Genomic DNA, 115343 nt, shown 5'->3' with positions numbered 1-115343 from the left:
TACTCGCCGTCGCCCCGCCGCAAGGCCACCCTTCTTCATGGATCCGCCCAACGGCCGGAAACCATCGCGTCCGGCCGCATCGGGGGCGAGGTTGCCGCTTTCCTTGATCGGGCACTATTTCGGCAGGCGGGAGCGTTGAGGGGGGTTCCCGGCCGAGGGGATTCGGGGGAGCGCTATGCGCGTCACTGGTGCGTGCGTGGCCTGCGCGCTGCTCGCGTGCGGGGCGGTGGCGTGCGGCGGCGGGCCCGCAGGACAGCGGGGGCCGGCGGAGCTGGCGCGGGCCCGCGCCGCGCTGACCAGGCTCAACGATCCGACGCTCGACTTCGCCGACCATACGGGCGCGCCCTGGCGGCCGCCGTTCCGCCCGGCCGACGCCGAGTGCGGGCGGCTGTTCGACTTCGCCGAGGACGGCACGGGGCCCGGCGCCACGGCCGCCGCCGCCGAGGCCACCTCGTTCCAGGGCGACGAGCTGGGCGAGACGGCGGGCGTCGCGCTCGCCGCCTACGACCCGAGCGGGGCGCGGCGCGCGCTGCGGGACGTCGGCCGGCTGATGCGGCACTGCTCGGTGGCCAGGTTGAGGACGGCGGGCGGCGCCGACCGGCTCGTCGGGTCCGACCTGCCGGTGCGCTCCATCGCCGACGGCGTGGAGGCGCGGCGGTTCAAGGGCAGGGTCGGCGGGTTCCCCTACGAGATGCACCTGGTCGTGGTGCGCTCGGGCGACCTGCTGATCTCTCTGGTGCACACCGGCGTCGCGAAGCTGGACCCCGAGCGCACCCGGAGACTGGCGACGGTCGTCGCCGCCCGCGTCCAGGAGGCGGCCCAGTAGCCTGTCACCCGTGACAGAGACGAGCCTCGAACCCGAGGACAGCAAGATCATCACCTTGGCGCGCGCCGCGCGCGCCCGCAACGGGACGGCCGAGGGCGCCGCCGTCCGCGACGAGACCGGCCGCACCTACACGGCGACCGACGTCGACCTCCCCTCGCTGAAGCTGTCGGCCGTGCAGGTCGCCGTCGCCATGGCGGTCTCCAGCGGAGCCGTCTCTCTGGAGGCCGCGGCCCTGGTCACCGAGGCGGACGAGCCCGACCCCGGCGACCGCGCGGTGATCGACGACCTCGGCAAGGCGGTGCTCTTCCTCGCCGCCCCCGACGGCACGGTCAAGGGCCGCCACCTCTGACCCACGCCAGAAGGCGCCGCCGTTCCCGGCGGTTCCGGGCGGCACGGTGAAGGGGGGACGCCTCTGATCCGCGACAATGGGTGCGTGAGTTCCTCAGCCAGTGAGTTCCGTGCCGGGTTCGCCTGCTTCGTCGGCAGGCCCAACGTGGGCAAGTCGACGCTCATGAACGCGCTGGTCGGCGCCAAGGTGGCGATCACCTCCTCCAAGCCCCAGACGACCCGCCGCGCCATCCGCGGCATCGTCAACAGGCCCGGCGCCCAGCTCGTCGTCGTCGACACCCCGGGCCTGCACCGCCCCCGTACGCTGCTCGGCGAGCGGCTCGACAGCCTGGTGCTGTCCACCCTCACCGAGGTCGACGTCATCGGGTTCTGCGTCCCGGCCGACGAGGCGGTCGGCCGGGGCGACAGGTTCATCGCCGAGAAGCTCGCCGCCGTCAAGAAGACGCCCGTCGTGGCGGTGGTGACGAAGTGCGACCTCGCCTCCCGCGAGCAGATCGCCAACCAGCTCCTGGCCGTGTCGCGCCTCGCCGACTTCGCGGAGATCATCCCGGTCTCCGCGCAGTCGGGGGAGCAGCTCGACATCCTCAGCGAGCAGCTCGTCCGCCGCCTGCCGGAGTCGCAGCCGCTCTACCCCGGCGGAGAGCTCACCGACGAGCCCGAGCAGATGCTGGTCGCCGAGCTGATCCGCGAGGCCGCCCTCGAAGGCGTGCGCGACGAGCTGCCGCACTCCATCGCCGTGGTCGTGGAGGAGATGACCCCCCGCGAGGGCCGCGACGACCTGCTTGACGTCTACGCCCACATGTTCGTCGAGCGCCCCTCCCAGAAGGCCATCGTCATCGGCCCCAAGGGCGCCCGCCTGAAGGACGTCGGCACCCGCGCCCGCACCCAGATCGAAGCCCTCCTGGGCACCCACGTCTACCTCGACCTGCGCATCAAGGTGGCCAAAGACTGGCAGCGCGACCCCAAGCAGCTCCGCCGCCTCGGCTTCTACGACTGACTCACACGTCTCCGGGGCGGAGGTGGCGTTCTCCCCAGGTCAGGCGGTGGCGGAGGGTGGCGGTGTCGGGGGCGACGGCTGAGATCAGGGTGCCGGGGCCGGCCAGGGGGAGCACGGCGCAGCCTTCGGCCGGCGCGGGGGGCGAAGCGGGGGTGTGGCCGGCGACCAGGACGCTGCCGGCGCAGCGGGCGTCGCCGAACACCGCGGGGCTGGCGTCGGAGGCGGGGTCGCCGATCACGTACTCCTGGCGCAGCAGCGGGGCGCCGACGTAGGTGGCGTCGAAGCGCGAGCGGCAGGCGCCGGAACGCTCGCCGTGGCGGCCGAAGACGATCTCCTCGCGCCAGGACACCGAGGCGCCGTCCTCCATCACCAGCCGCACGACCATGCGGTGCGCGCACCCGGCGGCCAGCACGACCGGCTCGGGGGCGTACCTCAGCGTGGCGCCGGCCCCCACCCACGCCTCGACGAGCGTCACCGACTCTCCCTGGCCGGGCAGCACCAGGGTGCTCGCCACCGAGGCGAGCTCCAGCGTGGTCCCCGGGGCGACGTCGACCCGCAGCTCCAGGCGGTCGCCGCCGAGCGGCCCGGCGGCGGTGGACACCAGGTGCACCCGCCCGGGACCGGTCTGGCGCAGGGTCAGCGGCGGGTCCGACCGCAGCGACCGCAGCACCGTGCGGCCGCCCGACAGCTCGGTGGCGATCGCCGCCCGCGCCCGCAGCGACCGCCCGCCTCGTACGCGGCCCGCGGCCCCCGGCTCCGGGGACGCCCCGGGGCCCGGAGGCGCGGTCGCCGCCCGTCGCGCGGGAGCGACGGGATCCGCCTGTGCTGGGTGGGCGATGGTGTCTCCCCGGTGCTCGGCGGACGGGTCAGGCGTTGGTCGTCGGGACGGCGCGGCCGTGCGGGTGCCGCTTGGCGTGGGCCCACGCCTCGACGACGCCGATCACCCACTCGGCGACGGCGTACACCTCCGGAACCTCCCTGATCGAGGTGAACAGGACCGGCTTGCCCTCCCGCACGGCGGCGGCGTCCCTGGACATCACGGTCAGGTCGGCCCCCACGTGCTTGGCGAGGTCGGTCTTGTTGACGACGAGCAGGTCGGCCGTGGTGACGCCCGGCCCGCCCTTGCGCGGCACCTTGTCGCCGCCGGACACGTCCAGCACGAAGATCTGCTGGTCGGCGAGGCCCCTGCTGAAGGTGGCGGTCAGGTTGTCCCCGCCGCTCTCCACGATCACCAGGTCGAGCGGCCCGAACCGTTCCTCCAGGGACTCCACGGCGTCGAGGTTGGCCGCGATGTCGTCGCGGATGGCGGTGTGCGGGCAGCACCCCGTCTGGATCGCGACGATGCGCTCGGGGTCCAGGACCCCGGCCCTGCGCAGGAAGTCGGCGTCCTCGGTGGTGTAGATGTCGTTGGTGACCACGCCTAAGCGCAGCACCGGGCCGAGCGTCCGGCACAGCGCCGCGACGAGTGCGGTCTTGCCGCTCCCGACGGGGCCTCCGATGCCGAGGCGCAGGGCCCGCCCGTGCGGGTCGGGCGAGTCGTGACGGTCGTCGTGGTTAGCTGACAAAGAGCCGTACCTCCGTGCGTAGGTGCTGTTCGGCCAGCAGATCGAGTACGGGAGCGGCATGCGCGGGAAGCTCCTCCCACGCGAGGGGGACGCAGGCGGCATCGGCCACGCCCTCCAGGTCCGGCACGAGGCCGGCGAGCACCCGGTGCACGACGACGGGGTCGAGCCCGAGCAGCCGGACCGCCGCGGTGGCGGGCCCGGTGATCGTGGTGTACGCGGCCGCCAGGGCCGCGTCACGGGAACCGCACCCCGCCGCCTCGGCGACGACGCCGAGAACGACCGGGTGGTGCGCGCCCTCCGGCACGGCGGCGGCCAGCGCGTCCAGCGCGGCGGACGGCCAGATGCGGCGCGCGCTCCTCAGCAGCAGCCTGCCCTGGGTGCGGGCGGCGCCGCGCTGCGCGGGCGAGGCGGTGCGGGCGTCGGCCTCGGCGTCCAGCTCCCGCCACCCGCCCCGGCCGTCGAGGGCGGGTTCCGGAGCGCCCGGGGCGCCGGCGCGGTGCGTGGACGCCAGGTCGCGGGCGGCGGCGGCGAGGGCCGCCGTGACCAGGCCCGTCGTGGCGAGCCGGCCCTGGAGGAACCGCGCCAGATCCTCCGGGCCGGTGATCGCCCCGACCCTCACCGCCTGCTCGGCCCCGCCCGAGTGGCCGTGGCCACCGGCCGGGAGCCGGGAGTCGGCGAGGAGCAGCAGTGCCGCGCTCGTCATCAGAACAGGAAGTAGCGCTGGGCCAGCGGGAGCCGCTCGGCCGGGGCCGGTTCGACCGCCTCGCCGTCCACGCGGACCGCGAACGTGTCGGGGTCGACCTCGATGGACGGCAGCGCGTCGTTGAGCGGCATCGACGCCTTCCCGCGCCGACGCACGTCTGCGACCGGCACCAGGCGCCGCAGCACCCGCAGGCGGCCGGCCAGCCCGTCCTCCAGGGCCAGAGGCGCGACGAAGTGCAGGGACGTGGCGGCGGCGGTCACCGGCGCGGCGCCGAACATGGGACGCGGCATCACGGGCTGCGGCGTGGGGATGGAGGCGTTGGCGTCCCCCATCTGGGCGTACGCGATGACGCCGCCCTTCACCACGAGCTGCGGCTTGACCCCGAAGAACGCCGGCTCCCACAGCACGAGGTCGGCGAGCTTGCCGACCTCCACCGACCCGACGTGCTCGTCGAGCCCGTGCGCGACGGCCGGGCAGATCGTGTACTTCGCGACGTAGCGCCGCGCCCGCATGTTGTCGGCGCGCCCGTCGCCCGGCAGGGCGCCCCGCCGCTTCTTCATCACGTGCGCGGTCTGCCAGGTCCTGATGATCGTCTCGCCGATCCGGCCCATCGCCTGGGAGTCGGAGCCGATCATCGAGATGGCGCCGATGTCGTGCAGCACGTCCTCGGCCGCCATCGTCGTCGGGCGGATCCGCGACTCGGCGAAGGCGAGGTCCTCCGGCACCGAGGGGTTGAGGTGGTGGCAGACCATCAGCATGTCGAGGTGCTCGTCGAGCGTGTTCACCGTGTGCGGGCGCGTCGGGTTGGTCGAGGACGGCAGCACGTTGGCGTACCCGGCGACGCGGATGATGTCGGGCGCGTGCCCACCGCCCGCGCCCTCGGTGTGGTACGCGTGGATCATGCGGTCGCCGATGGCCTGGAGCGTCGACTCCACGAACCCGGCCTCGTTCAGCGTGTCGGTGTGGATGGCCACCTGCACTCCGGTGGCGTCCGCGACGCGCAGGCACGCGTCGATCGCGGCGGGCGTGGTGCCCCAGTCCTCGTGCAGCTTGAACCCTGAGGCGCCCGCGCGCAGCTGCTCCAGCAGCCCCGCCTCGCCGGTGGTGTTGCCCTTGCCGAGCAGGGCGACGTTGACGGGCATGCCGTCCATCGACTCCAGCATCCGCGCCAGGTACCAGGTGCCGGTGACGGTGGTGGCCTTGGTGCCCTCGGCGGGCCCGGTGCCGCCGCCGACCAGCGTGGTCACGCCCGCGCCGAGGGCCTCGCCGACGATCTGCGGGCAGATGAGGTGGACGTGGGAGTCGACCGCCCCGGCCGTCACGATGCGGCCGTTGCCCGCCAGCACCTCGGTGGACGGGCCGATCACCAGGTCGGGGTGGACGCCGTCCATGGTGTCGGGATTGCCGGCCTTGCCGATGGCGGTGATGCGCCCGTCCCTGACCCCGATGTCGGCCTTGACGACCCCCCAGTGGTCGAGGATCACCGCGCCGGTGATGACGAGGTCGGGGGCGCCGTCGGCCCGGGTGGTCCTGGCCTGGCCCATGGACTCGCGGATCACCTTGCCGCCGCCGAAGACGACCTCGTCGCCCGCGCCCTGGGGGCCCATGCTGAGGTCGTCGGTCACCTCGACGAACAGGTCGGTGTCGGCCAGGCGGATGCGGTCGCCGGTGGTGGGGCCGAAGAGCGCGGCGTAGCGAGAGCGCTCGATCGCGGGCTCAGTCATCGACGCCTCCGGCCGGGCCGGTGCCGGGCTCCGGCGCCGGGCTTCCTGGTGGCCCGGCGTCCAGCTCGCCCGCCCACTCCGGCCGCAGGCCGGGCACGACGCGGCGGCCCGCGATGGGCACCAGCGTCACGTCGCGCTCGACGCCGGGCTCGAACCTGACGGCCGTCCCGGCGGGCACGTCAAGCCGCCTGCCCCACGCGGCCGTCCTGTCGAACGCGAGACCCGGGTTGGCGGCGGCGAAGTGGTAGTGCGACCCCACCTGCACCGGCCGGTCGGCGGTGTTGACGACACGGAGGGTCACCCGCTCGCGCCCGGGGTTCAGCGGGATGTCGCCCTCGCCGTGCAGGATCTCCCCCGGGACCATCGCGCCGGACGTCATGCGATCGGCCGGTGGACGGTGACCAGCTTGGTGCCGTCGGGGAACGTCGCCTCGATCTGCACCGATTCCAGCATCTCGGGGATCCCCTCCATGACGTCCTCACGGCGGAGCACCTCGCGGCCCGCCTCCATCAGGTCGGCGACGCTTCGGCCGTCCCTGGCACCCTCCATGAGGAAGGACGCGATGATCGCGGTGGCCTCCGGGTGGTTCAGCCTCAGCCCACGCGCTCGCCGGTCACGGGCGACTCCCGCGGCGACGTGAATGAGCAGGCGTTCCTGTTCGTGTGGGGTGAGCCGCATGGCCGGACCCTAGGCAACCCTCGTTTCCGCGACGTGACGCGGGGATTTCGAGTGTGTGTCTACCGCCCCGGGGTTCTCATATCCCTTCTCCGGTCCCACATCAGCCTATTTCACTCCGCCGCGCGAGCGCCGTTAGGCGTGTCGCCCGAAGAATTCGCGCGGTACGGCGGCCGCGTGGTCAGGGCCCTGGCGTGGGCCGTTCTTGTTGTTCCGGTGATGATCCGGTAAACGGCAATTAACAAACCCGACCTCGACGGGAAACGTGGCTCGCTCACCTTTGCGGCAGACGGATGCGGGGGCCGTATCGGCAAGGAGGACTAATTGCGGAATACAGCTTGGCGCATCGGAGCCGCGGCCGCGGTCCTGGCGATGGGGCTCGCCGCCTGTGGCGGACAGTCCTCGACGAGCACCGGTGGCACCACGGCGGCGGGGGCGGGGGCGGGCGACACGATCAAGGTCGGGATCCTGCACTCCCTCAGCGGCACGATGGCGATCAGTGAGGTCACCGTACGTGACTCCGAGCTGCTCGCCGTGGAGGAGATCAACGCCGCGGGCGGCGTACTGGGCAAGAAGATCGAGCCGGTCGTCGAGGACGGCGCCTCCGACTGGCCGACCTTCGCGGAGAAGGCCACGAAACTGATCGCCCAGGACAAGGTCGCCACGGTGTTCGGCGGCTGGACGTCCGCGAGCCGCAAGGCCATGCTTCCGGTCTTCGAGAAGCGCAAGGCCCTGCTCTGGTATCCGGTGCAGTACGAGGGCCTGGAGAGCTCCCCGTACATCTTCTACACCGGCGCCACCACCAACCAGCAGATCGTGCCCGGCCTCGACTACCTCAAGGAACAGGGTAAGAAGAGGATTTTCCTGGTCGGCAGCGACTACGTGTTCCCGCGCACCGCGAACAAAATCATCAAGGCGTACGCGGCGGCGAACGGAATGGAGATCCTCGGCGAGGAGTACACCCCGCTCGGCCACACCGAATACAGCACGCTCACCAACAAGGTCGTGCAGGCGAAGCCGGACGCCGTGTTCAACACGCTGAACGGCGACAGCAACGTGGCCTTCTTCAAGCAGCTGAAGAGCGCGGGCGTGACGGCCGAGCAGATGCCGGTCATGTCGGTCAGCGTCGCTGAGGAAGAGGTCAAGGGCATCGGCGTGGACAACATCGCCGGCCACCTCGTCGCCTGGAACTACTACCAGACCACCGACAACCCGGCGAACAAGAAGTTCGTCGACGCCTTCAAGGCCAAGTACGGCGCCGACCGGGTGACCTCCGACCCCATGGAGGCCGGCTACAACGCCGTCTACCTCTGGGCCGAGGCGGTCAAGAAGGCGGGCACCACCGAGGTCGAGGCGGTCAAGAAGGCGGCGGGCGGCATCAAGCTCGACCGTCCCGAGGGCGCGGTGACCATCGACGGCGAGAACCAGCACATGTTCAAGACCGCCAGGATCGGCCTGGTCGAACCGGACGGCCAGATCAAGGAGGTCTGGAACTCCGGCGAGCCGATCAAGCCCGACCCCTACCTCAAGTCCTATCCCTGGGCCGGCGGCCTCACCTAGCGCCGGCCGCCACGAGCGTGGCCGGGTAGAGGGGGGTCTCCACCCGGCCACACCAACGAGTTCCGGAACGCGGTGGCGACCTGACCGCGGGCAGCACCGCGGCGCGGAGACGCGGCCCGCCGCGTTCCGGAACCGGCCCCCGGCGGCGTGCCAGCGCCCCCCGGCACGACCCGCGAGGCATCGCGGGACCTGCGTGACCTACAGAAGGGACCAGCGACACATGCGCAACCTGACTGACATGCGCGGCGTGCGCGGCGCGCGGCGCGTGGAGGTCGCGGAGACCGCGAGGGAGGTGCCCGCGTGGAGGCCGTAGTCAACCAACTGCCCATCGGGCTCTCCATCGGCGCGGTCCTGCTGCTCATCGCGCTCGGCCTCACCTTCACGTTCGGCCAGATGGGCGTGATCAACATGGCGCACGGCGAGTTCATCATGGCCGGCGCCTACACCGCCTACCTGCTGCAGGACTGGGCGGGACGCCAGGCCGTGCTCGTCGCGCTGCCCGTGGCGTTCGCCGTGGCCGGCGTGATGGGCCTGATCCTGGAGCGGACGGCCATCCGCCACTTCTACGGACGCCCCCTCGACACGCTGCTGCTCACCTGGGGCGTCAGCCTGGTGCTCCAGCAACTCGCCCGTGACCTGTTCGGCGCGCCCAACGTGCAGGTGCAGGCGCCGGCCTGGCTGCAGGGCGGCATCGGCATCCTGCCGTACAACCGCATGTTCATCCTGGCGCTGGCCATCGGCAGCGTCGTGGCGATCTGGGCGTACATGACCCGCAGCTCCCATGGGAGGCGCATGCAGGCCGTCATGCAGAACCGGCAGCTCGCCGCCGTCAGCGGCATCAACACCGGCCGGGTCGACCAGCGCACGTTCTTCATCGGCTCCGGCCTGGCCGGCATCGCGGGCGTGGCGCTCACGCTGATCGGGCCGGTCGGCCCCGCCCTCGGCACCTACTACATCGTGGACGCGTTCCTCGTCGTGGTCGCCGGCGGCCTCGGGCAGCTGCGCGGCGCGGTGCTCGCCGCGCTCGCGCTCGGCCTGCTCAACTCCTACGCCGAGTTCTGGACCAACGCCAGCCTGGCCAAGGTCATCGTCTTCGTGGCGATCATCGCGTTCCTCCAGGTGCGGCCGCAGGGCCTGTTCGTACTGCGATCGAGGGCGCTGACATGACGGCCACGCTCCCGGACGTGGCGCGCGTCGCGCCCCCGCCCCCGCCGCGGCCCTGGTTCGACCGGCTGCGCGGCCCGGCGGTGTTCACCGCCATCGCGGTGCTCGCCCTGGTGGTGGCGCCGCTGCTGCTGGAGCCCTTCCGCCTCGGGCTGCTGGCCAAGTACCTCTGCTACGCCATCGTCGCGCTCGGCATCGGACTGGCCTGGGGCCAGGGCGGCATGCTGACGCTCGGCCAGGGGGTGTTCTTCGGCCTCGGCGGCTACGCGATGGGCATGTACCTCAAACTGCACGACGCCGCGGGCGACCTGCCCGACTTCATGGTCTGGAGCGGCGTGGAGAGCCTGCCCGCGCTGTGGGTGCCGTTCGCCAACCCGGTGTTCGCGGTCGCGTTCGCCATCGTCGGGCCGGTCGTCCTGGCGGTGCTGCTCGGCGCGCTGGTGTTCCGGCAGCGGGTGCGCGGCGCCTACTTCGCCATCCTGACGCAGGCGCTGGCCGCCGCCGTGGTGATCCTGCTGATCGGCCAGCAGGGCCTCACCGGGGGCACCAACGGCCTGACCAACTTCTTCGAGCTCTTCGGGCAGGACCTGGCGGTCGAGAACACCCAGCGCGGGCTGTACATCGTCGTCGCCCTGGTGCTGGGGCTGCTCTACCTGGTGGCCTGGCAGCTCGTCCGCAGCCGCTTCGGCCGCCTGCTGATCGCGGTGCGCGACGGCGAGGACCGCGTGCGCTTCCTCGGCTACAACCCGGCCACCGTCAAGACCATCACCTTCGCCGTCTCCGCAGGCATGGCGGGGCTGGCAGGCGCGCTGTTCGTCCCGGTCGTGGGCATCATCTCGCCCGCGCTGCTCGGCGTCGTGCCGTCGCTGGAGCTGGTCGTCGCCGTCGCGATCGGCGGCAGGTTCTCCCTGGCCGGGGCCGTCCTCGGGGCGGTCGTCATGGGCTACGCCAAGACCTCCTTCAGCGAGGAGTTCGCCGACGGCTGGCTCTACCTGCAGGGAGCGCTGTTCATCCTGGTCATGACGCTGGCACCCAAGGGGATCTTCGGCATCGCGTCGTCGGTCCGCGGGCTGGTGCGGTCGAGGAGGGTACGGGCGTGACCGAGCCGAACGGGCGGCCGTCCGACGACGGCCAGACGTCGCGGGAGAACGGCGCCGCCGTCGAGCAGACCCGCCCCTCCGTCCCGGAGCCGCCGGGCGGCGACGCGCTGCTGGAGGTGCGCGGCCTGTCGGTGGTCTTCGACGGGTTCCGCGCGATCGACGGCATCGACCTCACGGTGCGGCACGGGGAGCTGCGCTTCCTGATCGGCCCCAACGGCGCAGGCAAGACCACGCTGGTCGACGTGATCACCGGGCTCACCCGCCCCGCCACCGGTTCGGTGCGGTTCGAGGGGCACGACCTGGTCGGGCGCAGGGAGCACGAGATCGTCCGCATGGGCGTGGGCCGCACCTTCCAGACCTCGGTGGTGTTCGAGCAGCTCACGGTCGTGGAGAACCTCGACCTGGCGGCGTCGTTCCGCAGGCCGCTGTGGTCGCTGGCGCGACGTCGGCGCGGGGTCTCCGACGCCGTCGCCGCGGCGATGGAGACCACGGGCCTGGACGCGCTGGCCGAGCGGCCCGCCGGGGTGCTGTCGCACGGCCAGCGGCAGTGGCTGGAGATCGGCATGCTCATCGCCCAGGGGCCCCGCCTGCTGCTGCTGGACGAGCCGGTCGCGGGAATGTCCGCCGACGAGCGCTCGCGCACGGGCGAGCTGCTCACGCTGATCGCCAAGGACCACACGGTGGTGGTCATCGAGCACGACATGGAGTTCCTGCGGCGCTACGCCTCCCAGGTGACGGTCCTGCACGAGGGCAGGATCCTCATGGAGGGCTCGGTCGAGCAGGTCAGGGCCGACCCCCGCGTCCAGGAGGTCTACCTCGGCCGGGCGCGGGACGCCGAGGCGGCCGAGGGTTCGGCCGACGTTGGCCCTCCCGTAACCACCCGGGCGGCCGGGGCGGGCGAGGATGCGGTCGTGGGTTCCGCGGGGGAGGCGAAGTGATGCTGTCGGTACGCGATCTGGAGGCGGGTTACGGCAGGGCGCGCGTGCTGTTCGGCGTGTCCTTCGACGTCGAGCCGGGCAGCCTGGTCTGCGTCATGGGCCGCAACGGCGTGGGCAAGACCACCCTGCTCAACACCGTCATGGGCGTGCTGCCCGCCACGGCGGGCACCGTCACGTTCGACGGCCAGGACGTCACCAAGCTGCGGCCCCACGAGCGCGTGCGGCTCGGCCTGGGCTACGTCCCCCAGGGGCACGAGACGTTCCCGCAGCTCAGCGTGATGGGAAACCTGCTGGTCACGATGGAGGCGTCCCCGCACAAGGACCCCGGGTCCATCGACGCCGCGCTGGAGGTCTTCCCCCGGCTCAAACCCCTGCTGAAGAGGCGGGCAGGCTTCCTGTCGGGCGGCCAGCAGCAGCAGCTCGCCATGGCGCGGGCGCTGGTCACCCGCCCCAAGCTGCTGATCCTGGACGAGCCGACCGAGGGCATCCAGCCGTCCATCATCCTGGAGATCGAGGAGGCCATCGAGCGGCTGCACGGCTCAGGCATCGCCGTGCTGCTCGTGGAGCAGTACCTCGACCTGGCGCTCCGGCTCGCCGACCGCTTCCTGATCCTGGACGCCGGCCACGTCGTGCGCGCCGGCACCGCCGAGGAGCTGCGCGACGAGGAGGTCCACCGCCTGCTCGCCGTCTGACCGCCGCCCGCGGCGGTCAGGGGAGCTGTCTCCTGCCCACCCGTTCGGCGGTGATCGGCAGGTGGGCGTAGTGCAGGTCGAACGCCGGGCGCTCCGACCTGATGACGGGTATGCGGGTGAAGTTGTGCCGCGGCGGCGGGCACGAGGTGGCCCACTCCAGCGAGTTGCCGAAGCCCCACGGGTCGTCGACGGTCACCCTGGGGCCGTGCCGCCAGGTGTGCCAGACGTTGTACAGGAACGGCAGCGTCGAGGCCCCCAGGAGGAAGGCGCCGAGGGAGGACACGATGTTCATGCCGGTGTAGTCGCCGAGGCCGCTGTAGTCGGCGTAGCGGCGCGGCATCCCCTGGGTGCCGAGCAGGTGCTGCACCAGGAAGGTGACGTGGAAGCCCACGAACAGCGTCCAGAAGTGCCACTTGCCCAGCCTGTCGTTGAGCATCCTGCCGGTGAACTTGGGCCACCAGAAGTAGAAGCCGGCGAACATGGCGAAGACCACGGTGCCGAACAGCACGTAGTGGAAGTGGGCGACCACGAAGTAGGAGTCGCTGACGTGGAAGTCCAGCGGCGGGGACGCCAGCAGCACGCCGGTGAGGCCGCCCAGCAGGAACGTCACCAGGAAGCCCACGGCGAAGAGCATCGGCGTGGGGAACGTCAGGTGGCCGCGCCACATCGTGCCCACCCAGTTGAAGAACTTCACCCCGGTCGGCACGGCGATCAGGAACGACATGAACGAGAAGAACGGCAGCAGCACCCGTCCGGTGACGAACATGTGGTGGCCCCAGACGGCGGCCGACAGCCCCGCGATGGCGATCGTGGCCCCCACCAGCCCGATGTAGCCGAACAGCGGCTTGCGGCTGAAGACCGGCAGCACCTCGGTCACGATGCCGAAGAACGGCAGCGCGACGATGTACACCTCCGGGTGCCCGAAGAACCAGAACAGGTGCTGCCACAGGATGACGCCGCCTGTGGCGGCGTCGTAGACGTGCGCGCCCAGCTTCCGGTCGGCCTCCAGCGCGAGCAACGCGGCGGCCAGCACCGGGAAGGCCAGCAGCACCAGGATGCTGGTGAGCAGCGTGTTCCACGTGAAGATCGGCATTCGGAACATCGTCATGCCGGGCGCGCGCATGGCGATGATCGTGGTGATGAAGTTGACCGCCCCCAGGATCGTCCCCAGCCCCGACAGCACCAGGCCCATGATCCACAGGTCCTTGCCGATGCCGGGTGAGTAGGTGCCCGTCGAGAGCGTGGTGTAGGCCGTCCAGCCGAAGTCCCCGGGGCCGTCGGCGGTGACGTACCCCGACAGCACCATGAGGCCGCCGAACAGGAACAGCCAGTAGCTCAGCATGTTCAGGCGCGGGAAGGCCACGTCCGGGGCGCCGATCTGCAGCGGCATGACCGCGTTGGCGAACCCGGCGAACAGGGGGGTGGCGAACAGCAGCAGCATCAGGGTGCCGTGCATGGTGACGAACTCGTTGTACTGCTTGTGGCTGAGGAAGTCCATTCCGGGCCCGACCAGCTCGGCGCGGATGGCCATCGCCATCAGCCCGGCGATCAGGAAGAACCCGAAGGAGGTGATCAGGTAGAGGTTGCCGATCACCTTGTGGTCGGTGGAGGAGGCCACCGTGAGCAGCCAGCCCCGGCGGAGCCGCGGGTCGGCGACCGGCGGCTCCTGGGTGGCGATCACCGTTCCGCCGGGCGCCCGGTCGCCCCCCGCGCGTGCCTGACGGCCCCCGCCGCACGTCTGCCTCGCATGCCCCCACCCCCGTCGCGGTCGATCGCGCTCTTTGTGGTCGCCCTTCGATTACAGACGTTGTCCGGACGTCGAAGGGCGAAATACAGAGCAAAGATCGCAAAAGAGATAGGCAGGAATTATTGGCCGGGTGCGGAGCGCCGACCGGCCGCGCGGGCCTCGGCGGAGGCCCGGCGGCGCCTCACTGCTGGTAGTTCTCCACCTCGTTGACCGGGCGCGGGGCGGCGGAGTCGGGGTCCTCACCGAACTCCCTGCGCGCCTTGCGCTGCCGCAGAAGGTCCCAGCACTGGTCGAGGGCCGCCTCCACCTCCCGGACGCGCTCGTGCTCGTCCTGGCTGGAGACCTCGCCCTTCATGACCCGCTCGCGGAGCGCGTGCTCCTCCGCGACGAGTTCCCTGACCTTCGCGAAGATGTCGCCGTCCTGCATCGCTTCCCCCTCGTGTGTCGCCATAGGGGAGCTTACGGGGTGGCGGCCGGCGGCGACCGGGCCGGGCGCCGTGATCGGCCTCCGGCCTGCCGCTTTCCCGGCCGGCGCGCCGGCGGCGCCGCCCGGGGGGCCGGCGCCCGCCGGGCCGCCTCGCCGCGAAGGTGTTCGCGGCGACTCTCGGGCGTCTGCTACCGTCTGGGTATGCTGCGCGGGCTGCTTCTTAGCCGCCGCGGCGAGGGCCTGTAAGAGGCCGGCTCCCTCGCCGCGGAGCGAGTCATGCGCGTCGGCCGCCCGAGGGTGATCCCCGGTGGCGACCTTTCCCCAGATCGATGAGATCCGTACAGGCATGAGCCCTGTCACGCGCCGCCTCCGGAGTCCCGAACACCGACCTGGAGCAACGAATGTATCCCCAGCAGCAGCCCAGTCCCATGCCGTTCCAGCGCTACGAGGCGTTCGCCCCCGTACGCCTGACCGACCGCACCTGGCCCGACAAGGTCATCGACCGCGCGCCGCAGTGGTGCGCCGTCGACCTGCGCGACGGCAACCAGGCCCTGATCGACCCCATGGACCCCCACCGCAAGCTGCGGATGTTCGAGCTGCTGGTGCGCATGGGCTACAAGGAGATCGAGGTCGGCTTCCCGGCCGCCTCGCAGACCGACTTCGACTTCGTCCGTAAGATCATCGAGGAGGGCCGCGTCCCCGGCGACGTGGTGATCCAGGTTCTGACGCAGGCCCGCCCAGAGCTGATCGAGCGCACCTTCGAGTCCGTGCGCGGTGCCAGGCAGGCCATCGTCCACCTGTACAACTCCACCTCGACCCTGCAGCGGCGCGTGGTGTTCGGGCAGGACAAGGACGGCATCACCGCCATCGCGGTCGAGGGCGCCAAGCTGTGCAAGAAGCTCGCCGACGAGATGACCGGCACCGAGATCTACTTCCAGTACTCGCCCGAGTCGTTCACCGGCACCGAGCTGGAGTACGCCGTCGAGGTGTGCGACGCCGTCAACGACGTCTGGCGGCCCACCCCCGACCGCAAGGTGATCGTCAACCTGCCGGCCACCGTCGAGATGGCCACCCCCAACGTCTACGCCGACCAGATCGAGTGGATGCACCGCAACCTCGCCTACCGCGACTCGATCGTGCTGTCGCTGCACCCGCACAACGACCGCGGCTCGGCCGTCGCCGCCGCCGAGCTGGGCTTCCAGGCCGGGGCCGACCGCATCGAGGGCTGCCTGTTCGGCAACGGCGAGCGCACCGGCAACGTCTGCCTGGTCACCCTGGGGCTCAACCTGTTCTCCCAGGGCGTCGACCCGCGGATCGACTTCGGCGACATCGACGAGATCCGCCGCGTGGTCGAGTACTGCAACCAGCTCCCCGTCCACCCCCGCCACCCGTACGGCGGCGAGCTGGTCTACACCGCCTTCTCCGGCTCCCACCAGGACGCCATCAAGAAGGGCCTGGAGGCCCTGGAGCGCGACGCCGCGGCCGCCGGGACGCCGGTCGACGCGCACAAGTGGGCGGTGCCGTACCTGCCGATCGATCCCAAGGACGTCGGGCGCACCTACGAGGCCGTGATCCGCGTCAACAGCCAGTCCGGCAAGGGCGGCGTGGCCTACATCATGAAGGCCGAGCACGGCTTCGACCTGCCGCGTCGCCTGCAGATCGAGTTCTCCGGCGTCATCCAGGCCCACACCGACGTCGCCGGCGGCGAGGTCACCCCCGCCGAGATGTGGAACGTCTTCAGCGACGAGTTCCTGCCCAGCACCACCAGGTCCTGGGGCCGGCTCGGCCTGCTCGCCCACCGCCACGTCTCCCGGGTCGACGAGAAGGACGTCATCAACGCCGACGTCCGCGTGGACGGCGAGATCCGCGAGGTCGAGGGCGTCGGCAACGGCCCCATCTCGGCGTTCGTCGACGCCCTGCGCAGCGTGGGGGTGGACGTCCGCGTCCTCGACTACACCGAGCACGCCATGAGCGCCGGCAGCGACGCCCGCGCCGCCGCCTACGTCGAATGCCAGATCGGCGACCGCGTCCTGTGGGGCGTGGGCGTGGACGGCAACACCGTCACCGCCTCCCTCCGAGCCATCCTCAGCGCCGTGAACCGCGCCTCCCGCTGACCCGCCCGGCCCTCCGCCCGAGCCCGCGTGTGGCGCGGGCGGGGGCCGTGAACGGCGGATGAGCCGGCCGGGGGACGCTCACGAGAGTGTGGGCGCCCCCGGCCGCATTTCCGGCCCCGGCCCGGCCCCGGCCGTTTCCGGGCGAGCTGGCCCCGCTGGTGAAGGCGCCGGACCGTGCGCGGGGTTCGAGATGCGGCCGGCTGTCGCGGTCATTCGGCGGACCGGCGTGCCCGTCTCACCTCGCGGTCGATGGCCCAGGCGTCCGCCACCGGGCCCATGTGCCCGAGCTTGTCGGGGTTGATCACCGCGCGTATGGTCTGGATCCGCCCGTCGAGCACGTCGAGCGCCAGGGTGTGCAGCACCTTTCCGTCCCGGTCGCGGAAGATCGCGCCCGGCTGGCCGTTGACCTCGTGCCGCTCGGACGTCACGTCGATCCGGGCCATCCGGGGGAAGACGGAGGCGAGCAGCCGGGCCACGGTCTCGGCGCCGATGACGGCCCTGGCCAGCTGCGGGGCCTTGCCGCCGCCGTCGCCGACCAGCGAGACGTCGGCGGCGAGCAGTTCCCGCAGGCCGGCGACGTCGCCTTCGCGGAGGGCCTCGAAGAACCGCGACGCAAGCTCCTCCCGCTCCTCGCGGTCCGCCTCGAAACGTGGCCGGCCCGCGGCCATGTGGCGCCGCGCCCGCACCGCCAGCTGGCGGCACGCCGCCTCCGAGCGCCCCACCGCCGACGCGACCTCGGGAAAGCCGAAGTCGAACACCTCCCGCAGGACGAAGACCGCCCGCTCCAGCGGGCTGAGCCGCTCCAGCAGCAACAGGGCCGCCATCGACACCGAGTCGGCCAGCTCGGCCGACCGAACCGGATCCTCGTAGGGGTCGGTGAGCAGCGGCTCGGGCAACCACGGCCCGACGTACTGCTCCCGCCGGACCCGGGCCGAGCGAAGCACGTCGATGGAGATCCGGGTCACCATGGCCGACAGGAAGGCCTTGGCCGACCTGGGCCGTGTCGGGGAGGCCTCGAACCGCAGCCAGGCCTCCTGGACCGCGTCCTCGGCCTCGCTCACGCCGCCCAGTATCCGGTAGGCGATCGAGAACAGCAGCGGCCGCAACTCCTGGAACTCCTCGGCCCCGCTCATGCGGCCTCCCCTCGAAGCACCGTCAGCCCGTGAAGGACCCGGGGCCGAAGCGGCCCCACGCGATGAACACCGCGAGCACGAGATAGAACACGTTCAGCGCCACGAACATGAACTCGCCCCGGCGACCGTGGGTGATCATCGCGCCCACCATGAGCAGGACCCAGCAGACGGCGGTCACCGGCACGAGAACCGGTGCGACGCCGAGCGCCGCGGGCAGGACCAGTCCCGCCGCGGCCAGCAGCTCCAGCACGCCGAGGGTCTTGACGAAGCCGGCTCCGACGTCCCCGGTCCACCCCCCACCATGGGCGGCGGCCAGCTTCTCCCTGGGCACGAACGTCTTGGTGACGCCGCCGGTCAGGGCCACCGCCGCCAGCAGCCCGGCGGCGATCCACAGCGCGAGGTTCATCGTCTGACTCCTTGATCGAGGATTGCCCGCACCCCGTAGACGAGACAGCACCCCCGCCTGTGACATCCCCGAACCCCCGGCAGCGGGCAGCGAAGATCGTGTCAGCCCCTCAGAGACCCCCGCGGGCGGACCCGCGACCGGCGTGCCGGCCTCGGAGCGACGAGCGCGCCGGTATGGTGGCGACCCGCGTGCCAGCTACCTAGCGACCAACGTGCCAGACACTTGGCGACCAACGTGCCAGCAGCATAGCGACCAGCGTGCCAGCGATCTCGCGGCGAACCCGCCGTTCGACGGTGCGATGTGCCATGCTGAGCTGGTGGTCGGCTCCGGACAGACTCCGTTGGGAGAGGTGCTTCCCCGGCACGCCGGGGAGGCCGTCAGCACGGCACTGAACGACACGCGGGTGGTGCTCGTCAACGGGGCGAGGCAGAGCGGCAAGAGCACCTTGGTCCGGCTCCTCGCCAAAGATCGCGCGGCCGAGTGGCGCAACCTCGACACCGCCGTGGTCCGGCAGGCCGCCCTCGCCGACCCGGCCGGCTTCGTCGCGTTCCCCGGGCTCATGGTCGTCGACGAGATCCAGCGCGTCCCCGATCTGCTGCTCGCCATCAAGGAGCAGGTGGACGCCGACCCGTCGCCGGGCCGCTACCTGCTGACCGGGTCGGCGCGGGTGCTGGGCCTCAGGGCGCTCCCCGACGCGCTGCCGGGCCGCGTGGAGACCGTCGAGCTCTGGCCGTTCTCCCAGGGCGAGATCGACGGCACCCCGGACCGCCTGGTGGACGCGCTCTTCACCGAGGGGGAGAACCTCAGGCACACCTCCTCCGTCACCCGCGCGCAGTACGCCGAACGCGTCGTCCGGGGCGGCTTCCCCGAAGCCGTCGCCCGGTCGAACCCCCGGCGCCGGGAGCGCTTCTTCGACTCGTACGTGGCCGACCTGATCGCGCGCGACGTCAGCCAGCTCTCGGAGATCGAGCGGACCTCCGAGATGCGTGCTCTGCTCCGCATGCTCGCCGCCCGGTCGGGTCAGCTCCTCGTCGCCAACGCGCTGAGCGACGGCGTCGGCCTGTCGGCCCGTACGGTCCACCGCTACCTCGCGCTACTGGAAGAGGTCTTCCTGACCAAGCGCATCCCCGCATGGTCGCGCAACGTCAGCAGCCGCGCGATCAGCACCCCTAAGTTCGCCTTCGTGGACTCCGGAGTGGCAGCCAATCTCCTCGGCGCCGACGCCCGCAGCCTGGTGCGTCCGGACGGCCTGTTCGGCCCGCTGCTGGAGGGGTTCGTGCTCATGGAGCTCGCTCGCCAGCTCACCTGGTCCGAGGAGCGCGCCGAACTGTTCCACTACCGCACCAAGGAGAAGGTCGAGGTGGACGCCGTCCTGGAGAACCGCCGGGGCCGTGTGGTCGGCATCGAGGTCAAGGCGAGCTCGACCGTCCGCCCCGACGACTTCCGCGGCCTCCGCCACCTGGCCGACCGCCTTGGCGACGACTTCCTGGTCGGCGTCGTCCTCTACACCGGAACCCAGACCCTCCCCTTCGGCCCCCGCCTGCGCGCCATGCCGGTGAGCGCCCTGTGGGAGGTGCCCGCAGGGGGTGGGGCTAGTGAGTCGGGGTGAGGCCGAGGAGGGTGGCCAAGGTGAGGGTCATGTGGTCGAAGGTGGCGGGGCGGTCGGATTCGATCATGTTGCGGTACATGCCGAAGAGTTCGAAGCTGACGGCGCCGTAGACGTTCGTCCACGCCGTCAGGCCGAGCATGATGACGTCGTCGGGGAACGGGGCGAAGAGGGGCAGGGCCTCGCGGATGCGGGCGGCGTCGGGGGCGAACGACGCGGGAGCGGGGGGGAGGGCGACGGGCGGGGGGGAGAGGCGGCCCGCCTGGCGGGCGTCGTGGAGGATGCGGGCCATCACCTGGCCGTCGCGGGCGGCGGCCGGCACGGTGGCCTCGGGGGCCACGTAGCCCGGCACGGGGGAGCCGTGGATGAGGGCGTACTCGTGCGGGTTGGCCAGGGCCCAGGCGCGTATGGCGCGGCAGACGGCCATCCAGCGGTCGAGGTGGCGGTCGTTCGGGACGGAGGCGTCGGCCTCCTCGACGGCCGTGCCGACGGCGTCGAAGGCCTCGATGATGAGCGCGGTGAGCAGCTCGTCGCGGCTGGGGAAGTAGCGGTAGATCGCCGAGGACACCATGCCGAGCTCGCGGGCGACCGCGCGCAGGGACAGGCCGGCGGCGCCGTCGACGGCCAGGTGGCGGCGTGCCACGTCCTTGATCTCGCGGATCAGCTCGGCTCGGACACGCTCCCGGGCGGTGCGACCTGCGTTCATCTGCCCGACCATAGCAGAGCACCTCGCCTGTTAGAGAGCACCGCTCTTGCTCCGACCGCCGGGCGGTGGGCGCTCGCTCGTCCTGTGCGGCGCCGACCTGGGGCTCCAGGTTGGCGGGGGGCTGGGATAACATGCGACGCATCGGCGCAGTTGGATCATCGCGGATGCACGGCCGAGCTTGAGCGCAGGCCGCCGATCCGCCGCCGGGTCAGGGTGGGTGGCGCGCCGTCCCCCTGGAGGTCCGATGTCTGTGCCGCGGTGGGCGCGGGTGAGCCCGGTCGGGGTCGCCTACGCCGCCTTCATCCTGATCGGCGTGAGCGCGGGAGTGGGCGGTGTGCTGCTGCCCGCCCAGATCCGAGACTACGGCGTCGACAAGGCCGTGATCGGGACCACCTTCTTCGCCTTCTCCGCGGGGTTCCTGCTGGCGGGGTCCACCTCGGGCGCGCTGATCCACCGCTTCGGGATCAGGACGTCCTTGGCCGTCGGCGGCGGCGTCTTCGTCGTGGCCGGGCTGTACACGGCCGTGCGCCCGCCCTTCCTGGCGTTCGTGGCCGTGCAGGTGGTGGCCGGTTACGGCACCGGCCTCATGGAGTCGGTGCTCAACACCTACCTGGCCGACCTGCCGAGGGCCAGGACGCTGCTCAACCGCCTGCACGCGTTCTTCGGCGTCGGCGCGCTGGCCGGCCCCCTGCTGGCCACGTGGATGCTCCGCCACCTCCCGTGGACCGCGGTGTGGCTGGCCCTCGGCCTGGCCTGCCTGCCGCTGGTCGCCGGCTTCGTGCTCACCCTCCGGGCGCACCCTCCGGCGCCCCGTGAGAGGGCCCCCGCCGACGTCGCCCCCGCCGGCCCCGTCTCCACCTCCACCGGTCCGGCCCTCACCGCTCCGATTCCCGCCGCGCCGGCCGCGACCGGGGGCGGGATGCTGGGCACCGCGTTGCGGGAGCCGGCGGTGCTGCTGGGCGCCGTCTTCCTCGCCGTCTACGTCGGCCTGGAGGTGGGCGTGGGCAACTGGGCCTTCACCTTCCTGGTGGACGAGCACGGGCAGAGCGACCTGGTCGCCGGATACACGGTCTCGGGGTACTGGCTCGGGCTCGCTCTGGGACGGTTCCTCATCAGCCCGGCGGCGACGCGACTCGGCTGGACGGCGACCGGCATGACCTTCGCCTGCCTGGCCGGCGTCACGGCCAGCGCGGCGCTGACCTGGCTCGCGCCCGTGCCGGCGGTGGCCGCCGTGAGCCTCGTCCTGCTCGGCTTCTGGCTCGGGCCCGTCTTCCCCACCACGATGGCCGTCACGCCGAGGATGACCACGGCCCGGCTGGTGCCCACGGCGATCGGGGTGCTGAACGGCGTGTCGGTGATCGGCGGCGCGGTGTTCCCGTGGCTCGCCGGCGTGTTCGCCGAGGGGATGGGCGTGTGGACGCTGCCGCCCTTCACGTTGACGCTGGCCCTGCTGCTCACCGTCGTCTGGGGACTGGTCGTCGCGCGCATGGCCGCGACTCCGCGCTCCTCCGTGTGACACATGGCCGCCCCGCGCACGTCCGGGTGACACACCGGGGCCGCCTGGCTCGGAGCGGGGAAACGATACGAGAGCAGTGCTCTTGACGATGGCCCGGCCGTTGAGAGAGCATTGCTCTTGGGTAAGAGCGGTGTGCACCCGAGAGGGCCGGAGTGGCCGCGACGAGGGGATCGAGCATGGGAAAGCACGTTGTCGTGGGCGCGGGCCAGGTCGGGGGGCGGCTCGCCCGCGTTCTCGCCGGCGAGGGCCATGAGGTCGTCGTCGTCACCCGGTCGGGCAGGGGGCCGGTCGCTCCGCGCATCACCCGGGCGCGGGCGGACCTGGCCGACCGCGGCCGGTTCGGCGCCGTCGCGGCGGGGGCGGACGTCCTGTACAACTGCGTCAACCCTCCCTACCACCGCTGGCCGCGGGACTGGCCGCCGATGGCCGGCGCCCTGCTCGGCGTCGCCGAGGACAACGGGGCCGTGCTCGTGACGACCGGCAACCTCTACGGGTACGGGCCGGTCGACGGCCCGATGACCGAGGACACCCCGCTGGCGTCCACCGGCGTCAAGGGCCGGGTCAGGGCCCGCATGTGGGCCGACGCGCTCGCCGCCCACCAGGCGGGCCGGGTGCGGGTCACCGAGGTGCGCGGCTCCGACTACTTCGGGCCGGGCATGAGCGACCACGCGTTCTTCGGCGACCGGCTGCTCAAGCCGCTGCTCGCCGGAAGGACGATCCGGTTCCCCGCCGACCCCGACCAGCCGCACAGCTTCACCTACCTGCCCGACATGGCGGACGCCCTCGCCGTGGCGGGGACGGACGAGCGGGCCTGGGGCCGCGCCTGGCACGTCGCGTCCAGCCCCGCCCTGACGATCCGGCAGCTGGCCGAACTGGCGGCCACCCTGGCGGGCGCCCCTTCGCCCCGCGTCGCCTCCGTGCCGCACTGGGTGATGCGGGCGGCGGGGGTCGTCTCCCCGCTGATCCGGGAGCTGGAGGAGACGCGCTACCAGTGGACGCGGCCGTTCGTCGCCGACGCCTCGGACTTCGAGAAGACCTTCGGCCTCGCGCCCACCGCGACGGACGACGCGCTGGAGCGGACGATCGCCTGGTGGCGCGCCGGGCAGGCCGCCTGACGGCTACCGGTCGCGAAGCAGGGAGGTGAACAGATCCTCCCACATCGGCGTCACGACCTCGGGGGTGTAGGCCCGCGCCGTCACCGCGGCGGCGGCGCCCATGCGCAGGCGCAGGTCGCGGTCGGCGATGAGCCGGTTGAGGCCTGCGGCCAGCGCGTCGACGTCCCGGGGCGGGACGAGCAGGCCGTCCACCTCCGGGGTCAGCACGTCGGCGGGCCCGGTGGGACAGTCGAACGCGACGACCGGCAGGGAGTGGGTCATCGCCTCGATCATCACCATCGGCAGACCTTCGAAACGAGAGCTCAGCACGTAGACGGAGGCCTCAGCCAGCCTCTCGTCGAGCCGGTCGGTGCGGCCCTTCAGGACGACGTGGCCGTCGAGCCCGTGCTCCTCGATCAGGGCGGTGAGCCGCTCCTTCTTGGGCCCGCTGCCGTAGATGTGCAGCCGCCAGGCGGGGTGACGGTCGGCGACCTGGCGGAAGGCCGGGATGAGGAAGTCGAACCCCTTCTGGGAGACCAGCCGCCCCGCGGCGATCACGATGGGGTTGTGCTGCTCGGAGGGCTTCTGGTCGCCGCCGTGCACGGCGTTGGGCACCCGCACGACCAGCGTGCCGGGCAGGAGGGGCTGGTAGTCGTCGCGGTCGGTGCCGGTCAGCGTGGCGAGCGCGTCGAGCCGGCCGTAGTGGCGGGTGATCTGCTCGCGCACGCTGGCGGGGTAGGTGCCCAGGTTCATGTGCTCCTGGCCGACCCGCACCACGCCGGCCTGCGCCTTGCGGGCGGAGATCAGGTTGAGCGCCGGGCGGGTGGTGACGAGGATGCCGTCCTCGAGCCCGGCGACGTAGTCGATGACGGCCCGCTCCACCCGTTCGGTGAAGTAGCCGGCGGCGTACTCGCCGGCCGGGACGATCTTGCCGCGCAGGCGGCGCCAGGCCTTGCGTCCCAGGGAGTCGGCCGCGATCTCCTGGCGCTGGTCGACCAGGCTGGTGAGGCGCACGCGGGGGTCGATGGTGAACTGGGGCTTCTCGCGCCGCCGGACGACGCTGACCACCTCCACCTCGTGGCCCCGGGCGGTCATCGCGTTCGCCTGGTTGATCACCGTGCGGATCGTGCCGCCGAGCCCGTAGGCGTGCAGGAGCATGTAGCGGATCTTCACCGGGCACGCCCGTTCCGGGCCCGCGTATGTCGCACGTCGGGCGCGCTCATGCCGGCCCGGCCGTTTCCGGCAGGTAGCCCCAGCTCCGGCACATCGGCCGCAGCAGTTCGGGGATCTCCTCCGGGTCGGGCAGGTCGCGGCCGGGCTGGACGGTGCCGGACTGGATCTTGTCCTTCCAGTCGCCCAGGCCCTTCTTGATCACGGCTTGCGGGCCGTAGTCGAGCATCCCCGGCTCCCAGGGAAGGCCGAGGAACTCGCACACCCGCCGGGTCTCCCGCTCGGGGTCGGCGGTCAGCTCCTCGTAGTGGACGGTGAGGCCGGTCAGCGCGCGACGGGCCTTCTCCACCGCCTTCATGTAGCGCAGGGCGTCCGCCGCCGCCTCCTCCGGCGTCCGCTTGTCGGGGCTGGCCTCGTGCCACGAGCGGGCGATCGAGGCCGGGTGGCGCAGCAGGAAGACGTACCGCGCGTCCGGCCAGCAGGCGCGAATGCGTTCAAAGGCGAACGCATTCGCGGGCGTCTTGTCGACGATGAATTGTTTCCCGCTTTTCACCAGTTCGCGGTGGAGCACCCGGTCCCATAGCAGGTGTTCCAGATCGGCGCGATTGTGGCCGAGCGCCTCCATCGCGTTCTCGGCGAGCGAGGTGCCGAAGCCGACGGTCAACCGCCGTACGTGGAGCTCGTGCGGGGCGTGCAACGCCGAGTGGGCGTTCAGGAGGGCTCTGAACAGGGTGGATCCGGACCTCACAGGGGAGAGGACGAAGACCGGGCCGACCAGCAGCCGATCGGTCTTCGGGTCGGCCGGAGGCCGGACCAGATCGTCCGCGGCCTTGGCAGGTCTATTCGTCGTGGCGCTCGCCGCCGAACCGACTTTTCCTACTCGTTCAATCTGGAAACCGGTGGCCCCCGTCAGCGCGTCATTGATCTTGCGCTTCCAGTTCATGGTTGGTGAACATACTGGTTGAACAGGACTTCACCAAGTTTTCCCATCGAATTCACAGGATACGGCGAGCCTGCTGGACACGTCCCGGCGCCGCCGAGCGGCGCCGGGGACGGCGTCAGCGGGAGGACAGGTACTCGGCGCCGAGGGCGCGCAGGCGGGCGTGCGCGGAGCCGTAGACCTCGGGGGCGCCGAGGTAGGCCTTGGGCATCTTGGCGAGCATCGTGTAGTTGGTGTCGCACACGTTGCCCACCGGCGCCTCGCCGCCCTGGCTGACGAGCTGGTAGGCGTCGAGCTGGTCGAGCCCGGTGAGCGACGCGGCCCAGGTGACCATGTCGTGCTGGCTGATCCGGTAGGCGTCCTCCAGGGGCCGCGCCGAGCCGGTGGACATCAGGTGCTCGTCGTCCTCCAGGCGGGGCCACGGCGTGAGGGCGCCCTTGACCAGCTCGACGGCCACGACGGTGTTCATCGCGGCCTCCACCGCGGTGCCGCAGACCTCGCCGTGCCCCTGGCGGCAGTGCCCGTCGCCGATGGCGAACAGGCCGCCCTCGACGTTGACCCCGAGGTACACCGTCACCCCGGCCCGCAGCTCCGGGGTGTCCATGTTCCCGCCGTGCGCGTCGGGCGTGATCGTCATGCGCGCCTCGGAGGCGCCCGGGGCCACGCCGACGGTGCCGTGCATCGGGTCCAGCGGCATCTCCACGGTGAAGTCGCCGCGCCGCGCCCGGTAGCGGACCAGCCGCCGGTCCGCGTCGACCTCGTACATCCACACGACCTCCTCCAGCGCCGGCTGGAGCATCGCCGTGGTGTGGGTGCCGGTGAGCGCGCCGAAGTGCGGGAACGTGGTGGACACCGCCCAGTCGCGCGCGGGCTCGATCGAGACGAAGTGCAGGGCGATCGTGTCGCCCGGCTCCGCGCCCTCCACGTGGAAGGGCCCGGTGACCGGGTTGAGGTAGGGGAACTCGCAGACCTCGGACGGCAGGTCGCCGGTGCCGCGCACCCGGCCGCCGAAGCAGTCCTCGGTGTACAGCTCCAGCACCGTGCCCGGCGTGACGGCGCCGACGGCGGGCCGCCCGCCGAAGGTGTAGGACAGCTCCTCGGGCGAGGGCCGGTAGGACTGGACGTTCACTCGTCGACCTCCGTGTTGATGCCGGAAAGGGTGGGACGACGGCCGAGCGCGAAGGTGCCGATGAGTACGACGACCCCGACGCCCAGCCAGGCGAAGCCCAGCACCTGGGCGGCCACCTTCGCGTTGATCACCACGTACAGCAGGATCAGGAAGCCGATCACCGGCGCGACCAGGTGCCGCCACCAGTCGCGGCTCCCCCCGCGCACGACGTAGTGCACGACGACCGAGACGTGCAGCGCCAGGAAGGCCGTCATGGCTCCGAAGTTGACCAGGCTGCCGAGCAGCGTGATGCCGTCGTCCCGCGTGCTCATGTACAGGCCGAGGAGCAGCGAGACGACCGCCACGAGCAGCGTCGCGTTGACCGGAACCCGGTGGGTGGGGTGCACCTTGCCGAGGAACCTGGGGAGCTGCCGGTCGCGGGCCATCGCGAACAGCAGGCGGGAGGTGGCCGCCTGGGCGACCAGGGAGTTGGCGAAGCCCCAGGCCACGGCGGTGGCGACGGCGGTCAGGACGCTGAGCCAGTGGCCGCCCGCGTACTCGGCGGTGTCGTAGAACGCCGTTCCGGCCGGGTCTCCGTTCGCCAGCAGCTCGGCCCGGGTGGGCACCAGCAGCGCGGCCACCCAGGTCTGCACGACGAACAGCACGCCGGCCAGGCCCAGCGCCATGATCATGGAGCGGCCGAGCCTGCGGGTGTCCTCCCTGCTCTCCTCGGCGAGCATCGAGATGCCGTCGAAGCCGAGGAACGACAGGACGGCCACCGACACCGCGCCGAACACCAGCGCCCAGGAGAACGTCGAGGAGTCGAACAGGGGGCTGAACACGTCGCCGTGTCCCTTGCCCTGCGCCAGCGCGACCAGGCCGATGACCAGGAAGATCGCCAGCACGATCAGCTCGCCGACGAGCATGATCTTGTTGGTCCGCGCGGTGATCCTGATGCCGAAGTAGTTGACCGCCGTGTTGAGCACGATGAAGCCGATGATCCAGATCCAGATCGGGACGGCGGGCACGAACGACGCCATGGCGGCGCTCGCCACCAGGTAGAGCAGGGCCGGCACCAGTACGTAGTCGAGCAGGATCACCCATCCGGCCAGGAAGCCCACCGGGGCCGAGATGCCGCGCCCGGCGTAGGTGTAGACCGATCCGGCCATCGGGAAGGCCTGCGCCATCTGCGAGTACGAGAGCGCGGTGAAGGCCATCGCCACCATGCCGATGACGTAGGCGAGCGCCACCATTCCGCCGGACGCCTGGAAGACGCCGCCGAAGATGCCGAACGGCGCGATGGGCACCATGAAGATCAGGCCGTAGACCAGCAGGTCGGTGAAGCTGAGGGATCGCTGGAGTTCCTGCTTGTAGCCGAAGCGTTCGACGCCTGGTTCGGCGGTGGGCGGAACCCCTGACGTGTCGGATGGGGAGGTCATCGACGGCTCCTTCGGGCGCGGGGGCAGAGCCGTACCCTAGGGCTTTATCCTTGAAATCGGAAAGGTTTCGTATGGAAGTTTTACATGCCGGTGACAACGGCGAGACGTCGCCGAAGGCCCAGGTCATGAGGGCGGTCGCCCGACGGGGTTCAGGCGGAGGTCACGAGATCGAAGTCCAGCCCGACCGCGCGGCCGACGTACACCCGCTGCCGCACATGCCGGTCGGCGAGCGTGACCAGGCCGCGCCCGCCGCTGACGGAGGTGCCGTCGGCGATCGCCTCGACGGCCGGCACCGCGAGCGACCCGGCGCGCCGGGCCAGCGCCGCCAGCATCAGCACCCCCTCGTAGCAGCCGTGGCCGTGCCCGTTGAGCAGCGGCGCCTCGGGCCCGAACGCGCGGGTGTACCGCTCGCCGAGGCTCAGGCTGGCGTCGGTGGCGACGCTGCCGAAGTACCCCATGGCGGCGTACAGCTCCCCCGTGGCGTCGCCGCCGATGGCGAGCAGGCCGTGCTCCTCCAGCGCCCCGCACAGCCGGGGCATGGTGAGCCCGGCGGCGGCGAAGGCCCGGTTGAACGCGACCAGGTCGCTGCCGATGAGGCTGACCAGCACGGCGTCGGGCCGGGCGGCGGCGAGCTCCTCGACGAGCGGCCCCATGTCGGCGGCGCCGGGCCGCACGAGCCGTTCGCCGGCCACCGTCGCCCCACGCGACCGCAGGTGGCGGCGGGCCGAGGCGTGCACCAGGCGCGGCCAGACGTAGTCGCTGCCCAGCAGGAACCAGCGGCGGGCGCGCCGATGGCCGACCAGCCAGTCGAGGCCCGGGCCGACCTGCCGGGACGCCGGCTCGCCGAGGAAGTACACACCCCGGTCGCGCGAGCCTCCCTCGTAGGGCGGGGTGTACACGAACGGCACGGCGCCGCCGAGCGCGCGCTCGACCCTGACGCGCACGTCGCTGGCGTGCGTGCCGACCAGGGCCTGGACGGCGCCCGCGCGCACCAGCCCGGCCGCCTCGCGCGCGACCCGCTCGGGCTCGCGCCCGCCGTCGACCAGCACCAGCTCCACCGGCCGGCCGAGCACGCCGCCCGACGCGTTGACCTCGGTGGCGGCCAGCGTCGCGCAGTTGATCGCGCACGGCCCGAGCAGGCCGAGCACGCCGGAGACCGGCACCACCAGGCCGACGCGGAGCGTCTCGGCCCTGAGCAGGTGCGCTTCCAGCGGATCGATCACCATCGGGGCGGCGTAGGCCACGTGGAAGAGTATCCTCCATGCGCATTCACGGACGAAGGGAGCCCACGGTGGTGACGCCCGGGCTTGGCTCCTCCCTCGCCTACCTGCTGAGCCGGGCCGAGCGCAGCGTGAACCGGGCCCTGGCGGCGGCGCTGTCGGGCGAGAACGTCACGGTCGACCAGTGGCGCATCCTCCAGGCGCTGGCCGACGGCCGCGGGCACTCGATGGGCGACCTCGCCGAGGCGGCGCTCATGCCGCACCCCACGCTGACCAAGGCCGTCGACAGGCTGGTGGACCAGGCGCTGGTCTACCGCGGCCATGATCCGACAGACCGTCGAAAAGTAGCGGTTTTCCTGGCGAATCGGGGTAGTGAGCTGCTCGGCCGCCTCGACGCGGGGATCGCGGAGCACCACCGCGCCATCCTCGCCGCCTACGGCGCGGCCCGCACAGAGGAGCTCATGCGCGAGCTCGAACAACTGGTCCGGTCCCTCGACGACTGACCCATCAGGTCGAGTTTGTGCATATGGTTCATATCGCTATTCGACTGGGGAGGTTCGCGTGCCCGACTTGCTGGTGGGGCCGATGTTGCGTTACGTCGACGAGACGAGCGCGTCCATATGGGTGGAGACGACCGAACCGTGCGAGGTGACGGTCGCGGTGGACGGAGCCCGCGCCGCCGACCGCACGTTCACCGTGCACGGTCACCACTACGCCCTCGTGGACGTCGCGGGCACCGGCCCGTACACCGTCGAGCTGGACGGGCGGCGCGTCTGGCCCCTGGAGGGCTTCCCCGACAGCCAGATCTGCCCGCTGGAGGAGCTCAACCGCGTGGTCTTCGGCTCCTGCCGGACGACCGTCCCGCACGACGCCGCGCATGAGAAGACCCACGGGGTGGACGTGCTGCGCGAGTACGGGCTGCGCCTGATGAAGGGCGACGACCTGCCCAGCCTGATCATCTTCCTGGGCGACCAGGTGTACGCCGACGAGCCGTCCGCCGAGATGCTCGACTTCATCCACGAGCGCAGGCAGGAAGGGCCCGACGAGATCGTCGACTTCGACGAGTACGCCGAGCTGTACCGCCTGGCCTGGAGCGATCCGGTGGTGCGCTGGCTGCTGTCCACCGTGCCGACCGCGATGATCTTCGACGACCACGACGTGCGCGACGACTGGAACACCTCCTACACCTGGCGCCAGGAGATCGCCCAGGTGTCCTGGTGGCCCTCGCGCGTCACCTCGGCCCTCGCCGCGTACTGGGTCTACCAGCACCTGGGCAACCTCTCGCCGTCCGAGCGCAAGGGCGACCCGATGTTCGCCGCCATCCACGGCACCGACACCGACGGCGGCGCCGCCCTGGACGCCTTCGCCCGGCGCGCCGACCAGGACCCCTCCACGGCCCGCTGGAGCTACGCCCGCGACATCGGCAAGACCCGCCTGATCATGCTGGACACCCGGTGCGCCCGCGAGCTGAAGCCCGACCACCGCCGCATGCTGGACGACGAGGAGTGGGACTGGTTCGTCGAACGCGCCACCGGCGACGTCGACCACCTGCTCATCGGGTCGTCGGTCCCGGTGTTCCTGCCCAGCGGCATCTTCGACGTCGAGAGCTGGAACGAGGCCGTCGCCGGCGGGGCGTGGGGCCCGCGGGCCGCCCGGGTGGCCGAGCGGATCCGCCAGGCGATCGACCTGGAGCACTGGGGCGCCTTCCGCGAGTCGTTCGAGCAGCTCGGCCACGTGCTCGTCGACGTCGCCGCCGGCCGCCGGGGCCGGGCACCGGCGACGATCGTGCTGCTGTCGGGCGACGTCCACTACAGCTACCTGGCGGCCGCCGGGGCGGCCTCGGACGACCTGGACGCGACGCGCATCTACCAGGCGGTCTGCTCGCCGATCCGCAACCCGCTGAGCCGCGTCGTCCGCCTGGCCAACGTGGTCGCCTCGTTCGGCATCGCCAGCCTGGTCGGCGGCGTCCTGGCGCGCATGGCCAGGCTGCCGCGCCGCGCGTTCCGCTGGAAGATCACCAACGGGCCGTGGTTCCCCAACGCCCTGGCCACGCTCGACCTGGACGGCCGGTCCGCGCAGGTGCGCTGGCACACCGCCCGTCCCGACTACGAGGAACTGGTCCGCATCGAGCTCGCCCCCTGAGAAGACCGCCCGGGCAGGGCGGGCGCCATCCCCCGGTACGGGAGATCAGGGTGCGGCCGGCCCCTGGGGAGCGGCCGCACCCTGCGCTCAGGCGCCGACGTGCTCGGGCGTGCCCGCCAGCTCGGCGAGGGCGGCGCCGAGCTGGTCGACGGCCCAGTTCAGGTCGTCCTCGGAGATCATGAGCGGCGGGGCCAGGCGGATCGTCGAGCCGTGGGTGTCCTTGGCCAGGACGCCGCGCCGCATGAGCGCCTCGCACACCTCGCGCCCGGTGCCCAGCGACGGGTCGACGTCCACCCCGGCCCACAGGCCGCGCCCGCGCACGGCGACGACGCCGCGGCCCCGCCCGATCAGCCCGCGGAGCCGTTCGTGCAGGAGGTCGCCCAGCTCGGCCGCGCGGGCCTGGAACTCGCCGGTGCGCAGCAGCTCGACCACGGCGGCGCCCACGGCGCAGGCCAGCGGGTTGCCGCCGAACGTCGAGCCGTGCTGGCCGGGCCTGATCACGCCGAGCACGCCGGCGTCGGCCGCCACCGCGGACACCGGGACGACCCCGCCGCCCAGCGCCTTGCCCAGCAGGTACATGTCGGGCACCACGTCCTCGTGGTCGCAGGCGAACGTCCTGCCGGTGCGGCCGAGCCCCGACTGGATCTCGTCGGCGATGAACAGCACGCCGCGCTCGGTGCAGATCTCCCGCACCTCCCGCAGGTAGCCCCGCGGCGGCACGAGCACACCCGCCTCGCCCTGGATGGGCTCCAGCAGCACGGCGACGGTGTTCTCGTCGATCGCGTCGCGGATCGCCTCGGCCGAGCCGTACTTCACGATCGTGAAGCCCGGCGTGGCCGGGCCGAAGCCGTCGCGGGCGTCGGGGTCGGTGGAGAAGCTCACGATCGTGGTGGTGCGGCCGTGGAAGTTGCCCTCCATGACCACGATGTTCGCCTGGTCGGGGGCGACGCCCTTGACCTCGTAGCCCCACTTGCGGGCCACCTTGATCGCGGTCTCGACCGCCTCGGCCCCGGTGTTCATGGGCAGGACCATGTCCTTGCCGCACAGGTCGGCCAGGCCCTGGCAGAACTCCGCGAACCGGTCGTGGAAGAAGGCCCGGCTGGTCAGCGTCAGCCGCTGGAGCTGGTCCCGCGCCGCCTGGACGATCGCGGGGTTGCCGTGGCCGAAGTTCAGCGAGGAGTACCCGGCCAGGCAGTCGAGGTAGCGGCGGCCCTCGACGTCGACCACCCACGCGCCGTGCGCCTCACGCACGACGACCGGCAGCGGGTGGTAGTTGTGCGCGCTGCGCCGCTCGCTGCGCTCGATGAACTTCCGCGTCGCGCTCACGGCCGGATCTCCAGGGTGCAGCACTTCGGGCCGCCGCCGGCCTTGCGCAGCTCGCTCAGGTCGACGGGGATGACGTTGAGGCCGCGCCGCTTCAGCTCCAGCGCGAGCTCGCCGGCGTCGGCCTCCAGCACCACGTTCTCGCCGTCGCTGACGGCGTTGAGCCCGAACACGGCGGCGTCCTCGGCCGAGGCCAGCACGGCGTCGGGGAACATGTGCCGCAGCACCTCCTGGCTGCCGCGCGAGAAGGCCCCCGGGTAGTACGCGATGTTGGTCCCGTCCAGCGGGAACAGCGCGGTGTCCAGGTGGTAGTAGCGCGGGTCGACGAGCCGGAGGGTCACCACGGGACGGCCCAGGAACTCCTGGGCCTCCTTGTGCGCGGTGATCGCCGTGCGGAACCCGGTGCCGGCCAGGATCACGTGGTCGAGGGTGAGGAAGTCGCCCTCGCCCTCGTTGGTCTCCATCGCCTCCATGGTGGGCTCGTACCCGTTCTCGACGAACCATCGCAGGTAGGCGGGGCCCTCGGCCGCCCGCTGCTCGCTGGCGAACCGGGCGCCGTACACCCGGCCGCCGACGACCAGGGCGCCGTTGGCGGCGAACACCATGTCCGGCAGTCCTTCGACCGGGTCGATCAGGCTGACCCGGTGCCCCAGTTCCTCATAGGCGTCCTTCAGGCTCTCCCACTGGCGGACGGCGGTGGCCGCGTCGGCTCCCGCGCTCGGGTCCATCCAGGGGTTGATCACGTACTCGACCGCGAAGTGGTCGGGACGGCACATGAGGTAATGCCGGCTAGGCGCCATGTATCACTCCGTCAGAAAACGGCTGGTCAGGGATACTTCAGCCTAGAAAGCAGCAAACCTCGGAGCCAGGCGCGGAGCTTGCGTCCGCACGCCGATCGATTGCGTCCAGGAGCACGCGGGCGGCGATCCGTTGCGCCGCCCCCGCACGGCGCGGTCATGGCAGGAGTGAGGCCCCGTCACGGGCGTGGGCGGCGTCGTCGATCAGGCGGGAGAGCACGATCGCGCTCTTGGTGCGCACCACGAACGGCTCGGAGGCGATGCGCTCGATCACCTGCTCGACGTGCCGCACGTCCTTGGCGCGGATGTGGAGCAGCGCGTCGGCCTCGCCGGTGATCGTGCAGGCGGAGATCACCTCGGGATGGCGGGCCACCGCCACGCCGATCTCGGCGGGCGAGGTCTTGCCCCGGCAGAACAGCTCCACGTACGCCTCGGTCGTCCACCCGAGCGCCGACGGCTCGACGCGCGCGGTGAAGCCGGTGATGGCGCCGCTGCTCAGCAGCCGGTCGACCCGGCGTTTCACGGCCGGCGCCGACAGGCCGATTTGATGCCCTATTTCGGCATAAGTCGAACGTGCGTCCTCGACCAAGGCGCCCACGATCGCACGATCCAGCCCATCCAACTCCACGCTGACCTGTATACAGCCGGGCCGCGGCACGCACACATCCCGGGGTGGCCGCGCGGCCGTGACAAGCGAAAGCCGCGACCGCGGAGGGGCACCCTCCGCGACCGCGGCCTCGGTGGCTCAGGCCTTCTCGGCGTCGCCGGTCGCCTGCTCCATGGCGTCCTCGGGGGAGGCCTCCAGGTCGTCGGACGCCTGGGACAGCGCGGTGCGCTTGTCGAGCCCCACCCAGCTCGTGATGCTCTCGACGGCGAACAGGACCGCCAGGTAGCCCGTCATGACGGCCGCCACCCACGTGAGCACGCCCAGCGCGGCGCCCGCGCCGAGCAGCAGCAGCCGGACCTCCCAGCCGAGACCGGCCTGGAACACCCAGGCGGCCGGCCAGATGCCCTGGCGCGTGCGGTACACGGTGTCGTAGGTGTGGTAGCCGACCACGTAGACCAGCACGAACAGCAGCCACGTGGGCGTGCCGGCCGCCAGGCCGAGCAGCGCGATCAGCAGGAACTCGTTGCCCCTGATCAGCGGCGGCACCAGCCAGTCGAACCGGCCCAGGTGGTCGCGGGCCGCGGTGGGCACCAGCAGCACGAGCGCGACCAGCACGGGCACCAGCATGATCCAGCCGGTGCCGTCGTCGAGCAGGCCGCTGAAGCCGAACGCCAGGGTGGCCGCCAGCGCCACCAGGGAGGCGGGGACGGGCGGCAGCCCGCGGCCCATCCGCCCGTGCAGCAGGGCGACGAGCGGCCCGTCGTCCCGGTAGGCCAGCAGGCGGGCGGTCTGGACCCTGCGGCGCTCCTCGTCGGGGTCGGGAAGCGTCGCGGCGGCGGGAGAGGTGTGGGTGATCATGCGAGCGACCTCATGAGACGTCCGGTCAGGGTGTAGGCGAACGCGACACAGCCCCAGATCACAAGCGTGAGGAACGTGACCCTGGGCTCGAAGAGAGCCGCGGTGATCGCGATGGCGGCGAACCGCTCGCCGATCGGGAAGACGATCATCTTGCGCGCCCAGTGGACGGCGCGGAACCGCCCGGCCTGGGTCCACAGCCGCAGCAGGCCGCGCACGCCGCCCTGGGCGGTGGTGGTGCGGCGCCTGTCGAGCGCGTCGCGCAGCGGGCGGTCGTCGGCCGCGGTGAGCGCCAGCGTCGGCAGCGGCGTCGGCGGCTTGCGCCGGTTGGCGGCGCCGAAGGAGAAGTCGAGCAGGTGACGCACCGACTGCACCGACAGGGCGACCAGCGCGAGCGTCCACACGTCGCCCTGCCCGGCGACGGTGGCGCCGATCGCCAGCCCGGCGAAGACGATGTACTCCTTGGCGCGGTCGAACGTGGCGTCAAGCCACGCCCCGAGCACGCCGAACTGGCGGGCGTACCGGGCCACCTGGCCGTCGACGCAGTCGAACACGAAGGCGAAGTAGATCAGCAGGCCGCCCGCGACCGCGCCCACCCGGGTGCCGGTCGCGAACGCCGCCGCCGCCAGCACGCCGAGCGCGATGGAGATCAGCGTGACCTGGTTGGGCGTGAGGCCGCGCCGCGCCGCCCAGCGGGCGATGAACCGCGAGTAGGTGCTGACGAAGAACGTCGTGAAGAAGCCGTCGGCCCCCTTGACGGCGTTGTTCAGCCGCGCGCGGTCCTCGTCGTACCCCGCCATGGCGGCCACGGCCTCGTCGGCCTCGGCCTGCGAGCCGGCCCGGGCGTAGAACAGGTCTCTGCGGCCGCGCAGGCCGACCGCGACGCCGCGGCGCACCAGGCCCAGCACCAGCAGCTGCACGAGGTCGTCCTCCGGCCCGAACAGGTGGGCCATGCCGGCCAGCTCGCGCGCCGCCTCGGCCAGCACCGGGGCGTGCTTGACGTGCACGTGCAGCGGGCCGAGCGCCACCGAGTTCGGCCGGGTGACCGCGTGGTAGGCCGAGCCGACCGACACGATGCGCGAGCGCCCGGCGCGCATGCGCACGGGAAGGCCCTCGTGGAAGCGGGCGCCGATCTCGGGCTCCGCCTCCTCGATGGGGGCCTCCGGCCGCAGCGGCTCGCCGTCGGCGTCCTCCTCGCGCGGCTCCTTGGCGATCAGCGCCAGCGCGCCCCGCTTGGTCTTGGTGATCTGGTAGATCAGCTCATCGTGGATCACCGCGTTGGCGGGGATGAGGAAGAGGTTCTCCGTGGCGCTCTCGGCCGCGTCGGCGACCGCCCGCAGGTCGCCCGCCAGGTCGGGGGAGTCCACGACCCGGCCGGGGAGACCACGGAGCTCCTCGGCCTCGCCCGGCCGGGCGACGGCCAGCGGCTCGGCGTCCATCGTGAGGAGCTGGTCGTACAGCCTGCCCAGCACGGTGGGCGAGCCGGGGAGCGACGTCAGCGCCAGGCGACCGGGCGGGACGTGCTCGGTAGAACCGATCGGGCCGGGCGAGGCGCCCAGCAGGACCACGCGGGTCATGTCACCCTTTCAGGCAGCGTTGCGGGGGGGCCGAGGCGAACTTCGGGGGGTGTCGCCAGGGAGGAAAGTTTAGTGACTGTTCAGAGGCCGGACGCCATCCAGGGTTGACCGAGACGGATTCGTCGCCAGGAGGCCTCTCGTCCATAGACTGGCTGGGTGAATCTCTACCGTGACGAGGGTGTCGTCCTGCGCACGCAGAAGCTAGGCGAGGCCGACCGCATCATCACGGTGCTCACCAAGCGCACCGGCAAGGTGCGCGGCGTCGCCAAGGGCGTCCGGCGCACCACCTCCAGGTTCGGCGCCAGGCTCGAACCCTTCACGCACGTCGACCTGCAGCTGCACACCGGGCGGTCGCTGGATGTGATCACCCAGGTCGAGACGCTGCGGCCGTTCGGTGAGTCCCTGGTCTCCGACTACCCCCGCTACACGGCCGGCATCGCCATGCTGGAGACCGCCGACCGGCTCACCGTCGGCGAGAAGGAGCCCGCGCTCCGGCAGTTCCTGCTGCTCGTGGGGGGCCTGCGCACCCTGGTGGAAGGCGGCCACGAGGCCAGGCTCGTGCTGGACGCCTACTTCCTGCGGTCGCTGGCCGTCGCCGGGTACGCGCCCGCGCTCGACTCCTGCGCCCGCTGCTCGACCCCGGCCATCAGGGCCTTCGCCATCGCCGCCGGCGGCGTGGTCTGCGGCGGGTGCCGCCCGCCGGGGTCCGCCGTGCCCGCGGCCGAGACGATCGGGCTCATGATCGCCCTCATCCGGGGCGACTGGCCCTCGGCCGACGCCTCCGAGCCGCGGCACCGCGTGGAGTGCAGCGGGCTCGTCGCCGCCTACCTGCAGTGGCATCTCGAACACGGGATACGCTCGCTGCGGCACGTCGAGCGCGTCTGAGGGCCCTGGCCGGCCACGGCGTGCAGATCCGTACACCGACAGGAGAGGCTTTCGTGAACGTCCGCCCGCCCTCACCGCATCCGTCAGGGGCCGCTCCGCCGTCCATTCCGCGTGAGCTGGTCCCCCGGCACGTCGCGATCATCATGGACGGCAACGGGCGCTGGGCGAAGGCGCGGGGCCTGCCCCGCACGGAGGGCCACAAGGCGGGCGAGTCGTCGCTGTTCGACGTGATCGAGGGCGCCATCGAGATCGGGGTGCGCAACCTGTCGGCGTACGCCTTCTCCACCGAGAACTGGCGCAGGTCCCCCGACGAGGTGCGCTTCCTCATGGGCTTCAACCGCGACGTCATCCGGCGCCGCCGCGACGAGCTGCACGCCATGGGCGTGCGCGTGCGCTGGGCGGGGCGGCCGGGACGCCTGTGGAAGAGCGTCATCAAGGAGCTGACCGACGCCGAGGAGATGACCCGGGACAACCGCACGCTGACGCTGCAGTTCTGCGTCAACTACGGCGGCCGGGCCGAGATCGTCGACGCCGCCCTGCGGCTGGCGCGCGACGTCGCCGACGGGCGCGTGCGGCCCGACAAGATCTCCGAGCGCTCCTTCGCGCGCTACCTCGACGAGCCCGACATCCCCGACGTCGATCTGTTCATCCGCTCCTCCGGGGAGCAGCGGGTCTCCAACTTCCTGCTTTGGCAGTCGGCGTACGCCGAGATGGTGTTCCTCAACCAGCTCTGGCCCGACTTCGACCGGCGCGACCTGTGGCAGGCCTGCGAGATCTACGCCAAGCGCGACCGCCGCTACGGCGGCGCCCTGCCCAACCAGGTCTGAGCCTCGCGGCTCAGGCGCGGCGGCGGGCGCGGTAGGCGGCGACGTGCATGCGGTTGCCGCAGGTGCGGCTGTCGCAGTAGACCCGCGAGCGGTTGCGCGACTCGTCCAGGAACACCTTGCCGCAGCCGGGGGCGGCGCAGGTGCGCAGCCGCTCCCACTCGCTCTCCGCCAGCAGGTGCGCCAGCGCCACCCCGCAGTCGGCCGCCAGGCTCTCGGTCACCGAGGCTCCGGGCCCGAAGTAGTGCACGTGCAGCGGGAAGCCGTCGTGCTCGGTCAGCATCGCGGTGATGCGGGTGCGCTCCAGCAGGGCGTTCACCCGCGTGACCGCCGTCGCGGGGTCGGGGGCGGCCAAGATCTCGGAGAAGGTGCCGCGCAGCGCGCGCACCTGCGCGAGGTCGGCCTCGTCGACGCCGTCGACGCCGCTGATCGCGTGGCGGCGGACGTAGTCCTCCAGATCGGCGAGGCCGGTCATGCCGTCGGCGCTGTCGTGCCTCGGTGCGCTGTTGACGAGGTCGGCCACGGCGGCGAGCGAGCACACCATGTCATGTGTGAACGGCATGTCGTCTCCTGTCGGGGGCGGTACGGGCGAGGGTGTGGCCGCCGTTCGTGCCCCGGGCGCCGTCCTCGCCGCCGGCTCCGGTGGCGAAAGGGTATCCCCTCCCCGCCGCGCGCACGCGGCTCTCAGCCCGCGGCGGTGAGCGCCGCGCAGGAGGGGCAGGTGCCGAAGACCTCGACGGTGTGGGTGATCGCGGTGAACCCGTGCTCGGCGCCCACGGCGTCCGCCCAGCGCTCGACGGCGGGCCCGGCGACCTCCACCGTGCGCCCGCAGCGGCGGCAGACCAGGTGGTGGTGGTGGCCACCGGTGGCGCAGGCCCGGTAGACCGACTCGCCGTCGTCGGTGCGCAGGACGTCGATCTGCCCGGCGTCGGCCAGCGCCTGCAGGGCCCGGTAGACGGTGGTCAGCCCGATCTTGGCGCCGTTGGCGCGCATCTGCGCGTAGATGTCCTGCGCGCTGCGGAAGCCCTCGCCACCCGCGAGGATCTCGCGCACGGCCTCCCTGCGGCTTGTCATCGACCGGGCCCCCATGTGCGTCGCCCCGCGCTCACGGTGTCGTCTCCCGGGCGCGGCCTCGGCGGACGAATCTACCGACAACGAGCGCGATCGCGAAGCCCGCGAGCGCCAGGAGTACGATCGCCGCCCCCGGGGCCACCTCGGCGTAGAACGCGGAGGTGAGCCCGCCGACGGTGGCCACGACCCCGAGCAGCATCGCCAGCAGCATCGTGGTGGTGAACCCGCGGGTCACCTGCTGGCTGGTGGCCACCGGCACCACCATCAGCGCGCTGACCAGCAGCAGGCCGACCACGCGCATCGCGATCACGACGGTCAGCGCGGCGGTCACGGCGATCAGCAGGCTGAGGAACCGCACCGGCAGGCCGCTGACCTTGGCGACCTCCTCGTCCTGGCACAGCACGAACAGCTCGCGGCCGAAGACGGCCACCACGCCCAGCACGAACGCCGCGAGCACCCCGATCACCCACACGTCCTGCCCGGTGACGCTGCTGATCGAGCCGAACAGGTAGGAGGTGAGCGTGGAGTTGCTGCCGCCGGGGGCGAGCCCGATCAGCAGCACGCCGCCCGCGATGCCGCCGTAGAACAGCAGGGCAAGGGCGACGTCGCCGGTCGTGCGGCCGCGGGCGCGCACCAGTTCGATCGTCACCGCGCCCAGCACCGCCACCACGATGGCGGTGAGCACCGGCGCCGTGCCGGTCAGGAAGCCCAGCGCGACGCCCGTCAGCGCCACGTGGCCGATGCCGTCGCCGAGCAGCGCGAGCCGCCGCTGGACGACGAAGGTGCCCACGGCGGGCGCGGCCAGCCCGACCAGCAGGGCCGCGAGCAGCGCGCGGGTCATGAAGTCGTACTGAAGCATCTCGATCACTGGCCGGCTCCCGGGTTCAGGGGGCCGCCGGAGACGTCGTAGGCGTGCGGCCTCGCCTGCTCGCGGCCCGGATGCGGGTGGCAGCCCGACCCGTCCGTCTGCTCGCCCCGGGCGCCGTCGCCGGAAGGCGGCACGTCGTGGGGAGCGTGGCCGTCGGCGGACGGCCGCCCGCTCCCGCCTGCGCCCGGCAGGCCGTCGTGCACCACGCGGCCGCCGCTGAGCAGCACCGAGCGCGTGACCAGCGGCTCCAGCGGGCCCAGCTCGTGGGCCACCAGCAGGACGGTGCGGCCCTGCTTGACGAGCGTCGCCAGCGAGGCCGCCAGCAGGCCCTGGCTCTCGGCGTCCACACCCGCGGTCGGCTCGTCCATGACGAAGGTGTCGGGCTCGCCGGCCAGCGCGCGGGCGATCAGCACCCGCTGCTGCTGGCCGCCGGAGAGCCAGCCCACCGGCTCGCCCGCGCGGCCGGCCAGGCCCACGGCGTCCAGGGCGCGCGCGACGGCGGCGCGGTCGGCCGCGCTCGTGCGGCGCAGGCGGCCCCGCCGGGCCACCCGCCCGGACGCCACGACCTCGCGCACGGTGGCCGGGACGCCGCCGCCGACGGACAGGCGCTGGGGCACGTACCCGATGCGGTGCCAGTCGCGGAACCGGGCGGGCGGCACGCCGTGCAGCTCGGCCGAGCCCGAGGACATCGGCGTGAGGCCGAGAAGGGCGCGGATCAGGGTGGACTTGCCCGAGCCGTTGGCGCCGAGCACCACCACCATCTCACCGGCGTCGATGCGCAGGTCGATCCCGCGCAGCACGGGGCGCCCGTCGAGTTCGACGTGGCCGGCGGTCATCGCGAACGCCGGCGGCGCGGGCGGGGCCTGCCGCGGCCGGGCGACGCCGGGCGCCTGTGCTGATCGTGTCATCGGCATCCAAGTGCGGTGCGGAGGGCGGAGAGGTTCGCGCGGGACGCCGACAGGTAGTCACCCGTCTGGGGACGGCTCTCAAGCGGGTTGAGAACCGCGGTCTTCGCGCCCACCTCGGTGGCGAGGACCTCGGCGACCTTCGGGTTGACGAGCTCCTCGGTGAAGATGGTAGTCACCCGCTCCTGCCTGGCGACCCTGGCCACCTCGGCGAGGCGGGCGGGGGAGGGCTCGGCCTCGGGGTCGATGCCGCTGATGCCGACCTGCTTGAGCTTGTAGCGGTCGGCGAGGTACCCGAACGCGGCGTGGCTGGTGACGATCGTGCGGCTGGAGCAGTCGGCGAGCCCCGACTCGAACTCCCCGTCCAGGGCGCGGAGCTGTGCCGCGGTGGTCGTGGCGCGCTGGGTGAAGGCCGCGGCGCGGGCGGAGTCGGCCTGCCCGAGGCGCTCGCCCAGCTTGGCGACGGCCGAGGCCAGGCGGCTGGGGTCGAGCCACACGTGCGGGTCGTAGCCCACCTCCTCGTGCTCCTCGTGCTCGGCTGCGGCCTCCTCCGCGTGGGCGTCCTCGCCCGCGGCCGGGATCGTGGGGACCGCCGAGGCGACGTCGAAGGCCCTGTCGGCGGCGTGCTGCTCGACCGCCTCGTCGAGGGCGGGCTGCACGCCCTTGACGTAGACGACGAGGTCGGCCCGCTCGATGTCGGCGATCTGGCGGGGCGTCAGCTCCAGGTCGTGCGGCTCCACGCCCGGACGCGTCAGCGCGGTCACGGCGACGTCGGGCCCGCCGACCAGGTCGGTCATCCACTGCAGGGGATAGAAGGCGGCCAGCACCGCCGGCTTGCCGGCGGCTCCGGGAGGGGAGGCGGAGACGGCGGCGCCGCTGGAACACGCGGTGGCGGCGAGCAGCGCGCCCACGCCGGCCAGCGCCACGGCGCTCACGCGCCTGGACGACCGACGTCTGCGCGGGATATGGGCAGGCGACCTGGATGGCTTGGGTCCGCCATAACTACACGAAAAGGGCATCACTCAACCGAGTATGCTGCACAATGAAAACCATTGTCAAAATCGTTCAGAAGACTCCAAACCGATCGGCCGCCAGCGCGACCAGGAACGCCGCGAGCGCCACCCGCATGAACCGCCCCCATGTGCCGAGCGAGGGCCACGACATGTAGGCCAGCCAGCCCACGAAGCCCAGCACCGGGAGCACGGCCAGGCCGCCCCGCCAGTCGGGCACCGCGAAGCCGACCAGCAGCAGCACGACGAGCAGGACGGGAAGGATCCAGCGCGGCAGGCCGTACAGGAAGACCAGCGGCGCCGCGCTCTTGCGCTCCACCGCGCGCCGCAGCCCCGTCGCGCCGGGGGTGACGAAGTGCTCGCCCCGGGGCAGCGGCCGGGCGCCCGGGCGCCTCGGCGGCGTGCCGTCGCCGCGCCGCTCGCGCGCCAGCGGATGGGCGGGCACGGCCCGCTTCGACGCCGGGGCCCCGCGCGGCCGGGCCTGGGCGCCGCGCCCCTCAGGGGTGGGCCGCTCGGGCGGGGACGGCTCGGATCGCTTGGGCCCGGAGCGTCCCGGCCCGGAGTCGTGCGTGTCAGCCACGCTTCAGCGTAGCGTCGCGGGGCCCGGTCACGGGACCACGGCGCTGCTGGCATGCTGAACCGCATGCTGGCCCTCATCAGGTACTCCGTCCCCGAGGCGCGCGCCGACGAGTTCACGGCGGCGGCCGGGGCGATCCTCGACACGCTCGCCGCCCAGGCCGGCTACCTCGGCGGCCACCTCGGGCGCGCCGCCGACGAGCCCGGCCTGTGGGCCCTGGTCAGCGAGTGGCGGGGGGCCGGGTTCTACCGCCGGGCCCTTTCGGCGGCCCGTATGGACATGTATCCGCTCATGACGCTGATGATCAACGAGCCCACCGCGTTCGAGATCCTGCTCAGCGTTCCGGAGCCCTCCGGCCGCACGGAGGCCTGAACCCGCGGCGCACAGTGGAATTGTGGGCGGGTCGCCCCACCGGTTCCCCTAAGCTGGGGGTGATCGGGCAGGTGACGCGCCCTCTGATCGAAGTCAGCCAACCCCGACCGCCAGCCGGATGGAGATTCTTGATGGCCCGCCGTACCGACATCATGGACACGATCGTCAGCCTCGCCAAGCGCCGGGGCATCGTCTACCCGTCCAGCGAGATCTACGGAGGGCTGCGCGCGTCCTGGGACTACGGTCCGCTGGGCGTCGAGCTCAAGAACAACGTCAAGCGCGAGTGGTGGAAGTCGATGGTCCAGGGCCGCGACGACATCGTGGGCCTCGACTCCTCGGTGATCCTCGCCCGTGAGGTCTGGGAGGCGAGCGGCCACGTCAGGGAGTTCGTCGACCCGCTCACCGAGTGCCAGTCCTGCCACAAGCGCTACCGCGCCGACCACCTCGAAGAGGCCTACGCCGAGAAGCACGGCGGCAAGGCCCCCGAGAACGGCCTGGCCGACCTCACCTGCCCGAGCTGCGGCACCAAGGGCGCGTTCACCGCCCCGCGCATGTTCAACGGCCTGCTCAAGACCTACCTCGGCGCCGTCGAGGACGAGTCGGGCCTGGCCTACCTGCGCCCGGAGACCGCGCAGGGCATCTTCATCAACTACCTCAACGTGCAGCAGTCGTCGCGCAAGAAGATCCCGTTCGGCATCGGCCAGATCGGCAAGTCGTTCCGCAACGAGATCACCCCGGGTAACTTCATCTTCCGCACCCGCGAGTTCGAGCAGATGGAGATGGAGTTCTTCGTCAAGCCGGGCAGCGACGAGGAGTGGCACCAGTACTGGATCGACGAGCGCCGCAACTGGTACCTCGACCTCGGCATCAACCCCGACAACCTCCGGCTGTACGAGCACCCGAAGGACAAGCTGTCGCACTACTCCAAGCGCACCGTCGACATCGAGTACCGCTTCAACTTCACCGGCTCCGAGTGGGGTGAGCTCGAAGGCGTCGCCAACCGCACCGACTTCGACCTCTCGACCCACGCCGCCGCGTCCGGCACCGACCTCTCCTTCTTCGAGCAGGACTCCAACGAGCGGTACGTGCCGTACGTCATCGAGCCCGCCGCCGGCGTCGACCGCTGCACGCTCACCTTCATGATCGACGCCTACACCGTCGACGAGGCCCCCAACGCCAAGGGCGTCATGGAGCAGCGCACCGTCATGCGCCTCGACCACCGCCTCGCCCCGGTCAAGGCGGCGGTCCTCCCGCTGTCGCGCAACGCCGACCTCTCCCCGAAGGCCCGCGACCTCGCGGCCCAGCTCCGCCGCCGCTGGAACGTCGAGTTCGACGACGCCGGAGCCATCGGCCGCCGCTACCGCCGCCAGGACGAGATCGGCACCCCCTTCTGCATCACCATCGACTTCGACACCCTGGAAGACCAGGCCGTAACCGTCCGCGAACGCGACTCCATGGCCCAGAAGCGCATCGCCCTCGACCAGGTCGTCCCCTACCTCCGCCAGCACCTCAACGACTGATGGCGGCGACCATTTAGTACGTTTCGGTTAAACCCGACCTATTCCGCGTCCTTTATACGGAAAATGTACGGGATTTCCACTAACTCTTCCTAGCGTGTCCTGTGAGACTGGACATTCACGCGGAGGAGCCGGGAATGCTGATCGGTACTGACGTGGTACACGCCTCGGTGTGGAAAATCGATCTTCTTCGGAAAGCGGGCCACGGTCGTCCGGTCGACTTCTCCGAAGTGGGTGTCGTCGCCGATGTGGCGGAGCTCGTCGATGAATGTTTCGGTGGAACGACGCATCTGATCGAGCACGGGCTCGAAGAGAATGCGCTCAACGGCCTGGACCTCATCCTGATCCCCGCTCCCGGCCTCGACGGAGCGACGTTCACCGCCGAGGAGTGCGCCGCCCTCGACAGGTACGTGCGCGAGGGCGGCGCGGTCCTGGTCCTCGGCGACGGGGAGGACGGGCCGTCGACGGCGGGCGGCACGACGCCTTTCGGCATCGTCATAGGCGATCTGGTGCCCGGAGCCCCTTCGGACCCGGCCCAGCCGCACGTCCTGTCCCGTGACTTCCCGGTGGAGGCGGGCACCTCCCATCCGGCCCTGACGGGCGTCGCCCGCGCGCATCTCCACCGGCCCAAGCCCGTCAGCGCCTCCGTCCCGCTGACCCCGCTCCTGCGCAACGACGGTGACACCTTCCTGGGGGTGGCGACCCACGGCAGAGGCAGGATCGCCGTGGTGGGGAACGCCGAGATGTTCGCACGACCCTTCCTCGGGCGCGAGGACAACGCCCGGCTCCTCCTGGGGGTGCTGGCCTGGCTGTCGGGCGCCGAGCCCGAGGGTTCGATCGGTGAACAGGCGTCCAGAGTGGTCAACACCCTCCGGCTCACCGGACGTGAGTTCTCGCGCACCGAGAACCTGAAGGACGAGCCCGGGCCGCACGTCGTCGACGCGGGGCTGTACTCCCACCTCCTCACCGGGATCGCCGACGGGTTCCTGCTCGACTGCGAAGCCGACGAGGACGCGTTCCTGCGGGAGGCGGAGCTGCGGTTCCACGAGATGCCGCGGGTGATCAGGCAGGCCGTGAGCCGGTTCCGGCGGCACGGCACCGACTCCGGCGTCCTGCTGCTCAAAGGGCTGCCCGTGGACCCGGAGCTACCGCCCACTCCCGCCGACCCCAGGGCGCGCGTCCGGTTCGTCAACCCGCTCAGCGAGTTGTGGCTCGCGGCGTTCGCGCAGGCCTTGGGCGAGCCCATCGGTTACCGGCAGGAGAAGAACGGCCAGATCTTCCAGAACGTGGTGCCGACGCCGCAGAACGCCGAAAGGCTTTCGTCGGAAAGCTCATCACTCCTTCTGGATTATCACACTGAGACGGCATTTCACCCGTTTATGCCTGACTATGTGCTGCTTCACTGCCTCCGCCCCGATCACGAGAAGTCGGCCATGACGATCAGCGCGAGCCTTCGCATGGCCCTTCCCCGGCTCAGCGCGCGCGATCGCGCGATCCTCAGCGAGCCTTTGTACCGGACCGGAATCGACTATTCCTTCGGCAGTCCCAACGGCCAGAAGGGCAACGGCCCGTTACTCCGCGTCCTGTACGGCGACCCGTTCGACCCGTACATCACCGTGGACCCCGATCTCATGGTCGGGATCGTGCCGGAGGCGGCCGCGGCGCTGAAGCGGCTGCACGCCGTGCTGAACGAGGTGCGCCGATGGGCGCGTCTCGACACGGGGGATCTGCTGATCATCGACAACCGCCGGGCCGTCCACGGCCGCTCGCAGTTCCAGGCCAGGTACGACGGCCACGACCGGTGGCTCCAGCGTGTCTGCGTGGTGCGGGACCTCGTGCCCTCGGCCGGTCACCGCAGGCTCCGCAGCCGCGTCATCGACACGGCGTTCGCCGTCTGATCCATCGACTGTCTGATCCATCCACGAAAGAGCAAGGGCGACATGGGCGTGAGCTTTCCGACCGAGAGCACGGTTGTTCTCTTCCCGCAGGGCGTCGGGGAGTGCGAGGCGAGGATCGTCCTGGCGGAGCCCGCCGGCGACGACGGGGCGCTGCTGGTGGCGACGGACCGGACGCCGTTCCACCCGATCGACCACACCTGGCCCGACCAGCCGGGTGATCGGGGTACTGCGACCGTCCGGGAGACGGAGCACACCGTCGTCGACGCCATCACGATGGCGGTCGGCCCGGACGGCTCGGTGCACCGGGGGGAGGCGATACCCGCCCGGCGCACCGACCCGGGCTGGGCCTTCCTGGTGGGCCACGTCGTGGAGATGGCCGCCGACACGCCTCCCGCGGCTCTCGTGGGGAACGCGGTGACGCTGAAGGTGGACACGGCCCGCCGGGCGAGCCTGAGCGCCGCGCACACCGGAGCCCATCTGATGTCCCTCGCGCTGAACATGGAGCTTCGCGACCTGTGGCGCAAGTCCCCGCGCGTCGACTGTCTCGGCCACCCGGACTTCGACCAGCTCGCGATCACGACGTCGAGGATGAGCCCGGGGCAGAGCGTCGACCGGTACCGCCTCGGCAAGTCGCTGCGCAAAGCCGGTCTGGAGGTGGCGGTTTTTCTGGAGCGGATCGACTCGGTACAGGAGGCCGTCACGGCCCGGCTGGCGGAGTGGATCGCGGCCGGCGGTTGCAGCGTGATCGAGACCGAGGGACCGGGACTCACCGCCCGCCGCTGGTGGACCTGCGAGCTGCCGGCGGGGCGCGCCCGGATCCCCTGCGGCGGTACGCATCTCGGCGGCCTCGGCGAGTTGTCCTCGCTGGACGTCCGCTTCGAGGCCGGGGAGCGGGAACTGGTCGTCTACACCACGGCCAAGCAGGCGTGAGACCGGAAAGGAGGTCAACCCGTGTTCGATCCAGTCGGTTCGTCCGTCCTGATCGTTGAGCCGGTGTCCGGCGGCGCGGACGTCGCCCGGCTCGCGCACCGCCTCGGCGTCACGGTGGTGGTCGCCTCGCAGGACTCCGGCGAGTGCGAGATCCCGGCGGACCTCAGAAAGGTCGTCGACATCGTCCTGACCGTCGACACCAACGACGAGCAGGCGCTCTTAGACGCCGTCGGCGCGTTCCACGAGCGCGCGCCGCTCACGGCGGTGCTCCCGGGGTGCGACTTCTACGTCGCCTCGACGGCCAGGCTCGCGGCGCGTCTCGGGCTGCCCGGCCTGCCGGTGGCGACGGTGGACGCGGTCCGCAACAAGGCGCGCATGCGAGAGAGGATCGCCGCGGCCGGACTGCGCGCCCCGAGGTTCGCCGAGGCGCGGTCCCTGGACGGGCTGCGCTCCGCGGCCGCGCACGTCGGCTACCCGTGCGTGATGAAGCCGGTCGAGTCCTCCGGGAGCATCCATGTGAGCCGGGCCGACGACTGGCCCCAGCTCGCCGCCGCGTACACCGCCCTCGCCGATGACCGGGAGCTCGACCTCGGCCGTCCGATGGGTCACACCGTGGTCGTCGAGCAGTACGTGTCCGGCCGGGAGGTCAGCACCGACGGCTATGTCGAGAACGGCCGGGTGACCGTCGTCGCGATCACGGAGAAGGTTCTCGGCGCCGAGCCGAGGTTCGTCGAGCTGGGCCACCTGACACCGGCGGACCTGCCGGACGACGTGGTGGGCGACGTGGCCGAGTACACCGCGCAGGTCGTCCGGGCGCTCAACGTCACGACCGGCCCGTTCCACTGCGAGCTGCGCCTGAACGGCGAGGGCCCCGTTCTGATCGAGCTCGGCGCTCGACTCGCGGGCGACGGCATTCCGGAGCTGGTTCGCCAGGTCACCGGCACCGATCTGGTGGCGGTCACGCTCGCGGCCGGTCTCGGCGTCGACCCCGGGGAGTTGGCGGCGTTCGGCGCCCCCCGCGCGCCGAACGCCGCTGTCAGGTTCCTCACCGCCGACCACCTCGACTCCTACTCCGGGATACTCGGCTGGGACGAGCTGGGAGACCTGCCCGATGTCATCGGGCGGCACGTCTCCATCCCCCCGGGCGCCCCCATCCCCAAGACCGGCGACTGCCGTTCGCGGCTGGCCTGGGTGCGCTACACGGCGCAGTCGCACCCGGCCGCCCGGGAGTTCTGGAAGTCGCTGGGCGATCTGATGATCGTCAAATGACCGAGGTCTACGACTACGCGGCGGTCGGCGTCGGCCCGGCCAACCTCAGCCTCGCGGCGCTCGGGGACAACGTCGAGAACCTGCGTGGGGTGCACCTGGAGGCCCGGGAGAGCGCGGCGTGGCACCCCGGCCTGCTCCTGCCCGAGGCGACGCTGCAGGTCTCGCCTCTGAAGGACCTGGTCACGTTGGTGGATCCGACCAGCCGATACTCGTTCCTGGCCTTCCTCGCCGCGGAGGGGCGGCTCTACCGGTTCCTCACCGCGCGGTTTCCCTCGGTCCTGCGGACGGAGTTCGACCAGTACCTCCAGTGGGCGTCCAGGACCATCCCGTCCATCGAGTTCGGCGTCGAGGTGCGCAGCGTCTCACAACGCGACGGTGATTTCGTCCTCCGCTGGGAACACGGCGAGGTCACGGCGAGGAACGTGGTCCTCGGGACCGGTCAGACACCGTTCGTCCCCGCGTGCATGCGCCCCCATCTGTGCTCGGAGGTGTTCCACGCCGGGCAGTACCTGCTGAGACGGCGGGAGCTGTCCGACAGGGCCGTCACCGTCGTCGGCGGAGGGCAGTCGGGAGCCGAGATCGTCCGCCATCTGATGCGCCTCGCCGAGCCGCCTCGGAGCATCGACTGGATCACGCGAAGGCCAGGTCTGCTGCCGATGGACGACTCCCCGTTCACCAACGAGTACTTCTTTCCCGGGTACGCCCGTGAGTTCCACGGTCTGCCGGAGACCTCCAGACGAGAGCTCCTGGCCGAGCAGAAGTACGCGAGCGACGGCATCGACCTGGCGACCCTGGAGGACATCTACCGCGAGCGTTACCGGCACGAATGCCTGCTGGGGCGCAAGAACTGGCTCCGGCTGATGTGCCGGTCGGAGGTGAGGGGTTGCGAGCGGCTGTCCCACGGCTGGCAGCTGGAGGTCCAGGGGCCCGAGCCCGCCCTGGTGCGGTCGGACGTCGTGATCCTCGCCACCGGCTACGAGTACCGCCTCCCGGCCTTCATGCGCGACCTCGCCCCTCGGCTGGCGAAGACGGCCGAAGGGCTCGTCGTGGGGGAGGACTTCTCACTGGCCCTGGACGGCAGGGCCCGCGGCCGCGTCTTCCTGCAGAACGGCGCCCGGCACGCCTGGGGCGTCGCCGACCCCAACCTCAGCCTGCTCTCCTGGCGGAGCGCGGTCATCCTCAACGCGATCCTCGGATACCGGAGGTACAACACGTGAGCCTTCCACGACTCGAGTTCGAGGCCCTGCCGCGTGAGTTCGAGGCACTGGAGGAATGGGCCGTGTCCCTCGAAGGCATCGAGGGGGACAAGCCGTTCTCCATGGCCCGGTTCACGGTGGCGCCGGGGTGCGCGAGCCCGCCCGACAGTCATTCCGTGACCGAGATCTGGCTCGTGCTCGACGGCACGGGAACGGTCCGATACGACGGCGGGTCGTACCCCGTCGGCAAAGGCGATCTGCTGTGCTTCGCGCCCTTCGGCGAGCACGTGGCGACGGCGGACCCCGCCGGCCCGCTCAGCGTGTTGTCGATCTGGTGGCGGAGCAGCCGATGACGGACACGAACCGTGCCTTCGACCTCGCGGTCATCGGGGCCGGGATCGTCGGCGCGCTCGCCGGCCACCTCGCCACCGTCAGGGAACCGGGACTGCGCGTGCTCACGGTCGACCAGGGCGGCCCCAACGCGAGCGGCTTCTCCGCGGGGCTGGACGTGCCGACCGGACGCGACGCCCGCCAGCGCCGGCTGGCGGCGCGCAGCAGGGACCTCTACCAGAAGCTGCTCGCCGAGCACCCCGCGCTGCCCGTGCGCCCGGTGGACACCCTCTGGCTGATCGAGCGCTGCGGCTACAACCGCCTTCGCGAGACGATGGCCGGCCCTCGCCTCGGCGAGGCCGATCCGGACGTCCTGGCCGGAGTCTTCCCCGGTCTGCGCCCATCCGGGGACCGGATGGTTCTGCGTTCGGACGGCTCCCATCACGCGGACGTCGGCGGGCTGGCTCGAAGCCTTCTCGCCCGGCAGCGGGACCTCGCCGGCTGTGCCGTCTGGGACGACGTGCGCGTCACCGCCTTGGATCCGCACGCGGGCGGCTACCACCTGCTCGGACACCGGGGGCAACGGCTCGCGCGATGCCGTGAGGCGATCATCGCCACCGGGCCGTGGGCGCCCGTGGGGCCCTTCGGCGACCGGATCCGGGCGGCCGGGCTCCGCATCAAGAAGGTCGCGGCGTTCTACCTGGACGAGAGGCCGCCCGAGAACGCGCCCGTCCTGATCTTCGAGGATGACGACGCCTTCCTGCTTCCCGAGACGCGCAGCGGCCGCTGGCTCTTCAGCTTCACCTGCCGGGAATGGGACGGCTCGCCGCTGTCGGGGCCACCGGCACTCGGCGCGGCCGACCGAAGCGAGGCGACACGCGTGCTGCGCCGGTACCTTCCCGCCTTCCCCGGGGTCGGCGCGGACGGACTGGCGTTCTACGACGGCTACACCCACGACCGTCTGCCGCTGGTCGAACCGGTGCCCGGTCACCCCGGCGTCGTCCTCGCCGTCGGCGGCAACGGGTCGGGTTACCGCCTGGCACCGGCGACGGCCGAACAGGCCCTCGGCCTGCTCACCCGGCAAGCGGCCGGAGGCGAGCGCTGATGGGCACTGGCTCGGGGCGCCTCATCCGCACCGCGGGTGACATCCCGCCGCGCCGCTACCTGCTCGTCCCCCCGGAGCCGACGCCCAACGGACGACTCCACCTCGGGCACATCGGAGGCCCCTTCCTCCGGATGGACCTGCTCAGCCGGTTCGTCCGCATGCGGGGCGACCGGCCGCTCACCATCACCGGGAGCGACGTCTACGAGCCGTACATGACGCTCAAAGCGGCCACCGAGGGGCGCACGGAAGGGGAGCTCGCGGCCGAATACCATGCGCTCATCGCCGAGGATCTGCGGGCGATGAAGATCGATCTCGACGCCTTCGTGAACCCCGCGCAGGAGCCTTGGCGGACGGCGTTCGAGGAAGAGGTGGCCGGGTGCCTTCGACGGCTGAAGGAGAAGGGAGCGGTGGTCACCCGCCGGGAGCGGGTGCCCTACAGCCGTTCCGCGGGGCGTTTCGCCGTCGGCCCCTGGCTCGCGGGCCGTTGCCCCGACTGCGATGCGGAGACGGGCAGCTACTTCTGTGAGGCCTGCGGTGGGCACTTCCAGCCGGAGAACCTGCGCGACGCCCGGGGCGTCGGCGGGGTGGGCCCGCTCGAATGGCGCGAGATCTCGTCGCTCTTCCTGAAGCCGGCGGACCCCGGGGAACTCGGCGCGCGAATGGTGGAGATGGGCGTGCCGTCACGTTACCGGGAAACGGTGCGGCATCACCTGACCCGCGATGGCGGCATGGTGCGGGTGAGCGCTCCCGAAGCATGGGGGATCCCGCTGGAGCGGACCGAACCCGACGTGCCGCGGACCCTCTTCCCCTATGCGGGGATCTTCATGTTCGCCAGGCTGGCGGGCGCCCTGCACGGGCACATGAGCGGGAGCGGCGTCAACGCCTTCCACCCGCACTCGGGGGTCACCACGGTGACCAGCCTCGGCATCGACAACGTGATTCCCACGCTCGTCTGCATCGTCGGCACCTCGCTGCTGCACGGGGACATGAAGGCCTACGACCGGGCGCTGATCAACGACTTCTACCTGCTGGAGGGCGAGAAGTTCTCCACCGGCAGGAAGCACGCGATCTGGGCCGCGGACATCGCCGGGTCGCCACGCATCGACGTGGACGCCGTCCGGTACTTCCTCGCGGGGACCCGGCTGGAGGAGCGGCGAGAGAGCATGGACCCCCGGTCCTTCGTCGACGTCGTCAACACCCGGCTGGCCGGCGCGCTGACGCCGCTGCTGCTCAGGGCCCGCCGCTCACTCGACGTCTCCTCCGTTCCCGAGCCCGTCACCGAAGAGCGACTGGTGACGCTGGAGGCGCTGCTCGACCGGCAGAACGCCGCCCTGGACGCGCAGGTCGTGTCGACGTCGGAGGCGGTGAGGGCGTTCGACCTCTGGTGGCGGAGCGCCGGGAACCTGGAGCAGAGCGCCTACTGGTGGCTGAAGGGCACGAGCGTCCTCGGATTCCCGATCATGCCCGGCCTCTCCCTGCGGATCTGGAAGGAGCTCGGCGGGATCGGGGAACCACGCCTGGCCGCCTTCCTGGACTGTACGCGGCCACGACAGGGCGGGGCGCCCTGGGGATTCGAGGCGATCACGCTCGGCGACCTGGCGCCGCTGCTGCCGGACTCCTCGCGCCACTCCCTGGCCTGACACCCCGCGGCCTGGAGTCACCGTGACCGCTCCCGCGCCGCGGCCGCCGCGATCCCACCCACCTCGACCGACAGGACCACCATGCCGAGCCGGGCTCTCCCTCACTACCTGGTCGTCAACCGGTACGACGACGAGGACGCCGAGTACTTCCGGTACTGCGCGGGGCACGACTGCGCTCTGTCGTTCCTGACCCCGCCCGGGTGCGTCAAGGCGCTGGGCCCGGTCGAACCGGGCAGGGTCGCCACCGTCGCGGACCTCCGACCGGCGACCCTGGTCGCACCGGCCCGGGAGCTCGCGGAACGGTACGGCCCCTTCGACGGGATCGCCGCGCTCTCCGAGCACGACGTGCTCACCGCGGCGTTGCTTCGCGAGGAGTTCGGCTGCCCGGGGCCGGGCGCCGACCTCGTGCGGGCCTTCAGGGACAAGGTCGTCATGAAGGACCGCCTGGCCAAACAGGACCTTCCGATTCCCCGGTTCATGGAACTGGGCTCCTCCCCGCCGCTCGCGGAGATCTCCGCTCGGATCGGTTATCCGCTGGTGCTCAAACCGCGAGCCGAGGCGGGGTCCGTCGGCGTGCGAATCCTCGGCGACGAGCGAGAGCTCACCGCCGCGGTCCAAGGGCTGGATCTCACGCGGTTCGAGTGCGAGGAGTTCGTCTCCACGGAGATCTACCATGCCGACGGAGTCCTCTCCGAAGGGCGGCGGCACTTCCTGAGCGTCTCGGGTTATGTCAACACGCCCCTGGACTTCCTCCGGGGCAAGCCGCTCGGTTCCGCCTCACTCGACGCCGGCCCGCTCCGCGAGCAGATCTCCGAGCTGGCGATCACCTGTGTCAAGGCCCTGGGGCTCGTGACCGGCTGCTTTCACGTCGAGATCATCCGCCGGCCGGACGGCGGGCTCGTGTTCCTGGAGGCGGGGATGCGCCCGGGCGGAGCTGAGGTGCCGTACATCCATCGGGACTTCCACGGCGTCGACCTGATGGCGGAGAGCTTCCGCACCGTCCTCGGCATCCCGCTGCAGTCGGCGCGGCCGCGTTCCGGGGACGCCTCGGCCGGCTGGGTGGTGATGCCGGAGCCTCGTCACCTTCCCGGCCGGGTGGTCCGTCGCACCGCCATGACCGGGGTGGTCCCCCAGGTGTACGCCGAAGTGCTGCCCGAGCCCGGTGAGGTGTTCGACGGGACCGGGGGCTACTTCCACGTCCCCGGGCGGTTCAGGCTCACCGGGCCGGACGAGCGGAGCGTCCGCGCCGCGGCCCGGAGGGTCATGGACGAGTACGTGGTCGAGTTCGCGCCACTCGAAGCCCCATGAGGGACAGGACCGGCGTTCACTGGAGCAACGTCGCGGAACTGGTGAGAATCCCCCAGTTCCGCGATCAGTTCCTCGCCAACGCGCTGTCCACGGTCGGCAGTGCCCTGACCCCCGTCGCCTTGGCCTTCGGCGTGCTCACCGCGACGGGCTCCGCGGTGGACCTCGGCCTGGTCCTCATGTCCTACTCGGTGGCACAGATCGTCTTCATGCTGGTCGGCGGGGTCTGGGCCGACCGGCTGCCGCGCAAGCGGCTCATGATCCTTTCGGACGGGATCAGCATGTCCTCCCAGATCACCCTCGGCCTTCTCCTGCTGTCGGGACACGCGTCCTTGTGGGCGATGATCGTTCTTCACGGTATGGCCGGCGCCGCGAGCGCCCTCTTCGTGCCCGCGTCCGTGGGACTGGTCGCCGACACCGTGCCGTCGCGACTCGTGCAGGAGGCCAACGCGCTGCTGTCGTTCACCCGGAACCTGGCGGTGAGCACCGGGCCGATGCTCGCCGGGCTGGCGGTGGTCTTCGTGGGGGCCGGCTGGGCGCTCATCGTGGACGGGTTCACGTTCCTGGGCAGCCTGCTGCTGCTTCGCCGGCTCCGGGTCCCCGCCGGGCCCAGGGGCGACACGCAGGCCAACTTCCTGCGTGAGCTCCGGGGCGGCTGGCACGAGGTGCGGAGCCGATCCTGGGTGTGGACGGGCATCGTCTTCTTCATGGTCTTCAACTTCGTCTACTCCTCGCTTCACGTGCTGGGCCCGGTGTCGCTGTCCGGCTCCGAGAAGGGCGGCCTCCTGTGGGGAGCCGTCGCCGCAAGCCTCGGCGTCGGCGAGGTTCTGGGCAGCGCGCTCGCGGTGCGGTACCGGCCGCGCCTGCTCCTGCTGCCCGCGCGCGTCCTGATGCTGCTCACCACCCCGCTGATCGTGGTGCTCGGCGCCGCGCCAGAGGCGCCTCTGCTGATCGTGGGCGGGCTACTGGCCGGTGTCGCGATCAGCTTCCCCAACACGCTGTGGGACACGGCTCTGCAGCAGCACATTCCCAACTCGTCGCTGTCACGGGTCTCGTCGTTCGACTACGCGGGGTCCTTCATCCTGAGGCCCGCGGGGCTCGCCCTGACGGCCGCGGCCATCTCCCGGTTCGACGCCTCGTTCGTATTCACGCTGAGCGCCGTCGTCATCGTCCTCGCCGTGGTCGTGAGCATCGCCGACCGAGGTACGCGGACGCTGGCTCGCGACGAGCGGGAGGACGCCCTTGCCCCCGGCTGAGCCGATCTGCCGAGTGGGGATTCTTGCCCCTCGACGCACCCGCCCGGCTCACCGGCGAGGCCGGACCGCGCGGCGCCGGCTAGCTCCACGCCGGCTTGATGCCGAGGGCCTGACAGATGGCGTGCGCCAGGCGGAACACCTCGGAGGCCTCGTCCGATCGACCCCGGCTCAGGGCCACCCGGCCGAGATGGTGGAGCACGTCGGCTTCCACGACCCGCTCGCCGGTCTCGCGCGCGTGGGACAACGCGAGCATGAGGCTGTGGTGAGCGGCGTCCATCTCGGTCAGCGCGGCCAGAGCCCTGCCCAGCCCGTACAGGCTGTAGGCCACGCCCACCCGGTCGTTGATGCTCTGGCAGAACTCACGCACCTGCTCGAACCGAACGGCGGCGGCGGTCGCCCTCCCGCATCCGAGGTCGAGCTCGCCCAGCCTGTAGTTCACCTGCTGGGCCAGGCGAGCCGCCCCCACCTGCTCCGCCATGCTCAGGGCCGTTTCGAGCTTGTCCCGCGCCGCGTCCAGGTTGCCGAGCTGGATGTGGATCTGCCCGATCTGGCGCAGGACGAGCGCCCCGTTGCCGACGTCACCGAGCGCGCTCAAGGTGCTCGCGCTGCGCTCGGCCCGGGAGAGGGCCTTGTGAAGCCGCCCGTCCAAGCGGTCGAGGATGGCCAGCTTGTGCTCGGTGATGGCCTGAGCGTGCCCGTCACCCAGCTCCACGAACATCTGGGTCGCCCGCTCGGCGGACCTGGCCGCCGCGGTGTAGTCGTGCCGGTGGAGGTCCAGTTCGCCGAGCTCGGCCAGGAGGACGGCCTCCCCGCGGTGGTTGCCGGCGGCCCTGACCGCGGCCAGGGCGATCTCGTGCATCTGCTGCCACTCGTCGTGGTGCCGGCGGATCTCAAGGAGGGGCGCGGCGGTCACCGCGAGATCCCAGCACAGCTCGTCGAAGCCCTGCTGCGCGGCCTGACGGACGGCGCCGGAGAGGTTGGGCAGCTCGGCCTCACACCAGGCGACGGGATCGGTCACGATCTCCTTGAGCTGCCCGTCGTCGACGGGCGTGCGCGGGGCCCGGCTGTGGACGACGAGGTGGTCGTGGCCGGCCAGCAGGGTGTGGGCGTATTCGGTCACCGTCAGCATCGCGCCGAGGGCTCGCTCCACCGCCGCGCGCAGGTCGGGCGGCGCGACCTCGATCTGTGCGCGTTCACGGGCGAAGATACGGACGAGATCGTGCAGGCCGTAGCGAGGTAGGCGGTCGTGAGCGGCCGTCACGGTGATCAGATGGCTGTGGGCCAGCTGGTCCAGGACGTCCTGGGCCTCTCGCAGAGGGCGGTCCAGGAGCGCCGACGCCAGCCACTCCTCCAGGTCGACGACCTCCAGGCTGCCGAGCAACATGAGCAGAAGCCTGGCCTGCGGCTCCAGGCCGTTGTAGGAGAGCATGAGGTTCGCCCGGACGTCCAGCTGGCCGTGCACGAGCTCGTCGAACCGGCGGTGTTCGTCCGCCAGCCGGCTGACCATCCGGGCCAGCGGCCAGTGCGGCCGGGCGGACAGCCGGGCCCCGGTGACCCGCAGCGCGAGGGGATGACGGCCGCAGAGGCTGACCAGCCGGGCGCCGTCCTGCGTGCTGTTCCTCATGCGGTCGACGCCCACCATGTGGCGGAGGAAGTCGAGCGCCTGCTCTTCGGTGAAGGACTCCAGCTCAAGGGAGCGGATACCGGGCACGGCGGTGATGCGGTGCCGGCTCGTCACCAGGACGGCGCAGCCGCCTGTGCCGGGAATGAGCGGCATGATCTGGCTCTCGTCGGAGGCGTCGTCGAGGACCAGTAGAGTCCGGCGTTCTGACAGGACGTCCCGGAGCATCGCACTGCGCTCGTCGATGTGCTCGGGAAGCAGGGCGTCGGGCACCCCGAGCGTGCGCAGCAGGCCGGCCAGCGCGACACCCGGCGCGATGCGTCGCTCCGCCTCGGCCCCCCTGAGCGGGACGTAGATCTGCCCGTCGGGGAACTCGCCGCGCAGCCGATGGGCCAGGTGGATGGCGAGGGTGGTCTTGCCGACGCCGCCGGGTGCGGAGATGGCCACGATCGACGGGCTGCCCTGCCCGCCGGCGGTCAGCCAGTCGACGATGGTGGCGATCTCCTCCGAACGCCCGGTGAAGTCGGGGGTGTCGGCGGGGACGTTGCACGGGGTGGGCGCGGACTTGACGGGAGTCCCCTTGAGGGGAACGGCGCCACGCAGGATCGCCTGCTCCAGGTCGCGCAACTGGGGGCCGGGTTCGATGCCGAGCGACTCGACGAAGAGCGTGCGCGTCCCCCGGTAGAGCTCCAGGGCCTCCGCCTGGCGACCGGAACGGTAGAGCGCCTCCATCAGCCGGGCGCGCAGCGTCTCGCGCAGCGGGAAGTCCTCGACGAGCTGAACCAGGACCGGGATCATGTCCGTGTGCCGTCCGAGGTCGAACTGCAGCTCGATCCACTGGTTCGTGGCGGTGAGCCGCTGCTCCTCGAGCACCGCCGCCTCCGTTCGGAGGATGGCGCAGTCGTGAAGCCCCGCGAAGGGGGTTCCGGTCCATTCGTCGAGTGCTGAACGGAGGGTCTCGGCGGCGAGCGCGGTGTCGTTCGTGCGGAGGAGCTGCTCACTCCTGGAGGTCAACCGCCCGAACCTCAGGGCGTCCACCTCGTGGGGCTCGACCTCCAGCAGATAACCGCGGGCGGCCCGGATGATGCGTTCGGGATCGCCGAGTATTCCTCTCAGCGTGCGGATGTAAGCCCGGAGGTTCGCCGCCGTCGAGGGAGGCGGATCGGACGGCCAGAGACCGTCGACCAGTTGGTCGTCCGGGACGGCGATATTGGGACTGCTGAGAAGGAGGGCCAAAAGTGTCTGGACCTTCCCGCCCTTCAGGTCGACGGGGGACCCGTCTACCGTGAGCGTGAGCGGCCCCAGTATCTGAAATCGAAGGTTCCCGCGATGCGCTCCCCTTGTCATGGCAGGTAAATACTAAGCGAAAAACGCGAAGTGGGCCCAAGGAACCTCTCGGACGGGCCTTTTCTCCGAGCAGACAGACACCCCGGTAGGAGGGCGGCGCCCCGCGGGCGACCGGTGTTCCTATACCGGCGGATCACCGTGATAGCCGGAAAGAAGGAGCACCCGGGCCGGTGATCCGGATCGCCGCCCGCCCGGTCGAGCGGGCTCCGCGGGTCAGTGGAGCTTGCCCGCCGACGGGAGCAGGTCCACGTCCGCGGCCTTGACGAACGCGATGCGGTGGCCGAGCTGGATCTGGTAGTACAGCAGGCGGCCGCGCACGACGCGATGGGTGGCGACGTCGAAGGTGGTGGAGTAGTAGTACTCGCCCCGGGTGGCCAGGCCGGCGGCGTACCGCTGGCCCTGGGCGATCGTGTACTGCAGCGGGGTGATGGTCTGCACCGGCACGCCGGCGGGGAAGGCCTCCGGCTCGGGGTAGGCCCTGCCGTACACGGGGATCGCGGCGGCGCCGGGCTTGGGCGTGACGACGTAGCCGGTGGCCTCGACGGCGGTGGGACGGCCGGGCGGGTTGTGGAACCAGGCGAGCTGGCCGAGGTACCAGATGGCCGTCCAGTCGCCCCTGCGGCCCGCCAGGGCGAACTGCTGGCCCGTGGTGGCGCGGGCGCCGTGGTCGTAGACCTCGTAGGTGGACTCCCCGTTCGGCCGCCGCCCGATGTCCCTGACCAGGGGGGCGTTGTGGGCCGGCGCGGTGTGCAGCCAGACCGACGCCGAGCCGTGCGGCGGGCAGTCGGTGCCTGCAGCCTGGCAGCCGGTGTAGCGCGGGCGGTGCCGGGCGTAGTCGGTCCTGATCGTCACCAGGCCGCCGGGGCCGCCCGTGGGCTTGAAGGGGCGGTGCAGCAGCTCGAAGTAGTGCCCCCAGTCCCAGTAGGGCCCCGGGTCCACGTGCATGCCCGCCACGTTGCCGGGCAGCGTGCCGGGCACGTTGTCGTGGCCGATGATGTGCGCCCGGTCGAGCGGGATGTCGTACCGCTTGGCCAGGTAGCGCACCAGTGCGGCCGAGCTGCGGTACATCGCCTCGGTGTACCAGCGCCCGGCCGTGGCCAGGAAGCCCTCGTGCTCGATGCCGATCGACTTGGAGTTGATGTACCAGTTGCCGGCGTGCCAGGCCACGTCCTTGTGGCGGACGTGCTGGGCGATGTGGCCGTCGGAGGAGCGGATCGTGTAGTGCCAGCTTACGTAGGCCGGGTCGCTGACCAGCCGGAGCGTCGTGTCGTACGTCGCCTCGGTGTCGTGGACGACGATGTAGTCGATCTTCAGGTCGCGGGGCCGGGAGGCCAGGTCGTGGTTGCCGTAGGACGTCGGCGGCTCGCCCAGCTTCTGGTACGGCGCCGGGATCCACTCGCAGGCCAGCGAGCGCGGGCACTCGGCGTTCCTGCCCCCGGCGGCCTCCGGCAGGCCCAGGCGGTCGACTTGCTCCATGCGCGGAGCGATCTCCGGCGACGGGGGCAGCGAAACCTCCTGCCCGTCGTCGGTGACCCGGTGCGCGCCCGACCTGACCAGCGTGAACACCTCGTCGGCGAACCGCCGCGCGGCCTGCCGGCCCTCGGCGCCCGAGTAGCGGGCCACCGCCCCGTACCAGCTCCCGGCGTCCCCGCCGGCCGGCAGCCCCAGCTCTCGCTGGTACCGGGCGAGCAGGGCCGCGCCGCCGCGGACGTTGGCGTCGGGGTCGGCGGCCAGCGTGGCGGCGGGAAGGCCGGTGAGGCGGGCGGCCTCGTCCACCGTCTGCGCCGCCTCCGTGGGAGGCGCCGGGGCGGGCTCCGCCGGCGGCCCCGCGGGCCTGGCGTCGTCGCCGCGCGGATCCTCGGTGCCCGCGCCGTGGTGCGGGCGCGCGGCGGCCAGGGCCGTGCGGGCGTCGGTGAGGTGCATGGGGCCGTACCCGGCCGCGACGCTCGGCGCGCCCTGGTTGGCGTCCCATCGGGACGACAGGTAGGAGACGCCGAGCAGGACCGGCTCGGGCACGCCGTACTCGGCCGCGGCGTCCCTGAAGGCCTGCTGCCGGGACGTCGCCGGGTCACGCGACGGCTCCTGCCGCGACGCCGCGCCCACGGGCGCGGCGTGGGCCGGCGCCAGGGTGGGGGAGAGGCCGGCCAGCAAGGACGCAGCCACAGTCGCGACGGCCGCCCGCGTTCTCAGCATCGGAACCCTTTCACGCTCGGGGACGCGCGCCGCGTCGGACGCGCACAGGCCGGCCGCATCGCCGGAGGAGCCGGATCGATCCGTCACGAAAGGACGACGATCACCTTACGTGATCTTTCACGGCCTTCCCGGGAACGTCACACGGCGTGTCAGGAATCGTGGCACGGCCGCCGCGGTACGTGAGAAGGCCCGCGGGGGTTAGATCGGTAAGCCACGTGGGCACGTGGGTACACCACGGCAGCCATCACAAGACGGGACATTCCGGATGAAAGCTTTCGCTGTCTTAGCAGGACTGCTCCTGGTTCTCGCCGGGGCCCCCGCGTACGCCGAGACGGACGGGGACCGCGAAGCGGGCACCGCGTTCCCCGAGACCTTCCCCCTGCCGGACGGATTCGCGCCCGAGGGCATCGCGACCGGGCCCGGCCCGGTCGCCTACTTCGGCTCGCGTGCGACCGGCGACATCTACAAGGCCGACCTGCGCACCGGCGCCGGGCGGGTGATCACTCCCGGGCCGGGCACGCCGTCACTGGGCCTGAAGACCGACGGCCGCGGGCGGCTGTTCGTCGCGGGCGGCACGGGCGGCGACGCCCGTGTGATCGACACCCGCACGGGCAAGGTGCTCGCGACGTACACGCTCGCCACCGGCGCCTCGTTCGTCAACGACGTGGTGCTGACGGGCGGCGCCGCGTGGTTCACCGACTCCACCAACCCCGTGCTGTACAAGCTGCCGCTGCGCGGCGGACGGCTGCCCGACGAGGCCGAGACCGTGCCGCTCACCGGGGACATCGTCTACGGCACGGGCATCAACGCCAACGGCATCGCCGCCACCCCGGACGGCGACGCGCTGCTCATCGTGCAGTCCAACACCGGCGGGCTGTTCCGGGCCGACCCGAAGACCGGCGTCACCGCCCAGGTCGACCTGGGCGGCGAGTCGCTCACCAACGGAGACGGCCTGCTGTTGGAGGGCCGCACGCTGTACGCCGTCCAGAACTTCCTGAACACCCTGACCGAGGTCAAGCTCAGCCGCGACGGCACCTCGGGCCGGGTCACGCAGAAGCTGCTGGACGGCCGGTTCGACGTCCCCACCACCGTGGCCGCCTACGCGGGCCGGCTCTACCTCCCCAACGGCCGCTTCACCACGCCCCCCACCCCCACGACCCCGTACGACGTGGTCGCCGTCAAGCGCCCGTGAACCTCGCTCCGGCGCCCGTGCCCGCACCCGCCGGCGTCGAGCCGGTGGCGGGGCGCCGGGCGCCGGAGCGCAGAATGGTTCGGGTAACAAACCCTCTCTGAGGAGGAACACATGCAGACGCGACGCGTCGGCGACGTCCAGGTCAGCGCCATCGGCCTCGGCGGCATGCCGATGTCCATCGAGGGGCGCCCCGACGAGGGGCGGTCGATCGCGACCATCCACGCCGCGCTGGACGCGGGCGTGACCCTGATCGACACGGCGGACGCCTACCACATGTACGCCGACGACATCGGGCACAACGAGTCCCTGATCGCCCGCGCCCTGTCGGAGTACGGCGGCGACACCTCCGACGTGCTGGTCGCGACGAAGGGCGGCCACGTGCGGCCCGGCGACGGCTCCTGGCTCGTGGACGGCTCACCCGACCACCTGAAGAAGGCCTGCGACGCCTCGCTCAAGCGGCTCGGCGTCGAGGCCATCGGCCTGTACCAGTTCCACCGGCCCGACCCGAAGGTGCCCTACGCCGAGTCGGTCGGCGCCGTCCGCGACCTGCTGGACGCCGGAAAGATCCGTTTCGCGGGCGTCTCCAACGCCGACCCGGGGCAGATCCGCGAGGCCGACGAGGTGCTCGGCGGCCGGCTGGTGAGCGTGCAGAACCAGTTCTCCCCGGCCTTCCGCTCCAGCGAGCCGGAGCTGGACCTGTGCACCGAGATGGACATCGCCTTCCTGCCGTGGAGCCCCTTCGGCGGCAGCAGCCGCGCCGGAGAGCTCGGCTCGCGCTTCGCCGCCTTCGCCGAGGTGGCCCGGGACTACGGCGTGAGCGCCCAGCAGGTCTGCCTGGCGTGGATGCTGGCAAAGTCGCCGGTGGTCATCCCGATCCCCGGCTCCTCACGCCCGGAGACCATCCGCGACTCCGTCGCCGCGGTCGACCTGAAGCTCACCGCCGAAGAGGTCGCCCGCCTCGACGCGGCCTGACCGCCTGACCGCCTGTCGGCCTGACGGCCGGGCGCCTGGGGCGCCCGGCCGTTCGGCTTCTCCGGGGGCGTCGTGCACGCACGCTACTCCGTGCGGGCCGCCGACCACAGCGATACCGCGAGCCAGACGAGAACGAGCCCGGCCAGGACGTGCAGGAGGCTGATCAACGGGGTGTCGGGAAGCGGGGCGAGCACCGCGAACAGCGGCAGGGCGATGCCGTAGGCCACGGCGGGGACGCGCGGGTGCACCCCGGCTCGCACCATCGAGACGGCGAACAGGGCCGACCCGATCGCGAACACGGCGGCGCTGCCGATCAGCGCCGTGCGGGTGGGGCCCTGCAGCAGGGTGCGCACCGTGGCTTCGTCGAGGTAGAACAGGGCGAGGTTCAGGGTGAACGCCGCGCCGCCGAACAGGCCGAGCCCGATGAGGTTCACGCCGTAGGCGACGAGGCCGAACCGCTCGTCACGCGCCCGCTGGGCGAGCCAGAGGGCGGTGAGCAGCGGGGTGGCCAGCGCCGGGGAGACGGCGAGCATGAAGCTCGTCGGCGCGGTCTCGCCGGCGAACACCTCGATGGCCCCGGGCAGGGCGATGAACAGGCCGCATAACAGGCCGCTGACGGCGCCGAAGCGCAGGAAGGACGTCATTGTTGCTCCCGGAAGGACGATAGGGGCAGAACGGTCGCGGGTGACGGAATGAACCATGCGGAAATCGTCGTGGAGCTCGGCCACCCGGCGCTGCCCGCCGGTTTCGTCCCCGATATGGCCGACCTTCTCAGGAGCTTCGCGGGCCGTTGTCCTCATGGCCCGCCGCTCATCGGATATCTACGTGAAAGACCGTTCGCCGCGACCGTGTGACGATTCCGAATGGGCTGGCCGCCGACTTTAGCAACGGATGCTTCGATAAAGCCCCCGCGTAAGGGGCCGTAAGGGGAAGGAAATAATTTTCTCCGGGTACCGCGGGCACGACGGATTCCGGCCCCGGTGACGTCACCGGCCGGACGCGGCGGCGGCGAGCAGCGCCTCGGCGGCGGCCGTGCGCGCGTAGAGGACATGCCTGCCGGCACGGTGTCCGCTGGCGAGCCCGGCCCGGCGCAGCGCGGTGAGATGCTGGTTCGCGCCCGCCTCCGACAGGCCCGTCCGCCGGGCGAGCTCCTTGGTGGAGGTCGGCTGGTGCAACTCCGCCAGCAGCAGGGCGCGGGTGCGGCCAAGGACGCCGGCCAGCGCCCGCGGCGCGTCCCGCGGCTCGCGCTCCCACAACGTGCCGACCCCGCGCGGCGGGTACCGCAGGGTGGGCTGCCACGGCGCGGTGCTGACGGAGAAGACGTCCGGCCAGGTGAACGCGGAGGGGACCAGCAACAGGCCGCGGCCCCGCAGCGGGCGCGGGCCGGTGGCCGTCCGGTGCTCGATGGTCAGGGTGTCCTCCCGCCACCGGACGTTCGGCGCCAGGTCGTCGAACATCTCGGCCAGCCCGCCCCGCGCGAGGAGTCGCGCCCGGTGCAGCACGTCTCCGTCGAGCAGCGTGCGCACCCGCGGCCAGTGCGGCGCCAGCGCGGCCTCCCAGAACCCGCGGATCTCGGCCGCCAGCCGTTCCAGCCCGCGTCCGGGGTCGGCGCGCAGCTCCGCGACCCGTGCGCCGGCCGGGCGGCACCGGTCGAGCGAGGGGCGTACGAGGGCGGCCATGCCCAGCATCGTGCCCAGCTCGACCTCCAGCTCGGGCGCCGAGGTCGAGGGCGGAGGGCACAGGAACCCGGCGATCGCCGGGGTGGGCACCGGCACCAGCTCCGACAGCAGGCCCCACTCGACGCCTGACAGGCGCTCGCGCGCCCACTCGGCCCAGGGACGGTGCACGGCGTGCGCCGCCGGGTCCTTGAGCACGCGGACGCCGGCCACGACCTCCCACAACGGGGACACCGCGAACCGGGTGGCGGCCACGTCGCGGGCGGTGAAGGCGAGCGTCAGGGGTGCCACGGATTCGTTCCTCCCTTAATCGTTGGCGGATGTCTCCGGCATGTCAGCATGGTGGGCGCCGTGACGGCAACCCCTCTGCTGCGCGGGCAGGACTTCCGCGCCCTCTACCTGGCCGCCGCGGTGAGCCAGTTCGGCAGCCAGGTGTCGGTGGTGGCGCTGCCCCTGCTGGCCGTGACCGCGCTCGGCGCCGGGCCGGGCGAGGTGGGCCTGCTCAGCGCCCTGGGCACACTCGTGGTGCTCCTCGTCGGGCTGCCCGTCGGAACCTGGGTGGACCGGACCCGGCGTCGCCGGTTGATGATCGCGGCCGACCTCGTCCGCGCCGTCGTCCTGGGCTCGGTGCCGGTCGCCTGGTGGGCCGGCGCGCTGACGATGCCGCAGCTCTACCTGGTGGCCGTCGCCGTGGGCGCGGGAGGCCTGCTCTTCGACGTCGCCGCGCAGAGCCTGCTGCCGCACCTGGTGGGCCGCGACCGGCTGCCCGAGGCCAACTCGGCGCTGGTCGCCACCGCGGCGGCCATGGACGTCTCGGGCAGGAGCCTGGCCGGGGTGCTGGCGCAGCTCACGGGCGCGTCGCTCGCGATCCTGCTCGACGCCGCGACCTACCTGTGGTCGGCCTGGCTGCTGCGGACGCTCCGCGACCCGGAGACCGGACCGCCGGCCGCCCCGGCGCCCGGACCGCCGGCCGGCCCGGCGCCCGGACCGCCGGCCGGCCCGGCGCCCGGGCCGCCGTCCGTCCCGGAGACCGTCCCACCGTCCGTTCCGGAGACCGTATCGCCCGGGCCGGTTACGGGGCCGGGGGGCCGGGGGAAGGGCCGGCGGGGAACGGGTCGCTCGCGTGAGCCGGCCGATCGGCTCGGACCTCAGATCGCCGAGGGGATCCGCTTCGTCCTCGGTGACCGCGTGCTGCTCGCCATCGCCGTGCAGGGGGCGATGGTCAACCTCGCCTTCCCGCTCTGCTCGGTGCTGCTGCCGGTGCTGCTGGTGGGGCAGCTCGGCCATCCCGCCTGGGTGTACGGCGCTTTCCTGGCCACCGGCGGGCTGGGCACGCTCGCCGGGTCGGCGCTGGCCCACCGCATCGGACGGCGGCTGGGAACGGGCCGGGCCACCTGGCTGGCCGGCGTGGTCACCGCGCCGGCGGCGCTCTTCCTCCCGCTGATGAGCCACGGCCCGCTGCTCTGGCTCGCCGCGGCGGCCTGGCTGGTGCTCACCTTCCGCACCGGCGTCAACAACGTGCTGCTGGTCAGCTTCCGCCAGCGGATCACGCCCGACCCGATGCTCGGCCGGATGAACGCCACCATGCGCCTGATCCTGACGGGTGCGGTGGGGGCGGGGGCGCTGCTGGCCGGGCTGCTCGGCGAGGCGGCGGGCGTCCGCGCCGCGATCGGCGCCGGGGCTGTGATCATGGCGTTGAGCTGGCTGCCCATCTACCTCTCGCCCCTGCGCCGGGCGGCGTGAGGCCCGACTGCGCCATTCCGGCATTGGCGGACATATGCCTAATGTGGGCAGGGCCGCCGCGCCGGCCGTCATCGCACAGAACCCGGGAGCCCGCATGCCTCTGAGTGACTTCGACCGTTACCCCCTGCTCTTCGGCCCGAGCCCCGTTCACCCGCTCGACCGGCTGAGCGCGCACCTCGGAGGCGCCCGTATCTGGGCCAAGCGTGACGACTGCAACAGCGGGCTCGCGTTCGGCGGCAACAAGACCCGCAAGCTGGAGTACCTCGTCCCCGACGCGCTGCGGCAGGGGGCGGACACGCTGGTGACCATCGGCGGCGTGCAGTCCAACCACACCCGGCAGGTGGCCGCCGTGGCGGCCAAGGTGGGGCTGAAGGCCCGGCTGGTCCAGGAGTCGTGGGTCGACTGGCCCGACCCGGTCAACGACAAGGTGGGCAACATCCTGCTGTCGCGCGTCATGGGCGCCCACGTCGAGCTGGTCGACGCCGGCTTCGGCATCGGCGTCAAGGACAGCTGGAACCGGGCGCTGGAGGAGGTCAGGGCCGCCGGGGGCACGCCGTACGCGATCCCGGCCGGCGCGTCCGACCACCCGCTCGGCGGGCTCGGCTTCGCGGGCTGGGCCGGGGAGGTCCAGGAGCAGGAGCGCGAGCTCGGCGTCTTCTTCGACACGATCGTGGTCTGCACCGTCACCGGCAGCACCCACGCCGGCATGGTCGCGGGCTTCGCCGGCCAGGACCGGCCCCGCCGCGTCCTGGGCATCGACGCCTCGGCGAAGCCGGAGGAGACCCGCGCCCAGGTCGAGAGGATCGCCCGCGGCACCGCCGAGCTGATCGGCCTCGGCCGCGACCTGCGCGACGACGAGATCAGCGTCCTGTCCGGCTGGGCGGGGGACCGCTACGGCATCCCCGTCGACTCCACCATGGAGGCGATCCGGCTCACCGGCGGTCTGGAGGGGGTCATCCTCGATCCGGTCTACGAGGGCAAGTCGATGGCCGGGCTGATCGGACTGATCCGCGGCGGCGAGATCCCGCGCGAGTCCAACGTCCTGTACGCCCACCTCGGCGGGCAGCCCGCGCTGAACGCCTACAGCGGCCTGTTCCGCTGAGGGATCATGTGGAGTCCCGCGCCCCGTAAGATCCGACAGCCGGGAACACCGTCGTCGGAAGGCGAGGACGTCCGTGAGTGTCGATCTCGGGGTCTGGTACGCACGCACGCCCCTCACGCCGGAGGAGGCGGCGCGCAAGTACGTGGAATGGCGCGCCGGCGCCCACCCGGAGGCCGAACCGGCCCCGGAGGTGAGTGCCTTCTACGACGCGCTGACGCGCGCCTACCCCGACCTGCCCGACGCCGACTACGAGACCTCGCCGTGGGCCACGCCGCTGACGGTCGGCGACGACTTCGTGGTGATGTCCATCGTCTTCCCCCGGGCGGGCGAGATCTGCCGGGCCGTCCTGGAGCTGGCCGAACGGCACGGTTTCGTCTGCTTCGACCCCCAGGCCGAACAGGAAGAGCCCGACCCCGCGCCCCCCTCGCCGGAGACCGTGCCCGCCGAGCCGCCCGAGGACGCTCCGGCCGGCCCGCCCGGCGAGCCTCAGGTGGAGGGGGGCGAGCAGCTCTCCCTGGACGAGGCCGGCGACCCTACGGCCGCCGATCCCCACGGCGGGCAGGGCCCGCGGCTCTCGCCGGGCGAGCCCGGCGCCGCGCCACCCGAGGACGCGCCGGACGAGCACCGGAAGACATGACCCGCGCGCACGCGGCCGGGCGAGGCTGATGCCGTCCCTCGCCGCCGGGGAGTGGGCGGTGCTGGTCGGGTCGCTCTTCCTCGTCGGCTTCTCCAAGACCGGGGTGTCCGGCGCCGGGACGATCGCCATCGCCCTGTTCGCCCTGGTGCTGCCCACCAAGAGCTCCACGGGCGTGCTCCTGCCCCTGCTCCTGCTGGGCGACGTGGTCGCCGTGGCCTCCTACCGCGGCCACGCCGACTGGCCCCGGCTGCTGCGGCTCTTCCCCTGGGTGGCCGCCGGAGTGGTGGCGGGCGCCGTCGTCGTCCGCTGGGTGGACGACGCCCAGATGAGGCGCCTCATCGGCGCGATCCTGCTGATCATCCTCGCCGTCCACTTCTGGAACCGCCGCCGCGGCCCGGACGCCTCCCTGGCCGGCCACCGCGCGGTGGCCGCCCTGGCGGGCGTCTTCTCCGGCTTCGCCACCATGACCGCCAACGCCGCCGGCCCGATCATGGCGCTCTACCTGCTGGCCGCGGGCTTACCCGTGCTCGGCTTCCTCGGCACCAGCGCCTGGTTCTTCCTGACCATCAACGTCTTCAAGCTCCCCTTCAGCATCGCCCTGGGCCTCATCACCCCCGCCGGCCTGGCCTTCGCCGCGGTCACCGCCCCCGCCGTCCTGGCGGGCGCCGCCGCCGGCCGCGTGGCCGTCGCCCACATCAACAGAACGTGGTTCGAACGTGTCACCCTGGCCCTCACCTTCCTGGCCGCCCTCCGCCTCCTGTTCTGACTTCTGACGCCGCCCGGTCCGCCGAACGCCGCATCACCGTGCTGACCACCCGATTGTGCGTTCACCTCGGTCAATTCCGCCTCTTCCAAACCGGCCGTCGCGCATTTACCGTCATTCCAGACCCGGCTGATCATCGAGGAGACGGCGGATGCCTGATTCGGCGGTCCAACCACCAGGCGTGAAACTCGGCCACGACGACTACGCTCTCGAACGGGTGCCGCCCTCGGCCCGGTACGGCTGGTGGACCGTCGCCGTGCAGCGCTTCGGCATGCTGAGCGCGCTGTCGCAGTTCCTGCTCGGCGCCACCCTGGGCATGGGCATGCGCTTCTGGGACGCGGTGCTCGCCATCACCCTCGGCGCGGTGATCCTGGAGGTCGTGGCGATCGCCGTCGGCGTCGCGGGGATGCGGGAGGGCCTGTCCACCACGGTGCTGGCCCGGTGGGCCGGGTTCGGCCGCTACGGCGCCGGCGTCGTCGGCGTGGTGGTGGCGGTCGCGCTGCTGGGCTGGTTCGGCGTGCAGTCGGCCGTCCTGGCGTCCGGGCTGTCCTCCCTGCTGGGCGGGCCTCCGGTGTGGGTGTGGTCGGTGCTCGCCGGCCTCGTCGTCACCGCCGTGGTGGTGCACGGGTTCCGGGGGATGGCGTGGCTGGCCTGGATCACCGTCCCCGCGTTCCTCGTGCTGGCCGGGTGGGCCATCACGGTGGAGCTGTCGAAGCAGTCCCTGAGCGCGCTGGTCGCGTCCGCCCCGCCCGGGCCGCCGCTCGACCTGGCCCAGGCGACGACCCTGGTGGCCGGCGGGTTCATCGTCGGTGCGGTGATCTCGCCTGACATGTGCCGGATGAACCGCAGCGTCGCCGACGTCGTCAAGCAGACCGTTCTCGGCATCACGCTGGGGGAGTACGTGATCGCCCTGGTGGGCGTGCTGCTGGCGCACGCCCTGCGCACCGGGGACGTGATCGCGATCGTCACCACGACCTCCGGGGCCGTGGGCACGCTGGTGCTCGTCACCGCCACCTTGAAGATCAACGACTGGAACCTGTACTCGGCCGGGCTGGGCATGACCAACACGCTGGAGACCGCGTTCGGCGTGCGGGTCAGCCGCCCCCTGGTCACCGTCGTGCTCGGCGCCGTCGGCACCACGCTGGCGGCGGCCGGCATCCTGGACCACCTGATCGACTTCCTCGTCCTGCTGGGCGTCGCCATCCCGCCGGTCGCCGGGATCATGGTGGCGGAGTACTACGTCGTCCGCCGTTGGCGCCCCGCGCTGGAGGAGTCCCGCCGGACCGGCACGCTGCCGGCGAGCGCCCCCGCCGTCGTCCCGGCCGCGCTGGTCGTATGGCTCGGCGCCGCGCTGGTCGGCAAGTTCGTCACCTGGGGCGTCCCGGCGCTCAACGCGCTGGCGGTCGCCTTCGTCGCCTACGTCGCGGCGGGCCGGGCCGGGCTGATCGCCGCCGACCGGCCATCCGTCCCGGAGGGCGCAGACACCCCCGCCGCGCGCTGAGCCGAGGAGTACGCCCATGCGTGTAGGGATCGACGTGGGAGGCACCCACACCGACGCCGTGCTGATGAACGCCGACGCCGTCGTCGCCACGGTCAAGACCCCCACCACGGGCGACGTCACCACGGGCGTCGTCACCGCCCTGCGCCGGCTGCTGGCCTCCTCCGGCGCCCGCCACGACGAGGTCGGCGCCGTCATGATCGGCACCACGCACTTCACCAACGCGCTGGTGACCGGGCGCGGGCTCGCCCGCACCGCCGTCGTCCGGCTGGCGCTGCCCGCCACCGCCGCGCTGCCGCCCACCGTCGGCTGGCCCGGCCGGCTGGTCGAGGCGATCCGGCCGAGCGTCCACCTGTGCCACGGCGGGGTGGAGTTCGACGGCCGCGAGATCTCCCCGCTCAGGCCCGCCGAGCTGGAACGGGTGGCCGAGCACCTGCACGACGAGGACATCACCACCGTGGCCATCTCCTCGGTGTTCTCCCCGGTCAGCCACGACTTCGAGGAGCGGGCAGCCGCGCTGCTGCTGGAGCGGCTGCCGCGGCTGCACGTCAGCATGTCGCACGAGATCGGCCGCATCGGGCTCCTCGAACGCGAGAACGCGACGATCGTCAACGCCTGCCTGCGCGAGCTGGCCGAAGAGATCGTCGACGCGTTCACCGCGGCCCTGCGCGCGGTCGGGGTGGACGCGCCGCTCTACCTGTCGCAGAACGACGGCACGCTGATGGACGCCCGGTACACCCGCCGCTATCCGGTGCGGACGTTCGCCTCCGGGCCGACCAACTCCATGCGCGGCGCCGCGTTCCTGGCCGGGCGAGCCGACTGCGCGGTCGTCGACATCGGTGGCACCACCACCGACGTGGGCGTGCTCACCGGCGGCTACCCGCGCCAGGCGACCGGAGAGGTGGACATCGGCGGGGTGCGCACCAACTTCCGGATGCCCGACATCCTGAGCATCGGCCTCGGCGGGGGCAGCCGGGTCGTGCCCGGCGCTCCGCCGCGCATCGGGCCCGACAGCGTCGGCTACGAGCTGACGAGCCGGGCTCTGGTGTTCGGCGGCGAGGTGCTGACCGCCACCGATCTCGCCGTGGCCGGGGGCCTGGCCGACATCGGCGACCGCGGCCTGGTCCGGGGCCTGGACACGCACCTGGTGCGGGACGGCATCGCCGAGATGGCGACGCGGGTGGCCGACCGGGTCGACCAGATGCGCACCTCGCCCGCGCCGCTGCCGGTGGTCGTCGTGGGCGGCGGCGGCGTGCTCGTCCCGGACGTCCTGCCCGGCGGGGCGCGGATCCACCGGCCCGAGCACCACGCGGTGGCCAACGCCATCGGCGCCGCCATCGGCCAGATCGGGGGAGAGGTCGACCGGCTGTACGCCCTCACGGGCGAGCGGACCCGTGAGGAGGTGCTGGAGGAGGCGCGGCAGGAGGCCGTCGAACGGTCCCTCGCCGCCGGGGCCACCGCCGGCAGCGTCGAGATCGTCGAGATGGAGGAGGTGCACGTGCCCTACCTGCCCGGCAACGCCGTCCGCGTCCGCGTGCGCGCCGTGGGCGATCTGCACCCGGCCCACGACCCCGCGGCCGGCGGCCCGAGAGGACGATGACCGTGGCGTTCACCCTGACCGAACAGGGCCTGCGCGACCTGGCCGAGGGGGCCGCCGTCCTGGGCACCGGCGGCGGCGGCGACCCCCACATCGGCCGCCTGCTGGTGCAACAGCAGCTCCGCGCCGGCCGCGAGGTGCGCGTCATCGGCGTCGACGAGCTGCCCGGGGACGCGCTGGTGGTGCCGTCCGCCATGATGGGCGCGCCGACCGTGTTCATCGAGAAGCTGCCCTCCGGACGGGGCAACATCGCGGCGCTGCGAGCGCTGGAGGCCCGCCTCGGCCGTGCCGCCGCGGCCACGATGCCCACCGAGTCCGGTGGGCTCAACTCGATGATCCCGCTGCTGCTCGGCGCGCAGCTCGGCCTGCCGGTCGTGGACGCCGACGGCATGGGCCGGGCCTTCCCCGAGCTGCAGATGGAGACCTGGAACGTCTACGGCGTGCCCGGCTCGCCCATGGCGATCGCCTCCGACCACGGTGACCACTGCGTCATCGACACCGGCCAGGACAACCTCCTCATGGAGCGCCGCGCCCGCGCGATGACCGTGGAGATGGGCGGCGCCGCCTACATCTGCGACTACCCCATGGACGCCGCCACCGTCCGCCGCACCTCCATCCCCGGCACCCTCACGCTCGCCATGAAGATCGGCGCCGCCCTGCGCCGGGCCCGGCAGGACCACGCCGACCCCTTCGAGCGGCTGACCGGCGCCCTGAAGGACACCATCTACAGCCACGGCCTGGTGCTGTTCGCCGGGAAGGTCGTCGACGTCGAGCGCCGTACCGTCGCCGGCTTCGCCCGCGGCCAGGTCACCCTGGAGGGCGATGCCGGCCGGATGACCCTCACCTTCCAGAACGAGCACCTCGTCGCCCGCCACGGCGGGCGGGTCGCCGCGATCGTCCCCGACCTGATCTGCACCCTCAACAGCGAGACCGGCGCCCCCGTCACCACCGAGTCCCTCGCCTACGGCCAGCGCCTCACCGTGTTCGCCATCTCCACCCCCGCCCTCATGCGCACCCCCGAAGCCCTGGCCTGCTTCGGCCCGTCCGCCTTCGGCCTGCCCGACCCCTACGTCCCGGTGGAGCGGCTCCCGCTCAGTGCGGTGTGACGACCACCGGTCCCGGGCGGGTGACGTCGCCCGAGCGGAGCAGCGGGGGCAGCAGCAGGCGCGCCGCGCCCCGCCGGTACAGGGCCGCGGGGCGCCCGGTCTCCGGATGGCGCCGCTCGCCGGTGGGCACGAGGAAGGAGTCGGCGTTGGTCACCTTGCGGCGGAAGTTGCTGGGGTCGAGCGGCATGCCCCAGACCACCTCGTAGATGTGCCGCAGGTCCCCGACGGTGAACGGCTCGGCGCAGAAGGCCGCGGCGACGGTCGTGTGCTCCAGCTGTGACCTCGCCCGCTCCAGCGCGTCGCGCAGGATGCCCGCGTGGTCGAACGCCAGGGGCACCGGCCCGTCGAACACGTCCGCGACGGGGACCCAGCGCGCGGCCGTCGCGTCCGTCCCCGCGGTCGGGTGCGGGAGGCCGGGGCCGAGGGCCAGGTAGGCGACGGTGATGACGCGACCTCGGGGGTCGCGCCCGGGGTCGCTGTAGGCCCTCAGCTGCTCCAGGTGCAGGGATCGGCCGTCGACCCCGGTCTCCTCGCCGAGCTCGCGCAGCGCCGCCTGGTCGAGCGTCTCGCCGTCGCGCACGTGGCCCCCGGGCAGGGCGGGGAAGCCGAGGTAGGGCTCGTTGCCGCGCTCGATCAGCAGGACCTGGAGCACGTCCTGCCGGACGGTGAGGATCACCAGGTCCACCGTCACGAAGACCGGCGCGTGGCCCGGCTTCGCGGTCACGTCGATCACGAAGTCACCCTAGCCCTAAAGGTCACCTTGACTCAAACCGGTCGACTGTTTTATGGTCAGAATTACCTAAAGTGACGTGTCGTCAACTCCCTGAGCAGTCCGGCCCCGTGCGCGTCCGCGGGCGGGTGGTCGTCCGCGCATCTCCGGCAACGCCGACCGCCACAACGGCGACGCCGCGGGCGTACGCGGCCTGGCACGCCGCTTACGTCCTGCGCTGCCTGCTGCCTCACCTCCCGCTGGACGGGCCCGCCCGTGCATGAGCCGCGCGAAAGAAGGTCTCGGTGGACGACTTCACGCTCGGGGTGCTGAGCTCCCTGTTCGCGACCGTGCTGACGTGCGCCGGCGGATGGATGCTCGCCCGCCGTCCCGCCCGATGGCCGCTGCTGCTCCTGTCGCGGCTGACCGGCCTGGGCGTCGAACGGGTCTACGCCCACCAGAGGGACTCCAACCACGACCTGCCCGCCGACCTCGCCCGTGCGAGATGGGTGAAGGTCCTCGCCGGGCGGGGGAACGAGATCACCCGCGACGGCTTCGTCCCCGTCTGGCATGGCGCCGGCAACGCGGTGGAGTCGGTGCGCATCCTGCTGCCCGACCCCGCCCGCGGTACCGGCTCCTGGCTGGCCACCAGGGCGGACGAACTGCGCCGCGTCGACCGCGGCTTCTCCTTCGGCCTGCTCGCCGAGCAGATCGCGGTCAACGCGGCCTACATCCTCGAAGTGGCCCGCCAGCGCGACGACGTCGTCCTGCGCTTCTACAACCTCCCCAACCTGCACCGGGTGATCCTGACCGACCACATCGCCTACCTGACCTTCTACGGCCAGCACGAGCACGGCCGGAACTCCCCCTGCCTCGTCGCCCGCCGACCGGGCCTGCTGTACGACTACGCGGCCCTGCTGTTCAGCACGGCGTGGGAGTCCGGCCGCCCGCCCGAGGACCCCGACCGCGCCGCCTCGGCGGTCTAGGGTGCCGCGGCTTCACAGGGAGGGCAGGGCGAGGAAGACCAGGACGACGTTGAGGGCGACGATGACGGTGGTGGCGCAGGCGGCGGCCAGCGTGGTCGCCCGGCGGTTCACCCAGGCGCCCATGACGTCGGGGCGGCGGGTGAGCAGCAGGAGCGGGATGAGCGCGAACGGGATGCCGAACGACAGCACCACCTGGCTCAGGACGAGAGCCTGCGTCGGGTCGACGCCGAACGCCAGCACCGCCAGAGCGGGGACGACCGCGATCAGCCGCCGCAGCGACAGCGGGATGCGGCGGCGCAGGAACCCCTGCATCACGACCTGCCCGGCGTACACGCCGACGCTGGAGGACGCCAGCCCCGAGGCCAGCAGGGCGATGGCGAACAGCAGCGCCATGAGGGGGCCCGAGCTCTCGCCGAACTGCGCGTAGGCCCCGTGCAGGGTGGGCTCGGCGTCGGTCCCGCGCAGGATCGACGCCGCCGACACCAGCATCGCCATGTTGACGAGCCCGGCCACGCCCATCGCCAGGATGACGTCCATCCGCTGCGCTTTGATCAACGTCTGCCGCAGCAGGCCGGGGGCGTCGGCGAAGCGTTCCTGGGTGAGCGCCGAGTGCAGGTAGACGGCGTGCGGCATCACCGTCGCGCCCACGATGCCGGCCGCGAGCAGCACGCTCGCCGACCCCTCGAACCGGGGGACCAGCCCCCCGGCGAGCCCGCCGTAGGGGACGTCGGCGTTCAGCAGCTGGTAGAGGAAGGCCCCCACGATGACCGCCAGGAGGCCGGTGATGGCGGCCTCGAACCGTCTCTGGCGCGCCGTCCGGATCGCCAGCACGACGAACGAGGCGACCGCGATCAGCACGCCGCCCTGGAGCAGCGGAATGCCGAACAGCAGGTTGAGCGCGACGGCCCCGCCGATGAACTCCGCGAGGTCCGTCATGATCACCACGATCTCGGCCTGCAGCCACAGCCCCCAGACCACCGGCCGCCGGTAGTGGTCGCGGCACAGCTCCGGCAGGTTGCGCCCGGTGGCGATCCCCAGCTTGGCCGACAGGTACTGCAGCAGCATCGCGACGACGTTGGCGCACAGCACCACCCACAGCAGCAGGAACCCGAACCGCGCCCCGCTCTCCACGTTCGTCGCGAAGTTCCCCGGATCGACATAGGCGACGGCGGCCACGAACGCGGGCCCCATGAGCCCGACCATCCGCTGCCGCATCCGCCCCAGCGGATGAAGCGGAACCTTCCGGGCGCGCTGTACCTCAGCCGGAGTTACGGGCTCCGGACCTTGTGAATCCACGGCACCTGCCTTCGAGTTCGGAGGACGAGAACAACACAGGCGTCGGTGGAAGATCGCGAGGCCGCCGCCCCGCGACGACGCAGTCCCGGCCCTCGAAAACCCACCCGGAGGGGTATCTCGCCTTTTGTTGTACCGTGGCGATACGTCTCTGTAACTGGACGACTACGCTATGAATTCATGGCCTCGGCCATGACAAGGCGGTGATTATGGCCAGCCGAAAACATTTCACCATTGGGCGGCGATCCGGGCGCCTTCGCCGCTCGTCTCGCCCGCATTCGGCGTACTGCTGAATTAGGCTGTTTCTCCCGGGGGCTGGATCTGAGGACTTGTGTCGCCGTCGCAGTGCCCCGTCGTCTGGAAGGCGGTCTTCGCGTGGCATTCGAAGGGTTCGGCAGGTGGCCGGTCATTGATCCGGACATACCGGATGCTGATCGGCGCCGCATACTCAAGAATGCCGCTCTGCTCAGTGACCCGCGTCTCAGCGGTCTTCTTGGGGGAGCGGGAATCGCGGGCTGGTTCGTCGTCGCCTTGGCGGCCTTTACGGGGCTGGGCGCCTTCCTGGTGGAGGTGCAAAGGCAGCTGGCGGGCCTTTCGGGTCTCGGCGCGGTCGCCGCCATCGTGGGCAGCTCTCTGGTGGCCGCCCTCGGCCTCGCCTGGGTTCGATCGGAGAAGCGGGAGTCACCCGCTCGCCTGAGCCATCTGTACCGGGCGGGCTACGTCATCCCCGCCGACCTCGATCGCGATGCCCGCTTTCTGTTCGACCGCGCCGCAAACGCCGTTCACCGCGTGCAGGAAGCGGACGCGGCGCTCCGCGCCCGGCATCTGCTGCAGAGCAACGACAAATACCACGCGCTTCTGGCCAGACCGACGACACCCCGGGGACTTCGCACCCTCGCGCACCGGGCGGACGGCGTCGAAGACATGCTCGCCCGCACCGTGAGCGAGGCCGTCGCCGCCGGCCACACCCTCGCGAACCCACCAACGACCCACCGCTGGTGAACCGGCCCTCCCACGAGCCGCGCACATCCCGATAGTCGGTGTATTAACCCCCAAATCTCGCGTTCGCCTATCTACGCTCGGACACCGGTCAGGACGGCACCGGTACCGCCAATGCGGCACGGTAGTCGCCCAGCGAGGGCAGGCCGCTGCGCTTTTCGACCGGGACGGTGCCGAGCACCATGCGGGCGGTGTGAAGGATCATGTGCGTGAGATAGGCCGGATCGAGCTGGGATATGACCTGTGAGGCGAGAACGAGCCCTTCGTTGTAGCCACCTTCGTTGCTGAGGCGGATCGCCTCATGCAGTCGAACACTCGCCTCGTTCTGGTAGCCGGACGAAACGGCGAGGGTCGCGTCGCGCGCCTCACGAGCCGTCTCGCTGCTACCGCTGAAGGAATGCACCCATGAGGTGGTGAACCACACTGAATCCGGACTCCAGCCGAACTCCTGACGACTGATGGAACGACTGGCCAGATCGTGAAGATGGCGCAGGCGGTCAAGGGCTTCGCGCCGTTGCCCCCTGACCGCCAACGCTTGTGCCTCCGCGGACACCGCTCCGATCAGCCCCGGGGTGACCCGCTCGCCGGCCAGTTGCTGCGCGTTGCGAGCGAGGGTGAGCACTACCTCGGCGGGACGCGGCATGTACAACCCGAAGACCGCCTCGCTGCCGCGCACCCACACCTGCATGTCCCGGTCGCCCGAGAGGTCGGCGGCGTGACGGGCGGTCGTCCACCAGCGGCGGGACGCTCCGTGCTCGCCAAGCCGCGTCAGCACATTGGCGTGGAGGGCGGACAACCAGGCCGCGACCTGGTGGAGGTGACTCACCTGGTCGGGAGAGCTCTTCGCAAGCGCCCGCTGGACGGCGGCGAGATCGAGAGCGAGGTCATCGCGTACTTCCGCGGGGGGCTGGTTGTTGACGGCGTACACGTGACCGGCGCAGACGAGTTCCCAGTCATCTCGACTGTGCCTGCCGGTGCTGTCGAGCGTGAGTTCAAGCATCTGACGGAGCGGCTCGCCTGTGCTGAAGATCGGGGCTTGCGCCAGCAATCCCAGCCCGGCCAACTGCAATAGGTGACGGCGTTCCATATCGTCTTCCTCGGCGAGGGCGCTGTTCCCGTATTCACGGTAACCCGCGATTGTCCGGTTTGTCGTGGAGGCCAGCTCGTCGAGAGGGCGATGTCCCAGGCGTTGCACCACAGGCCACAGCGTTTTCAGATGGCCGTCCGCCCGCAGTGCGTCGTCGATCGCCTGGACGCGCTGCCCGGACTCCGGAAGGCTCTCGCCGCGCTCCACGGCCCCGAGCATCGACGGCGAATAACCCGTTCTGGCCGCCAACCGGCCGACCGTCATCGGCTCGCCGGTCCGCAGCTCGTAGGTGTCGCGCAGATCCCGGACCAAAGCCCCGAAATAATGGGCCATCGACCGATATCGGTCGGTGCTCTTACGCGGTGCGGGCACGCCGCCATCACCTCCGGGGGATCGCCGGAATCGCCACCTGATCGCCGTAGTGAATCGGCTCTGGTGCAGGACGCCGACTCGACACGAGTATTTGAGATGACTCTAAATGATAAGACCGCTACCGAGTGTGAGTTCTGAAAGTCGCCCCTGAATCGATCAGGAGTACGATCCACACCGCCGCGCCCGCGCCGGACCGCCTTCGACGGTCGGCCAGGGGCCGCCACGGCTCACCGGCACTGCTGGTCTGGCTGGAACTCACGTTCGGTGGGGCGGTTCCGCAGGGGCCGGTCACCGCGGCGGTACGAGCCGCTGTAGGAAGTCGTTCGTCTCTCGATCGGTGGAGTACAGCAACGTGCCGACCATGCCTCGTGTGAGCAAGACCTTGTAGGTGTTCCTGATCAACCGGTCGGTTTCGCCTTCGGTGGTTCCGCGGGTGAGGGCGGGGTCTTTGCTGGCTTTTCTCACCGTGACTAATCTCCCGTCGCGGCAGACCAGGTCGGGACCGAGGATGACACCGTTCCAGTCGTATTCGAACCCCTGGGCGGTGTAGACGCAGCCGATCTGCTCGAAGCCGCCGTCCATGGTGGCCCATAGGGAACTGGCCGGCGCGGTGCCCACCGCCCTGTCGCCCTTGACGTTCCAGGGACGGGACCATGCTCCGACGCGTACGTCGGATACGAGGGTGTCGTCCCTCCGGGGTTCACTCCACGGCCAGCAGAAGCCGGCGGTCATTCGTGCCGAGTAGCCCTCGTCGCGCTTTTCGCGCAGCCGGCTCTCCAACTCCTCCGGCGACGCGGCGAGTGCCACGGTGAAGTGGTCGTCGCCGGGCCAGGGGACGGGGCCGCCCGGCCGGAGGCCGAGCAGGCGCAGAACCCACTCCTCGTAGGCGCGGCTGCCTCCGCACCGGAACTGCTCGTCGAGGCTGATCTCGTGCACCGGGAGCCCTCGCACCTCGGCGTGTTCCCTGATCTCGGCCACGGTTCCCATCTCGCCCGGGCGCACCACCTGGTGCTCGTCCAGCAGGAACACCGGGACGCGTGCGGCGTCGATGAGTTCGTCCACCTGACGACGCTCCCCGCGCAGATGTGACGGAGTGAACCGGTTGTGCGACGTCCGCCGGATGCGGTGCGCCTCGTCGCAGATGAGCACGTCGAGGTCGTTGGTGTCACTCGTCGTGAAGCTGTTGAAGTACTTGAACAGGCCCTTCACCCGGGAGGAGCCCCTGCCCGGTACCCGGCGAAGGGTCTCGGTGAAAGAACGCGACCCCGTGGCGTGCATGACAGGGCGGCCCTGGCGGGACAGTTCACCGAGCAGGGAGAGCGCGATGACGCTCTTGCCGCTCCCGGGGCCTCCGGTGACGATGACGACCTCCTTGGAACTCGCCCGCCGGGCCCTGGCGACCGCGTTGAGCACGATCTCGTACGCCAGGCGCTGCTCCGCGAGCAGCACGAACTGCTCGCGGTCCCTGATCTCGGCGGCGGCGAGCTTGAGCAGTTGTTTCGAGGGACGGATCGCGCTGGTGAGCAGCCGGTCGGCGGCCTCGGCCCCCGATCGCGGGGCGAACCGGTCGCGAAGGTAGGCGAGGAACGCTCCTCTGCTGCTCTTCGCGAACAGGCGGGTCTGCTCGCTTCGAACGCCTCGATAGAGGTCGTCGATGTCCGGCTCAGCGGCGTTGTGAAGATACGCCACGCCTCTGATGGCGTCGCTCCGGCCGTGCAGAGCGCCGACGAAGTCGGATATGTATTCGCAATAGCCTTGTACCTGAAGTAGCGGGTGCAGCTTTGGGCCGCCCGGCATGCCGTCGACGAGCACGAGCCCGGGGTCGTCCTCGAACAGCTCGGCCTGGCTCCACTGCTTCAGCTCCACCACCACATAGGCGTCGGCCCCCGTGTGGAGGTCCACTCCCGCGAGCACGACGTCGGCGCGCTTGCTCGTCAGAGGTAGTTGGTACTCGACCAGCATCTCGACGTCGCCCAGCCCGGCGTCGACCAGGTCACGGGCGAGAATGGGAAGGCTCCGGTCCCAGGACCTGAGTTCGGCGGGTGACGGGTTCACGCGCATGGTGCCGCGTATGTGGGCTGCGATGGCCTCGCTGAGCCGATGTTCGACAACCGACATTCCAGTTGTGAGCTTGGCCAGACTTTCGGCGGAATGCCGAAACGCCGTCACGAACGTACCCCCAGGCAGCACGAGAGACTCGTGCGGTGTGGGGGCCTATCCGGATCAGACGATCGACGGAAGCCCGGCGGGCCGCATCACTACGTCACGCACATTACCGCTACTTCGGGGCGTATGGAGCGGCACTCTTATCGCGCCGTTCAGGCACGGAGGCTGGCGGGCGGCGCAGTCGATCTGGGGTGGGAGCTGTGGACGGCGCCGCCCGGACGCTAAGTGTTCAGATCACCAGTGATGTTGTACTGCTAGCATGATGGGTAACGCTCTGTACGACACTCGCCACGCTTCCCCGGGTGGCATCGTCCGGTTTAGGTGCATATGTCATCCATATGCACGCGCCGCAGAGCACTCCCGTGGTGATTACTCTCTGTATCATGAGTATCCTCGCCTTTTCTTTAAGGCCCGGCCACTTCAGTGGTTCCAGGCAGGCCTAATGATATTGGGCGAGGGCGAACCATGCTGAAGTTCTGACAAACAAGTGGATATGCGTGTCATGTGCCGATATGGCAGGCGAGTCCGGACATGACGCAGGACTCGTGCCCACGTCGTCGATACCGCGCGAGGAGTCAGTCCCGGCTACGAGCCGACCGCGTCCGGCGGGCCTGGGAGTCGGCGTCGAAGGTCCTCCGCCTCGGGGACGCCGAGTCGTTCATACAGGGCGAGCGCCCGCCACCAGTGCACCGCCGCCTCTGCGTCCCCGCTCTCATGGAGGACGGTGCCCATGCGGTCCAAGGTGTGTGCCTCCTGGTGGAGGTCCCCGATGTCACGGGCGAGGTGCAGGGCTCTGCCGAAGAGCTCCCCGGCGGTTTCGTGACGCCGCGCGCGCATGTGCACATCGCCGATGCCGAGCAGTGCGCGCACCTGTTGCGCGTGTTCCAGGACCGCTGCCGAGATGCGGAGGGCCTCGTGGTGATGGAGGAGCGCCTGCTCGTCGTCGCCGATGCTCGCGTGACAAGAGCCGATGCTGTTGAGCGTGTGCGCCTCGGAGCGGGCGTCCCCTATCTCGCGATGGAGCCGCAAGGCGATCGTGTAGCGTTCCAGGGCCTCGGCGTGGCGGCCGAGGTGGTGCAGGGCCTTGGAGATGTTGTGCAGCAGCGTCGCTCTGTCTTTGGGCCCCGTCTCGGGGGCGAGTGCGGCGGCCTCCTCGTAGTGCCTGAGCGCGGTGGCGTGGTTGCCGAGACGGGTTTCGAGCTCGCCGAGGTTGTTCAGCGCCACCTGGCGGCCCCGCCGGTCGCCGTCCTCCTCGTAAAGGCTGAGGACCTTCCGCAGACGATGGGACGCTTCGCGATAGTCTCCCCGGCCGTACGCTATGGCGGCGATGTGGTTGAGGCTCGCGGCCTGCCCGTGCCGGTCGCCGATCGTTCTCCTGATCGCCAGCGCCCGCTCGAAATAGTGCGACGCGGTGTCGAACTCTGACCGATGCCAGTGGGCGAGGCCGGTCTGGTCGAGGAGATCGGCGATCCCGCGCTGGTCGTCCCGGTCGTGCTGGATGCGCAGCCCCTCGGCCGCGACGCCGAGGCACTCGTCGAGCCGGCCGTTCCGCCACAGCGCCTCGCTGAGGTCTGTCAAGGCGAGGGCGACGCCGCGCTGGTCGTCCAGGCACCGCCACGCTTCGACAGCGCCGGTGTGCGAGAGGACGGCTTCGTGCCAGCGCCCCCAGAAGCTCAGGTGGCGGCTGAGTACGTGCGGGAACATCGCGGCGTGCCACGTCCAGCCGTGGCCGGACGCGTGGCGGGTCATCCGCAGCAGGTCGTCCAGCTCGGTGTTCAGCCAGTGCCGGGCCCGGGCTTCGGTGGTGATGTCGGGTGACGCGCCCGGCGGCGGGTTGACGTCCACGGCGATGCGCGCGCGATGCGGGTAGAGGAGCCGGTCCGCGCGGTCGGCGAGGAAGAGGTGGTAGTCGAGGACGCGCTGGACGGTGGCCTTTCGCTCGGCTTCCGGCTCGAGCTGGGCCAGTGAGACGGTGTAGTCGCGGATCAGGTCGTGGAAGCGGTAGCGGCCGCGGCGGGGTTCGGCGATCAGGTGGTGGTCCAGGAGCTCTTCCAGCAGGTTCTCGGCCTCGGTGGGCGACGTCTCCAGCAGCGCCGCCGCGCAGTGGGAGGTCAGCTCCGTTCCGGGGTAGAGGCCGAGGCGGACGAACGCGTGTCGCAGCGCGCCCGCGAGCCCGTCGTAGGAGAGGCGGAACGCGGCGGTGATCTCCCGGTTCTCGGCCCTGATCTCGGCGAGCCGCCGACCCTCGCGCCTCAGCCGTTCCGCGAGGTCGGCGACGCTCCACGCCGGCCGGTGCCGGAGCCTGCCGGCGACGAGCTGGATGGCGAGCGGGAGATGGCCGCAGAGCCGGGCGACCTCGGCGACGTGGTCGGCTTCGAGCGCGCGCTGGGCGCCGACGACACGGCGGAGCAGCGCGGTGGCCTCTTCGTGGGACAGGACGTCCAGGGACAGCGACTCGGCGCCGTCCAGCCCGGCCAGTCTGCGTCGGCTGGTGACGATGACCAGGCAACCCGGCACGCCGGGGAGCAGACAGTCGATCTGCTGTTGTCCCGTCGCGTCGTCCAGCACGATGAGGACCTTGCGCCCGGCCAGCTCCTTGCGCCACCGCGCCGCGCGGGCGTCCAGCTCCTCGGGGATGTCGTCGGCCGGCAGCCCGAGATGGCGGAGCAGCCGGTCCAGGGCGGCGGCCGGGTCGACGGCCTCGTGTACGGCGCTGTGCGCGTTCAGGTTGAGATACAGAAGCCCGTCGGGGTACCTGCCCGCGAGGCGGTGAGCGAGGTGGACGGCGAGCGCGGTCTTGCCGACCCCGGGCATCCCGTCGATCGCCAGCACCGGCACCGCCGTTTCCTGCAGAACCCTGTCCGAGGTCAGCAAGGCGAGCTCGGCGGTCCGGCCGGTGAAGGTGGGAACGTCGCGCGGCAGGTCGTTGGGCGCGACGTTTCCCGGTGCCTTTCGCGGCCGGGCCGGCGGGAGAAGCCGGGGGTCGCGGAGCAGGATGCGCTGGTGCAGCTCCTGAAGCGCCGGGCCCGCCTCCATCGCCAGTTCGTCGACCAGCCGGCCGCGCGCCTGCCGGTAGGCCGCGAGGGCGTCCGCCTGCCGTCCGCCGGCGTACAGGGAGCGCATCAGCAGTTCGACCAGTTTCTCGTCGAAGGGGAAGCGGGTGACGAGCTCGGAAAGCTCTGCGATCAGGTGAACGGGATCGCCGTGGTCCAGTTCGAGGGAGATGCGCTCGATGACGTTGCTCAGCATCTCGTCTTCGAGGTTCTTGCGGGTCATGGCGGCCCACAGCCCCGGCAGGCCGGCGAGGGGATCCCCTCGCCACAGGTCGGCCGCCTCGCGGTGGAGCCGGAGAGCGTGGTCGACGCGGCCGTTCTCCATCGACGTCCGGGCCTGTGCGCGCAATTTGCGGAACCGGTGATAATCGATGTTATCTGCATCCGTTTCCAATATGTATGCTCCGGAAATGTGCCGGAGGTGTGCTCCCTTTCCTTGCTCGATGGACTGCAGGCGGCTCCGCAGCCGGGTGATGTGGGGGTGCAGGCGGTCACGGGCTTTCGGGGGCGGATCGCCGTCCCATAACCTGGCGACCAGCGACTGTGCGGAGATCGGGCGCCCGGGCGTCATGAGGAGGGCTGCGATGACCAGCCTTTCCTTGGCCCAGCCCAGGTCATGGCGCCGTTCGTGGGACCAGAGTTCCACTGGACCCAGAATGCGAAAATCCATTCGAGTCCTTTCTTGGCATCCCCTCCCCTGTGTGGCATTTTTTCATCGCCCCCGTGTCTGATCCAGTGCCGAACGTGCATGAGTAAGGCGATCTCTTGCCGCCGGTAACGCCGCGTGTAAATCGCAAGCCGGCCGCAAGCAATTCCGCAAGGCCGGTGACCGAGGCTTCGGGGGTGGGCGAGGGGGCCTCGCCCGGACGGCCGAAGGCCGGCGAGGGGGATACGTCAACCGATGTCTGGTCAGGAGTGGCGCCGAGTCCCGCTTGGGCTCGACGCGCGCAGATGGGTGACACGCCCGGATTGCAAGGCGGTGCTGGTGGTGGTCCACACGGTGACCTCGGGGCAGCGGCTGCTCGACACGGTGAGACTCGTGGAGTCCGACCTGCGGATCCAAATAATCTTCACAATGGCACCGGATGTATTCAACAACGGCGTGGCCGAGTTCATCGACGGGCTCAAGGCGATACGCATCCCCTGGCGGCAGGCGACGCAGGAGCGGTTCGCCCTCGCCGTCGCGGCCAGTCTTGGAGCGATCCACGAGATCCACGCGCCGCTCATCGTCATGCCGCACGGCGCGGGCTTCGGGAAGCTGGTGAGGGGACGCCGGGGCGTTCGCGCCGTCGGCGGTTCGGTGGCCTACGGCCTCGACGCCCAGCGGCTGGTGTACGACGGTGAGGTCGTCCCGGCGGCGATCGCGCTCTCGCACGATCACGACCTCGGCCGGCTCGGCCGGGCGTGCCCCGAGGCGGTGCCCGCGGCGGCCGTGGTCGGCGACCCCTCGTACGACCGTCTGGTGGCGAGCCTGGCGCATCGTGCCGCCTACCGCAGGGCGCTGGAGGTGGGGGCGGACCAGACCCTCGTCGTGGTCACCTCGACGTGGGGGCCGCGGTCCCTGTTCGGACGGGCGGCCGCCGACCTGCTGCCCCGCTTGCTGGACGAACTTCCCCGGCGTCACTTCCGCGTCGTGATGCTCCTCCATCCGAACATCTGGTTCGCGCACGGGGTCTGGCAGGTGCGAACGTGGCTCGCCGACTGTCTGCGGCGAGGGCTCGGACTGGTGCCGCCCGAGGCGGACTGGCGGGCGGTGCTCGCGGCCGCCGACCTGATCATCGGCGACCACGGGTCGGCGACCCTGTACGGAACCGTCACCGGGGCCCCCGTCGTGCTCGCGAGCTACTCCGAAGGAGAGGTCGATCCGGCCTCCCCGCAGAGCGTGCTCGCCGCCGTCGCGCCCCGGCTGTCCCCGGACGTGTCACTGCGCGAGCAGGTGGCCATGCTGCGGTCAGAGAGGCCGGGGGACCGATACAGCGGCGTGGCCGAACGCATCACCTCGGCGCCGGGGCGCTTCGACCGCAACATGCGCGGGCTCATGTACCGGCTGCTGCGCCTCAGACAGCCCGCGGCCATCACCGCGACCCCGCCGGCGGCGGCGCCGTTCCTCCTGGACCGATGGGCCGCCCATCAGGCTCCGCACCGGTGGGCGCGCACGCCCGACGGCTTCCCGTACTGACCGGGCTCTACGCCACGAGACCCTGCTGTTCGACAGCGGACGGAGACGGATGTGTTCGAGAGGCTTGTCGGCGTCCACGTGTTGCGGCTTGGGGACGTCCTGAACATGAGCCGCGTGGGCTCCACCGCGCGGACGGCGTCCAAGGTGCCCGCCCTCGCGATCCTGGTGCTCCCACGGGAGGTACCCCCGCACGAACCGCACCTGGTGCTGCTCACAGGCGCGAGCAACCTGTGCGCCATACCACCCGGAACGCTGGTCGCGGAGGGGTCGCACGTCGTCGTCCATCTCGACGACGGCCTGAAGGAGGCGTGGCCGGAGGCCGCGGACGTCGTGGTGGGGGCGGCACGGCGCCCGTACCCCTTCCCGGCCCACAGGGTGACGCGCATTCTGGACCGTTATCCCGGATGCGAGGTGGCGACCAGCAGGCGACGGCGGGGTTGCCTGGCGGGTCTCCGTGACGGCCGGTTGGCCAAGGTCACCGAGGTGGGTGAACCCCTCGCCGGCACGTCACCGGGACCGGCCGTCTACGGCTCCTTCCTGTACGGCTGGCTGGTCGCCGGCCTGCCGCTGGGCTGCCTCACCACGGCGTCGGTGGTGCACGGCCGCTACGCCGGCCCCGCGGCGGGCGGCGCCGGGTCGCTGGAGGTCACCGGGCGGGCGCAGATCACGGTGGCCGAGTCCATGCTCAGAGGCGCGCGAAGGAGTGCCCCGTGACGTCGGCGAGCCCGCGGGCGGGCCGCGAAGAAGCGGCGAACGGACCGAGGATCGTCGTCGCCGGCGCCGTCAGCTTCTACGTGTCGGTGGGCGTACCAGACTTCCCCTTGCGCTACACCTCCAAGTGCACCCCTCGCTGGATGGCCGCGCAGGTCTCCGGGTCGGCGGGGCACATCTCGCACGTGCTGCGCACCCTGGGGGCCGACGTGCGCCTGTGCACCGTGGTCGGGCGTGACCCGCTCGGGGCGCACATCCGTTCGGAGCTGGACCACGGCGGCCTGCTGGGACCCGGTGTGGTCGACGGCGGCGGGTCGTCCATGGGAGTGGCGCTGGTCGCCCCGGACGGGAGCCGGCTGGGCCTGCCTCACCTGGAGCCCGTCAACGGAGTCACCTACCCCTTCGAGACGCTGCGCGCGGCGGCCCGCGACGCCGACCTGCTGGTGCTGACGAACGCCAAGTTCGTCCGTCCGCTCGTCGCGCCGGCCGCCCGGCTCGGCGTCCCCGTAGCGGTGGACGTCCACCTCATCGCCGACCTGGCCGACCCGTACAACCTGCCGTGGCTGCTGGCGGCCGACGTCGTCTTCTGCAGCCACGAAGCCCTGCCCTGCCCACCGGATGCGTGGGTGGCGCGGATCCTCGACCGCTACCCGCGATGCCGGCTGGTCTGCGTGGGGCTGGGAGCGCGGGGGGCGCTGCTCGGCACGCGTGAGGGCGCGCTGCTCCGAGCGGAGGCGGTGGCGCCGCGCGGCGTGGTCAACACCACGGGCGCGGGTGACGCGCTGTTCGCGACGTTTCTTCACGTGTGGTCGCGGACGGGGGACGTCGAACGCGCGCTGCGGATGGCCGTGCTGCACGCCGGCTGGAAGGTTGGACATCGTCAGCCGGTGACGGCGTCTCTGACCGGTCCCCAACTGGCCGGCCTCGCGAACGCGTGCACGCCCGCCGTCGTCACCGGGCACCGGGACGACGGCCGCCGGCCTGATGGAGCGGACGGGTGACGGACGCGTCTACCCCGTCGTGCGGTTCCCGCCCGTCAGCCGCGCCGCGACCGCTCGCGCCTCGTCCTGGTATCCGCGGGCGTCGTCCCTCCTGCCGTCCGACAGTGCGAGCTCCGCCAGGGCCCGGAGGGCGAGCACCTCGCCGGTGGCGGAGCCGATCTCCCGCATGATGCGCAGCCCCCGGGTCAGTAGATCGGAGGCGAGCGCGCTGTTCCCGGCTCGCGCACGGCCGAGGTGGATGAGCACCCGCGCCTGGTTGTTCGGGTCCGGTTCCCCCGACAGCAGGCTCCATGCCTCCGTCAGACGTGACGCGGCCTCCTCGTCGTCCCCCTTCTCGAGCAGGGCCTCGCCGAGGTCGATCAGCGTACGGCCGGCCCTGCGGGTCTCGCCCTCGGCGCGGTTAACCGTCCAGCGCCTCACCGAACAGCGTGATCGCCCTGTCCAGACGGCCGAGGTCCTTCTCCACCAGACCCAGGCGCCGCAGCGTCCCGGCGACCCGCTGCCGGTCGCCTGCCCGGCGCCAGAGCAGCAGCGCCTGCCGGAAGTCGTTCGCCGCCTCCTCCAACCGGCCGAGCGAGAGCAGGGCCAATCCCGTGCGGTTCAGCATCTTGGCCTCCGCCGTGGGATCGGAGCACGCCCGGGCCGCCGCGAGCCCGAGCCGGTCCACCTCCAGCCGTTCGGCGTGGTGGCCGCGGTAGAGGAACAGCGGCCACAGGGCGTCGACGAGCTCAACGGCCGTGCGGAACCATCCCCGGTCGAAGGCGGTCCGCGCGGCCGCCCGCACGTTGCCGAACTCGTGCTCCAGCCAGTCGAGAGCCTGCGTCGGACGGGCGAACACGAGAGGTTCGGCGGGTGGATGCTCCAGCTCGGGCGCCGGGAGGCGTCGGTACGGGAGTATCACGCGGCTCGCGGCGAACGAGGTGTGCGTGTACAGGTCGAGGGCCCGTCGCAGGGCCTGGTCGCGGGTCGCCGGGGCCTCGTCGTGCTCGGCCATGTCACGTGCGTGGAGCAGGGTCAGGTCGTGGAACCGGTAGCGTCCGCCGGGAGCGTCGTCCAGGAGGTTGGCGTCCACCAGTACGTCCAGGAGCCGCTGGGCACCCGCGCGCGGAAGATCGATCACGGCGACGGCCACCCGGATGTCGAACGTGGTCCCCGGCGAGAGTGCCAGCAGCCGGTAGGCGCGAGCCTCCGTCGCGGAGAGGGCGCGGTACGAGAGGGTCAGGGCCGCGCGCATCGTCACCTCCTCCTCCACGCACAGGGCGTTGAGGCGCTGTCGCTCGTTACGGAGGGCGTCGACCATCTCGGCCAGGTCCCAGCCCGGCCGGGTGGCGAGACGGGCGGCGGCCACGCACAGCGCCAGCGGGAACCCCGAGCACAGCTCGACGAGCTCGCCCGCGGCGTCCCGCTCCCTGTCGATCCGCGCGTCGCCGAGGGTTCGCCTGAGGAGATCCATGGCTCCCTCGCGGGTGAGCCGTTCGAGCTGCACGCCTTGGGCGCCACGCATGAACAGCCCGGCCAGACGCCAGCGGCTGGTCACGATGGCCACGCTGCCGGCTGAGGCGGGCAGCAGCGGGCTGACCTGGGCCGCGGAGAGCGCGTCGTCCAGGACGATCACCACGCGGCGCTCGCTGACGATGGATCGGTAGAGCGCCGCGCGCTCCGCCAGGCTCGCGGGAACGTGCTCGGGGGAGATGCCGAACGATCTGACGAACTGGCCCAGTACCTCTGCCGACTCCACGGGATCACCCGCCGCGTGTCCGCGGAGGTCGGCGTAAAGGTGGCCGTCGGGAAACGCGTGGCGTTCACGGTGCGCCCAGTGCAGGGCAAGCGCCGTCTTGCCGATGCCGGCGGGTCCGCTCACCACGACGACCTTGGCCACACCCGATCCGCGGTCGTCGGAGTGCACGGAGTCGAGAAGAGCCAGTTCCTCGTCGCGTTCCACCAGGATGCCGGCCGGGGGAAGCTGGGACGGTCTGGGAAGTGATCCCGACTGGTGTACGTGGATTCCGCCTTGAATGTCTCGTGCCTGTACGACGGGGCCCAGAACCGACCCGCTCAAGTCGTTGACGTGCCCTTCGGAGGCGCCGTCGTCACCGGGATCGTCGCTCATCACTCTGCGCGCATCGTCGGGGCCGGGAAGCCGGTGAGACCGCTCTGGAGGAGTGGATGGCCTTCTCCCTCTCAGACCTGAAACGGACTTCCATGCTTGCTCGTGCTGTAACACCCCGTCAAGGACGGCCGCACGATTAGCGGTGAGAAGTAGTAAATTGGGCAATTTATAAGGTAATCGGTGGCGCGCAAATATGTGCTGCATGTTATCCCCATTAGGCGTTCGGGCTTAACGCTGAGCACAGGACGTTTCAGCGGGGTCCTCTTGACCGAAACGGTGAAGTTCGTAACGCCGCACCGGTAAATGCGTATTGCAGGTGTATGGATGAACGCGTATGCCGCGCCGGACCGTCGCGTTTCTCTTTCTCGCGGGCCGGATGGCGCTTCTTCATACGACGACCGGGCGGTCGGTGGGCGCGGGCCGCGGTGGCCGTGGGGACGGCCGGGGTGGCCGTGCTCGCGGGGCTGGTGGTGCCGGTGGCCGTGCCGGAGGTGGCGGCGACCAGTGCCGCCGCGGTCGACCAGCGGCTGCTGTACACGACCGTCGCCGGCACCGGGGACGTGGCGCTCATCGACGCCGACACCCGTGACAAGGTCGCCAACATCGGCGGCTTCCCGAGCGCGGTGGCGATCATCCCCGACAACACCCGCGCCTACGTCCCCGACAACAAGGGCGACGCGGTGTCGGCGATCGACACCGCCGCCAGGCGGGTCATCCGGCGCTTCCCGGTCGGCACCGCGCCCGAGGGCGTCACGGCCTCGCTCAGCACGCCGAGGGTCTATGTGGCGAACAGCAAGTCCAGCAGCGTGTCGGTGATCGACACCTCCAGCAACGCCGTCGTGAAGACGATCGGCGTCGCGTCGAGCCCCACCCGGCTGGCGCTCACCCCCGACGACAGCCGCCTCTACGTGGCCAGCGGCGACTCCGGCAAGGTGTCGGTGATCGACACCGACACCGAGACCAACGTCAAGACCATCAGTGTCGGGGGCCGGCCATCGAACGTGTCGATCAGCCCGAACGGGGCCTACGCCTACGTCACCAAGGCGGACGACGACGAGCTGGCGGTGATCAACACCGCGACCGGCGAGGTCGTCAACGAGATCAACGTCGGTGACTTCCCCAAGGGCTCGGCGGTCAGCTCGAACGGCAGGTACGTCTACGTCACCTACGCCGACGGGAACAGCGTCTCGGTCGTCGACACCGCCACCGATCGGTCCATCGCCACGATCCCGGTCGGCGCCGGGCCGTCGAGCGCCCTGATGACCTGGTCGGGCACGCTCTACGTCACCAGCCAGCGGGCCGGCACCATGAGCGTGATCGACAGCGCGGCCAACCGAGTGATCGCGACCAAGGCCCTGGGCACCCGGCCCACCGGTGTGGCGATGCCCACCTACGAGAAGCCCACGGCCATCGTGACCATGGGCGACAGCTACATCTCCGGGGAGGCCGGCCGCTGGCTGGGCAACGCCGTGCCGCTGAATCTGGGAGGCGACCGCTGGGGCACCGACCGAGCCGCGTACAACTGCAACGCCGGCGGCTCCAACTGCAACTACGACGGCCAGCGCATCTACGGGGCCACTTTCCGCAACTAGTGGGACCGCTCGGACTCCGCCGAGGTCCAGAACGCGCCCGTCAACGTGCAGACGCGGATCAACATCGCGTGCTCCGGCGCCAGGACCATCAACGTGGTCAGCGCGGCGGCCCACGGCGAGCCGTACCTGGGTGAGCCGCCGCAGATGGACCAGCTCGCCGGCTTCGCCCGGCGCAACACGATCAAGATGGTCGTGCTGTCGATCGGCGGCAACGACCTCGGCTTCGGCCGCGTGCTGGGGGCGTGCGTGCGGCTGTACATGTTCCATCCCCTGCGCGACCCGTGCAACCAGGAGCAGGACCCGGTCATCCGCCAAGGCGTCATCAACACCGAACCGCTGATCCGCCTCGCCATCCAGCAGATCCGCCTCACCCTGACCATGGCCGGTTACCCCGCCGACTCCTACCGCATCGTCGTGCAGTCCTACCCCTCCCCGGTGACCACGGCGGCCAACAACCGCTACACGCAGGACAACCGGGGCGGCCGCAACGTTCACGGCGGCTGCCCGATGTTCGACGCCGACTTCGACTGGGCCCGCAACGACGTCGTCCCGAGCATCGCCAACATGATCCGCGGGGCCGCGCGCGCCGAGAACGTGGAGTCCCTGGACCTGCGTGATCTGATGAACGGCCACGAGGTGTGCGCCAAGGGCGTCGGACACTCCTCCAGGTTCAACTCCCTGACCAACCCCCTGGACCCCGCGCTCAGCGAGTGGTCCCGCTTCCTGGTGCTGATGGAGAGCCAAGGCACGTCCCAGGAGTCGATGCACCCCAACTACTACGGGCAGCTCGCCCTCGGCGCCTGCCTGGGCAAGGTCGCCGCCGCCGACGGCACCAAGAAGCGCCACGTCTGCACCAACAACGGCGGCCAGCCAGGCGACGTCACCGTGCGCTCCGCCTACTGGCGCGACGACCAGTGAGCTGAACGCGGAGGCCGCCGGGGCGCCCCGCCCGGCGGCCTCCGCGCGACCGTCGTCAGCTGGGCTGGCGGGTGGGCATGATCGTCACCTGCTGCAGGTTCACGCGCGGCGGCAGCGTGGCGATGAACCCCACGGTCTCGGCGATGTCCTGCGGCGTGAGCCACTCCGTGGTCTCCTTGGAGCCCGCCAGCCACTGCAGCGCACCCTCGTCGGTGACGTGGTTCTGCAGCTCGGTGCCGACGATGCCTGGCTCCAGCGCCGACACCCGCACGTCCTTGGCGCCCAGCTCGACACGCAGATGGCGCGAGAGGTGGGTGACGTACGCCTTGGTGCCGCAGTAGACGGCGAAGTTCGGGAAGATGTTCTGCGCTCCGATCGAGGAGGTGTTGATCAGGTCGGCCACGCCACGCTCGGCGGCCGCCTCGACCAACTGCGGGACGAACGCGCCGATGACGTTCATCAGCCCGGTGACGTTGAGGTCGATCTGACGCTGCCACTGATCGACGGCCAGTTCCTCGATCGGGGCGGGCAGCATGACGCCCGCGTTGTTGAACAGCAGGTCGGCGCCGCCCAGCTCGGTCGCCACCCGCTCGGCGGCCGATCGCACCGCCGCGGCGTCGGTCACGTCGACGGCGATCGCCAGGGCGGTGCCGCCGTCCTTCTCGATGCGGGCGACCAGCTCCCGCAGCCGGTCCTCGCGCCTGGCCAGGACGGCGACGCGCGCGCCCAGCCGCGCCAGGTGCTCGGCCGAGGCCTCGCCCATCCCGCTGGAGGCGCCGGTGATGACCGCCACGCGGCCGGTCAGGGGCTTGGCGATGGTTTGTGTGGACATGAGGCATACCTTCCGAAGAGGGGAGCGGGGCGGGGACGGCCGGCGGCCGTCCGCCATGCATCCAGCACACCACCTGTGAGCTACGGCTGGGCGGCTCGGATGGGCCCTGAGCAGGGAGGTTCCGGTAAGGCAGGTACCGGCGGGGCCACCCAACCGGGAGCGCGCCACACCCGGCTGACCGACACTGGGTACATGGACCGTAGTAGCGAGATCGCCGACTTCCTGCGCTCCCGTCGCGCCCGGATCACACCCGACCAGGCGGGGCTCCCCGGCGGCGGCCGTGCCCGGCGGGTGCCCGGCCTGCGCCGCGGCGAGGTCGCCGACCTGGCCGGGGTGAGCACCGAGTACTACACCCGTCTCGAACAGGGCCGCGGGGGAACCCCCTCCCCGGAGGTCCTGGAGGCTCTCGCGCGGGCGCTTCGGCTCGACCTCGCCGAGCGCGAGCACCTCAGCGACCTGCTGGCCCGGCCCGCGTCCGCCCGCCGCACCTCCGCGAGCCCGCAGCGGGTCCGCCCGGGCCTGCACCTCATGCTCCAGACCCTGGAGCACGTCCCCGCCTTCATCCTCGGCCGGCGCACCGACGTGCTGGCCTCCAACCGGCTGGCGCGCGAGGTCCTGACCGACTTCGACGCCCTGCCCGTCCCGAAGCGGAACCTCGCTCGCTACTACCTCCTGGACCCCGAGGCCCGTGAGCGCGTCGGGGACTGGGCGCAGATCGCCGCCGAGACCGTCGCCATGCTCCGTCTCGAAGCGGGCCGCCACCCGCACGACCGGGGGCTCGCCGACCTCGTGGGCGAGCTGACCCTGCGTTGTCCCGAGTTCACCACCTGGTGGAACGACCACCACGTCCTGCGCCGCACCCACGGCACCAAGCACTACCGCCACCCCGTGGCCGGCGACCTGTACTTCGCCTACGAGTCCTTCCAGCCTGCCGGCGACCCCGACCAGTCCCTGTGCGTCTACAACGCCGAACCCGGCTCCGCCACCGCCGAGGCCCTGCGTCTGCTGAGCAGCTGGACCACCCCCGGCCCCCAGGCGCGCACGACGCCCGCCGACGCCCGCTGAGACCGAGGCTCGTCGGCCGCGTCACGGAGTGGGCGCGGTTCCGCCGGTCGCCGGTGAATGATCAGTATTTGCCCTAACGTGATTCCTCCCTATGACGGAGGTAATCGTGTTCGCTTTTTCCCGGGCCCGGGCGGCGGCGGTCTTATCCGTGCTTTCTGTCGGCGCGTTGAGCGGCGGTGTTCCGAGCGCGCACGCCTCGGGATTCGGCGGATCCGCCGGGAAAGCGGCGGCCGGTGACGGTGAGATCGTCATCGCCGCGTGCACTCCGGGGTCGCCATGGAGCCGGGGGAGATCGCCGAGGAATGCGGGGGCGAGGCGGTCGGCGCGATGTTCACGCGGCTCGTCGAGTACGTTCCCGGGACGGCGGCCACGCGGAACGCCGTGGCGTCCTCCATCTCCACCAAGGACAACAAGGTCTTCACGGTACGGCTGAGGAAGGGCTGGCGTTTCCACGACGGCACCGAGGTCAAGGCCCGGAACTTCGTCAAGGCGTGGGACTACTCCGCGAAGAAGGGCCAGCGGGGCGCCGGGTATTTCATCCACATCGCGGGCAGCGGCGAGGTCACCCGGTCGCGTGGGCTGTCGGGCCTCAAGGTGGTCGGCGACCACACCTTCACGGTCACCCTGAATAAGCCGTACGGCGGCTTCGTGAGCCAGCTCGGCGGGCTGGCGTTCGCGCCGCTGCCCGACTCCTTCTTCACGAACCGTGCCGGCTACCGGAAGAGGCCGGTGGGCAACGGGCCGTACCGCTTCGTCTCGCGGTCGGCCGGAGGGGAGATCACCGTCCAGCGGTTCGACCGTTACGGCGGCAAGGTGAAGCCGAACGTGCGAAAGGTCGTCTACCGGCCCTTCCCCGACTGGGACGACGCCTACGACGCGCTCGTTCAGGGGAAGGTCGACTTCGTGCCCGAGGTGGCGAGCACGACGGGCCTCGGCGGCCGGGTGCTGAACAGGCCGTACCCGGGCATTCACCTGCTCAACTTCCCCATGGGCGATCCCAAGACGGCGGGCAACGCCGACTTCCGCAAGGCGCTCTCGATGGCCATTCCCCGTGACGACGTGGCCGAGGAGCTCGGGGCCACCCGCGTTGCGGCCGACTCCTTCATACCGCCGCCCACGCCGGGGGCGGGGAGGGCCACCTGCGGCCGGTTCTGCCGGTACGACCCGGCCGGCGCGCGGGCCGCGCTCGCCAAGGCGCGAGCCGCCGGATTCAAGCCGCCCAAGGAGTTCGCGCTCTACTACAACGCGGACGGCATGCACGAGGAGTGGGTCGAGAAGGTCGTGGACGCCGTCGGCAAGACGCTGAACGGCCAGGTGAAGGTCGTCGCCAAGCCGAAGGCCACGTTCGCCGACCTGCTCGACCTCACCGCCACCGGCAAGCCCAAGGGGATGTTCCGCTGGGCGTGGGTCCTCGACAGCCTCCACATGGCCGATGTGCTGGCGACCTACCGGAGCGGTTCCCCCTGGAACCACGGGAGGTACCGCAGCAGGAGCTACGACGCGCTGCTCGACGCCGCCGACCGCACGCCGTCGAGAACCAAGGCGGCCTCCCTCTACCGCGCCGCCGAGAAGGTGCTGGTTCGCGACATGCCGGCCATTCCCCTGTTCTTCGACCGCAGCATCGCCGGCTACTCGGAGAACGTCTCCAACGTCACCCTCACCCCCCTCGGAACCCTCGACCTCCTCTCCGTGAAGACGTCGTGATCACCACGTCGCCTCCACCTTGTTCAGGAAGGCGTCGACGGTGCCGGCGATGCGGTCGGGGAACTCGCCGTTGACGGCGTGCGACGCCTCCGGCCAGAGTTCGACGGTGCCGTGCCGCAGGAGGCGGCGTGCCCGTGCCGCGGCCTTGCCGGGGTCGTGGATGACGCTGCGACCCCCGATGATCACCAGGGTGGGCAGGTCGATGCCGGCGATCTGCTCGTCGGTGGGGTAGCCGGGCCGGGGAAGGTCGGCGGTGAAGTCGCGCATGCCGGAGTCGATCAGCGCGGCGACGGGGTCGTCTTCGGAGGCGTCGGCGCCGGCGGCGATCCAGCTCAGCAGGCGCCGCCGGACGGCCGCGGGCATGGGGAGCACGGCCCCCAGGGAGATGACCACGACCTTCCAGGTGATGGGGCCGAACGTCGCGGCCGGTTCGAGCAGGATGAGCGAGCGGACTCCGGCGGGCCGGTGAACGGCGAGGTTGAGCGCCGACCAGCCGCCGATCGACAGGCCCAGCACGTGAAGCGCCCGCTCGGGCAGCCCGTCGATCAGCGACGCGAGCCAGGACGCCTGGTCGTCGGAGGAGGCCAGCCTGCGGGTCTGCACCGACAGTCCCGGCTCCCCGATGAGATCCGCCGCGTACACCGGGCGGCTCCGCGCCAGACCGGCCAGGTTGGCCTCCCACATGGGCGCGGCCGCCGTGCGACCGGGCAGCAGCAGGACCGGCACCCCGTCGGCGGGCCCGAACCGGTAGACGCGAACGGTGCCGAAGCGGGTCGGCACATCCAGCGTCGCGCTCGGCGCGGGCAGGCCCGCCATCGCGCGGTCGTACGCCCGCCGGTACCTGGCGTAGGCGGAGGCGTCGCGAAAGTGGCCGAGCCTCGCCGCCTTGAATGCGGGCCCGATGTTCGGTGCGATGCCGTCCATGGCGACTCCCTCGTTTATCATACGATCGTATCGTAAAAGTCGGCGGGAGAGACGATGCCCAAACGGGTGGACCACGAGGCACGCCGCGCGGAGATCGCCCGGGCGGCGCTTCGGCTCTGCGTGCGTGAGGGCCTGGCATCGGTGACCATCGGACGCGTCGCGGCGGAGGCCGCGATCTCCAAAGGCCTGGTGCAGCACTATTTCCCCACGAAGGAAGCCCTGTTGCGACTGGCCGCCGCCATGCAGCGGCGCGACATCGAGGCCGCCGTCGCCGCGGCCGTGCGACCCGGCGACCCACCACCTGCGGCACTGCGCCGGATCCTGCTGGCACTGGTCGATCTCGGGACCGAGCAGATCCTGGCGGGCCACGCCTTCCTCGCCTCAGCCGCGGCCAACCCCGAGCTACGCCGGCTCTACCAGGAGGGATCCTCCGCCGCGACCGCCGCCGTCGCACACCTCGTCACCGACGCCCACGGCCCCACCGCCCCCGAGGCCGAAGCACGCATCCTGCTCGGCGTAGCCGGAGCGCTCGCCGACGCGCGCATGCTGGGCGAGATCAGCCGCGATGAGGCCGTCGCGATCCTCGACCTACAGCTGCAACGTCTCGCCGCCGGTTCGCGCGATCAGCCGGGGGTGTCGTAGAGGAGCGCCAGCGCCGGGTGGTCGAGAAGGTGGAGCTCGCCCTGGGTGATCTTGATCAGGCCCCTTCGTTCCAGGGATCTGAGGGCGCGGTTGACGGCGACGCGGGAGGCGCCCAGCTCGGCGGCCAGGCCCGACTGGCCCGCGTGCAGGACGGCCGGGCCGTCGGCGCCGTTGCGTACGAGCCACTTGGCCACGCGGGAGGTGACGTCGAGCAGGACGACGTCGGTGAGGCGCTCGTCCAGGTCGCACACCGTCTCCGCCAGGGTGCGCAGCAGGCGGGCCGCGACGGAGGGCTCCTCGGCGATGAGGTCCAGGATCGTGTGTCGGGGCAGGTAGGCGACGTCGACCGGGGTCAGCGCGGTGAGCGTCGTCCGGTGCGGGGTGCCGGCCAGGAGCGCGGCCTTGTCGAAGGCGACCGGCGGCCCGCAGGCGCGCAGGACGACCTCACGGCCGTCCACGCCGACGCGGGCCGACTTGACCCTCCCGCCGAGCAGGACCACCAGGTGGTCGACGGGGTCACCGGCGGTGCAGAGCACCTGGCCCGCCGGATAGCGACGGTGGCGGGCGCGGGCGGCCAGCGCGTCGAGACGCTCAGCGCTCACGCCGTGCAGCATCGGCAGGTCGGACAGCGAGGACGGCATGTATCCCGTGATACACCTTCGCGGTGTCCGGTGACGCTGACAGCCGCCGGGCGGTTTTCGTAGCGTTCGCGCATGCCGAGATTCGTACTGCACATGACGTTCCGGAACGACGACGCCCGGCTGGCGGTCCGCCCGGCCCACCGCGAGCATCTGCGGGAACTCCAGTCGAAAGGCACGCTGCTCACGGCCGGCCCGTGGGCCGACGACTCGGGCGCGCTGCACGTCTACCAGGCCGACGACGAGGCCGAGGTACGAAGCATCCTCGCCCGCGACCCGTACACCGCCGTCGACGGCTACGAGGTGACCTTCCTGAAGGAATGGACGGTGATCGTCCCCTGACCTGACCCGCGCAACGATCACTACCCTGTTCCTGAACGGTGCCCTCGGCGCGACAGTCTCGCCGCGATCAGCTCACCGCAGGAGGAACGATGGCGAGGATCTGCGTGACAGGAGCGAGCGGCAAGCTGGGGCGGGCAGTCGTGCGCGACCTGCTCGACCACGGCTACGAGGTCGTGGCGACCGACGTCAGGGCGGCGCCCGCGGACCTGGGAGTGGAGGTGCTGCTGGCCGACCTGACCCACTACGGGCAGGCGGTGGAGGTCCTGCACGGTGTCGACGCCGTCGTCCACCTGGCGAACATCCCGGCCCCCGGGATCCGCACCCCGGCCGAGACCCTCAACTCCAACACGGTGATGAACTCGAACGTCTTCCTGGCCGCCGCGGGGCTGGAGATCGACCGCGTGGTCTGGGCCTCCAGCGAGACCACGCTCGGCCTGCCGTTCGACGTGCCCCCGCGTTACGCTCCCCTCGACGAGGGCCACTATCCCTTCCCCACCTCCACGTACGCGCTGTCCAAGGTCGTCACCGAGACCCTGGCCGAGCACGTCTCGCAGTGGTCGGGGATCCCGTTCGTGGCCCTGCGCTTCTCCAACATCCTCGGCCCCGAGGACTACAAGGCCTTCCCCGGCTACTGGGACGACCCGCTCCTTCGCAAGTGGAACCTGTGGGGGTACATCGACACGCGGGACGCCGCCGCGTCCTGCCGGCTCGCCCTGGACGCACCCGTCGAGGGCGCGCGGAGCTTCGTCATCGCCGCCGCCGACACCGTGATGAACCGCCCGTCGGCCGAACTGATGCGGGAGGTCTTCCCCGGGGTGGAGATCAGGCGTGACCTCGGGACGTTCGAGACGCTGCTCGCGATCGACAGCGCCCGCGAGGTCCTCGGCTTCGCCCCGCGGCATTCCTGGCGAGACCACGTGTGACACCGGGCAGGTCCCAAGGCGCGCCGGCGCCCCGCCGTGACCGCCCACGCGTGAGCGGGGCGGCGCTCATCTGGCTGACGTGGTCTCGCGGACCCAGGGCAGGGCCAGGCGTTCGGTGAGGGCCAGGGCGAAGTACAGGACGATGCTCATCACGCCGATGAGGACGATGGCCGCCCAGGCGGTGGCGCTGTCGGCGACGCCGCTGTACTGGACGATCTGGTAGCCGAGGCCGCCTTCGCCGGCCTGGAACTCGCCGATGACCGCGCCGATCGCGGCCAGCGGCATGGCGACCTTCAGGCCGACGAAGATCTGCGGCAGCGCGGCGGGCAGGCGCACCTTGCGGAACGCCTGCCAGCGCGACGCGTCCAGGGACCGGATCAGCTCGGCGAGGTCGGACGGGGTGGTGGTCAGCCCGGTCGCTGTGGAGAGCACGATCGGGAAGAAGCTGAGCAGGACCACCATGGTCAGGATCGGCGTCTGGCCCCAGCCGAGGGAGACGACCAGCAGCGGGCCCAGCGCGATCTTGGGCACCGCGTTGACGGCCACCAGCAGCGGGGAGAACATCCGCTCGACCACCCGCGAGGCGGCCAGCGCGAGGCCGATCAGCACCCCCGCGACCGCGGAGATCAGGAAGCCGGCCACGGTCTCCAGCGTCGTGGCGACCAGCCCGTCGAGCAGCTCCGCGGACCTGGCGTCGAACGCGGCCAGCACGTCCTGCGGGGGCGGCAGCACCGCGGGGTGGACGAGCTGGAAGGCCGAGGTGACGAGCCACCAGCCGGTGACCGCCACGATCAGCCCCAGGACCGGCAGCGCCGCCGTGGCCGCCGTCCCGCCCGCGAGCCCGCGGGGTACGCCGGCGCGCGGCGCGGGGCCGGCCTCGCTCGATTCGGTCATGGCGTGGTCCGCGGTCTCCTCGTCTGGTCTGGCCTGTCCGCGAATCGTCCGGCGGGCGCGTCCCTCCGCACGGGGCGCGCGGTCAGGACTTCGGGGTCAGGCTCGTGTTGACGACCTGATCGGGGGTGAGGCCGGACGGGATCGCGCCGGCGGTGGTCAGCATCTCGATGGTGCGGCCGACCCGCTCGGTGTCGACCGTGCCGGGCGCCGCGCTCGAACCCTCCGGACGGACGAACGCCGCCATCAGCTCGGCCTCGGCGGCCGCCGGTGCCGCAGCCGACGCCGGCACGTTCTTCTGCAGGATCGTCCCGGTCTCCTGGGGGTTCTCGATGCTGTACACGAGGCCCTTGAGCAGGGCGGCGGTGAACCGCTTGACCATGTCGGGCTTCTCGCTCGCGATCTTCGTGGAGGTCACGAGCGCGTTGCCGTACAGGTCGCTCATCACGTCGCTGTACGGCAGCACCACCGCCTTCTTGCCCTTGGCGACCGACTCCACGGTCGGCTTGCCGACGACGAACTGGCCGATGCCGGCCACCGACCCGCCCGCGAGCAGGCCGATCAGGTTCGCCGGGGAGCCGTTGACCCACTTGACCTTGGAGGCGTCGACGCCGGCCATCTTCGCGTAGGTGGGGAACAGGTTGCGCACCACGGAGCTGGGAGTGTCGGCGAGGGTCTTGCCCTCCAGATCCTTGGGGCCGGCGATCTCGCTGCCTTCGAGAGCGATGATCGCGGCCATGGTGTTCTGCTGGATGCCGGCCACCACGGTGACGCCCTTGGCGCCGCCCGCCCCACGGGCCAGCAGAAGGCCGGTGAGGTCGACCGGGGTGAACATCGCCGCGCCGGCCTCGACCTTGGTGATGTTGTCGCCCGTGCCGCCTCCGGGTTTGACGTCCACCTCGAACCCGGCGTCCGCGAAGAAGCCCTTCTCCTTGGCCACCCAGGCGTACGCGTCCCTGCCGAAATTCCCGAACGACGTGAGATAGGTGACTTTCTCAAGCGCCTTTGCGGGAGTCTCGCTAGCTGTGTCCGGATTGTCGGAATTCCCGCAACCGGTCATGGCGACGGTCGTCGCGGCCAGGGTCAGGATGGAGGCCAGACGGGTGAGCTTTCTCATGACACCGTTTCTTTCGACCGGCGGCACCGGACCGACGGAGGGGATGCGAGCCGGGGTCGGGGGTGGGCCCCGCGCGCGAAGATCTTGGTGCAAGCGTACGAGGGAACACGGTTGGGATGCCAGTCATGTCAGCACGCAAAACGGCAGCTAAGCGACTTCGCATGCCAGGGATGCATTTTGCCGGGTAATCCTCGATACTCTGGTCGCGACGTAAACCGCGGTCCGCTGGTTGGGGAGCCTGCCCGATGATCCGACTGACCGGTGTCTCCCGTACCTTCACCGGGCGGTCCGGCACGGTGGAGGCCCTGCGGGGCATCGACCTGGATGTGGCGGAGGGCGAGTTCGTCGCGGTCGTCGGCCGGTCGGGCTGCGGCAAGTCCACTCTGCTGCGGCTCGTCGCCGGCCTGCTGCCCGTCACCGAAGGCGAGATCACCGTCGCGGGGGAGCGGGTGACCAAGGCGCGCCGTGACATCGCGATGCTGTTCCAGCGGCCCGCGCTGCTGCCCTGGCGGTCGGTGCTCGACAACGTGCTGCTGCCGGCCGAGATCTTCGGCGGGCCGCGGGCGGTGTACCGTGAGCGCGCCCGGCGGCTGCTGGACATGGTGGGGCTGGGCGGCTTCGAGAAGCGCCTGCCGCACGAGCTCTCCGGCGGCATGCAGCAGCGGGTAGCCCTCTGCCGGTCGCTCATCGGCGAGCCACGGGTGATGCTGATGGACGAGCCGTTCTCCGCGCTCGACGCGCTCACCCGCGAGGAGCTGTCGGTCGAACTGCAACGCCTGCACATGGAGAACGCGGCCACCATCGTCTTCGTCACCCACTCCATCGACGAGGCGGTGCTGCTGGCCGACCGGGTGGTGGTGCTCAGCCCGCGACCCGGCCGCGTCCGCGAGGTGGTCGCCATAGACATCCCGCGACCCCGCGGCCTGGGCCGCAACGCGCACCTGGAAGAGGTCGCCCGGTCCAGCGCCGACCTGCACGAACTGCTGATGGAGCGGGACATCCCCGCGGCGGCGGAGAAGGGACGGTGAGCATGCGGGTCTGCGTCTTCACCGAGCCTCACCGCGGCGCCACCTACGACGACCAGCTGCGGCTGGCCCGGCTGGCCGAGGACGGCGGTTTCGAGGGCTTCTTCCGCGCGGACCACTACCGGTCGATGTCGCTGGAGTCCGGCGGCGGCCTGCCCGGCCCGACGGACGCCTGGCTGACGCTGGCCGGCCTCGCCAGGGACACCTCGCGCATCCGGCTCGGCACGCTGGTCAGCCCGGTGACCTTCCGGCTGCCCGGGCCGCTGGCCGTGATGGTCGCGCAGGTGGACCAGATGAGCGGCGGCCGGGTCGAGCTGGGCCTCGGCGCCGGCTGGTACGAGCGTGAGCACATCTCGCACGGCATCCCGTTCCCCCGGACCGGTGAGCGCTTCGACCGCCTGGAGGAGCAGCTCGCCGTCATCACCGGCTTCTGGGGCACCCCGGCCGGCGAGGGGTTCAGCTACCAGGGCGACCACTACCGGCTGGTCGACGCGCCCGCCCTGCCCAAGCCGGTGCAGACGCCGGGCCCGCCGATCATCGTCGGCGGCGGCGGGCCGAAGCGCACTCCCGAGCTGGCCGCCCGTTACGCGGACGAGTTCAACATGCCGTTCAAGACGGTGGAGGTGACCGCCGAAGCGTTCGCGCGGGTCGCCGAGGCCGGTGAGCGCGTCGGCCGGGCCGCCGCCGGCCGCCCCCCGCTCGTGCTCTCTGCGGGGATCGTCGTCGCGATCGGGCGCACCGACGCCGAAGCCCGGCGCCGTGCCGCCCCGCTGCACGAGGCGAGCGCCCTCCCCCCGGAGGACCCGGTGGTCGGCTCGCCCGCCCAGCTCGTCCAGCGCATCGGCGAGTTCGCCGAGATAGGCGTGACCCGGGTACACCTACGCCTGACCGAGATGTCAGACCTCGACCACCTGGAGCTGATCGCCACCGAGGTCCTGCCCCACCTGAACGCCGAACACTGACCCGGCTCCGGGCGGCGCTCGCTCCTGCCGCGCGTTTCCGAGGATCACACCGACGTGGGGCGGCTCCCGCGTGACCTAGCCGGTCATGGCGTCGTGCGGGGCGAGGGCTGATGAGGCGAGCACGCCCAGGGGGTCGGTGAGGAGGTTGGAGAAGGCGAGTTCGGCGGCGCCGATCAGGGTGGCGTCGTCTCCGAGGGCCGAGGTGCGCAGTTGTACCCGCTCGCGGGAGATCACCAGGACGTTGGCCGCCACCCGGCTGTGTACCTGGGGCGCCGCGCCCTGGTAGACCTCGCGCAGCATGCCGCCGAAGATCACCAGGCCGGGGTTGAACAGGTTGATGAGGTTCGCCACCCCGATGCCGAGCCAGTCGCCGATCCGGCGCAGCGCGTCGCGGGCCGCGGTGTCGCCGCGGGCGGCGGCGTCGACGACGGCTCGTACGCCGTCGCGGCCGGTCAGCTCGGATGAGCGGCCGGCGGCGTCGATAAGGGCCTGCTCGCCGACCTCCGCCTCCAGGCAGCCTCGCGAGCCGCACCCGCACGGCCGGCCGTTGTATGGGTTCACCATCATGTGCCCGAGCTCGCAGCCGTACCCGCCGTCGCCGTCCAGCAGTTTGCCGCCGACGATGATGCCGCCGCCCACGCCGACGTCCCCGTGCAGGTAGATGAGGTTCTGGAAGCCGACCCCCGCGCCGCGCTGGTGCTCGGCCAGCGCGCCCAGGTGGGCCTCGTTGCCCACCGCGACCGGCAGCCCGAGGCCCAGCCTCAGGCCCAGTTCGGTGCCGAAGGCCTGGTCGACCCAGCCCATGTTCGGCCCGAAACGCACCATCCCGTCACCGGGCCGGATCATGCCGCAGTAGGCCGCCGCGACCCCGGCGCACACCGAGCCGGCGCCCGCCTCCCGCTGCATGCGGCGGGCGAACCCGGCCAGCACCCCCACCACGTCGTGGAGGTCGGCCCCGGCGCGCGGCCTGACGGCCTCCCGGCGGTCGAGGATCGTCCCGCCCAGCCCCACCTTGGCGGCCACGAGCCGGTCGACGCGGACGTCGAAGGCCAGGGCGTACACCCGCTCGGACTCCGGCCGGACCACCAGGGACGGCCTGCCCGCCTTGCCGGTGTCCCCGGGCAGTTCCTCGCGCACCAGGCCGGCCGAGGTCAGCTCGGCCGTGAGGCCCATGATGGTGCTGCGGTTGAGCCCCATGCGGCCCGCCAGCGTGGTGCGGGAGGCCGGGCCGCCGAGGTGCACGTGCCGGAGCAGGGCGCCCAGATTGTGCCGGCGAATCTCCTCCTGGGACCGACCGGCTTTCGGCATGTGGGGATCCTGACGACTCGGGGGCTGTCATCGTCGTGCGCCGCGACGGCACGGGTGCCCGGGCCGGTCGCGGTGCGACAGAACCGATCCTGTCGCACCGTGAGGATACCAACCGGCGCTCGGCGGCCCCGGACCCGCGAAACCGCCGGACGACCGGCTCGCTACGCCGCTGAAAAACCAGGCGTAGGTGACCTACGTGCTCATATAGCGTTGCCCGCGTGATTTCCACACGCCGAGCGGCCCGGGCACGCCCGTGCTGAGCCGGCTGCTGCGCGTCCACCTGCGGCCCTACACGCCGGCGCTGGTCGCCGTGGTGGTGTTCCAGCTGGTCGGCACGATCGCGTCGCTGTACCTGCCCAGCCTGAACGCCGACATCATCGACCGCGGCGTCGCCGTCGGCGACACCGGTTACATCCTGTCCAGCGGCGGCTGGATGCTCACCGTGTCGCTCATGCAGATCGCCTGCGCCGTCGCCGCGGTGTACTACGGGTCCAAGGTGGCGGCCGGGTTCGGGCGGGACGTCAGGTCCGCCGTCTTCCACCGGGTGGGCGGGTTCTCCGCCCGCGAGGTCGCCCAGTTCGGCGCGCCGTCGCTGATCACCCGCAGCACCAACGACGTCCAGCAGGTCCAGATGCTCGTGGTGATGACCTGCACGATGCTGGTCGCCGCGCCCATCATGGGCGTCGGAGGCGTCGTCATGGCGCTGCGCCAGGACGTCGGCCTGTCCTGGCTCATGCTGGTCTGCGTCCCGGCGCTGCTGGTGTCCATCGGCCTGATCGTCTCGCGCATGGTGCCGCAGTTCCGTGCGATGCAGACCCGCATCGACGAGGTCAACCGGGTGCTGCGCGAGCAGCTCACCGGCATCCGCGTCGTGCGGGCCTTCGTCCGCGAACGCGAGGAGACCCGCCGGTTCGCCGAGGCCAACGACGCGCTCACCGGGACCGCGCTGAGCGTCGGGCGGCTGACCGCGCTCATCTTCCCCACGGTGATGCTGATCCTGAACGTCTCCAGCGTCGCCGTCCTGTGGTTCGGAGCGGCCCGCGTGAACAGCGGCGAGATGGGGATCGGCGCGCTCACCGCGTTCCTCATGTACCTGATGCAGATCCTCACCTCGATGATGATGGCGACCTTCATCTCGATCATGATCCCGCGGGCCGCCGTCTGCGCCGAGCGCATCGGCGAGGTGCTGGACACCGAGTCGTCGGTGCGCCCGCCCGAGCGGCCCGTACGGGAGGTGCGCAAGCGGGCCGAGCTGGAGCTGCGTGACGTCGGGTTCCGCTACCCGGGCGCCGCGGCGCCGGTGCTGTCCGGCATCTCCTTCCGCGCCGTCGCCGGGCAGACCACCGCCATCATCGGCAGCACGGGCTCGGGCAAGACGACGCTGGTCTCGCTCGTGCCCCGGCTGTTCGACGCCACGTCGGGCACGGTGTCGGTCGACGGCGTCGACGTCCGCGACCTGGCGCCCCAGATGCTCTGGACCCGCATCGGGCTGGTGCCGCAGAAGCCGTACCTGTTCACCGGCACGGTCGCGAGCAACCTCCGGTACGGCAATCCGGCCGCCACCGACGACGAGCTGTGGGAGGCGCTGGACGTCGCCCAGGCTCGCGACTTCGTCGAGGCGATGCCCGAGGGCCTGGAGGCGCCCATCACCCAGGGCGGCACGAACGTGTCAGGCGGGCAGCGGCAGCGGCTCTCGATCGCCCGCGCGCTGGTCAGCAAGCCCGAGATCTACCTGTTCGACGACTCCTTCTCGGCGCTGGACCTGACGACCGACGCCCGGCTGCGCGCCGCCCTGCGCCCGCACACCGCCGAGGCCGCCGTCGTCATCGTCGGCCAGCGGGTGTCGACCATCGCCGACGCCGACCAGATCATCGTGCTGGACGACGGTGTGATCGCCGGCATCGGCACCCACGACCGACTGCTGGACTCCTGCCCGACCTACGTCGAGATCGTGGAGTCCCAGCTGACCGCGGAGAGCGCGATATGAGCGAGCGGCCCATGGCACCCACCCGCCCGCGCCCGCCCGCGGGCGGCGGCCCGTTCGGGCGGGGGCCCTTCGGCGGCGGCGGGATGCCCGCCGAGAAGTCGATGGACTTCGGGCCGTCCACCCGGCGGCTGATCCGGCGGCTGGACCCCGAACGTCCGAAGATCCTCGCCGTGATCGGCCTGGCCGTGGTCAGCGTGGTGCTCGCCGTCATCGGCCCGACGATTCTCGGGCGCGCCACGGACGTCATCTTCAGCGGCGTGGTCGGCAAGCAGCTGTCGGCCGGGACGACGACGGAGCAGGCGGTCGAGGCCGCCCGCGCGTCGGGCGACGACAACTTCGCCGCGATGCTCGCCCGGATGGACGTCGTGCCCGGGCACGGCATCGACTTCGCGGCGCTGGGCACCCTGCTGGCGTGGGCACTGGCGCTCTACGTCGCGGCGTCCATGTTCGGCTGGCTGCAGGGATACCTGCTCAACGACGTGACACAGCGCACCGTGTTCCGGCTGCGGGCGGACGTCGAGGACAAGCTGAACCGCCTCCCCTTGCGGTTCTTCGACGGCCAGCCGCGCGGCGAGCTGCTCAGCCGGGTCACCAACGACATCGACAACGTTTCCCAGACCCTGCAGCAGACGCTGAGCCAGCTGCTCACGTCGCTGCTGACCGTGGTCGGCGTGCTGGCGATGATGTTCGTGATCTCGCCGCTGCTCGCGCTGATCGCCCTGGTGACGATCCCGCTGTCGATGGTCGTCACCGGGCTGATCGCCAAGCGCTCGCAGAAGCTGTTCGTCGCGCAGTGGGCCAACACCGGAAGCCTGAACGCCCACATCGAGGAGGCGTTCACCGGGCACGAGCTGGTGAAGGTCTTCGGGCGCGGGCCGGAGGTCGAGGAGGTCTTCCGGCAACGGAACGAGGAGCTGTTCAAGGCGAGCTTCGGCGCCCAGTTCATCTCCGGCGTCATCATGCCGACGATGATGTTCATCGGGAACCTGAACTACGTCGCGATCGCCGTCGTCGGGGCCGTGCGGGTGGCCACCGGGTCGATGAGCCTGGGTGACGTGCAGGCGTTCATCCAGTACTCCCGGCAGTTCACCCAGCCGCTGACCCAGGTCGCCTCGATGGCCAACCTGCTGCAGTCGGGGGTGGCGTCGGCCGAGCGGGTCTTCGAGCTGCTGGACGCCGAGGAGCAGCGCCCCGACCCCGCCGACCCCGTGCTGCCCACGGTCCGGCGTGGCCGCGTCGAGTTCGAGCACGTGTCCTTCCGCTACACCGCCGACCAGCCGTTCGTCGAGGACCTGTCGCTGGTGGCCGACCCCGGGCACACGATCGCGATCGTGGGGCCGACCGGCGCGGGGAAGACCACGCTGGTCAACCTGATCATGCGCTTCTACGAGCTGGACGCCGGGCGCATCACGCTCGACGGTGTGGACGTCACGGCGATGCGCCGCGAGGACCTGCGCTCGCACATCGGCATGGTGCTCCAGGACACCTGGCTGTTCGGCGGCACCATCCGCGAGAACATCGCCTACGGCAACCCGCTGGCGACGGACGAGCAGATCCACGCCGCCGCGCGGGCCACGTTCGTCGACCGGTTCGTGCGCAGCCTGCCGGACGGCTACGACACCGTGATCGACGACGAGGGCGGCAACGTCAGCGCGGGGGAGAAGCAACTGCTGACCATCGCCCGGGCCTTTCTCGCCAACCCGTCGCTGCTCATCCTGGACGAGGCCACCAGCTCGGTCGACACCCGGACGGAGGTCCTGGTGCAGCACGCGATGGCCGCGCTGCGCACCGACCGCACCAGCTTCGTCATCGCGCACAGGCTGTCGACCATCCGCGACGCCGACCTGATCCTGGTGATGGAGGCCGGAGGCATCGTCGAGCAGGGCACACATGACGAGCTGCTCGCCCTGCGGGGCGCCTACCACCGGCTGTACTCCGCGCAGTTCAGCGGGGCCCTGGTCGCCGCGGACGACGAGACGTTTTAGTACGACCGTTTCATTTAGGCCTGAAATAAATCCGTCGACCGTTTCCGCTGTCTCGTCATAACCGGCCAAATGCCGAATATCATTTTCTATCGGCGTGGCTGATTTTGTCGGTGGTCTCGTTCAGAATCGACTCCGGTGTTTCGAATCCTGGAGGTCTCGATGGCGAGGCGCAGATCACGGGTAAGGAGCCGGGCCCGGCGGCGGAGGGCGGGCGGCGGGCGCTGGGTCTGGGTGGTGGCTGGCGTGGCGGTCGCGCTCGCGGTGGCGCCGGTGGTCGTCGATCTGGTCTCGTCGGGGTGGGTGGTGCCGCTCGCCGTCGTCGCCGTGCTCGTGGCGCTCGGCGGGGCGGCGATGCTCGTGGCCAGGCACTTCGGCGACGTGTACCGGCAGGAGGCGCTGCGGCGGTGCGGCGTCGACCGGCTCGATCACCGCCGGTTCGAGGGCCTGAGCGGGGAGCTGCTCAGGCGTGACGGCTTCCGGCAGGTCAAGGTGGTCGGCGGGGCGGGCGACCGCGGGGTCGACGTGCTCGGCGTCGCGCCCGACGGCACGCCGTACGCGCTCCAGTGCAAGTACTACACCCGCAAGGTCGGCCCTGGAGACGTCCGCGACTTCGTCGGCGCGCTGCAGGCCAGGCCGTACCGCGACCACCGGGGTGTCCTGGTGACCTCGCACAGCCTCACCGCCCAGGCCGCTCAGACGGCCCGCGACCACGACGTGATCGTCATCGACCGCGACCGCCTGGCCGACTGGCTCCTGGGCGCCTACCGCCTGGGCCCGGGCTCCAGGTCGCCCGCCTGGCTGGCCCGATTACGCCGCGGCACGTCCGGCGAGACACCCGCCGCTCTGTGAGAGCCGATCGGCCGCGCGAGCGTCCGGGTGCGTGAGTGCGTGAGTGCGTGAGTGCGTGAGTGCGTGAGTGCGTGAGTGCGTGAGTGCGCGAGTGCGCGGGTGCGCGGGTGTGCGAAGGCTCGGGCCGGGCGCGCCACCGGGGTGTGTGGAGCCGGGTCGGTGCGAGTGTGAGCGGGGGGCCGAGCCGTGCGGCCCATCGGCTGGGCGACGGCTCGGTACCGGGTGCGGCGACGGTCAGGGAGCGGTGATCTCCTTGGGAGCTTCGCCTTCCTTGGGCTTGGGAAGGCGGATCGACTTGGACGGCTTCTCGCCCTTGTTGCGTGCGTAGAGGGTGGGGTAGCAGTCGTAGTAGCAGAAGTAGGCGTCGCAGTAGCGCAGGAAGCAGATCCAGCCCTTGGCCGCGGCTTCGGTCGTGCAGACGGCAGCCGCGGGCTTGAGGGACGCGGCGTGCGCGGCGGAGGCGGGAACCGCCGCCGAGAGCCCTGCGGCCAGAACGACGCCTGCCATAGCGGTGCCGGTGGTGTGGACGAGCGTACGCATGATCCTCCTCGTGGGACGAACGTTGATCTATCCGGGTCAGCGTAGTCACTCGATCACACAGGGTCACGGACGTTGGAACGGTGATGCGCATGCGGGCACGGCCGCCGCTCCACGCGGGGCGTCGCGCGGCACCTGGTCGTGATAGGGCTGCTCTCTAGGAGCAGGAGCTCTCACATAAACGGTCGTGCGGGTGTGGCCGGCGCATGAGGTGGGTTGCGTGGGCCGGTGTGGAGGGGGCGCCGGGTGGGGGGTGGTCCGCGGGGCGTGGCGGTCTCGTGTGGGGCGGTCGTGTGGGTGTGATCGCCGCGTGGGGCGGGGTGCGTGGGCCGGTGTGGGGTCTGCTGGCTCGGGTGGGGATGTGCGGGTCCGTGACGAGGCGTCGGGTGACGGGTGACGGGTGACGGTGACAGGTGGGCGCGAGGGCTCGTGGGGTGTGCGAGTTCGTGCTGAGACTGTGGGCGGTCGGGTGCTGGGGACAGGTGGGCGCGGGGGTTCGTGGGGTGTGCGAGTTCGTGGCGAGGCTGTGGGCGGTCGGGTGCTGGGGACAGGTGGGGGTGGGGTCGGGGAGCATGCATGTATGGGTGGCGAGCGAGTGCTTGGTGTCGACGCGTGTAAGGCGGGATGGGTCGGCATCGTGTTGGCGAAGGGGTGCACGAGTGCGCATTTCGCGGTGAGCATCGGTGAGCTGGTCGCGCTGGCCGAGCGGGAGGGTGAGCTGGCGGCGGTGGCGATCGACATTCCGATCGGGCTGCCCGACGCCGGGCGCCGGGAGGCCGACGTGCTGGCGCGGCGGGCCGTGGGGCCGCGGTGGGCGTCGGTGTTCATGACGCCGGTGCGCGCGGCGCTTGAGGCGGACGACCACGCGTCGGCGGTGGCGATCAGCAGGCGGCTGGCCGGGGAGGGGATCTCTCGTCAGGCGTTCAACCTCAAGGAGAAGCTGCTCCAGGTCGACGGGTGGGTGCGGTCGACGCGGCACCGGGTCGCCGAGGTGCATCCGGAGCTGTGCTTCGCGACACTGGCGGGCGCTCCGCTGCCGTCCCGCAAGTCCACGTGGGCGGGCGCGGAGACCCGGCGCGCGCTGCTCGCCGGCGTAGGCGTCGCGCCGGCCGGCGATCTGGGGCTCGCCGGCGCGATGGCCGGGGTCGACGACGTGCTTGACGCCGCTGCCGCCGCCTGGACGGCCCGCCGCCTCGCCGCCGGTGAGGCACGCCCCCTCCCCGACCCCCCTCAGCGATTCGGCGACGGGCTGGAGTGCGCGATCTGGGTGTGATCCAGCATTCAGCCCCCGGGGTTCCAGTGGTCAGCGTGTGCGATCCGGATCTGGTTCGATGCGCGGGTTCGGCCTCAGGCCGGGCGCGCCAGCGGTCCGGAGCCGGTGTGTGAGCCGGTGTGTGAGCCGGCCTTCGTGGTCGGCGCGATCTGGTGGGGCTTGACGCCCGAGCCGGGGCGGGGTTCGGGGGGGCTGGAGTGTGGGTCGGCCTTTGGTCGCGCGATTTGGTGGGGCTTGACGCCCGAGCCGGGGCCGGGTTCGGGGGTGGCTGGAGTGTGCGTCGGGTGGGGGGTGGTGCTTGAGGCGATTCGGAGGTTCGGCGGCGGTGGGGAATGTGCTGTCTGGCGGGCTTTGAGGTTGGGGCCTGGGCGAGGTGCGGGGGGGTGGGGGAAGTCTTTGCCGTGCGTGGAGGACTTCGGGGGGAGTCGTCGTTGACTCGGCGGGGGTAGCGCGCCAGCTTGTCTGTGCGTGCGTCGGGGCATGTCGGCGCCGCCTGCCTTGCCGGTCGCCGGCGGGGGACCGCCGGCGTCGGGGGACGCCGCCTGAGTGGCGGTCTGCCACGGCAGTGCGATGACTTCGTCGGGGGATTTGCTGGTGAACGGTTCACAGGGGCGCCGGTACGGGACGGCGCCGCGCGCGGGGGCCCGCATGGTCGCGGTCGGTGTGACGGCGGTACTCGCCTGCGCGATGCAGGGCGGGCCCGCCGCCGGGGCCGCCGGCTCTACGGGAGCCGGGTTCGCGGGGTCTGGATTCATGGAGAGTGGATCTACGGGTGCCGGTTTCACGGAGGCCGGTCTCTCAGGGGTCGGTCTCATGGAGGCCGGTCTCTCAGGGGTCGGTTACACGGAGACCCGCGTTACGGGGGCCGGTGTTACGGAGGCCCGGGCCACGGGGACCGGTGTCACGGGGGCCGGTTCTGCGGGGATCGGCTTCACGGAAAGCGGGGCCGGGGTGGAGCCGCGGGACCCGGGGGTGGTCTTCGCGGAGGACTTCGAGAACGGGCAGGGGGCTACGCCGGTTCTGGTGACGGAGTACACCGGGGCGGCGCCGGTGAACCAGACCTACACCGCCGATCCTGCGTGGCTGTCGTCCTGCAACGGCTGGATCGTCTCGCGGCTGGGGCCGGAGGCCACGCCGCGGGCCGCCGGGTGCGGCGACTGGTGGCCTTCGGTGAAGAAGCTGGCCGCGACGCTGGGGGAGTGGGCGGGCGGTGACCCGGCGACCAACCACGCCGTCGCGGCCTACACCCACGCCGACCCCGGCGCGGGCAAGACCCAACTGGAGACCAGGACGTCCGTCGGCGTCGGCGCGGGCAGCCGGTTCCTGGCCTTCTCCGTCGACGTGGCCGAGACCAACTGCCACGGCCACCACGCCAAGCTCGGCTTCCACCTGCTGGACGGGTCGGACGCCGTCCCGGCGTTCACCACCCCGATCGAGCCCTGCGCGCGAGCCGACAGCACGGTGGACGGCATCGCGGTGGGCACCTACACCAGCGACGCCCCGGTGCTGTTCCGCGGGCCGAAGCTCGGCTTGCGGCTGGTGAACTTCCAGCCCAGCGGTTACGGCAACGACGCCGCGTTCGACAACGTCCGGGTGCTGGACGTGACCCCACGGCTGCAGGCCGCCGTCAAACCCCGTCGGGTGGAGGCGGGGGCGGTGTCCCGCCTGGAGTTCACCATCGTGAACACCAGCGAGCTGGCGGCCAAGAAGGGCTGGTCGTTCACCGGGGAACTGCCCGCCGGGCTGACCATGGCCGGGGACGCGGCGACCACCGACTGCCAGGACGGGAAGGTGACGGCGCCGGCCGGGGGCGGGCGGATCGACGTCACGGGCACCCTCCCGGAGGGCGCGAAGTCATGTACGGTCACCGTCCCGGTCACCTCGGCCCGCGCCGGGTCGTACAGCGTCTGCGCCGAGAACCTGACCGCCCACACCGGCGTTCATCCGCACGGCTGCGCCCGCGCCCGGTTCGTCCCGCCGGCGCTCACGTTCGACGTGCACGCCCACGGTGCCCGGGTCACCGGGCCGCTCACCGCCGGGCCGCTGGCCGCCTCCGACCTCGTCTGCACGCCCCTGCCGGGCTGGCACGACGCCAGCCTGGCGGGCACCGTCCTGCCCGTCGGGGCCGGTTCGGTGAAGGTCGTCGCCACGAGCGTCGCCGGCACCGTCGACCGCGCCGGCCGCCGTACGGCGACCGGCACCGCCGAGGTGACCCAGGTGAGCCTGCTCGGCGGCCTCGTCACCGCCGACAAGGTGAGGTCGGCCGCGACGGCACGCGGCGACGGCGCCGGCCGGGTGACCGCCACCGGCGAGGCCGAGTTCGCCAACCTGAGGATCTCCGGTGCCCCGGTGGACACCACGCGGGTCAACCTGGTGATCGACGTCCCGAAGGTGGCCAGCGTCACCGTCAACGAGCGGGTGCCCTACGCGGACGGCGCCGGCGTCGCCGTGAACGCCATCCACATCCGCACCCCAGCCGGAACCGACACCGTCATCGGCCACACCCGAGCCGCCCTCACCCACCCCGGCAAACCCTGCCCGGTCCTCTGAGCCCGTCACCTGAGCCCGTCACCTGAGCCCGTCGACGGCGGACACGCCGGCTCGGGGCGGTTACACGGCGGACGCGTCGCGGCTCGCGCGGTCACACGGTGACCGCGCGAGCCGGCGCGGTCACGGGGCCAGGGGCCTGGCCACCCGGTGGGGGGCGTCCAGGAGCGGACGGTGATGAACTCCCAGACCGCCCGCACCACTTTCGCCGGCAGGCCGTCGCCCTTGAAATGGTGCCTTCGGCGCCGCCCTTCTAAGGGTTAAGGGCGACCCTCGCCCCCCGCCCCGGCCCATCGCGCTAGTGAACGCCTTCAGGCGCGGAGAGAGGATCACCGCGACTGGGTCGGGTCACTCCCGCTGGCACGCGCGGGGCGTGATCCGATGGCGGTCGGAGCTTGGGTGGGATCCCGGTCTCTGTTGCCGGCACCCCTGTGGGCGATCGTCGTGCCGTGCTAGCGCTTCCAGACCGTGTAGGTCAGCGTGACGCTGTCATCGGCAGGGAGGGCGGTGGCCTTGGCGGCGCCGATGTTGTTCTCGGTGGTCTCCAGACAGAACCATTCGTCCAGCTTGATATCGATGCTGCTGTAGTGACGGCGGGCGAGGTGCTCGGCGCAGGAGTCGAGTGTGGGTGTGCCGGGGTGCGGGGTGAGGTGCAGTTCGCCGCCGCCTTTGCCCCACATGTCGGTGTAGGTGGCGTCATAGACGATGTCGGCGGTCTGGCTCACCTCGCTGATGACGCCGCTTTCCAAGTCCAGGTAGTCCCTGTCCACCAGGATCGCTTCGCCCGTGTTGACGACGTCGCCGCTGGATGCCTTCGGTGTGGGCCGTGCACTGTCCGAAGGGGAGCGACTCGAGGTGGGGGCGGGCGTGTGGCCGTCCTCGGTGGCGGAGGCAGACGGACCCGCCGTGGATGGGCCCGTCGTCGGTGGGTCCGTTGTAGATGGGTCCGTCGTAGACGGGCCGGACGTCGCGCTGCCGGCTGTGGCGGTGGCCGGGGCGTCCCACAGGCGGCCGAGGGCGGCGCCGGCGGTCGCGGAGCCGACGGCGATGAGCGTCGCCATGACCACGGCGGTGGCGCCCACCGGCTTCCCGAAGTGCCGGACGAGCCCGCCGAGGCCGATCAGCGCCGCCAGCAGGCCGGTGAACAGGACGCCCATGAGCGGCCTGCTGGTGAGAAGCTGCGCCACCGCCGCCACGTCGGCGACGACTCCCAGACCGGTGATCGCGGCGGTGTGACGCCCCGCCGAAGGCGCGGCGGCGACGGGCTGACTCAACGAAGATCCTCTTTCATGCTCAGGCCCCGCACCCGCAGGCCGGCCGCCGTACGGCGGCGCCGTCTTCGCCGTACGACTGTTCGCCGTCGCGGCGCCGGGGGTGAGGGTAGGGCGGGGGCCGGGGGTTGGGTTGGCGGCGGTGGGTGGGTGTGGCTTGTGGCTTCTTTGAGGGGCGGGTTCGTCGGTCGCCGTGAGCGGCTTCGCCGTGGGCTGTTCGTCGTCACGGTGCCGGGGATGGGTTGGCAGCTGTGCTGTGGTGGTGTCTGGGGTGAGACTTCTCTATTGGGGGGTCGGTCGCCGTGAGCGGCGCCGTCTTCTCTGTGGGGCTGTTCGCCGTCGCGGTGCCGGGACTGGGTTGGTGGCGGTGGGTGGGGTGTCGGCCGTGGTGGGGTGTGGTTTGTGCTTCTTTGGGGGGCGGGTTGGTCGGTCGCCGTGAGCGGCGCCGTCTTCTCTGTGGGGCTACTCGCCGTCGCGGCGCCGGGAGGCAGCGGGCGTAAGAGGGGAGGAGGGGGCGGGACCGACAGGCGTAGAGGGGGAGGAGGCGGCGGAGGCAGCGGGCGTAGGAGGGGAGGAGAGGGCGGGGCGACGTGGGGCGGCCCGGCCCTGGGGGTTTGGCGTGGACTCGGACCCAGGGGTGTGGGAGTTGCCCGGGCCTGGGGCTGGGAGTTATCCGGGTCCGGGGCTGGGAGTTGCCCGGGCCTGGGGCTGGGAGTTATCC

100 protein-coding genes and 1 pseudogene are annotated in these 115343 nt (G+C 71.5%); 55 read left to right on the top strand and 46 right to left on the bottom strand.

Features of this window, described 5'->3' with window-relative positions; all coding sequences use genetic code 11:
- Window positions 1-175 precede the first annotated feature (175 nt).
- From PYR91_RS06490 to era, 3 genes are all read left to right on the top strand, one after another.
- The gene (locus PYR91_RS06490; protein ID WP_279778197.1) at window positions 176-826 is read left to right on the top strand and encodes a hypothetical protein; all 651 of its coding nucleotides are present in this window, start codon (window positions 176-178) and stop codon (window positions 824-826) included.
- Window positions 827-836: 10 nt separating this feature from the next.
- Window positions 837-1175: a cytidine deaminase gene (locus tag PYR91_RS06485; protein WP_279778196.1), complete on the top strand. Its 339-nt coding sequence runs from the start codon at window positions 837-839 to the stop codon at window positions 1173-1175.
- Between the two features lie 84 nt (window positions 1176-1259).
- Window positions 1260-2171 (top strand): GTPase Era, encoded by a 912-nt coding sequence (gene era / locus PYR91_RS06480; protein WP_279778195.1) that lies wholly within the window; start codon window positions 1260-1262, stop codon window positions 2169-2171.
- 1 nt (window position 2172) lies between these two features.
- Here the strand turns inward: era and PYR91_RS06475 are convergent, their stop codons facing one another.
- The 6 genes and pseudogenes from PYR91_RS06475 to PYR91_RS06450 all read right to left on the bottom strand — a co-directional run bounded on the left by PYR91_RS06475 (window position 2173) and on the right by PYR91_RS06450 (window position 6841).
- The gene (locus tag PYR91_RS06475; RefSeq protein WP_279778194.1) at window positions 2173-2841 is read right to left on the bottom strand and encodes an urease accessory protein UreD; all 669 of its coding nucleotides are present in this window, start codon (window positions 2839-2841) and stop codon (window positions 2173-2175) included.
- A 196-nt stretch (window positions 2842-3037) separates the two neighbouring features.
- On the bottom strand, window positions 3038-3736 hold the full coding sequence (gene ureG / locus PYR91_RS06470; protein ID WP_279778193.1) for an urease accessory protein UreG: 699 nt from the start codon (window positions 3734-3736) through the stop codon (window positions 3038-3040).
- On the bottom strand, window positions 3726-4439 hold the full coding sequence (locus PYR91_RS06465; RefSeq protein WP_279778192.1) for an urease accessory UreF family protein: 714 nt from the start codon (window positions 4437-4439) through the stop codon (window positions 3726-3728). The genes ureG and PYR91_RS06465 overlap by 11 nt, the downstream gene beginning before the upstream one ends.
- Entirely contained in the window at window positions 4439-6163 is a 1725-nt protein-coding gene (locus tag PYR91_RS06460) for an urease subunit alpha (RefSeq protein ID WP_279778191.1), read from the bottom strand. The genes PYR91_RS06465 and PYR91_RS06460 overlap by 1 nt, the downstream gene beginning before the upstream one ends.
- 61 nt (window positions 6164-6224) lie before the next feature.
- A pseudogene (locus PYR91_RS06455) lies at window positions 6225-6527 on the bottom strand (urease subunit beta); the annotation flags it as partial.
- Between the two features lie 11 nt (window positions 6528-6538).
- Window positions 6539-6841: an urease subunit gamma gene (locus PYR91_RS06450; protein WP_279778189.1), complete on the bottom strand. Its 303-nt coding sequence runs from the start codon at window positions 6839-6841 to the stop codon at window positions 6539-6541.
- 321 nt (window positions 6842-7162) lie between these two features.
- Between PYR91_RS06450 and urtA the strand changes: the two genes are divergently transcribed.
- From urtA to urtE, 5 genes are all read left to right on the top strand, one after another.
- A complete protein-coding gene (gene urtA, locus PYR91_RS06445; protein ID WP_279778188.1) occupies window positions 7163-8398 on the top strand; it encodes an urea ABC transporter substrate-binding protein in 1236 nt (411 codons plus the stop codon).
- 300 nt (window positions 8399-8698) lie between these two features.
- Entirely contained in the window at window positions 8699-9565 is an 867-nt protein-coding gene (urtB, locus tag PYR91_RS06440) for an urea ABC transporter permease subunit UrtB (protein ID WP_279778187.1), read from the top strand.
- Entirely contained in the window at window positions 9562-10662 is a 1101-nt protein-coding gene (gene urtC / locus PYR91_RS06435; protein WP_279778186.1) for an urea ABC transporter permease subunit UrtC, read from the top strand. The genes urtB and urtC overlap by 4 nt, the downstream gene beginning before the upstream one ends.
- A 107-nt stretch (window positions 10663-10769) precedes the next feature.
- Window positions 10770-11600, top strand: coding sequence for an urea ABC transporter ATP-binding protein UrtD (gene urtD / locus PYR91_RS06430; RefSeq protein WP_279778273.1), 831 nt, complete (start codon window positions 10770-10772; stop codon window positions 11598-11600).
- On the top strand, window positions 11600-12292 hold the full coding sequence (gene urtE, locus PYR91_RS06425) for an urea ABC transporter ATP-binding subunit UrtE (RefSeq protein ID WP_279778185.1): 693 nt from the start codon (window positions 11600-11602) through the stop codon (window positions 12290-12292). Before urtD ends, urtE begins: the two co-directional genes overlap by 1 nt.
- 16 nt (window positions 12293-12308) lie before the next feature.
- On the opposite strand, the gene ctaD is transcribed toward urtE, so the two are convergent.
- Both ctaD and PYR91_RS06415 read right to left on the bottom strand, forming a co-directional pair.
- Window positions 12309-13973, bottom strand: coding sequence for a cytochrome c oxidase subunit I (gene ctaD, locus PYR91_RS06420; protein ID WP_279778184.1), 1665 nt, complete (start codon window positions 13971-13973; stop codon window positions 12309-12311).
- A gap of 247 nt (window positions 13974-14220) precedes the next feature.
- Window positions 14221-14466 (bottom strand): DUF2630 family protein, encoded by a 246-nt coding sequence (locus PYR91_RS06415; RefSeq protein ID WP_279778182.1) that lies wholly within the window; start codon window positions 14464-14466, stop codon window positions 14221-14223.
- 401 nt (window positions 14467-14867) lie between these two features.
- Here PYR91_RS06415 and leuA point away from each other — a divergent pair, with 401 nt between their 5' ends.
- A complete protein-coding gene (gene leuA / locus PYR91_RS06410; protein ID WP_279778180.1) occupies window positions 14868-16580 on the top strand; it encodes a 2-isopropylmalate synthase in 1713 nt (570 codons plus the stop codon).
- A gap of 209 nt (window positions 16581-16789) precedes the next feature.
- Here leuA and PYR91_RS06405 read toward each other — a convergent pair whose 3' ends face one another.
- Window positions 16790-17713, bottom strand: coding sequence for an RNA polymerase sigma-70 factor (locus tag PYR91_RS06405; protein ID WP_279778179.1), 924 nt, complete (start codon window positions 17711-17713; stop codon window positions 16790-16792).
- Window positions 17714-17735: 22 nt separating this feature from the next.
- On the bottom strand, window positions 17736-18119 hold the full coding sequence (locus PYR91_RS06400; protein ID WP_279778178.1) for a DoxX family protein: 384 nt from the start codon (window positions 18117-18119) through the stop codon (window positions 17736-17738).
- A gap of 349 nt (window positions 18120-18468) precedes the next feature.
- Here PYR91_RS06400 and PYR91_RS06395 point away from each other — a divergent pair, with 349 nt between their 5' ends.
- Window positions 18469-19728 (top strand): ATP-binding protein, encoded by a 1260-nt coding sequence (locus PYR91_RS06395; protein WP_279778177.1) that lies wholly within the window; start codon window positions 18469-18471, stop codon window positions 19726-19728.
- Here the strand turns inward: PYR91_RS06395 and PYR91_RS06390 are convergent.
- Complete coding sequence (locus PYR91_RS06390) at window positions 19712-20431, bottom strand: TetR/AcrR family transcriptional regulator (RefSeq protein ID WP_279778176.1); 720 nt, start codon at window positions 20429-20431, stop codon at window positions 19712-19714. The two genes, PYR91_RS06395 and PYR91_RS06390, sit on opposite strands and share 17 nt — an antisense overlap.
- A 244-nt stretch (window positions 20432-20675) precedes the next feature.
- Here PYR91_RS06390 and PYR91_RS06385 point away from each other — a divergent pair, with 244 nt between their 5' ends.
- Window positions 20676-21947, top strand: a complete 1272-nt coding sequence (locus tag PYR91_RS06385) for an MFS transporter (RefSeq protein ID WP_279778175.1) — start codon at window positions 20676-20678, stop codon at window positions 21945-21947.
- Window positions 21948-22123: 176 nt separating this feature from the next.
- Window positions 22124-23062, top strand: coding sequence for an NAD-dependent epimerase/dehydratase family protein (locus PYR91_RS06380; RefSeq protein ID WP_279778174.1), 939 nt, complete (start codon window positions 22124-22126; stop codon window positions 23060-23062).
- A 3-nt stretch (window positions 23063-23065) separates the two neighbouring features.
- Here the strand turns inward: PYR91_RS06380 and PYR91_RS06375 are convergent, their stop codons facing one another.
- From PYR91_RS06375 to PYR91_RS06355, 5 genes are all read right to left on the bottom strand, one after another.
- Window positions 23066-24214 (bottom strand): glycosyltransferase family 4 protein, encoded by a 1149-nt coding sequence (locus tag PYR91_RS06375; protein ID WP_279778173.1) that lies wholly within the window; start codon window positions 24212-24214, stop codon window positions 23066-23068.
- A 46-nt stretch (window positions 24215-24260) separates the two neighbouring features.
- Window positions 24261-25154, bottom strand: coding sequence for a sulfotransferase (locus PYR91_RS06370; protein WP_279778171.1), 894 nt, complete (start codon window positions 25152-25154; stop codon window positions 24261-24263).
- 115 nt (window positions 25155-25269) lie between these two features.
- Window positions 25270-26280 (bottom strand): acetamidase/formamidase family protein, encoded by a 1011-nt coding sequence (locus PYR91_RS06365; protein WP_279778170.1) that lies wholly within the window; start codon window positions 26278-26280, stop codon window positions 25270-25272.
- The gene (locus PYR91_RS06360) at window positions 26277-27698 is read right to left on the bottom strand and encodes an APC family permease (RefSeq protein ID WP_279778168.1); all 1422 of its coding nucleotides are present in this window, start codon (window positions 27696-27698) and stop codon (window positions 26277-26279) included. The genes PYR91_RS06365 and PYR91_RS06360 overlap by 4 nt, the downstream gene beginning before the upstream one ends.
- A gap of 149 nt (window positions 27699-27847) precedes the next feature.
- Window positions 27848-28942 (bottom strand): substrate-binding domain-containing protein, encoded by a 1095-nt coding sequence (locus tag PYR91_RS06355; protein ID WP_279778167.1) that lies wholly within the window; start codon window positions 28940-28942, stop codon window positions 27848-27850.
- 17 nt (window positions 28943-28959) lie between these two features.
- On the opposite strand from PYR91_RS06355, the gene PYR91_RS06350 reads away from it, so the two are divergent.
- Both PYR91_RS06350 and PYR91_RS06345 read left to right on the top strand, forming a co-directional pair.
- On the top strand, window positions 28960-29421 hold the full coding sequence (locus PYR91_RS06350; RefSeq protein WP_279778166.1) for a MarR family transcriptional regulator: 462 nt from the start codon (window positions 28960-28962) through the stop codon (window positions 29419-29421).
- A gap of 58 nt (window positions 29422-29479) precedes the next feature.
- Window positions 29480-31060, top strand: a complete 1581-nt coding sequence (locus PYR91_RS06345) for an alkaline phosphatase D family protein (RefSeq protein WP_279778164.1) — start codon at window positions 29480-29482, stop codon at window positions 31058-31060.
- A gap of 87 nt (window positions 31061-31147) precedes the next feature.
- On the opposite strand, the gene rocD is transcribed toward PYR91_RS06345, so the two are convergent.
- The 5 genes from rocD to PYR91_RS06320 form a co-directional block, all read right to left on the bottom strand.
- Window positions 31148-32386 (bottom strand): ornithine--oxo-acid transaminase, encoded by a 1239-nt coding sequence (rocD, locus tag PYR91_RS06340; protein ID WP_279778162.1) that lies wholly within the window; start codon window positions 32384-32386, stop codon window positions 31148-31150.
- On the bottom strand, window positions 32383-33183 hold the full coding sequence (gene ddaH / locus PYR91_RS06335) for a dimethylargininase (protein ID WP_279778161.1): 801 nt from the start codon (window positions 33181-33183) through the stop codon (window positions 32383-32385). The genes rocD and ddaH overlap by 4 nt, the downstream gene beginning before the upstream one ends.
- A 154-nt stretch (window positions 33184-33337) precedes the next feature.
- Complete coding sequence (locus PYR91_RS06330; RefSeq protein ID WP_279778160.1) at window positions 33338-33808, bottom strand: Lrp/AsnC family transcriptional regulator; 471 nt, start codon at window positions 33806-33808, stop codon at window positions 33338-33340.
- Window positions 33809-33925: 117 nt separating this feature from the next.
- Complete coding sequence (locus PYR91_RS06325) at window positions 33926-34645, bottom strand: DUF5941 domain-containing protein (protein WP_279778158.1); 720 nt, start codon at window positions 34643-34645, stop codon at window positions 33926-33928.
- Window positions 34642-36219, bottom strand: coding sequence for a CDP-alcohol phosphatidyltransferase family protein (locus PYR91_RS06320; RefSeq protein ID WP_279778157.1), 1578 nt, complete (start codon window positions 36217-36219; stop codon window positions 34642-34644). Before PYR91_RS06320 ends, PYR91_RS06325 begins: the two co-directional genes overlap by 4 nt.
- Before the next feature lie 156 nt (window positions 36220-36375).
- Here PYR91_RS06320 and recO point away from each other — a divergent pair, with 156 nt between their 5' ends.
- On the top strand, window positions 36376-37104 hold the full coding sequence (gene recO / locus PYR91_RS06315; RefSeq protein WP_279778154.1) for a DNA repair protein RecO: 729 nt from the start codon (window positions 36376-36378) through the stop codon (window positions 37102-37104).
- A gap of 53 nt (window positions 37105-37157) precedes the next feature.
- A complete protein-coding gene (locus PYR91_RS06310; protein ID WP_279778153.1) occupies window positions 37158-37931 on the top strand; it encodes an isoprenyl transferase in 774 nt (257 codons plus the stop codon).
- Between the two features lie 10 nt (window positions 37932-37941).
- On the opposite strand, the gene PYR91_RS06305 is transcribed toward PYR91_RS06310, so the two are convergent.
- From PYR91_RS06305 to PYR91_RS06280, 6 genes are all read right to left on the bottom strand, one after another.
- Window positions 37942-38490: a CGNR zinc finger domain-containing protein gene (locus PYR91_RS06305; protein WP_279778152.1), complete on the bottom strand. Its 549-nt coding sequence runs from the start codon at window positions 38488-38490 to the stop codon at window positions 37942-37944.
- A gap of 122 nt (window positions 38491-38612) precedes the next feature.
- Entirely contained in the window at window positions 38613-39002 is a 390-nt protein-coding gene (locus tag PYR91_RS06300) for a transcriptional repressor (protein ID WP_279778151.1), read from the bottom strand.
- Window positions 39003-39033: 31 nt separating this feature from the next.
- Window positions 39034-39867, bottom strand: a complete 834-nt coding sequence (locus PYR91_RS06295) for a metal ABC transporter permease (RefSeq protein WP_279778149.1) — start codon at window positions 39865-39867, stop codon at window positions 39034-39036.
- Window positions 39864-40703 carry a metal ABC transporter ATP-binding protein gene (locus PYR91_RS06290; protein WP_279778271.1) on the bottom strand — a complete coding sequence of 280 codons (840 nt, stop codon included), beginning with the start codon at window positions 40701-40703 and terminating at the stop codon, window positions 39864-39866. Before PYR91_RS06290 ends, PYR91_RS06295 begins: the two co-directional genes overlap by 4 nt.
- A gap of 68 nt (window positions 40704-40771) precedes the next feature.
- Window positions 40772-41707 carry a metal ABC transporter substrate-binding protein gene (locus PYR91_RS06285; protein WP_279778147.1) on the bottom strand — a complete coding sequence of 312 codons (936 nt, stop codon included), beginning with the start codon at window positions 41705-41707 and terminating at the stop codon, window positions 40772-40774.
- Window positions 41708-41837: 130 nt separating this feature from the next.
- Window positions 41838-42362, bottom strand: coding sequence for a DUF6703 family protein (locus PYR91_RS06280; protein WP_279778145.1), 525 nt, complete (start codon window positions 42360-42362; stop codon window positions 41838-41840).
- Window positions 42363-42425: 63 nt separating this feature from the next.
- Between PYR91_RS06280 and PYR91_RS06275 the strand changes: the two genes are divergently transcribed.
- The 11 genes from PYR91_RS06275 (at window position 42426) to PYR91_RS06225 (ending at window position 55177) form a co-directional block, all read left to right on the top strand.
- Window positions 42426-42731, top strand: coding sequence for an antibiotic biosynthesis monooxygenase (locus tag PYR91_RS06275; protein ID WP_279778143.1), 306 nt, complete (start codon window positions 42426-42428; stop codon window positions 42729-42731).
- A gap of 131 nt (window positions 42732-42862) precedes the next feature.
- Window positions 42863-44251 (top strand): glycine--tRNA ligase, encoded by a 1389-nt coding sequence (locus tag PYR91_RS06270; protein ID WP_279778141.1) that lies wholly within the window; start codon window positions 42863-42865, stop codon window positions 44249-44251.
- Window positions 44252-44385: 134 nt separating this feature from the next.
- Entirely contained in the window at window positions 44386-46146 is a 1761-nt protein-coding gene (locus PYR91_RS06265; RefSeq protein ID WP_279778140.1) for a TauD/TfdA family dioxygenase, read from the top strand.
- A 48-nt stretch (window positions 46147-46194) separates the two neighbouring features.
- A complete protein-coding gene (locus PYR91_RS06260; protein ID WP_279778139.1) occupies window positions 46195-47076 on the top strand; it encodes a metal-dependent hydrolase in 882 nt (293 codons plus the stop codon).
- Between the two features lie 21 nt (window positions 47077-47097).
- The gene (locus PYR91_RS06255; RefSeq protein WP_279778138.1) at window positions 47098-48345 is read left to right on the top strand and encodes an ATP-grasp domain-containing protein; all 1248 of its coding nucleotides are present in this window, start codon (window positions 47098-47100) and stop codon (window positions 48343-48345) included.
- Window positions 48342-49562: a SidA/IucD/PvdA family monooxygenase gene (locus PYR91_RS06250; RefSeq protein WP_279778136.1), complete on the top strand. Its 1221-nt coding sequence runs from the start codon at window positions 48342-48344 to the stop codon at window positions 49560-49562. Before PYR91_RS06255 ends, PYR91_RS06250 begins: the two co-directional genes overlap by 4 nt.
- Window positions 49559-49894 (top strand): cupin domain-containing protein, encoded by a 336-nt coding sequence (locus PYR91_RS06245; RefSeq protein WP_279778135.1) that lies wholly within the window; start codon window positions 49559-49561, stop codon window positions 49892-49894. Before PYR91_RS06250 ends, PYR91_RS06245 begins: the two co-directional genes overlap by 4 nt.
- A complete protein-coding gene (locus PYR91_RS06240) occupies window positions 49891-50976 on the top strand; it encodes an FAD-binding oxidoreductase (RefSeq protein WP_279778133.1) in 1086 nt (361 codons plus the stop codon). The genes PYR91_RS06245 and PYR91_RS06240 overlap by 4 nt, the downstream gene beginning before the upstream one ends.
- A complete protein-coding gene (locus PYR91_RS06235) occupies window positions 50976-52616 on the top strand; it encodes a class I tRNA ligase family protein (protein WP_279778131.1) in 1641 nt (546 codons plus the stop codon). Before PYR91_RS06240 ends, PYR91_RS06235 begins: the two co-directional genes overlap by 1 nt.
- An 81-nt stretch (window positions 52617-52697) precedes the next feature.
- The gene (locus PYR91_RS06230) at window positions 52698-53924 is read left to right on the top strand and encodes an ATP-grasp domain-containing protein (protein ID WP_279778129.1); all 1227 of its coding nucleotides are present in this window, start codon (window positions 52698-52700) and stop codon (window positions 53922-53924) included.
- Entirely contained in the window at window positions 53921-55177 is a 1257-nt protein-coding gene (locus tag PYR91_RS06225; RefSeq protein ID WP_279778127.1) for an MFS transporter, read from the top strand. The genes PYR91_RS06230 and PYR91_RS06225 overlap by 4 nt, the downstream gene beginning before the upstream one ends.
- Window positions 55178-55256: 79 nt before the next feature.
- Here PYR91_RS06225 and PYR91_RS06220 read toward each other — a convergent pair whose 3' ends face one another.
- Both PYR91_RS06220 and PYR91_RS06215 read right to left on the bottom strand, forming a co-directional pair.
- The gene (locus tag PYR91_RS06220) at window positions 55257-58145 is read right to left on the bottom strand and encodes an AfsR/SARP family transcriptional regulator (protein WP_279778124.1); all 2889 of its coding nucleotides are present in this window, start codon (window positions 58143-58145) and stop codon (window positions 55257-55259) included.
- Window positions 58146-58358: 213 nt separating this feature from the next.
- On the bottom strand, window positions 58359-60425 hold the full coding sequence (locus tag PYR91_RS06215) for a peptidoglycan recognition family protein (protein WP_279778121.1): 2067 nt from the start codon (window positions 60423-60425) through the stop codon (window positions 58359-58361).
- 178 nt (window positions 60426-60603) lie between these two features.
- Between PYR91_RS06215 and PYR91_RS06210 the strand changes: the two genes are divergently transcribed.
- Both PYR91_RS06210 and PYR91_RS06205 read left to right on the top strand, forming a co-directional pair.
- A complete protein-coding gene (locus PYR91_RS06210) occupies window positions 60604-61530 on the top strand; it encodes a superoxide dismutase (RefSeq protein WP_279778118.1) in 927 nt (308 codons plus the stop codon).
- A gap of 111 nt (window positions 61531-61641) precedes the next feature.
- A complete protein-coding gene (locus PYR91_RS06205; RefSeq protein ID WP_279778116.1) occupies window positions 61642-62502 on the top strand; it encodes an aldo/keto reductase in 861 nt (286 codons plus the stop codon).
- An 83-nt stretch (window positions 62503-62585) separates the two neighbouring features.
- Here the strand turns inward: PYR91_RS06205 and PYR91_RS06200 are convergent, their stop codons facing one another.
- A complete protein-coding gene (locus PYR91_RS06200; protein ID WP_279778113.1) occupies window positions 62586-63146 on the bottom strand; it encodes a hypothetical protein in 561 nt (186 codons plus the stop codon).
- Between the two features lie 342 nt (window positions 63147-63488).
- The gene (locus PYR91_RS06195; RefSeq protein WP_279778110.1) at window positions 63489-64469 is read right to left on the bottom strand and encodes a DUF5937 family protein; all 981 of its coding nucleotides are present in this window, start codon (window positions 64467-64469) and stop codon (window positions 63489-63491) included.
- 60 nt (window positions 64470-64529) lie between these two features.
- Here PYR91_RS06195 and PYR91_RS06190 point away from each other — a divergent pair, with 60 nt between their 5' ends.
- The 7 genes from PYR91_RS06190 (at window position 64530) to PYR91_RS06160 (ending at window position 72624) form a co-directional block, all read left to right on the top strand.
- Window positions 64530-65921 carry an MFS transporter gene (locus PYR91_RS06190; protein ID WP_279778108.1) on the top strand — a complete coding sequence of 464 codons (1392 nt, stop codon included), beginning with the start codon at window positions 64530-64532 and terminating at the stop codon, window positions 65919-65921.
- A 94-nt stretch (window positions 65922-66015) separates the two neighbouring features.
- Entirely contained in the window at window positions 66016-67023 is a 1008-nt protein-coding gene (locus PYR91_RS06185) for a 1-aminocyclopropane-1-carboxylate deaminase (RefSeq protein WP_279778106.1), read from the top strand.
- A 73-nt stretch (window positions 67024-67096) separates the two neighbouring features.
- A complete protein-coding gene (locus tag PYR91_RS06180; protein WP_279778103.1) occupies window positions 67097-67660 on the top strand; it encodes a hypothetical protein in 564 nt (187 codons plus the stop codon).
- A gap of 28 nt (window positions 67661-67688) precedes the next feature.
- Window positions 67689-68426, top strand: a complete 738-nt coding sequence (locus PYR91_RS06175; protein ID WP_279778101.1) for a sulfite exporter TauE/SafE family protein — start codon at window positions 67689-67691, stop codon at window positions 68424-68426.
- 148 nt (window positions 68427-68574) lie between these two features.
- Complete coding sequence (locus PYR91_RS06170) at window positions 68575-69924, top strand: cytosine permease (RefSeq protein ID WP_279778099.1); 1350 nt, start codon at window positions 68575-68577, stop codon at window positions 69922-69924.
- A gap of 16 nt (window positions 69925-69940) precedes the next feature.
- Entirely contained in the window at window positions 69941-71521 is a 1581-nt protein-coding gene (locus tag PYR91_RS06165) for a hydantoinase/oxoprolinase family protein (protein WP_279778098.1), read from the top strand.
- Between the two features lie 2 nt (window positions 71522-71523).
- Complete coding sequence (locus tag PYR91_RS06160; RefSeq protein WP_279778096.1) at window positions 71524-72624, top strand: DUF917 domain-containing protein; 1101 nt, start codon at window positions 71524-71526, stop codon at window positions 72622-72624.
- Here PYR91_RS06160 and PYR91_RS06155 read toward each other — a convergent pair.
- Window positions 72611-73357: an NUDIX domain-containing protein gene (locus tag PYR91_RS06155; protein ID WP_279778094.1), complete on the bottom strand. Its 747-nt coding sequence runs from the start codon at window positions 73355-73357 to the stop codon at window positions 72611-72613. The genes PYR91_RS06160 and PYR91_RS06155 overlap by 14 nt on opposite strands.
- Window positions 73358-73638: 281 nt before the next feature.
- Here PYR91_RS06155 and PYR91_RS06150 point away from each other — a divergent pair, with 281 nt between their 5' ends.
- Complete coding sequence (locus PYR91_RS06150; protein ID WP_279778093.1) at window positions 73639-74319, top strand: hypothetical protein; 681 nt, start codon at window positions 73639-73641, stop codon at window positions 74317-74319.
- 12 nt (window positions 74320-74331) lie between these two features.
- Here PYR91_RS06150 and PYR91_RS06145 read toward each other — a convergent pair whose 3' ends face one another.
- Window positions 74332-75615, bottom strand: coding sequence for an Nramp family divalent metal transporter (locus PYR91_RS06145; RefSeq protein ID WP_279778091.1), 1284 nt, complete (start codon window positions 75613-75615; stop codon window positions 74332-74334).
- Between the two features lie 372 nt (window positions 75616-75987).
- On the opposite strand from PYR91_RS06145, the gene PYR91_RS06140 reads away from it, so the two are divergent.
- On the top strand, window positions 75988-76614 hold the full coding sequence (locus PYR91_RS06140) for a hypothetical protein (RefSeq protein WP_279778088.1): 627 nt from the start codon (window positions 75988-75990) through the stop codon (window positions 76612-76614).
- Window positions 76615-76702: 88 nt separating this feature from the next.
- Here the strand turns inward: PYR91_RS06140 and PYR91_RS06135 are convergent, their stop codons facing one another.
- The 3 genes from PYR91_RS06135 to PYR91_RS06125 form a co-directional block, all read right to left on the bottom strand.
- On the bottom strand, window positions 76703-78070 hold the full coding sequence (locus tag PYR91_RS06135; RefSeq protein WP_279778087.1) for a helix-turn-helix transcriptional regulator: 1368 nt from the start codon (window positions 78068-78070) through the stop codon (window positions 76703-76705).
- A 288-nt stretch (window positions 78071-78358) separates the two neighbouring features.
- On the bottom strand, window positions 78359-80188 hold the full coding sequence (locus tag PYR91_RS06130; RefSeq protein ID WP_279778084.1) for a DUF2075 domain-containing protein: 1830 nt from the start codon (window positions 80186-80188) through the stop codon (window positions 78359-78361).
- A gap of 633 nt (window positions 80189-80821) precedes the next feature.
- Window positions 80822-83860, bottom strand: a complete 3039-nt coding sequence (locus tag PYR91_RS06125; RefSeq protein WP_279778270.1) for a BTAD domain-containing putative transcriptional regulator — start codon at window positions 83858-83860, stop codon at window positions 80822-80824.
- A gap of 504 nt (window positions 83861-84364) precedes the next feature.
- Here PYR91_RS06125 and PYR91_RS06120 point away from each other — a divergent pair.
- The 3 genes from PYR91_RS06120 to PYR91_RS06110 are packed head-to-tail and all read left to right on the top strand — an operon-like array spanning window position 84365 to window position 87180.
- A complete protein-coding gene (locus PYR91_RS06120) occupies window positions 84365-85468 on the top strand; it encodes a hypothetical protein (RefSeq protein ID WP_279778082.1) in 1104 nt (367 codons plus the stop codon).
- 51 nt (window positions 85469-85519) lie between these two features.
- Window positions 85520-86182 (top strand): hypothetical protein, encoded by a 663-nt coding sequence (locus PYR91_RS06115; protein WP_279778081.1) that lies wholly within the window; start codon window positions 85520-85522, stop codon window positions 86180-86182.
- A complete protein-coding gene (locus PYR91_RS06110; RefSeq protein ID WP_279778079.1) occupies window positions 86179-87180 on the top strand; it encodes a carbohydrate kinase family protein in 1002 nt (333 codons plus the stop codon). Before PYR91_RS06115 ends, PYR91_RS06110 begins: the two co-directional genes overlap by 4 nt.
- A 9-nt stretch (window positions 87181-87189) precedes the next feature.
- Here PYR91_RS06110 and PYR91_RS06105 read toward each other — a convergent pair whose 3' ends face one another.
- Both PYR91_RS06105 and PYR91_RS06100 read right to left on the bottom strand, forming a co-directional pair.
- The gene (locus PYR91_RS06105) at window positions 87190-87600 is read right to left on the bottom strand and encodes a hypothetical protein (protein ID WP_279778077.1); all 411 of its coding nucleotides are present in this window, start codon (window positions 87598-87600) and stop codon (window positions 87190-87192) included.
- The gene (locus PYR91_RS06100) at window positions 87581-89122 is read right to left on the bottom strand and encodes a tetratricopeptide repeat protein (RefSeq protein ID WP_279778074.1); all 1542 of its coding nucleotides are present in this window, start codon (window positions 89120-89122) and stop codon (window positions 87581-87583) included. Before PYR91_RS06100 ends, PYR91_RS06105 begins: the two co-directional genes overlap by 20 nt.
- A gap of 593 nt (window positions 89123-89715) precedes the next feature.
- Here PYR91_RS06100 and PYR91_RS06095 point away from each other — a divergent pair.
- Together PYR91_RS06095 and PYR91_RS06090 are read left to right on the top strand one after the other, a co-directional pair.
- Window positions 89716-90882 (top strand): hypothetical protein, encoded by a 1167-nt coding sequence (locus PYR91_RS06095; protein WP_279778073.1) that lies wholly within the window; start codon window positions 89716-89718, stop codon window positions 90880-90882.
- 45 nt (window positions 90883-90927) lie between these two features.
- The gene (locus PYR91_RS06090; RefSeq protein WP_279778071.1) at window positions 90928-91800 is read left to right on the top strand and encodes a GDSL-type esterase/lipase family protein; all 873 of its coding nucleotides are present in this window, start codon (window positions 90928-90930) and stop codon (window positions 91798-91800) included.
- A 55-nt stretch (window positions 91801-91855) separates the two neighbouring features.
- On the opposite strand, the gene PYR91_RS06085 is transcribed toward PYR91_RS06090, so the two are convergent.
- The gene (locus PYR91_RS06085) at window positions 91856-92632 is read right to left on the bottom strand and encodes an SDR family oxidoreductase (protein ID WP_279778070.1); all 777 of its coding nucleotides are present in this window, start codon (window positions 92630-92632) and stop codon (window positions 91856-91858) included.
- A 192-nt stretch (window positions 92633-92824) separates the two neighbouring features.
- Here PYR91_RS06085 and PYR91_RS06080 point away from each other — a divergent pair, with 192 nt between their 5' ends.
- Window positions 92825-93697 (top strand): helix-turn-helix transcriptional regulator, encoded by an 873-nt coding sequence (locus PYR91_RS06080; RefSeq protein ID WP_279778069.1) that lies wholly within the window; start codon window positions 92825-92827, stop codon window positions 93695-93697.
- Window positions 93698-93955: 258 nt separating this feature from the next.
- Window positions 93956-95401, top strand: coding sequence for an ABC transporter substrate-binding protein (locus PYR91_RS06075; RefSeq protein WP_279778068.1), 1446 nt, complete (start codon window positions 93956-93958; stop codon window positions 95399-95401).
- Here the strand turns inward: PYR91_RS06075 and PYR91_RS06070 are convergent, their stop codons facing one another.
- The gene (locus PYR91_RS06070) at window positions 95402-96325 is read right to left on the bottom strand and encodes an alpha/beta fold hydrolase (RefSeq protein ID WP_279778066.1); all 924 of its coding nucleotides are present in this window, start codon (window positions 96323-96325) and stop codon (window positions 95402-95404) included.
- Between the two features lie 54 nt (window positions 96326-96379).
- On the opposite strand from PYR91_RS06070, the gene PYR91_RS06065 reads away from it, so the two are divergent.
- Entirely contained in the window at window positions 96380-96967 is a 588-nt protein-coding gene (locus PYR91_RS06065; RefSeq protein ID WP_279778064.1) for a TetR family transcriptional regulator, read from the top strand.
- Here PYR91_RS06065 and PYR91_RS06060 read toward each other — a convergent pair.
- The gene (locus tag PYR91_RS06060; RefSeq protein WP_279778062.1) at window positions 96949-97608 is read right to left on the bottom strand and encodes a Crp/Fnr family transcriptional regulator; all 660 of its coding nucleotides are present in this window, start codon (window positions 97606-97608) and stop codon (window positions 96949-96951) included. The genes PYR91_RS06065 and PYR91_RS06060 overlap by 19 nt on opposite strands.
- Window positions 97609-97680: 72 nt before the next feature.
- Here PYR91_RS06060 and PYR91_RS06055 point away from each other — a divergent pair, with 72 nt between their 5' ends.
- Together PYR91_RS06055 and PYR91_RS06050 are read left to right on the top strand one after the other, a co-directional pair.
- Window positions 97681-97947, top strand: a complete 267-nt coding sequence (locus tag PYR91_RS06055; protein WP_279778061.1) for a YciI family protein — start codon at window positions 97681-97683, stop codon at window positions 97945-97947.
- 89 nt (window positions 97948-98036) lie between these two features.
- Window positions 98037-98870 (top strand): NAD(P)-dependent oxidoreductase, encoded by an 834-nt coding sequence (locus PYR91_RS06050; RefSeq protein WP_279778058.1) that lies wholly within the window; start codon window positions 98037-98039, stop codon window positions 98868-98870.
- A gap of 66 nt (window positions 98871-98936) precedes the next feature.
- Here PYR91_RS06050 and PYR91_RS06045 read toward each other — a convergent pair whose 3' ends face one another.
- On the bottom strand, window positions 98937-99764 hold the full coding sequence (locus PYR91_RS06045; RefSeq protein ID WP_279778056.1) for an ABC transporter permease: 828 nt from the start codon (window positions 99762-99764) through the stop codon (window positions 98937-98939).
- Window positions 99765-99846: 82 nt separating this feature from the next.
- Window positions 99847-100878 (bottom strand): ABC transporter substrate-binding protein, encoded by a 1032-nt coding sequence (locus tag PYR91_RS06040; RefSeq protein ID WP_279778053.1) that lies wholly within the window; start codon window positions 100876-100878, stop codon window positions 99847-99849.
- Between the two features lie 245 nt (window positions 100879-101123).
- On the opposite strand from PYR91_RS06040, the gene PYR91_RS06035 reads away from it, so the two are divergent.
- Both PYR91_RS06035 and PYR91_RS06030 read left to right on the top strand, forming a co-directional pair.
- Complete coding sequence (locus PYR91_RS06035; protein ID WP_279778052.1) at window positions 101124-101906, top strand: ABC transporter ATP-binding protein; 783 nt, start codon at window positions 101124-101126, stop codon at window positions 101904-101906.
- A gap of 2 nt (window positions 101907-101908) precedes the next feature.
- Window positions 101909-102865, top strand: coding sequence for a TIGR03560 family F420-dependent LLM class oxidoreductase (locus PYR91_RS06030; RefSeq protein WP_279778268.1), 957 nt, complete (start codon window positions 101909-101911; stop codon window positions 102863-102865).
- Window positions 102866-102940: 75 nt separating this feature from the next.
- Here the strand turns inward: PYR91_RS06030 and PYR91_RS06025 are convergent, their stop codons facing one another.
- Window positions 102941-104173, bottom strand: a complete 1233-nt coding sequence (locus PYR91_RS06025) for an ROK family protein (protein ID WP_279778050.1) — start codon at window positions 104171-104173, stop codon at window positions 102941-102943.
- Window positions 104174-104426: 253 nt separating this feature from the next.
- Between PYR91_RS06025 and PYR91_RS06020 the strand changes: the two genes are divergently transcribed.
- The 3 genes from PYR91_RS06020 (at window position 104427) to PYR91_RS06010 (ending at window position 108994) form a co-directional block, all read left to right on the top strand.
- The gene (locus PYR91_RS06020; protein WP_279778049.1) at window positions 104427-106160 is read left to right on the top strand and encodes an ABC transporter ATP-binding protein; all 1734 of its coding nucleotides are present in this window, start codon (window positions 104427-104429) and stop codon (window positions 106158-106160) included.
- On the top strand, window positions 106157-108145 hold the full coding sequence (locus PYR91_RS06015) for an ABC transporter ATP-binding protein (RefSeq protein WP_279778047.1): 1989 nt from the start codon (window positions 106157-106159) through the stop codon (window positions 108143-108145). Before PYR91_RS06020 ends, PYR91_RS06015 begins: the two co-directional genes overlap by 4 nt.
- 243 nt (window positions 108146-108388) lie before the next feature.
- Window positions 108389-108994, top strand: a complete 606-nt coding sequence (locus PYR91_RS06010; protein ID WP_279778045.1) for a restriction endonuclease — start codon at window positions 108389-108391, stop codon at window positions 108992-108994.
- 234 nt (window positions 108995-109228) lie between these two features.
- Here PYR91_RS06010 and PYR91_RS06005 read toward each other — a convergent pair whose 3' ends face one another.
- Complete coding sequence (locus PYR91_RS06005; RefSeq protein WP_279778043.1) at window positions 109229-109534, bottom strand: hypothetical protein; 306 nt, start codon at window positions 109532-109534, stop codon at window positions 109229-109231.
- Window positions 109535-110111: 577 nt separating this feature from the next.
- Between PYR91_RS06005 and PYR91_RS06000 the strand changes: the two genes are divergently transcribed.
- Together PYR91_RS06000 and PYR91_RS05995 are read left to right on the top strand one after the other, a co-directional pair.
- Window positions 110112-110804, top strand: coding sequence for a DUF429 domain-containing protein (locus PYR91_RS06000; protein WP_279778041.1), 693 nt, complete (start codon window positions 110112-110114; stop codon window positions 110802-110804).
- A 951-nt stretch (window positions 110805-111755) separates the two neighbouring features.
- Window positions 111756-113354 carry a choice-of-anchor P family protein gene (locus PYR91_RS05995; RefSeq protein ID WP_279778039.1) on the top strand — a complete coding sequence of 533 codons (1599 nt, stop codon included), beginning with the start codon at window positions 111756-111758 and terminating at the stop codon, window positions 113352-113354.
- A 449-nt stretch (window positions 113355-113803) separates the two neighbouring features.
- Here PYR91_RS05995 and PYR91_RS05990 read toward each other — a convergent pair whose 3' ends face one another.
- Window positions 113804-114625 carry a hypothetical protein gene (locus PYR91_RS05990; protein ID WP_279778036.1) on the bottom strand — a complete coding sequence of 274 codons (822 nt, stop codon included), beginning with the start codon at window positions 114623-114625 and terminating at the stop codon, window positions 113804-113806.
- Window positions 114626-115343: the final 718 nt, after the last annotated feature.

Source organism: Sphaerisporangium sp. TRM90804 (genome assembly GCF_029846175.1).
In the GTDB taxonomy this organism is placed as follows: Bacteria; Actinomycetota; Actinomycetes; order Streptosporangiales; family Streptosporangiaceae; genus Sphaerisporangium.
The sequence above is the reverse complement of the archived record's forward strand: the minus strand, read 5'-3'. Positions and strand labels throughout refer to the sequence as shown.

Coding starts and splice junctions, on each gene's coding strand:
- PYR91_RS06490 (WP_279778197.1), top strand. CDS start 176: ATGCGCGTCACTGGTGCGTGCGTGGCCTGCGCGCTGCTCGCGTGCGGG.
- PYR91_RS06465 (WP_279778192.1), bottom strand. CDS start 4,439: ATGACGAGCGCGGCACTGCTGCTCCTCGCCGACTCCCGGCTCCCGGCC.
- PYR91_RS06460 (WP_279778191.1), bottom strand. CDS start 6,163: ATGACTGAGCCCGCGATCGAGCGCTCTCGCTACGCCGCGCTCTTCGGC.
- PYR91_RS06450 (WP_279778189.1), bottom strand. CDS start 6,841: ATGCGGCTCACCCCACACGAACAGGAACGCCTGCTCATTCACGTCGCC.
- urtC (WP_279778186.1), top strand. CDS start 9,562: ATGACGGCCACGCTCCCGGACGTGGCGCGCGTCGCGCCCCCGCCCCCG.
- urtE (WP_279778185.1), top strand. CDS start 11,600: ATGCTGTCGGTACGCGATCTGGAGGCGGGTTACGGCAGGGCGCGCGTG.
- PYR91_RS06415 (WP_279778182.1), bottom strand. CDS start 14,466: ATGCAGGACGGCGACATCTTCGCGAAGGTCAGGGAACTCGTCGCGGAG.
- leuA (WP_279778180.1), top strand. CDS start 14,868: ATGTATCCCCAGCAGCAGCCCAGTCCCATGCCGTTCCAGCGCTACGAG.
- PYR91_RS06405 (WP_279778179.1), bottom strand. CDS start 17,713: ATGAGCGGGGCCGAGGAGTTCCAGGAGTTGCGGCCGCTGCTGTTCTCG.
- PYR91_RS06400 (WP_279778178.1), bottom strand. CDS start 18,119: ATGAACCTCGCGCTGTGGATCGCCGCCGGGCTGCTGGCGGCGGTGGCC.
- PYR91_RS06390 (WP_279778176.1), bottom strand. CDS start 20,431: ATGAACGCAGGTCGCACCGCCCGGGAGCGTGTCCGAGCCGAGCTGATC.
- PYR91_RS06385 (WP_279778175.1), top strand. CDS start 20,676: ATGTCTGTGCCGCGGTGGGCGCGGGTGAGCCCGGTCGGGGTCGCCTAC.
- PYR91_RS06380 (WP_279778174.1), top strand. CDS start 22,124: ATGGGAAAGCACGTTGTCGTGGGCGCGGGCCAGGTCGGGGGGCGGCTC.
- PYR91_RS06370 (WP_279778171.1), bottom strand. CDS start 25,154: ATGAACTGGAAGCGCAAGATCAATGACGCGCTGACGGGGGCCACCGGT.
- PYR91_RS06360 (WP_279778168.1), bottom strand. CDS start 27,698: ATGACCTCCCCATCCGACACGTCAGGGGTTCCGCCCACCGCCGAACCA.
- PYR91_RS06350 (WP_279778166.1), top strand. CDS start 28,960: ATGCGCATTCACGGACGAAGGGAGCCCACGGTGGTGACGCCCGGGCTT.
- ddaH (WP_279778161.1), bottom strand. CDS start 33,183: ATGGCGCCTAGCCGGCATTACCTCATGTGCCGTCCCGACCACTTCGCG.
- PYR91_RS06325 (WP_279778158.1), bottom strand. CDS start 34,645: ATGATCACCCACACCTCTCCCGCCGCCGCGACGCTTCCCGACCCCGAC.
- PYR91_RS06320 (WP_279778157.1), bottom strand. CDS start 36,219: ATGACCCGCGTGGTCCTGCTGGGCGCCTCGCCCGGCCCGATCGGTTCT.
- PYR91_RS06305 (WP_279778152.1), bottom strand. CDS start 38,490: ATGCCGTTCACACATGACATGGTGTGCTCGCTCGCCGCCGTGGCCGAC.
- PYR91_RS06300 (WP_279778151.1), bottom strand. CDS start 39,002: ATGACAAGCCGCAGGGAGGCCGTGCGCGAGATCCTCGCGGGTGGCGAG.
- PYR91_RS06290 (WP_279778271.1), bottom strand. CDS start 40,703: ATGACCGCCGGCCACGTCGAACTCGACGGGCGCCCCGTGCTGCGCGGG.
- PYR91_RS06275 (WP_279778143.1), top strand. CDS start 42,426: ATGCTGGCCCTCATCAGGTACTCCGTCCCCGAGGCGCGCGCCGACGAG.
- PYR91_RS06270 (WP_279778141.1), top strand. CDS start 42,863: ATGGCCCGCCGTACCGACATCATGGACACGATCGTCAGCCTCGCCAAG.
- PYR91_RS06265 (WP_279778140.1), top strand. CDS start 44,386: ATGCTGATCGGTACTGACGTGGTACACGCCTCGGTGTGGAAAATCGAT.
- PYR91_RS06250 (WP_279778136.1), top strand. CDS start 48,342: ATGACCGAGGTCTACGACTACGCGGCGGTCGGCGTCGGCCCGGCCAAC.
- PYR91_RS06240 (WP_279778133.1), top strand. CDS start 49,891: ATGACGGACACGAACCGTGCCTTCGACCTCGCGGTCATCGGGGCCGGG.
- PYR91_RS06235 (WP_279778131.1), top strand. CDS start 50,976: ATGGGCACTGGCTCGGGGCGCCTCATCCGCACCGCGGGTGACATCCCG.
- PYR91_RS06230 (WP_279778129.1), top strand. CDS start 52,698: ATGCCGAGCCGGGCTCTCCCTCACTACCTGGTCGTCAACCGGTACGAC.
- PYR91_RS06225 (WP_279778127.1), top strand. CDS start 53,921: ATGAGGGACAGGACCGGCGTTCACTGGAGCAACGTCGCGGAACTGGTG.
- PYR91_RS06220 (WP_279778124.1), bottom strand. CDS start 58,145: ATGACAAGGGGAGCGCATCGCGGGAACCTTCGATTTCAGATACTGGGG.
- PYR91_RS06210 (WP_279778118.1), top strand. CDS start 60,604: ATGAAAGCTTTCGCTGTCTTAGCAGGACTGCTCCTGGTTCTCGCCGGG.
- PYR91_RS06205 (WP_279778116.1), top strand. CDS start 61,642: ATGCAGACGCGACGCGTCGGCGACGTCCAGGTCAGCGCCATCGGCCTC.
- PYR91_RS06200 (WP_279778113.1), bottom strand. CDS start 63,146: ATGACGTCCTTCCTGCGCTTCGGCGCCGTCAGCGGCCTGTTATGCGGC.
- PYR91_RS06185 (WP_279778106.1), top strand. CDS start 66,016: ATGCCTCTGAGTGACTTCGACCGTTACCCCCTGCTCTTCGGCCCGAGC.
- PYR91_RS06175 (WP_279778101.1), top strand. CDS start 67,689: ATGCCGTCCCTCGCCGCCGGGGAGTGGGCGGTGCTGGTCGGGTCGCTC.
- PYR91_RS06170 (WP_279778099.1), top strand. CDS start 68,575: ATGCCTGATTCGGCGGTCCAACCACCAGGCGTGAAACTCGGCCACGAC.
- PYR91_RS06165 (WP_279778098.1), top strand. CDS start 69,941: ATGCGTGTAGGGATCGACGTGGGAGGCACCCACACCGACGCCGTGCTG.
- PYR91_RS06130 (WP_279778084.1), bottom strand. CDS start 80,188: ATGTCGGTTGTCGAACATCGGCTCAGCGAGGCCATCGCAGCCCACATA.
- PYR91_RS06125 (WP_279778270.1), bottom strand. CDS start 83,860: ATGACGCCCGGGCGCCCGATCTCCGCACAGTCGCTGGTCGCCAGGTTA.
- PYR91_RS06120 (WP_279778082.1), top strand. CDS start 84,365: ATGGCACCGGATGTATTCAACAACGGCGTGGCCGAGTTCATCGACGGG.
- PYR91_RS06085 (WP_279778070.1), bottom strand. CDS start 92,632: ATGTCCACACAAACCATCGCCAAGCCCCTGACCGGCCGCGTGGCGGTC.
- PYR91_RS06080 (WP_279778069.1), top strand. CDS start 92,825: ATGGACCGTAGTAGCGAGATCGCCGACTTCCTGCGCTCCCGTCGCGCC.
- PYR91_RS06070 (WP_279778066.1), bottom strand. CDS start 96,325: ATGGACGGCATCGCACCGAACATCGGGCCCGCATTCAAGGCGGCGAGG.
- PYR91_RS06065 (WP_279778064.1), top strand. CDS start 96,380: ATGCCCAAACGGGTGGACCACGAGGCACGCCGCGCGGAGATCGCCCGG.
- PYR91_RS06060 (WP_279778062.1), bottom strand. CDS start 97,608: ATGCCGTCCTCGCTGTCCGACCTGCCGATGCTGCACGGCGTGAGCGCT.
- PYR91_RS06055 (WP_279778061.1), top strand. CDS start 97,681: ATGCCGAGATTCGTACTGCACATGACGTTCCGGAACGACGACGCCCGG.
- PYR91_RS06050 (WP_279778058.1), top strand. CDS start 98,037: ATGGCGAGGATCTGCGTGACAGGAGCGAGCGGCAAGCTGGGGCGGGCA.
- PYR91_RS06045 (WP_279778056.1), bottom strand. CDS start 99,764: ATGACCGAATCGAGCGAGGCCGGCCCCGCGCCGCGCGCCGGCGTACCC.
- PYR91_RS06040 (WP_279778053.1), bottom strand. CDS start 100,878: ATGAGAAAGCTCACCCGTCTGGCCTCCATCCTGACCCTGGCCGCGACG.
- PYR91_RS06035 (WP_279778052.1), top strand. CDS start 101,124: ATGATCCGACTGACCGGTGTCTCCCGTACCTTCACCGGGCGGTCCGGC.
- PYR91_RS06030 (WP_279778268.1), top strand. CDS start 101,909: ATGCGGGTCTGCGTCTTCACCGAGCCTCACCGCGGCGCCACCTACGAC.
- PYR91_RS06025 (WP_279778050.1), bottom strand. CDS start 104,173: ATGCCGAAAGCCGGTCGGTCCCAGGAGGAGATTCGCCGGCACAATCTG.
- PYR91_RS06015 (WP_279778047.1), top strand. CDS start 106,157: ATGAGCGAGCGGCCCATGGCACCCACCCGCCCGCGCCCGCCCGCGGGC.
- PYR91_RS06005 (WP_279778043.1), bottom strand. CDS start 109,534: ATGCGTACGCTCGTCCACACCACCGGCACCGCTATGGCAGGCGTCGTT.
- PYR91_RS06000 (WP_279778041.1), top strand. CDS start 110,112: ATGGGTGGCGAGCGAGTGCTTGGTGTCGACGCGTGTAAGGCGGGATGG.